Consider the following 115,343-nt stretch of genomic DNA (forward strand, 5'->3'; position numbering starts at 1 on the left):
TCTGGATGAAATTAACGGTGTCGGCCACCGTGTCGTTCATGGAGGCGAGCGCTTCAGTGAATCTGTATTGATTACAGACGAAGTGATCAAAGAAATCGAACAGGTATCGGACCTTGCACCACTGCATAACCCTGCCAACCTGACAGGGATCAATGCTTTCCGTGAAGTGCTGCCGAACGTTCCGCACGTGGCCGTTTTCGATACAGCCTTCCACCAGTCCATGCCTGAGCAGTCTTACTTGTACAGCCTGCCATATGAATACTATGAAGAGTACGGCATTCGTAAGTATGGTTTCCACGGTACGTCGCACAAATATGTGTCTGAGCGTGCAGCGGAAATGCTCGGCCGTCCGGTTGAGGAACTTCGTCTGCTTTCCTGCCACCTTGGTAATGGAGCGAGTATAGCAGCCATCGAAGGCGGAAAGTCCATCGATACATCCATGGGCTTCACACCGCTTGCCGGGGTAACAATGGGAACCCGTTCCGGGAACATTGACCCTGCCCTTATTCCATTCATTATGGAAAAGACGGGTAAGACAGCGTCAGAAGTTATGAATGTATTGAATAAAGAAAGTGGAATGCTGGCTCTTTCCGGTTTCTCCAGCGATCTGAGAGACATCGAAGTGCAGGCGAATGAAGGGGACGAACGTGCAGAGCTTGCTCTCGAAGTGTTCGCAGCCCGTATCCACAAATATATTGGTTCCTATGCCGCCCGCATGCACGGAATCGATGGCATCATCTTCACAGCAGGTGTTGGTGAAAACAGTATTACAATGCGTGAACGTGTCCTTAAAGGATTGGAGTTCATGGGCGTTTACTGGGATCCATCCTTGAACAAAGTCCGTGGAAAAGAAGCATTTGTGAACTACCCGCACTCTCCGGTCAAAGTTATGGTCATTCCTACCAACGAGGAAGTCATGATTGCCCGCGACACTGTGGAAAAAGGTTTATAAGAAAGGTCAAAGCAGTGAATCCGGTTCTCCGGGTTCATTGCTTTTTTTTCGTTGTTAAGGCTACAATAGAGGAAAAGGCTGCCTTATAAGGGGGAGAATGGATTGGCTGATGATCGAATCCACAGAGAACTTGAGATATGGCTTCAGCAGTTCCGGCAGTACCAGCCGAATGATTTTGAAAACATGTATGATCAATGGATGCATCAAAATTTTCAAAACCTCGACCCTGGAGTCAGGAATAAATTCTTTTCCAAGCTGGATGCGTGGTTCTTTCACACCCATGCGTTTCTCCAAGGGACGTCCTATCAATATGAGGCGCGCGCGCGTATTTTGACTGCAGGACGGATCTTTTCTTCCAACATCCATCACATTCAGGATATGGAAAAAGAGTTAACCACTGATCAATTGACCTATATTGCTGAGCAGCAGATGGCCCGTGGGCGCCTGTATTCTTTTGCTCAGGGTGGATTGACGGGGGCTGGAGGGTGGTTGTTTCTCGGTGTCGACTATCCGATGATGATGCTTATGAACATCCGGGCTATTCAGTTGATCGGACTTACCTTTGGGCATGAAATGAATCATCCTTACGAAATGATGATTTCCTTGAAGGTGTTTCACGCGGCGACACTCCCCAAGCGTTTGAAAGCGCAGGCCTGGGAGGATTTGATTCAGGAAGTCGAGAAAAAAGAACACAACTTCATTGTTGCCGGTGATGACCGTCTGACGGATGAAGGGTGGCTGGAGCAGCCGCTGAAGCACTGCTTCAAGTCCCTGTTCATTTTGATGTTCAGAAAAAAACTGGTGCAGGGTCTTCCTTTTATAAGCATAGCCATCGGCGCATATTCGAACTACCATTTAACCAAGCGTGTGACGGAATTCGCTATGAAATTTTACCAGTATCGTCATATCACGAATGAGGAAGGAGGCTGAATGTGTCCGTTGATGAACATAAGCAAGCAGTAAAAGGGCCTGTCCGCTGCGGGATCATTACCGTTAGTGATACAAGGACAGTGGATACGGATAAGAGCGGCAGACTGATGAAGGAAAAACTGCTTGAGCACAATCATGAAATCCTCCGCTCTTCGATTGTGCCCGATGAGAAAGCGTCTATTCTCCAAGAACTTCATGAGAATATGGCTCATCCTTCTATGGACGTCATTTTACTGAATGGCGGCACAGGAATCGCCGCCAGGGATGTCACTATTGAAGCAGTGGAAAGTGTTTTTGAAAAGGAAATGCCGGGCTTTGGAGAGATTTTCCGTATGCTCAGCTACACAGAAGACATTGGATCTGCCGCTATCCTATCGAGGGCAGCGGCAGGGGTGGCAGGTGGAAAAGCGGTCTTTTCCACGCCTGGTTCAACAGGAGCGGTGAAACTGGCTATGGATAAGTTGATTTTACCGGAGCTCCACCATGTTGTCCGTGAATTAAGAAAAGATCAATAAAAAAAGAGCCCTTAAAAGGGCTCTTTACTCATCTTGTTTATCGGCACCGGCGCGGACAACGAGAACGTCACATGGGGAATAGCGGGTAATGTGCTCGGAAACACTTCCAATAAAGAAGCGTTCCATAGCATTCAGACCGGTCGCACCGCAGATAATTAAATCAGCGTGATGTTTAGGCGCAATGTCTTTAGCGATTTTCACTTTCGGGGACCCATACTCAATATCAATCACGACGTTGGTGACGCCGGCTTGTTCCGCTTTCTTTTGATAGTCGTTCAACAGCTCCGTGGCGTACTGCTCTGCCCGTATTGCTAAGGAACGGTCATACGCTTCCACGGTAGCAAAAGCTCTTGTATCCACTACGTGAGCAAGAATCAGTTTTGCTCCGTTTCGATTGGCTATGTCAATCGCTTTTGAAAAAGCCTCCTCTGCTGTAACGGAACCATCCACGGCAACGACGATATCTTTATATTCATAAGTCATCCCAATTACCCCCTCCCATTTAATTACTTTTATTATATCATGCTATCCTCTATTGTAGACCGTTGTTCCATACATAATCGGGAGAATTGTGTGAACAATAAGACAGAGGTGATGTCAATGAAGAAGCCAATGAACCCTCTTGAAAAAGAAAGCATCGACCAACGCCGGATCATGAGTGCTTTGAATGAAAGCTACCAGTCCGGTGACCGTCGCCAAAAACGTCGATAAATAAGAAGTCCCCCGCCTGGAAAAAAGCGGGGGATTTTTCGTAACCTATGTTTTCTTATGCTTCTGCGTTTCTCTGAGTGAGCGGGTAAATCATTGCAATAACTACAAAGGTAAGAAACCCAGGGGACCAATCGTCCGGAAAGGCAAAGTACAACAGTGTCCCGACGGTCACAGCACCCATCGCTGAACGATTGACAGCCGGGGCAGAAGGAAGCAGGTTCAAATCCTCGTTGGTCAGACGGCCGCGTTTCACCACAAGGAAATCACTGACAAGAACCGCAGAAATCGGAATGATCAAGCCGCCCAGCAGAGAGATAAATGATTCCGCTTCATTCACGAGGTTCGGAAATCCACTCAGAATAACGCCTGCGCTGCCAAAAAGCACGGCACTCTGAACTCTGGACAGCTTAGGGAAAATGTTGAGAAGACTGAAACCGCCGGTATAGGCATTGCTGACGTTGATGCTGATCATGGAAATGACAGCTGTCAAAGTAATCACCGTGATGATCACGGGGGATGCCGTCTGGTTTGAAGAGGATACATATGGGTTGAGACTTCCATAAAGAGTAGCGGAAGCACATCCGATCACTGCTGTTAGAAGAAACCCGGCGGCGTTGCCAGTAAGCAGTCCCCAGAAACCTTGGGCCGGTGTCTGCGCATACCTCGTCATATCAGCTGATGCGCTCACTCCAGAAACATACTGGACGAAGGCCAGGCTTGAGAAGAACAGCATCATCGGGAGAGAGCCGCTCCAGCCATCCATGGCAAGCGTCAAGGATGCACCGGATTCATTGTTTGTAGTAAAGTATACATAGAGCATAGTTCCCTCTCCAACAAGCAGGAGCGGAAGGAAATAACTGGTCGCCTTCTTAACGGCGTTAAAACCGAGGATAGCTAATAGGACCATCAAAAGAGATAACGGCAGGGAAACAATCCAGAAGGGAAGCGCAGCTCCGGAAATTCTGGATACCAGTTCTTGAATGACGTACGTTCCTCCGATGGTCTGGACCGCGAACCAGTAAAGAGAAGTCAAACTCCTTACAGGAGATGATAGAAACTGTGCGCCTCGAACACCCAGCATTGTCCGGATCGCGTACTGGGCGGGGATGCCGAGCCGTGCCCCGGGTAAAGATAAATAGGATACAAAAAGAAACCCAAGCCAGGCACCTGCACAGGTGCAGAGAACAGCGCTCCAGAAGGAAAGCCCGCCTTCCATGACAGCAAGAGCGGGCACGAGGAAGTTTCCGGCATTGGCCGCAACGGCCATCTGGATAAAAGCGAAACGATACCAGGGCGTATTTTTCTGGTGGAGAGGCACGGCTTCAAGTCCGTACCTCTCCACAACAGACTTACTGCCTGCAGCAGCTCTCATGATTGTCACGTCCTTTCTGACGAGCTCATTGTACAGAACGGGGCAGAAGAAGTAAACAATACAACTGTTTGAAAGTAGAGATGGATCGATAAAAGGAGGGGTTTAGATGCGCCATGCCATCATAACAGCCGGCACGAAAGGCCTCGGCAGAAAAGTTACGGAACACATGCTTGCTCAGGGGTATTCCGTAACGGTAACCTATTTTAACGACGAGCAGAAGGCGCAGACACTCCTGAATGACTTTGCTTCCGCACGCGGGCGTATTCAGCTTGTAAAGGCGGATGTCACAGTGGAACAGGATTTGGAACGTGTGGTCGAGCAGGCGGTGGACCGCTACGGCCGTATCGACTTCTTAATTAATAATGCAGGGCCTTATATATTTGAACGGAAAAAGCTGATGGACTATTCTAAAGAAGAATGGAATCAAATGATCCGTGGGAATCTGGATGCCGTCTTTTACCTGCTTAAGCTGACCATTCCCTATATGCGCAGACAGCATTTCGGCCGGATCATCAATTATGGATTTCAAGGAGCTCATTCGGCGTCCGGTTGGATTTACCGATCAGCCTTCGCTGCAGCGAAAGTAGGCCTCGTTTCCCTGACCAAAACGATTGCCTATGAGGAAGCCGAGCACGGCATCACCTCAAATATGATCTGCCCTGGAAATATTGTGGGTGAATGGAAGGAGTCTTCCATCGATCAAAGCCGGAATACGACGGATGACGAGACACCGATAGGAAGACCCGGCACAGGGGAGGATATCGCACGGACCATCGATTTTCTATGTGATGAACGCTCGGATATGATTACAGGCACAATATACGAAGTCACCGGCGGTCTTGATGTCATCCACCGCCATCGTTAAGGGGGGAGGGTGAATATTTTTAGAAAAAGTGAAACCTCTGCCCGGGGCTTTCCGTACATAAGGTACACAGGGCAAAGCAGAAGGGAAGTGAAGGATTGGGTTTTTTCTCTCGATTGTTTCAAAAGAAAGACCAGCAGGTGCCCGAGGTGAAAGAACGGACGCCTCTGATGATTGAAGTAGGAGATATTGTGACCTACGACCTCGCCGATTACGAAGTAGTAGGGAAAATCACCTATCGGGACGGTTCTTATGAATGGTATGCCTATCAGCTGCTGGAAGGGAATCGAACCAAATGGCTCGCTGCTGAAATGGATGACGAGCTGGAGCTTGGAATGTATGAGAAGGTCAATCTGCCTGTGGGCAGGCCGTACCCCTCCTCTCTTGAATACGAAGGTGTGACCTACACGAAGGATGAAGAAGGGGAAGCCCAGGTGACAGGGGAAGGCCGCAGTGCGAATGTGAACGGCCGGACCGTCAACTATGCGGACTATATATCTGAAGATGAAGAAGCATACCTGAGTGTTGAAGCCTGGGGGACGGAAGTTGAAGTCAGTATCGGGTCAGACATTGAAGCGTATGAATTGAAAATTATAGCAGGTTCTAAATAACAAGGAGGAATTTACATGTTCAAATTTTTCAAACGTGTGAAGACGGTCGTAGGTTCTGAAATGAATGCGATGCTTGATAAAGCTGAAGATCCAGTGAAAATGCTCGACCAATTTATGAGGGACATGGAAAATGACATTCGTGAAGCAGAGAGCGCTGTTGCTAAGCAGATCGCCAATGAGAAAATGCTGAAGCGCAAGTACGATGATGCCCAGGCTCTTGCGGATAAGCGGATGCAGCAGGCTGAAAAAGCCATTGAAGCCGGTAATGAAGATCTTGCCCGCCGCGCCCTGGAAGATAAGAAAAATCATCAGGAACAGGCCGAGCAGTTGAAAGCGTCCTGGGAGCGCGCTCAGACAGACGCTTCCAATCTCCGTGAAAAGCTCGATGAAATGAAGAAAGAATACCAGGAAATGAAACTGAAGAAAGATTCCTTGAAAGCCCGTGCGGAATCAGCGAAAACCCGTACGAAGATGAACCGGACCATGTCCAGTATCGGCGGGGATGAATCCCGTCAAGGCTTTGAGCGTATGGAAGAAAAGGTCATGCAGTATGAAGCGGAGGCGGATACAAGTGATGATCTTTCATCAGAAGCCCGCTCCATTGATGATGAATTCGAGGAAATGGACAAAAAAGATGATGTGGATGATGAACTGCAGGCGCTGAAGCGTAAAATGAATAAAGAGTAACGGCGAGACCCCCGGCTTCCGGGGGTCTTTGTTTGTATGATTACCGCTGGCGCAGCTCTGGTTCCGGATAGTTCATAAACTTCCTTTTTTTAAGCGGATAGTCGTGGAAATCAAGGACTTCCACGGTAACGGCCATATAGGTCCGCCCGTGTTTCAGGAGTAGAAAGACAGGGAAATGAAAAGAAGTGTAGAAGGAAATGGAAAGGGTTGGATAAATGCATCCAGCCGTATACATTACTTTTTGTGAGAAGGAGTGGAAGGATGAAAGTTTCTTATCATGGACACGCCGTAGTCAAAGTGGAAGCCAATGGAAAAACGATTTTGTTTGACCCATTCATCTCAGATAACGGGAACACGGATTTGAATGCGGATCAGGTGGAACCGGATGTCATTCTGCTGACCCATGGACATAACGATCACGTAGGGGATACGTTCGAAATTGCCGAACGGACCAATGCACAGATTGTTGCCCCGTTTGAGCTGGCTACCTACCTTGGAAACAAAGGGTTAAACGCTCACCCGATGCATATCGGCGGGGGGCATGAATTTGATTTCGGACATGTGAAGTTCACCCAGGCTTTTCATGGTTCAGCTTATACCGAAGAGGATGGCACCATTGTCTATACAGGAATGCCGACGGGGATCCTTCTGACTATCGATGGCAAAACCATTTTCCATGCCGGTGATACCGGGTTGTTTTCTGATATGAAACTGATCGGGGAACGCAATGATATTGATCTGGCTTTTCTTCCGATCGGGGATAATTTCACGATGGGGCCGGAGGATGCTTTAACCGCAGCAGAATGGCTGCAGGCGAAACAGGTCGTTCCAGTTCACTATAACACCTTCGATCTCATCAATCAGGATGGAGAAGGATTTGCTTCACAGGTGAAGCCTGGAACAGGACGTGCGCTACAGCCGGGAGAGGTCATAGAATTGTAGAGCGTTGGAAAGGCGGCAGGCCATTGTGGCCCTGCCGCTTTTTTTATCCCATACCGATTCAGTCCTGGAAACCATGCGCCTGAATTCTGGAAGAAATTGCAGAACATCTGTATCAGTTGTATAATAACAATAAAGAGAGAAATGACTAGTACAGATAGAAAGTTTGGTGGGTGAATGGCTACAAAACATGAACAGATCCTGGAACACATCGAGTCCTTATCCGTAGGAAGTAAAATATCCGTACGCGGGATTGCAAAAGCGCTGAATGTCAGTGAAGGAACGGCCTATCGTGCCATTAAGGAAGCGGAAAACCAGCATCTTGTCAGTACGATGGAGCGTGTGGGGACCATCCGGATTGAAAAGAAGAAGAAAGAGAATATTGAGCGTCTGACGTTCGCTGAAATCGTCAACGTCGTTGATGGGCAGGTTCTGGGCGGTAGAGAAGGCCTTTATAAAACCCTTGGAAAGTTTGTCATCGGAGCTATGAAACTGGAAGCGATGATGCGTTATACAGAAGCGGGTTCCCTCCTCATTGTCGGGAACCGGACGAATGCCCATGAGCTGGCAGTGAAAGAGGGCGCGGCTGTGTTAGTAACGGGTGGATTTGATACGACAGATACCGTGAAAAAACTGGCCGACGAAAAGAAGCTCCCTGTCATCTCTACAAGTTATGATACATTTACTGTAGCGACAATGATTAATAGAGCCATTTACGATCAGCTTATTAAAAAGGAAATCGTACTGGTGGATGATATCTACACTTCTTTTGATGATTCCAGGTTTCTTTCCACAAGGGATACTGTCCAGCGCTGGCATGACCTGAATGAGGAAACGAAGCACAGCCGCTATCCGGTAGTGGATGAGCAGAACCGTGTGGTTGGAATTGTCACTTCTAAAGATGTCATCGGGCAGGAGAAAACGGTCAGGATCGATAAGGTGATGACCCGTAATCCGATGACGGCTCATACGACGACATCCCTGGCTAATGCGGCGCATGTAATGGTGTGGGAAGGAATCGAACTGATGCCGGTCGTTGATACCAGCCATAAATTCCAGGGGATTATCTCCCGGCAGGATGTGCTGAAGGCGCTGCAGCACATTCAACGGCAGCCTCAGGTTGGAGAAACCATCGATGACCTGGCTACAAACCGGATGGTGATGGTGGAGAGCGATCAGAGCCCGCAGCGCTGGAGTACGAGAGTGACACCGCAGATGACCAACCAGCTTGGGACGATGTCGTACGGCGTGTTTGTTTCCCTGATTACGGAGGCCTCCAGCCGGATGCTCCGGAAGTACAAAAAAGGGGATCTGGTCGTCGAAAATATTTCCGTCTATTTTATCAAGCCGGTTCAAATTGAAAGTGATATTGAAATTATTCCACAGATTTTAGAAGTCGGCCGCAAATTTGCCAAGGTGGACATTGAAGTTCACCACGGAAAATCGATTGTCGGAAAAGCTCTTCTTATGGCCCAGTTGATCGACCGATAAAAAAAGCCGCTGTCCGGGCAGCGGCTTTGTGAACCATTCAGGTCTGGGAACGGGCTTCCTGCTTTTTATATTCCTGCTGGTAATGGCGGCTCGCCTTAAAGCCGAGCCGTGCCTGAGCAGCTCCGAGTATAAGGAAGACCAGCCCGACAAACAAGGAAAGCCTTGTCTGATAAAATACATACTGGTTAATCGCAAAGAAAAACAAGAATCCGCCGAGAAAAATCTTCGATCTGCTGTTCAAGTATTCCTGTGTAAGTGGATCTCGGGCCCGGATGACCATCACTTTGTAGTAAATGTAAAGAACAAGGGAAACTAAGATGAGAATCGGAAAAATAATCAAGGTGAATCGACTCCTGATCGTTAAGAATTCCTTTTCATTGTAGCTTGTTTTGTTGGAAAAGGCTACCTGTGCCGGGAATTCTGCAAGCGGTTGTCAGGAAAAAATAATAGGAGGCTTTATTTCATGTCTACACAAGCCATCATTCAGTCCATTAAATCTCATTCGACTATCATTATCCACCGCCACGTCCGGCCGGATCCTGATGCCTATGGTTCCCAGGCCGGACTTGCCGAAATAATTCGTGCGAGCTTTCCGGAAAAGCAGGTGTATCTTGCGGGCGAAGGGGAGCCGTCGCTGGCATTTCTTGCCGAAATGGATGATATTGCTGATGACACTTTTAAGGAAGCTTTAGTCATCGTCTGTGACACAGCCAATCAGGCCCGTATTGATGACCAAAGATTTGGATCCGGAAAACAGCTCGTGAAAATTGATCATCACCCTGACGTCGATCAGTATGGAGACATTCAATGGGTGGATACGACATCCAGCTCCACCTCCGAAATGATTTATCATTTATACAAGGAAGGAATCGAGGCAGGACTGAAAATGAATGAACGTTCTGCAAGGCTTCTGTATGCAGGAATTGTAGGGGATACCGGGCGTTTTCTTTTTCCAAGCACAACGAACAGAACGCTCTCCTACGCTGCGGATTTAGTGCATTATGATTTTGATCGATCTTCCCTGTTTAACGAAATGTATAAGACTCCTGTCCACGTAGCCAGGTTAAAAGGCTATGTCCTTGAGAACTTCACGCTTCACCCGGCCGGCTATTCCACCATACGACTTGATAAGGATACTTTGGAGCGTTTTGGTGTAACAGCGACCGAAACGAGCCAGCTGGTCGGCCTTCTCGGAGATATTGAAGGCATTCTTGCGTGGGCGTTCTTCGTGGAAGAAGAAGATAATATCCGCGTCCGCCTGCGTTCCAAAGGTCCGGTGATTAACGGAGTTGCCGCTGCTCATAATGGTGGTGGACACCCGATGGCCTCAGGGGCTTCTGCTTCCAACTGGGCGGAAACCGAGGACATTGCCGGGGAATTGGAAGAGGTTTGTAAAGCATATCGAAACGAGCAGGCATAAGATAGCCTGCTCGTTTTTAACGTACCAGCTTTATTTCAAGTCTTAACGTAATGACCTCGGAAATGATCAGTTGGTTCACTTTCAGTTGGTAGGTGAAGTCATCCACCACATAGTTTTTGTTTTCAAGGGCGGTTAAGATCAGATCCGCCTGATCAGCTACCACCTTTACGGGCTTCCCTGGCAGGGAAGAAAGCTGATCCTTGACCATCGTCGTCAGCTGGTGCTGCGTAAGCAGGTCGACTTCCAGCTTTTTGGCATTGGTGTAGGAAACGTCCATTTCGCCAACCGTCAGTGGTGCGGATTCAGAATCCTGATTTTTATTGTTCAGCAGTCCCTCATACTTCACTTCCAGTTCGTGCAGCTCTGTAGTCAAGCCGATATGTTCTTCGGTATATTTCTGCTGGAGCTGCCCATGAGTATAAAGAAAAAAGAGCCAGCCGGCCAGGGTGCCGAGCAGAACACCGGCGAAAAAACGCCTCCATTCCCTGCTTTTATGGTAAGGAGGGAAATGCATCAGGTCACCTCTTCTCCGAGCAGCCACTCAAACAACAGAAGTGCTGCCTTCACCCCGCCCATAGCCGCAACGATTATGACGATCTGCTTGAACATATCGAAAGTGGAGCCGTCGAGAATGCCTTTTTCAAAGTTGCTGATGGCATCAAAGGTTCCCCCGATGGCTGCAACAACAGCCCAGATTCTTAAACTTTTGGCGATGCGGAACATGGCGGTCAGCGGAGCTTCCCCTGTTAAGTAACTGCCGATACTTCCAATAAGTGTTCCACCTACAATAACTCCAAAAGCGATAAAGAAGCATTGGATCATGGATACGATTAAACGGTCTTCCATCTTGTCCCTCTTTCCGCCTGGAAAATGTGTTTCTATTTAAACGAATATTCTTTTTCCTGTGGTTTTATGCAGAGGGCTTTATTCCCTATCCAATAGTAGCTATAATTTACACATGAAAGAAGGTGTGCGAAATGACTTTCACCCATTTAAATGTCCGCAGCGGCTATAGTCTTATGAAGAGTACGGTGAAGATTAACGATTTGGTCCATGAGGCGAAGGCCCTTGGGTTTGAATCCATCGCGTTGACGGATGAGAACACGTTGAGCGGGGCGCTGGCATTTTACGAGGAATGCCGGGCGCAGGGGATCAAGCCGGTGATCGGTTTAACGACGACCATCGAGGACCGTTCCCTTCTCCATCCCGTACGGCTTCTTGCGACCAGCCAGACCGGGTATAAAAACCTGATGAAAATAGCTACGTGGGCTAACACAAAAGATCATCCGATGAACCTGGAAACATTCGCCGACGTGAGTCAGGGGTTGATCGTCATTCATATGACCTCCGCCTCACCATGGGGAGAACCCTTATCCGACCGGATGTTCGAGCATATGGAGGACGGGCTGAACCGATGGATGCACGCAGTGAAGAAAGAGGACTTTTACTTAAGTATTCAAGATTTGGATCTTCATTCTGAACGGCAGCTGCACACCCCTCTGCGGGAATGGACGGTTGAAAAAGGGCTGCAGGTAACGGCTGTCGGGGACGTGCGTTACATAAGAAAAGAGGAAGCCGACGCCTATCAATGCTTAAGGGCGGTCGATGAAGGTACGCGTTATACACCGAACAGTGCTCACGGCCCCTTCTATTTAAAAAGTGCGGAAGAGATGGAATCATTTTTTGGGGAATGGTGGCCGGAAGTTCTTGAAGCAGCAGACCACATCGCGCGCCGGTGTCAATGGGACATGGATCTGAACCAGCAGCTTCTTCCTACATATCCGGCACCGGAAGGAAAAAGCGGCGCGGCCTATCTGCGGGAACTCTGTGAGCGTGCCCTGAAGAAAAAATATGACGGAAAGAGAGAGGCTGTCGAGCGGCTCAACCATGAGTTAAGTGTCATTGAATCCATGGGCTTCAGTGATTACTTTTTAATTGTGTGGGACTTTATCGATTTTGCCCGCGCAAAGGGGATCAATGCCGGACCTGGGAGGGGATCGGCGGCTGGATCGATTGTCGCTTATCTTCTCGACATCACGAAAGTGGATCCGCTCGAATATCAACTGCTCTTTGAACGGTTCTTAAATCCGGAACGGATTACGATGCCGGATATCGACATCGATTTTCCTGACCAGCGCAGGGAGGAGGTCATTTCCTACGTAGCTGAAAAGTATGGAAAACAGCATGCAGCTCAAATCAGCACGTTCGGTACATTCGCTGCCAAAAGTGTGCTGAGGGAATTGTTCAAGGTTCTCCATATTGAGGAGAGCGATGCGTCTTTCATCCTTCATCAGCTTCCGAAACAGGCGACTCAACCTCTCGTGGAAATCGTCCGTCAGTCGGAAGAATTGAAAGATTATATTAGAAACTCGGAAAAACTGAAGCAATTGTTCAAAATTGCAGCCAAGCTGGAGGGCCTTCCCCGCCATATTTCCACGCATGCTGCAGGTGTCGTGCTTTCTGAAAAGCCGCTTATGGAATATACACCTTTAATGAAAAGCCAGGGAGAGGTGTATGTAACACAGCTTACTATGGGGGATTTGGAGAAAATCGGTCTTTTGAAAATTGATTTTCTGGGACTGAGGAACTTGACCTTTATGGAAAATCTGGAACGGAAGATTCAAAGGGCGGGAAACCACTCCTTTACTCTGGATCAGATTCCATTGAATGATTCTGCAACTTTCTCCCTGCTTTCGGAAGGAAAAACCAATGGTGTCTTCCAACTGGAGTCGCAGGGCATGAAGCAGGTGCTCACAAAGCTGAAGCCCACTCATTTTGAAGATGTGGTGGCTGTTAACGCTCTTTACCGGCCGGGTCCGATGGAATATATCGATACTTATATTGAAAGAAAGAATAAAAAGGCAGCGATCGAACTTCCACACGAGGATCTGGAGAGAATTTTAAGCCCGACTTATGGCGTACTCGTCTATCAGGAGCAGATTATGCAGGTGGCGGGACTTGCTGCGGGCTATTCGCTCGGCCAGGCGGACATGCTTCGAAGAGCGGTCAGCAAAAAGCAGGGCGGCGTTTTGGAGAGTGAGAGGAAAGCGTTTGTATCAGGAGCATTGGAAAATGGATATTCCGAGCAGGTGGCCGAGCAGCTGTTTGACTGGATTGTCAAATTCTCCAATTATGGATTCAACCGGAGCCATGCCGTTGCCTACAGCTTGATTTCCTACCAGCTGGCCTTTATGAAAGCTCATCATCCGTCTGCATTCATGGCTGAGCTTATCAACGCGAATCTGGGGGACCGGGACAAACTGGCCACGTACATTCGGGAAGCGCGGGAGATGCACGTACGAGTAAAGGCTCCTTCCATAAATAAAAGCGGGGCGGCCGCTCGAGGGCAGCGCAGTGAAATCACTATGGGTTTTCTTTCCATCAAAGGCGTAGGGTATCAGGCGGCTAAAGCGATTGTAGAAGGGCGTGGGCAACAGCCTTTCCGCCATTTGAACGACTTCTGTCTGCGTGTGGATACGAAAATTGTATCGAGAAAAGTGATTGAAGGTCTGATTATTGCCGGAGCTTTTGATGAACTGCACTCCAACCGCGCCAGTGCTCTGGCCACCATTGATCAGGCTCTTGAGCAGGGAGAGTTGTTCAAGGAATTCCAGGATCAGCCCGGTTTCTTCGATCAGGAAATGGTCATGGATATGGTGGACGTGGAACCTTTTCCACTTTTGAAGAATCTGGCGATGGAAAAAGAAGTCCTCGGCACTTATTTATCCGATCATCCCCTGGAGAGTCAGCGGAAATCCCTCCGACGAAGAGGCATCCTTGCTCTTTCTCAGCTTTACAGGATGAAAATGAATAAAAAAGTCGATACGGCTGCGGTCGTTGACAGTATTCGGGAAATCCGTACAAAGCGCGGGGACCCGATGGCCTTTTTATCCATGAGTGATGAGAGCGCTGAAGTGGATGCTGTCATCTTTCCGGATACGTATCGGGACGTTAAAGTGTGGCTGAAAGAACAGATGCTTGTGACAACATCGGGAAAAGTAGAGGAAAGAAACGGAAGAAAGCAGCTTATTATTCAGTCCCTTCACCCTTTTGAAATGGATGAATCCTCCCATGAGTCGGCACAGGAAGAAAGACGGCTGTTCGTCAAAGTGACGGATGAAAACGAAAACGAAGCTCTTCAACAGTTGAAAGAAACGGCACAATATTTCCCGGGGAATACACCAGTTTTTCTTTTCCGGTCAGAAGATCGGAAGACCTACCGTCTTGATGAAAGCTATGGCCTGCAGCCGACAAGAGACTGTCTTGATCAGTTGAACGCATTTTTTGGTGAGAAAAATGTCGCATTAAGAAGTAATAAAAAGAAGGCGGAAAATTAAAAACCAAGTCCATATTTTTGAAAATCTTTACACGACCTTTTCATCTGTTATAATTAAGGAGTTACTGGTGGTCAGACCACCTGGGTCGGTTTAATCATTCATTCATTTAAAGGAGCGTGTTGTTGTGTCAAATCTGCGAGATGAAGCATTGCATATACACCGAGTGAACAAGGGGAAGCTGGAAACACATTCAAAAGTACCTGTACGGAATGCTAAGGATCTAAGTCTTGCCTACTCCCCTGGAGTGGCTGAGCCATGTAAGGAAATCTACGACCATAAAGAAACGGTCTACGATTATACCATGAAGGGAAACATGGTGGCCGTGGTCAGTGACGGCTCTGCCGTGCTTGGACTTGGAAATATCGGTCCTGAGGCTGCTCTTCCAGTCATGGAAGGGAAAGCCGCATTGTTCAAAAGCTTTGCCGGTGTTGATGCTTTTCCTATCTGCCTGAACACGAGAGAGATTGATCAGATTGTGCAGACGGTGAAGTTGATGGAGCCTACGTTTGGCGGCGTAAACCTTGAGGATATCGCTGCACCAAACTGCTTCATCATTGAAGAGCGTTTGAAGAAAGAAACGAACATCCCGATCTTCCATGATGATCAGCACGGAACGGCCATCGTGACGGTCGCAGGCTTGATGAACGCTTTGAAGCTGACAGGAAAATCTTGGTCGGATATTAAAGTGGTGGCCAATGGGGCAGGGGCCGCAGGAATTGCTATTATTAAATTACTTTATCATTTCGGTGTACGTGATATTATTATGTGTGATTCCAAAGGCGCTATCTTTGAAGGCCGCGACTACGGAATGAATGATGTCAAAGATGAAATTGCTAAAATTACGAATAAAGACCGTGTCGAGGGTGCCCTTGAGGAGGTCATGGAAGATGCTGACGTCTTCATCGGTGTATCTGTGGGTGGTTTGTTGTCCAAAGAAACGGTCTCCCGTATGAAGGATGACTCCATCATCTTTGCCATGGCCAACCCGGAACCGGAAATCATGCCGGATGATGCGAAGGAAGCAGGGGCCCGTGTCATCGGTACAGGACGGTCCGATTTTCCTAACCAGGTAAATAACGTTCTGGCTTTTCCAGGAATCTTCCGGGGGGCTCTTGATGTACGTGCGACTCGAATCAATGAGAAAATGAAAATCGCAGCTGCGGAGGCGATTGCTTCTCTTGTAAGTGAGGAAGAGTTGAATGAGGATTATGTTATTCCTGCTCCCTTTGATCCGCGTGTAGCTCCAGCTGTGGCAGCAAGCGTTGCTAAGGCCGCGATGGAATCAGGCGTAGCCCGTCATCATGTAGACCCTGAAGAGGTGGCAGAAAAGACGAGACAGCTCACTTTAATTGATGAAGAATAAGTGCCGGAAAAGGGGAAAGGAATCTTTCCCCTTACATATGGCCATAGGATAAAAGCGGGAAAGAGGTGTTCGGGTACGTTGACTAAACCACAAGGGAAGGTATATGAAGGGGTTTTGTATCAATTGAAAGCCTACATTGAGGAGAATCAATTGAGCCCTGGTGATAAGCTGCCTTCTGAACGCGAACTAAGCGAACAGCTCGGTGTAGGAAGGTCATCGATCCGCGAGGCGTTCCGCGCAATGGAACTGCTCGGTCTGATTGAAACCCGCCGCGGAGAAGGTACCTATATGAGATCCTACCGCCCGTATCATATGGTTGAACTGCTGTCGAACTTCCTGTTAACGGAAAAGAGGACAAAAGAGGAACTATTGACAGCTATGCAGATGATCGAGAAAGAAGTATTGACGATTCTGCAGCATAAGCTGACCAGCGAACAGCTCCACCGTCTAAAAGACATCATAGAAGGACATGTTGGTAAGGAAAGGCATCACCATGTGTTTGACTATCTTTTTTCTACATGTGGGCAGGAGCTGCTTTTCTCTATGTGGCAGTTTATAGCCGGATTTACCAATACCGTACATCATGTGCACTATGATAAAAGCTGGTATGATGCTGTGGCGGAAACCCTGCAGAAGGGCAATACAATGGATATCATACAGCTCTATCGTTGAAAATGATGTCGAAACCATAACGACAAATTCAGCAGTATTACGCAAAGTACTTTTTGTATATTGAATAGAAAGGAAGCTTTGTCCCAAAGGAGGAATCACCTTGCTTAGAGACTTTTTCAGCAAGAAAAAAAGGTATGCATCCATACCAAGCCAGGAAGCCAAACAGGATGTACCGGAAGGTTTAATGCAGAAATGCCCCAACTGTCAAAAAATCTTCTATCGTAAAGAATTAAATCGGAATATGAATGTCTGCCCATATTGTGATCATCATCACCGTCTCAATGCTTATGAACGGATTGAGCACTTGTTTGATGAGGGTACGTTTACCGAATGGGATAAGCATATGATTTCCAGCAACCCGCTCGGCTTTCCAGATTACGAGGAGAAATTAGAGAAAGACCGGTTGAAATCCGACCTCAATGAAGCTGTAGTAACGGGTAAAGCCCGGATGAACGGCCTTGAGGCGGCAGTAGCTGTCATGGATGCCCGGTTCAGAATGGGGAGTATGGGATCCGTGGTCGGTGAAAAAATAACGAACGCCATTGAAAAGGCCCGCGAAGAAGGGATTCCATTTATCATCTTTACGGCATCCGGGGGCGCACGTATGCAGGAAGGAGTCCTCAGTCTCATGCAGATGGGAAAAACTTCTGTAGCGCTGCAGCGCCTTCATGCAGAAGGGGGCTTGTTCATTTCTGTCATGACTCACCCGACTACAGGCGGTGTATCAGCCAGTTTTGCTTCCCTTGGTGATTATAACTTTGCAGAACCTGGAGCTTTGATTGGTTTTGCGGGACGAAGGATTATTGAACAGACCATCCGGGAAAAACTGCCGGATGATTTTCAGACGGCTGAATTTCTGTTGGAGCATGGCCAGCTGGACCGTGTTGTCCACCGCCATGAACTGAGAGAGACACTGACCACTGTTCTGGATCTTCACGCAGTAGGAGGAAGCCGGTTATGAAACACGTGTTAGAATTTGAAAAACCAGTCATCGAACTAAGAGAAAAAATTGTAGATTTGAAACAGCTCACAGACAGCAGTGAAATGGATTTAAGCGATGAAATCGCCAAGCTGGAAAAACGTCTGGAAAAGCTGGAAACGGACGTCTATGACCGGATGGCGCCATGGGACAGAGTCCAAATGGCCCGCCATCCGGAGCGGCCGACGACCCTTGATTATATTGAGCACTTATTTACAGATTTCCTGGAGCTTCATGGAGATCGTACATTTGGTGATGATGCGGCCATTGTTTCTGGAATTGCCAGGTTCAATGAACAGCCAGTCACAGTCATTGGTCATCAGCGGGGGAAAGATACGAAAGAAAACATCCGCCGTAACTTCGGGATGCCTCATCCGGAAGGGTATCGTAAAGCGCTTCGTTTAATGAAGCAGGCGGAGAAGTTCAAGCGCCCGATCATTACGTTCATCGATACGAAAGGCGCTTATCCAGGGAAAGCAGCAGAAGAACGCGGGCAGAGTGAAGCGATTGCCCGCAATTTGATGGAAATGGCCGGCTTGACCGTGCCCATCATCTGCATTGTCATTGGTGAAGGAGGAAGTGGGGGAGCTCTCGGACTCGGCATCGGAGATAAAATATTCATGCTGGAAAACTCCACGTATTCCGTTATTTCTCCAGAAGGAGCATCGTCCATTTTATGGAAGGATGCGGGTCTTGCTCAGGAGGCCGCTGAATCGATGAAGATTACTTCCTACGACTTGAAAAAATTAAACGTCATTGACGGTGTCATCCCAGAAGTGAGGGGTGGAGCCCACCGTGATGTCGAGAAGCAGGCGCAGGAAATCAAACAGGTACTGACCGATTCTCTGAATGAACTTCATACTTTGAATCATGATCAACTGTTGGAGAATCGTTTCAAAAAATATAAAAACATTGGCGATTACTCATATCTTGATTTATAATGGTAGGGTTGAAATATAAAGGTCCGTTATTGGAAGGTCGCACATTTCGTGCGGCTTTTCGCATCTTTACAGGATGGTAACGTTATCACGGGAAAAAGAATGGTCCGGCTGTGCAAAAAAGGGTAGACTGTAAAGGGAGTCCTAGAGATCAGGGGGACTGAGGTTTCAATTCATCTTTAGTTGGAAACAACATAAATAGATTACTTTTGAGGTGATGAGAATGAAAAAAATTGGAGTACTTACGAGTGGTGGAGACGCTCCAGGTATGAACGCGGCCATCCGTTCAGTTGTCAGGAAAGCTATCTATCATGACATTGAAGTATACGGCATTAAATACGGTTACCAGGGTTTGATCGACGGCGACATCGAAAAAATGGAACTGGGATCTGTAGGTGACATCATTCAGCGCGGAGGAACCAAGCTTTATTCTGCCCGTTGTGAAGAGTTCAAAACCGAAGAGGGTCAGTTGAAAGGCATTGAACAATTAAAAAAACATGGCATTGAAGGCTTGATAGCTGTCGGCGGTGATGGTACCTTTATGGGGGCTAAGAAACTTACGGAAAAAGGCTACCCATGCATCGGTGTACCAGGAACGATCGATAACGACATACCTGGAACTGATTTCACAATTGGGTTTGATACCGCATTGAATACCATTATTGATGCCATTGACAAAATTCGTGATACAGCTACGTCCCATGAGCGGACGTTCATCATAGAAGTCATGGGCCGAGACGCCGGGGACCTTGCCCTTTGGGCTGGACTTGCGGATGGTGCGGAAAGTATCATGATTCCGGAAGCGGAAGATGAGCTGGAAGATATTATCGACCGTCTTCGAAGAGGACATGAACGTGGCAAAAAACACAGCATTATCATCGTTGCCGAAGGCGTCTGCACAGGCGGCGAACTTGCCCGCCGTATTGATGAAGCTGCCGGCTTGGAATCCCGTGTCACTGTACTGGGACATACACAGCGCGGAGGATCCCCAAGCGCTGCGGATAGAGTTCTTGCAAGCCGCTTGGGCGCTTATGCGGTCGATCTGCTTATCGAAGGAAAAGCAGGCCGCATGGTCGGTATCCAAGCGAACAAACTGGTGGACCATGACATTGTGGAGATCTTGAACGCCAAGCATACGGTTGACCTTGATATGTATCGTCTTTCCAAAGAACTATCTATATAAACGTAAGAGGCACTAGAGGAGGAAATAATATGTTTAGAAAAACAAAAATCGTCAGCACAATTGGACCAGCGTCTGAATCTGTAGAAAAGTTGACACAGCTTATCGAATCAGGGATGAACGTCGCCCGTCTGAACTTTTCACACGGAGATTTCGATGAACATGGCGCACGTATTACAAACATCCGTGAAGCTTCAAAAGCCGTAGGGAAGACTGTAGCGATCCTTCTGGATACCAAAGGTCCGGAAATTCGTACCGGTTCTCTAAAAGGTGGAGAGTGCTACCTTGAAAAAGGATCCACAGCCTACGTATCCATGAAGGATATCGAAGGCGATGCAGGACGCTTCTCTGTGACTTATTCCGGTCTCATCAACGACGTGCACCCTGGATCCAAAATCCTTCTTGATGACGGTCTTGTGGAACTTCAGGTGGAAGAAGTAGACAAGGAAAATGAAGAAATCAAGACAACCGTTCTTAACAATGGACCATTGAAGAACAAAAAAGGGGTCAACGTTCCAAACGTGAGCGTCAACCTGCCTGGTATTACAGAAAAAGATGCCAAGGATATCGAGTTCGGAATTGAGCAGGGTGTTGATTTCATCGCTGCATCTTTCGTACGTCGTGCCTCTGATGTTCTTGAAATCAAAGAACTTCTTGAAAAGCATAACGCCAACCATATTCAAATCATTCCAAAAATCGAGAACCAGGAAGGTGTCGACAACATCGACGAAATTCTTGAAGTCAGTGATGGATTGATGGTTGCCCGTGGTGACCTTGGTGTTGAAATTCCAGCAGAAGATGTACCTCTTGTACAGAAGCAGTTGATCCGCAAATGCAACAAAGCCGGCAAGCCGGTTATTACAGCCACACAAATGCTTGATTCCATGCAGCGCAACCCACGTCCAACGCGTGCGGAAGCTTCTGACGTAGCCAATGCCATTTTTGATGGCACCGATGCGATCATGCTTTCCGGCGAAACAGCTGCTGGTGACTATCCGGTGGAAGCTGTCCAAACGATGCATAATATTGCATCCAAAACAGAAACAGGCTTGAACCACGTATCCCTGCTGCAGGACCGCTCCAAGCACAGTGACATGACAATTACGGATGCCATCAGCCAGTCTGTTACCCACACAGCGATCAACCTGGATGCAGCAGCCATCGTTACGCCGACTGAAAGCGGACATACAGCCCGCATGATTTCCAAGTATCGTCCAAAAGCTCCGATCGTAGCGATTACATCTGACGAAGAAGTAAATCGCAAGCTTTCTCTTGTATGGGGTGTCTATGCAGTGATGGGGCCTCGCGCGTACTCTACGGATGACATGCTTGATGTTGCCGTTGAACGCAGCCTTGCTTCAGGTCTTGCTGACCGCGGTGACCGTGTCATCATTACAGGAGGCGTACCTGTAGGTGAGAGCGGTACAACCAACCTGATGAAAGTTCACGTCATCGGTGATGTTTTAGTCAAAGGCCAGGGTGTCGGCCAGAAGAGCGCGTATGGTCGTGCCATCATCGCTAAAGATGCTCAGGATGCCATCAACCGTGTAGAAGACGGCGATATCATCGTCACTCACGGAACCGATCGTGACATGATGCCTGCCATCGAAAAGGCAGCTGGAATCGTTACACTTGAAGGCGGTCTGACTTCCCACGCAGCCGTTGTCGGACTTAGCCTTGGTATCCCGGTTATCGTCGGCGTACCAAATGCTCTTGAACTGATCAAGGATGGTTCCGATCTTACCATTGACAGTTCCCGTGGTGACATTTACGAAGGACATGCAAGCGTCCTGTAATAGGTAGAAGGAAAGGCAGGGATTGAGATCCCTGCCTTTTATTTTTTACCTTACAGCTTTATAAAGGTATAATGGAGGAAAGAAAAAGAAGGGAAGATGCTATGTTTCGCTGGTTATTCATCCTCATATTGATCATACCCGCATTGGAAATCGGTCTGCTGATCGGGGCCGGTAATGTCATCGGACCATGGTGGGTCATTCTTCTGATTATAACTACGGGGGCCCTTGGAGCCTGGCTTGCGAAAAAACAAGGACTGGAAACGATCCAGAATGTCCAGCTCTCCATGCAGCAGGGGCGTATGCCTCAGGATGCTTTATTGGATGGGGCTTGTATCCTTGTAGGAGGAGCTGTCCTGTTAACGCCTGGATTCATTACAGATGCGGCAGGATTCATCCTTCTCCTGCCCGTGACGCGAACGCCGTTAAAAGGATTTGTGAAACGGGCGATTCAAAAAGCTATGGATAAAGGAACCGTAACCATTTACAGAAAATAAAAAAACTCCATTTCCGGACTGGAAATGGAGTTTCATTTTGCTGTAACAAAATGAAAGAGTTCTTTCAAAGCTCCAGTCCTCTTTAATGTTTGAAAGACCATCAGCAAAAGCGGACTGAGCATGATGCCATAGACGCCGAGAAGTTGAAATCCCACAGCAAAGGTAAGAAGCAGGACAATAGGAGGGACGCCGAATTGATCAGCCATCAGCTTGGGCTCCAGCAGCTGCCTTGTCGTAACGACGACAGCGTATAGAACAGCAAGCCCGATCGTCATCGGGAAATCCCCCGAAAAAAACTGGAACAGCATCCATGGGATGAAAATCACCCCTGTCCCTACATAAGGAATGAAGTCGACCAGACAGGCCGCAGCCGTTACAGTGAGAGCGTGGGGAGCATCAAGCAGATAGAGACCGGTTCCTATAATAAGAGTGCTGATCGTTACAAGCATACATTGAGCCTTGATCAGTCCTTTGAATGTCTTTCCGATTTCAACACGCACCTGTAACGCACGTTCCTGGATAACAGCCGGAATGATACTCCGGAGAGGTCGGTGAATCGCTTCCCAATCCTTGCTGAAGAAAAAAGTACCGATGATAACGATACCTGTGTAAGCTAAAGAAGTCGGAACCATCCCTGCTATATGCCGGATACCTTCGAACAGACCACTTAACAAATCCATACTAACCCGACCTGCCTGGCTCTGCACAGCCTGCAGGTATTCATCAATGGAAGAGGTCACGATTCCGGAGTGCTCCAGAGAGGACTGTAGTCTTAAAATCAGCGGCTCTGCCCATTCTCTTCCTTGATTCATTATAAACACCGATAAAGCGGCTGCCTGGGCAGGGAGATCTGTGGAATAGTGCTGAAATCCTTTGATCAGCTCAGCTACCACAAGGGCGAAGGTGCTGAGTGCAAGCAGGGTGAAAATCCCGAGTACAAGTAGAATAGAGAGGAAACGGGGCAGATGAAGCCTGCGAGATACCAGAAGGATAAAAGGACGAAGGAGTGCCGCAAAAAGGTAGGCACTCAGAAAAGGATGTAAATAATTCCATAGGAACAGGAAAAGTATAGTGGCTGCCGTTAAGCCTGCGAGCAGCAGAACGGACCTTAAGATGATGGAAATAAGGTGGTTGGTCAACTCCTGCACCCTCTTTTTCAATGTAGATTGTAAAACTTCTGACCTGTTTGCACCCTGTTCACTAAGGGAATAAAAGGAAAAAGGTTCGATAAATTCCATCAAAATTAAACGGTTTCAATTCACATTCTCTTCAGAATACTTTATAATTGTGTGTGGGGTCATTTTCCTATAAAGGGATTCTGTTAAATGTAAAGCGTTTTCTTGTCAAACGGACAAGCATTCGTTTGGAACTTTTCGAAAGGGAGAGATTGTATGTCATCATCAACTAAAGGTCTTGAAGGGATTACAGCAACGGAATCATCCATCAGTTCCATCATAGACGATAAACTTACGTATGTTGGGTACGATATCGATGATTTAGCTAATAACTCAAGCTTTGAAGAAGTGATCTACCTTCTTTGGAATTTAAAGCTTCCTAATTCACAGGAATTGAAAGATTTCAAAGAAGATTTAATTTCCAATATGGATATTCCAAAAGAGGTCATTGATCATCTTAAATCCTATGATTTAAAGACAGTTCATCCAATGGCTGCCCTGCGTACAGCCGTTTCAATGCTCGGTCTGTACGATTCTGAATCCGACGTGATGGAAGAGGAAGCGAACAACCGCAAGGCGCTTCGTCTGCAGGCGAAAATTCCTACTGTGGTCACGGCTTTTGCCCGGATCCGTAAAGGGAAGGAGCCTGTCTCACCTAAAAAAGAACTGAGCTTTGCAGCGAATTTCCTTTACATGCTGAATGGAAAAGACCCGGAAGATCTTGAAGTTGAAGCCTTCAACAAAGCACTTGTCCTGCACGCAGACCATGAATTGAATGCATCTACATTCACAGCCCGTGTTTGTGTAGCCACTTTATCCGATGTATATTCCGGTGTAACAGCAGCAATCGGAGCACTGAAAGGGCCGCTTCATGGTGGTGCCAATGAGCGTGTCATGAAGATGCTTACGGAAATCGACAGTGTGGAAAATGCCGTACCGGCCATTGAGAAGAAACTTGAAAACAAAGAAAAAATCATGGGAATGGGCCACCGTGTCTACCGTTCCGGCGATCCACGCGCCAAGCATTTGAAAGAGATGTCCCGTGAGCTTACAAAGCTGACCGGCCACTCCAAATACTATGAAATGTCTATTAAAATTGAAGATTATATCAAGGAAAACAAGGGACTGCCGGCAAATGTGGACTTCTATTCCGCTTCTGTCTATCACAGTCTTGGAATCGATCACGACTTGTTCACGCCGATATTCGCCGTCAGCCGTGTGTCCGGATGGCTTGCTCATATCCTTGAACAATATTCCAACAACCGCCTGATCCGTCCTCGTGCGGAATATGCAGGGCCTAAAGGCCAGACGTATACTCCGATTGAAGACCGTTAATAACCGGCAGTGAAGTTGTACCGGCTTTTTATTCATCCTATTTTAACGTATGATAGAATAGGATGAATCATCCATGATTACAGAAAATTTAGGAGGGTTTATTTTGACACAAGCACAAAAAATCGCAGTAGAACAAAACGGAACATTAAACGTACCTGATCGTCCGGTGATCCCATATATTGAAGGTGATGGTATCGGCCCTGACATCTGGGCAGCAGCCAGCCGTGTTATTGAAGCAGCTGTAGATAAAGCCTATAATGGTCAGAAATCGGTTGAGTGGAAAGAAGTCCTTGCTGGGCAGAAAGCCTATGATCAGACAGGTGAATGGCTTCCGGAAGCTACACTGGACACGATCCGCGATTATAAGATTGCAATCAAAGGACCTCTAACGACTCCAATCGGTGGTGGAATCCGTTCCTTGAACGTAGCGCTGCGCCAGGAATTGGATCTATTCACATGTCTTCGTCCGGTCCGCTACTTCAAAGGCGTCCCTTCTCCGGTGAAACGTCCTGAAGATACGGATATGGCGATCTTCCGTGAGAATACTGAAGATATTTATGCAGGTATTGAGTGGCAGAAGGGCACTCCGGAAGTTAAAAAAGTCATCGATTTTCTGCAGAACGAAATGGGTGTACATAACATTCGTTTCCCTGAAACTTCCGGTATCGGTATCAAACCAGTATCTGAAGAGGGTACGAAACGTCTGGTCCGTGCCGCGATTGACTACGCGATCAACGAAGGACGTAAAAACGTAACGCTTGTCCATAAAGGAAACATTATGAAGTTTACAGAAGGTTCCTTCAAGTCATGGGGTTACGAAGTAGCAGAAGAAGAGTATGCAGGCAAAGTCTTTACATGGGCTGAATATGACCGCATCGTTGAAAAAGAAGGCAAGGATGCAGCCAACAAAGCTCAGGATGAGGCGGAAGCGGCAGGCAAAATCATCGTCAAAGATGCGATTGCTGATATTTTCCTTCAACAAATCCTGACACGTCCGAAAGAATTCGACGTTGTTGCTACGATGAACTTGAACGGAGACTATATTTCTGATGCTCTTGCTGCTCAAGTCGGCGGTATCGGAATCGCTCCTGGAGCAAATATTAACTTCGAAACCGGCCATGCTATTTTTGAAGCGACTCACGGTACAGCTCCTAAATATGCCGGGCTTGATAAAGTGAACCCATCTTCTGTCATCCTTTCCGGTGTCCTTATGCTTGAACACCTGGGATGGAGAGAAGCGGCTGATCTTATCGCTCAATCCATGGATAAAACCATCGGAAGCAAAGTCGTTACTTACGACTTCGCCCGTATGATGGATGGGGCAACAGAAGTGAAATGTTCAGAGTTTGGTGACGAACTGATTAAGAACATGGACTAATGGCAAGTGGAAGGAGAGGAACGATGAGTATTCAAAGAAGGAAGATCTCTGTCATCGGTGCCGGATTTACTGGTGCAACTACGGCATTAATGCTTGCTCAGAAGGAACTTGGGGATGTCGTCCTTGTAGATGTTCCGGATATGGAAGATCCGACGAAAGGGAAGGCACTGGATATGCTGGAAGCCAGCCCTGTCCAGGGATTTGATGCGAAAATCCAGGGAACTTCGGACTATGCGGATACGGAAGGTTCCGACCTTGTGATCATTACTGCCGGTATTGCCCGGAAACCGGGGATGAGCCGTGATGATCTTGTCAGTACCAACTCCAAGATTATGAAGAGCGTAACGAAAGAGATTGTGAAAAACTCCCCCGACTGTTTCATCGTCGTATTGACGAACCCTGTCGATGCGATGACTTATTCCGTCTTTCAGGAAGCCGGTCTTCCTAAGAACCGGGTCATAGGTCAGTCTGGTGTTTTGGATACAGCCAGGTTCCGTACGTTCGTCGCAGAGGAATTGAACATTTCCGTGAAAGATGTCACAGGCTTTGTGCTCGGCGGGCACGGGGACGATATGGTACCAATGCTTCGCTATTCCTTTGCGGGAGGTATTCCGCTTGAACGGTTGATTTCCAAAGAACGTCTCGAGGCTATTGTGGAACGCACGAGAAAAGGTGGAGGAGAAATTGTAGGTCTGCTTGGAAACGGCAGCGCCTATTACGCTCCTGCGGCTTCTCTTGTTCAAATGGCAGAGGCGATCTTGAAGGATCAGCGTCGTATTATCCCAGCCATCGCCTACCTGGAAGGCGAATACGGGTATGACGGCATTTACCTCGGTGTGCCTACCATCCTTGGCGGTAACGGTATCGAGGAAGTCATTGAGCTCGAATTGACAGAGGAAGAAAAACAACAGCTGGATCAATCAGCTGACTCTGTTAAAAATGTCCTCCATGTATTAAAATAAAGGAAAGAAGGGGTTCGGGGATATCTCGAGCCCCTTTTTCACACCAAATTAGCAAACGCTTTCAAAAAAAGGAGTGACTGCCATGATTGGGAAGAAAAGAAAACTCGGCAGAAAGATACAGGCTTTGAAAGTAGGAGATACTTTTACAACTACATCAAGAGTAGAAGACCGGGATCTGCTTATTTATCTTGGGCTGACCGATGATGCGAATCCGCTTTATATTCAACATGATTATGCATCCCAGACCCCCTTCAAACAGCCGATTGTACCCAGCGTTATGCTGTGTGGTATGGCATCATCCATCGTGTCCATGCATCTTCCGGGACCGGGGAGTCATATTATACATCAGCAGTTAAGCTATCCCCATCCTCTTTACCACTATGCAGAAGTCCGATTTCATGCAGAAATAACGGATATTAATCATGAGGAACACCATGTCGTTGTGGATATGCATGGATATGACGAGGAAGGAAAGGAAGTCATTCAGGGACAACTGACGGTCATTCCACCATATGAACCTGCCTCTATGAATGCCGTTTCCCTCGAAAACTTTTATTGAGTCATTCTCTCGTCTTATGGACAAGCTCTCTCAACCAGGCTTCCGGGATTGTATCCCGCAAGCCTGGTTTTTTTATGGCAGCAGAAACAGAGTCTTCACGTATGAAGACAGGGATTGGGACTATATTAAAATTAAGTAAAAATCATAAAGATCCGTATTCAAAATGTAAACTTCATTGTATGATGAGATTAACTTTGCAGTTGAGGTGATGGGATTGGAACAACAAAGAATACTAATTGTCGATGATGAAGAATCCATCGTAACATTGTTGAAATACAATATAGACCAGGCTGGATTTGAAACGGAAGTGGCTTATTCCGGCACGGATGCGCTTGAAAAAGCATCAAAATCTACGTTCGATCTCATCGTTCTGGACGTGATGCTTCCAGGTATGGATGGCATGGAAGTGTGTAAGCAGCTGCGTCAGATGCAGGTGTCCACGCCGATTTTGATGTTAACAGCCAAGGATGATGAATTTGATAAGGTGCTCGGCCTGGAGCTCGGGGCGGACGACTACCTAACGAAACCTTTCAGTCCAAGAGAAGTTGTTGCTCGTATTAAAGCAATCTTAAGAAGGATGGTCCGGGAACCGGCCGGTCCGGAAATGAAAATGATTCAAGTGGCCGATTTAGTGATTTACCCGGAGCAGTATGAGGCATCCATTAAAGACAAGCCTCTGACATTCACACCGAAAGAGTTTGAACTGCTTCTCTACTTAGGGCAGAATCTCGGGCGTGTCTTATCCAGAGACCAGCTGCTGAGCGCGGTCTGGAATTATGATTTTGCCGGAGATACCCGTATCGTCGATGTCCACGTCAGTCATTTGCGGGAGAAAATTGAACCCGACACGAAAAAGCCGGTGTATATCAAGACGATCCGCGGCCTTGGCTATAAAATGGAGGAGCCGAAATAAATGTCTTCCACCAATACAAAACCACTCATGACATACTCCGTACTCGTCGTAATCGTCATGCTTGGTCTTGGTGTCATTCTTGCCCAGCTGACGCGTGGGTATTTTATAAACATTTTTGAAGAGCGGGTGGAGCTTGAAAGCCGGTATTTCGTCACCTACCTGGAGAGATTCACGGATGAAGAGGATGTCAGTCAGGATGAACTTCTAGAGTTCAGTGACCAGCTGAATACCGGAATGGTTTTTATTTCAGATGACGGTGACAAACTGCTGGATACGGTGGAGGCTGTTCCCATTATCAGTGATCGTGAAAAACAGCATGTCCTGACCAGAGTGGAGGCCGACCAAATTGCAGATAATGAAGGGTATTTGATCGACAATATCTTTTATTATTCTGTCGATAACCAGGTCAACGATGTCGACGGGACGCTCATTCTCCTCTCGCCGGTCAATTCTTTGACCAACATTACCAAGAACATCTGGCTGTTGATCGGATGCACACTGTTAATCGGACTGGTGATTATTTTTGTTCTTGGCTATAATGTCTTTTCAAAATACATCCGTCCGATCCGTTCGGCAGCTGATGTAGCGAATGAACTGGCAGAAGGGAATTATAAAGCCCGCACGTATGAAGGGCACTTCGGTGAAGCTGGTCAGCTTAGTCAGTCGATTAATATCCTTGCACGCAACCTTCAGGAAATGACCAGTACGAAGGGGATGCAGGAGAATCAGCTGGAAGCGGTTATTAACAACATGGGTAACGGTCTGATGCTGATTGATGAAAAAGGGTATATCCTTTTGACCAACCGTGCCTTTATGGAGACTTTCGGCGGGGAGCAGAAGGATTACATCGGATTTCTTTACCATGATGCCATCCCATATACAACCATTCACGAGACGGTGAAAAAGATTTATATGTTTGAAGAAACCATCAGTGAAACATTCGTGCTCCCGGTCAATATCGATCGGAAACACCTTGAGGTAACAGGAGCCCCTATTTTCAGTGAAGGCCGGAAATGGAAAGGCGTTGTGCTGGTCTTCCATGACATTTCAGAGTTGAAGCATTTGGAGCAGATGAGAAAGGACTTTGTGGCTAACGTCTCCCATGAGCTGAAAACACCGATTACCTCCATCCGGGGATTTTCAGAAACGCTTCTGGACGGCGCAATGAAGGATGAGCAGATGCTGGAGCAGTTTCTTCAGATCATATTGAAGGAAAGTGGACGTCTTCAATCTCTTATTCAGGATCTCCTTGAGCTGTCCAAGCTGGAGAGGGAAGATTTTCTTCTCAATATTGAGAAAGTCGACGTCCAGCGTCTTCTACACGATCTTCTACCCATTGTCGAGCAGCATGCTGAACAAAAAGGTGTGCAACTGCAGGCATCTGTGGAAGGAGAAACCATTATCCGCGGAGATTCCAGTCGTTTAAAACAGGTGTTTATGAATTTACTGGCCAATGCGATTAATTATAGTCGTGATCATGGAGACGTTTCATTGACATTTAGAGAAAAAGAAGAGACGGTGATGATTTCTATATCTGACAATGGTGTAGGTATTCCGGAAGACGAGGTTCCGAGGATTTTCGAACGCTTCTATCGCGTCGATAAGGCAAGAAGCCGGAATTCTGGTGGTACCGGGCTCGGTCTGGCCATCGTCAAACATATTGTAGAAGCCCATCACGGAAACATTCACGTGGAGAGTGTAGTGGATCAAGGCACGACCTTCCATGTTGAGATTCCGAAGAAGTTTACGGAAAATTAATATTTCATTAAATTGGAATTAACAATGTTTCGATAAAATATCTTTGAAACCCTTTCATCCAAGGTGTTTTCTCTTATTGGCAGAAGCTTCCCTCGCTTCTGTCTTTTTTTGTATCAAAAAACAGGCTTTTGAAACCTTTTTGTTACAGTTTCGTAAAGAATAGTAATCTACATAAAAGGGGAAATCTACATGAGTCTGAAACAGATATATAAGTGGGCCGGCTTAATTGCCGGGGCGGCAGTCCTGCTTGTCGTATTCATGACCACATGGTACACCGTTGATGAGTCTGAGCAGGCGGTCGTGCTTACGTTCGGAGAAGCAGAGGATGGCATTACAGAGCCCGGTCTTCATTTTAAGATGCCGTGGCCTGTGCAGGAAGTAGAGAAAATGTCCAAGGAAACATTCAGCCTTGATTTTGGTTTTGATGAAGAAGGAGAAGAGGCTGATAAAGTGACAATGATTACAGGAGACGACATGATTGTGCAGGCAGATCTTGTCGTACAATGGAAAATCACAGATCCATCCGGTTATTTATTTGCATCGGAGAACCCTGAGCAGGTGCTGTTTAACGCCACCTCTTCAACACTGAGAGGGGTCATAGGCAGCAGTGAAATTGATGAAGCGTTAACATCAGGAAAAGCTGAAATCGAAAATGAAGTCAGAGAAGACCTTGTCCGCCTGATTGAAGGCTATGAGATTGGAATATCCATCATAGATGTCCGTCTGCAGGAGGTGGACCTGCCAAACGAAGACGTCCGTAGTGCCTTCACGAAGGTGACGGATGCGCGTGAACAAAAACAAAGTAAAGTGAATGAAGCCGAAAAGTATGCGAACCAGATGCGGGAGGAAGCCAAAGGTGAGAAAGATGCCATTATACAAAGAGCGGAAGGGGACAAGGTGGACAGGGTCCGGACAGCGGAAGGAGCAGTGTCCAAATTTGATGCACTGCTAAGTGAATATCAAGGCAATGAAAGTGTAACAAGGGAGCGTCTTGTCATGGAAACGCTCGAGGAAGTCCTGCCTGAAGCAGATGTGTATGTCATGAACGATGACGGAGATACGATGAAGTACCTTCCTCTTCAGCAGCAGAATCAGCCCGCCGCACCTGCACAGGAAGAGGACGGGGAAACAGAACAAGAAGAGGAGGAGCAATCATGACCGACGATCGGATTCAGGATATCAATGAAAAGCAGCAGAAGGATTTTCGGAAAATCATCAAAGGCGGCCTTGCTTTAGTGGCTGCTGCCGCATTGATATTGATCGCCCTCAGTTCTGTAGTGATTGTCAAAGAAGGGGAATATAAGGTAGTAAGGCAGTTTGGTGATGTTATCAAAATCCATGAAAGCCCCGGCTTGAAATTCAAGATCCCGCTGATCCAGGAGGTATCCACGCTTTCTCAAAAGAAAATGGTGTATGACGTGGATGAGAAGGAAATCACAACGCTTGATAAGAAAAGGATGATCATTGATAACTATGCCGTCTGGAGCATATCTGACCCTGAGAAAATGATTTCCAATGCGAGAACAATGATGAGTGCAGAAGCGCGGATGGGAGAATTTATCTTTTCGATCGTCCGGGCGGAACTCGGGAAAATGAATTTCTCTGAAATCATCAATGAGGAAGAAAGCTCACGGGGGACACTGAACGAAGAAATTGCCAAGCGGGTGAATGAATACCTGGATCGTGATAATTACGGCATAGTCGTGGATGATGTCCGTATTAAGCGTTCGGATCTTCCGCAGGCGAACGAGGAGGCCGTGTTCAATCAGATGATCACGGACAGGGAAAAAATTGCCCAGACGTATTTGTCGGAAGGGGAAGCAGAAAAAAGCCGTATCCGGGCTTCTGTGGATAGAGAAGTCAAAGAGATGCTGTCTACAGCCAGGGCCGATGCGGAAAAGATCCGGGCGGAAGGTGAGCAGGAGGCGGCACAGATCTATAACAATTCCTTCTCTGAGGATCCTGAATTTTATCAATTGTACCGAACGCTGGAATCATACAAGAAAACCATTGACGGTGAAACAACGATTATTCTGCCACAGGGATCACCATACGCCGACCTGCTTCTCGGCTACTACGAATAACGGCGGGGTACGCCTTTTCCTTCTCTCCATGAATCATGGTAGAATGAAGGAAAAGGCGTTTTCTTTAAGGGAACACTGGAATAATTACGCTGGAAAATGCAGACGCTCCTCTTTAAAGGAGAGAAAGGCATTTCCGGTTAAGGAGTGAGTTTATGGCTGAGAAAGTTGTATTGATTGATGGAAACAGTATCGCTTACCGGGCATTTTTTGCCCTGCCGCTGCTGAATAATGATAAAGGTGTGTACACAAACGCCGTCTATGGTTTTACGACAATGCTGCTTAAAATATTGGAAGAAGACCAGCCGGATCATCTGCTTGTCGCATTTGATGCCGGGAAAACGACTTTTCGTCATGAAACGTACCAGGAATACAAGGGTGGAAGGCAGAAAACACCATCTGAGCTGTCCGAACAGTTTCCTGTCCTAAAGGAACTGCTCGATGCGTTTGGAGTGAAATATTATCAGCTTCCGAACTATGAGGCAGATGACATTATCGGTACGCTGGCGACCCAGGCTGGAGAGAAAGGTCATGAGGTGAAGGTCATCTCCGGAGACAAGGATCTTCTGCAGCTGGTCAACGATCAGATCACGGTCAGCCTTACGAAAAAAGGGATTACGAACGTCGATACATATACCCCTTCTTTCCTTATGGAAAAAATGGAGGTGCGGGCAGATCAGATTATCGACTTGAAAGCTCTTATGGGAGATAACTCCGATAACATCCCGGGTGTTCCCGGTGTTGGAGAGAAAACGGCTGTTAAGCTGCTGAAGCAGTTTGATACGTTGGAAAACCTGTATGAGAACCTGGACGAGGTCAGTGGTAAAAAGCTGAAAGAAAAGCTGGAGACAAACCGCGGCAATGCTTTCATGAGTCAGCAGCTCGTAACCATCGAGAGAAATGCGCCGATTGATGTCAGCGTCGATACGATTGGCTATGAAGGATATCAAACCCAGCAGGTGAGCGGTTTCTTCAAAGAACTCGGCTTCCAGTCCCTGCTTCCGAGGATCCAGGAAGGCGGAGAAGGGGAGTCTGTGGCTGAGTCTCTGCCGGACATCGATGTGAAAGTTGTCGAAGAAGTAACACCCGATCTGTTTACAGGCGGGGAAGCGCTTGTCGTGGAGATGCTGTATGAAAACTATCATACCGCTCCAGTCGAAGGGATTGCCATCGTCAATGAGGATTCCAAAGTGGTCCTTTCTATGGAGAATGCCGTGAAGTCAGAAGCCTTTGTATCCTGGGCGGAGGATGCGTCCAAGGAAAAATGGGTCTTCGATGCAAAACAGACCGCTGTAGCTCTCATGAGACACGGCGTGGACATCAAAGGGATCAGCTTTGATCTGCTTCTTGCTTCCTACCTGCTGAACCCTTCTGAAAATAATCATGATATTCCTGCCATCGCCCATCGAATGGGGGAGACAGCGGTCCAATATGATGAAGAGGTTTACGGAAAAGGAGCAAAAATGAAACGTCCGGAAGACGATCAAGTCGTCTACGAGCATATTGCAAGGAAGGCTGCAATTCTGTATAAGCTGAAAGGGAATATGGAGGAACAGCTGAAAGCCAATGAACAGTATGAGCTTCTCGTTGAGCTGGAAATGCCTCTGGCTGTTATTCTCGGGCGGATGGAGCACCGGGGTGTCTCGGTGGATGTCAGCCGTCTGCAGGAAATGGGGGCAGAGCTTGAAGAGCGCTTGAATAAAGTAGAACAGGAAGTCTATGAGCTGGCGGGAGAAGAGTTCAACTTGAATTCTCCAAAACAGCTTGGACCGATTTTGTTCGAAAAACTCGGCCTTCCTGTCATTAAGAAAACGAAAACAGGCTATTCCACCTCCGCAGATGTATTGGAACAGCTGGAGGATCAACATGAAATCATTTCTAAAATTTTGTTGAACCGACAGTTGTCCAAGTTGAAATCCACCTATATTGAAGGACTGCTGAAGGTGGTTCATGAAGATACCGGTAAGATCCACACCCGTTTCAATCAGGCGCTTACCCAGACAGGACGTTTGAGTTCCACAGATCCGAACCTGCAGAACATTCCGATCCGGCTTGAGGAGGGACGGAAAATCCGCCAGGCGTTCATTCCGTCCAGGGAAGGCTGGGTCATGTTTGCCAGTGACTATTCCCAGATTGAACTGCGTGTACTGGCACACATTGCAGGGGATGAGAAGCTGATTGAAGCGTTCCGTGAAGATAAGGACATTCACACTCAGACCGCCTCGGAGGTTTTCGGTGTGCCGGCTTCGGACGTAACGGGTGAAATGCGCAGGCAGGCGAAAGCCGTCAACTTCGGCATCGTCTATGGAATCAGTGATTATGGCTTGTCACAAAGTCTCGGCATATCGAGAAAAGAAGCCCAGGCGTTCATCGATAAATACCTGGAAAGTTATCCGGGAGTCAAAACCTATATGGAAGAGTCTGTCCGTGAAGCGAAGGAAACGGGCTATGTGCGGACGTTCATGAACCGCAGGCGTTATCTTCCGGATATTACAAGCCGGAATTTCAATAAACGCAGCTTTGCTGAGCGGACGGCAATGAATACCCCGATCCAGGGCAGTGCGGCTGATGTCATTAAAAAAGCCATGATCGATCTGGAAGAAAAGCTCCAGGAAGAAAAGATGGAAGCAAGAGTTCTCCTGCAGGTGCACGATGAACTCATCATTGAAGCGCCGGAAGCCGAAATTAAAAAGCTGGAAACGCTCGTCGCAGATGTTATGGAAAACACCGTAGAGCTTGATGTACCATTGAAAGTGGATTCCTCTTATGGAAATACATGGTACGACGCGAAATAAGTAAGGAGAATGAGAGATGCCCGAATTACCAGAAGTGGAAACTGTAAGAAAAACGTTAAAGCATTTAACTGTAGGAAAAGAAATAAAGGATGTCTCCATTTTCTGGGGGAACATCATTAAACAGCCGAAGGATCCCAATGCCTTTGGTGACCTGCTTAGAGGACAATCCATCAAGGATATTGATCGCAAGGGGAAATTTCTCATTTTCCACCTTGATGACATTGCCCTCGTTTCCCATCTGCGGATGGAGGGGAAATTCGGCGTTTATGATGGAACGCTTGAAAAACCGAAGCATACTCATGTGATTTTCCATTTTACAGATGGAACAGAGCTCCGCTACAACGATGTCCGGAAGTTCGGCACGATGCATGCGTTTAAAAAGGGCGAAGAAGCCTTGAATAAACCATTGGTCCAGCTCGGCCCCGATCCTTTCGATGAGGCCTTCACCCTCGATTATTTTCATCAGAGGCTGCTGAAAACAAGCCGCAACATGAAGGCGGTCCTCCTGGATCAGTCCATTGTTGCCGGCCTTGGCAATATCTATGTAGATGAAGCGCTGTTCCGAGCCGGACTACATCCGGAACGGACGGCGAATACGCTGACGAGAGAAGAGGCCGAAAGCATCCGGGAAGCGAGCATCACGGTTATTCTAGAGGCAATCGAGCAGGGAGGCACAACGATCCGCTCCTACTTAAACAGCCAGGGTGAAATCGGAATGTTCCAACAGCAGCTCCGTGTGTATGGTAAACAGGATATGGAGTGCCTGAACTGTGGGACACCGATTGTTAAGACAAAAGTCGGCGGCAGGGGCACGCACGTCTGTCCAGTCTGCCAGCCGCTTCACGTATCTGAATAAACAGCCATATACTATCCCACTTCCATGTTAGAGGAGTGGGCGGTATGGGCATCGGGATGTTCATTTTTTTATTTGTTACAGCCGTAAGTGTCGACAGCTTCGGGATTGGCTGCGTGCTCGGGTTGAAAAAAGTAAAGCTCGCATTCTGGGGCATTGTGGTGATTGCCTCTGTTTCAGGTATAGTCTTTCTTCTTTCCTCCTATTTCGGTCAGCTGCTCGTTCAAGTTGTCAAACCGGAAATGGCGGAAAATGCTGGAGCTGTTGCCTTAATAGGTATCGGCATGTATTTTTTAAGACAGTTTTTTAAACAACATACCGAGGATCAGCAGGACCCCTGGCTGCACCCCGCAAAAGTTTTGAATGATCCAGTGACCGCTGATGTGGATAAGTCCGGAGGGATTCAAGGTAAAGAAGTGTGGCTGCTTGGAACCGCCCTTTCCCTTGATACCATAGGGGCAGGCATCAGTGGAGCGCTGATCGGTCTCCCCGTTCTGTTGACGGGTGGACTTATCGCTTCATCTACGTTTCTTATGCTCGGAACTGGAATGATGGCCGGGGCAAAACTGACGAACAGGGTGGAAAGTATCTCTATTCTCCCGGGGGTTCTATTGATTATCATCGGCTTGATCAAGCTATCGTAAAGGAAGGGTTTTATGACACTGGTCATTGGTTTAACCGGTAGTATCGCAAGTGGAAAAAGTACCGTATCCGGCATGTTCGATGAATGGGAGATTCCTGTCATCGATGCGGATCAAATATCGAGGGATGTCGTCCGCCCTGGTGAGCCCGCCTACGAGGACATCGTACGGGTTTTTGGGAAAGACGTCCTTTTTGATGATGGAACACTGGATCGCAAAAAGCTCGGGAAGGTGATTTTCAGCAGCGAAGGACGAAGGAAAGAACTGAACGATATCGTTCACCCTCGTGTCCGGGAAGAAATGATCCGGCGGCGGGAATCTTATAAAACAAAAGAGGCCAAAGCGGTCGTTCTGGATATTCCCCTTCTTTTTGAGAGCGGACTGACGGATTATGTAGAAAAGGTGCTTGTCGTTGCAGTCGATGAGGAAACACAGCTCCAACGGCTGATGGAACGGGATGGTTCATCGAGGGAAGATGCACAGGAGCGGATCGCCTCGCAGATTCCTGTCAGCCGCAAATCGGAAATGGCGGATGCGGTTATCGATAATAATGGAACGAAAGAGGAAAGCTTTCACCAATTAAGAGACATACTTCACCGGTGGGACCTCGTATAATAACACGTCTGAGAAAGACGTGTTATTTTTGTGTAAAATTATTGAACCCACTTCAAAAGCGCTTACAATATGTTATACTAATCCTAGAAATGATCCAAAAAGTATATCATATATAGGGGGCTGGAACATCATGGGGAAAACAAAGATCGCCATTAATGGCTTGGGAAGAATCGGACGTATGGTATTCAGACAGGCGGCAGTAGATGATACCGTGGAGCTTGTGGCTGTCAATGCCAGCTATCCTGCTGAAACGATCGCTCACATGGTGAAATATGACAGTGTTCATGGACGATTCGACGGAGAAGTACGTACGATTCCTGAAGGGTTAATGGTAAATGGGAAGAAAATCAAGCTCTGTTCTACAAGAAACCCGGCTGAGCTCCCTTGGAAAGAGCTTGGTGTGGACATCGTAATCGAAGCTACCGGAAAGTTCCGTACGAAGGATGAGGCTGCTCTCCATCTGGATGCAGGTGCAAAAAAAGTCATCATTACAGCTCCGGGTAAGGAAGTCGATGCGACCATTGTGATGGGGGTCAATGAGGATTCCTATTCCCCTGAAACGCATGATGTTATTTCCAATGCTTCGTGCACGACCAACTGTCTGGCGCCGGTGGTCAAAGTGCTGGAAGATGAATTCGGTATTGAAAACGGCTTGATGACGACGGTTCATTCTTTTACCAATGATCAGAAGAACCTGGATAACCCTCACAAGGATCTGCGGAGAGCCCGAGGGTGTACACAGTCGATCATACCGACCTCCACAGGAGCAGCCAAAGCCCTGGGAGATGTCATTCCAAGTATGAAGGGAAAGCTGAACGGAATGGCTTTACGTGTACCGACACCGAACGTCTCTTTAGTGGATCTAGTCGTCGATCTGAAGAAAGCGGTTACGAAGGAAGAGTTGAATGAAGCGTTCGCATCTGCCTCACAGAGGGACATGAAAGGTATTCTGGAGTACAGCGATGAACCACTGGTATCCATTGATTACACGACTTCTCCGTCTTCCGCCATCATTGATGGGCTGTCCACACAGGTGATGGAAGGCTCAAAAGTGAAAGTGCTTGCCTGGTATGATAATGAGTGGGGCTACTCCTGCCGCGTCGTTGATCTGGCGAAATATGTGGGAAAATTATTGAAACAGGAAAGGACGGCGAGAGTGTCTTAAAGGACGCCTCTGATTCCGGGTGAAGACTCTTCACGGCCCTTTTCAGGCTTCTTAAATATATCTTGCAAAAACGGGATAAACCCTTTATACTTTCTTTTGAACTTCTGAATTTCAAAAATCTTCATGTCTACTCAAAGGGTTAGGACCTCTCAGGACTAACTTTCCCCCGTGGTAGTACATGGCCGCAATTTCAGAGGGGAAGAAGTTAATGTACAAAGGGGGATCCGTTATGGATACAATGGGAAGACACGTAATTGCTGAACTATGGGATTGTAATGAATCAAAATTGAACGATATGTCGTATATAGAACAGGTTTTTGTTGATGCTGCACTCAAAGCCGGTGCAGAAGTGAGAGAGGTGGCTTTTCACAAGTTTGCCCCTCACGGTGTTAGTGGTGTTGTTATCATTTCAGAGTCACATCTGACGATACACAGCTTCCCGGAGCACGGATATGCAAGCATTGACGTGTATACGTGTGGAGACCGGATCGATCCCAATGTAGCTGCGCACTACATTGTGGAAGCTTTGGAAGCCGGCCGGAACGAAACGGTTGAAGTACCAAGAGGAATGGGTCCTGTAGAAGTCAAGGAAGCCCGTGCTCTGTAAATGCACAAAATGAGAAAGTCATGCAGGAGGTTCTGCATGGCTTTTTTTCTGCTTTCCTATTGGATAAAGCTGTCTGCTCTCTCCTTCTGTAAAACCGTTTCTAATTTTTTAAAGTCATGTTAAAATAAATTAAGATTATGTCGAATGGACTGAAGGAGTCAGATTAGTGAAAGCATTTATTTCCAGGTATCTCAACACTCATTCCGAAACCAGTGAACAGCATAAGGACACGGCCCTTATCACACACTATTACAAAGCCAAGCATGATGAGGTTTTCCGCGCCGTGGAAGAAATGTTCCCTTCACCTTCTGAAATCAAAGCCGTCTCCAGGGAGCGCGGAGAACTGACGATCACTTATAAAGGAAAACGGCGGGCCTTTGTTGTCGCAACAATCATTATGGTCCGTCCGTTCCGCACGGCCGTGGACTTTTCGGTCACCACTGATTCAGGAGGCCCTGTGGATTTCGGCTACAGCCGTAACCTGATCGTGCAGTTCTATGAACAGCTGGACCGGCAGTTTACAGCTGTGGATCCCGGATGATTGGATGATGAAACGAAGACGATGTGGAGTTGATCAAAGGTGAAGTGTCCAAACTGTCACTACAAAAGCACGAAGGTGCTTGATTCAAGACCAATAGAGGAAGGTCAGACAATCAGAAGACGGAGAGAGTGTGAACAGTGCGGCTTTCGTTTTACAACGTTTGAGCGGATTGAAGAGGTCCCTCTGATTGTCGTGAAAAAAGAGGGAACGCGGGAGGAATTCAGCAGGGAAAAGCTGATGCGGGGATTGATCAGAGCCTGTGAAAAGCGTCCGGTTGAAGTGGAAAAGCTTGAAGCCGTTACGCTCGATATTGAAAAGGAACTGAGGAACCGCGGCGTTTCAGAAGTGCTGAGTGAGGATATCGGCGAAATGGTCATGGGCCGTCTCTCCGAAGTTGATGAAGTGGCCTACGTCCGGTTTGCGTCCGTTTACCGCCAGTTTAAGGATATAAACGTATTTATTGACGAATTGAAGGAATTAATTAAAGATGATCATGACGAATGAGCCTGAGCCGGCTCATTTTCTTTTTCATAGATTTGGATGAACGAAGGAGGTGTAGACGATGAATCAATCCATTGGCAGACTGCTGCCTGTAGACGGTTTTAAAATCAGGAACGGCGGAGAAATGCCTCGAAATTTTCATCGTTCGTTATCCCATCTATACCAGCCGATTGTAGGACGTCTGGCTGTATCTCTCTACCATTTACTGCTTTCTGAAGCCGATCTTGCGGATCAGGATACGGTTCAGACCCACCATTCATTGATGGCTTACCTTTCCGCTCCTCTGGATAAAATTTATCAAGCCAGAGGGAGGCTGGAGGCTCTTGGGTTGCTGAGAACGTATCGTTCGAACGAAGAGAGCGACCAGACTGTCTATATTTATGCGGTTCACCCCCCTTTTACGCCGGAGGAATTTTTCCAGGATGACATGCTCGCGCTTCTCTTGACCCATGAATTGGGTCAGGACAAGTATGAACAGGTGAAAAGCCGGTTTGTTAAGCCTGAGCCTTCGGTGGAAGGATACGAAGAAATCACGGCTTCTTTTGACGAAGTGTTTCATCATAAAATGATGGAGTCTGTGCAGAGGGAAACCGAAGTGATTGCGGAGCAGAAGCGTTTTCAGGAATACCGCGGCCCCCGAACCTCGGAAAGCCGCGTCGATTTCACCTGGCTCCGCCAAGCGCTTCAAAAGAGAATGTATCCAAGTGAACGGATCTTGACGGGACGGAATAAGAAACTGATCATACAGCTGGCGACGTTGTATGATTTGTCCAACGTTGAATTGGAAAAAGCGGTGACATGGGCCATAGATGAAAATCACTGCTTAGTCGAGGAAGAGTTTAAGGCTGCATGTCACGACTTTATGAAAGAAGAAAAAAATGTACAGCCCGCCTCTGTCGATGATCGTGAGAAGTGGGCGTCCATGGAAAAAGAGACGACAGGATCCAAGGAAGACCAGTTTATTGAAATGCTCGAGCAGATATCCCCGAGGGAGCTGCTTGAGGATTTATCCAACGGCAACCGTGCATCGGAACAGGATTTGAAGCTGATCCGGGATGTCATGACCGAACAAGGCATCACAGCCGGGGTTATGAACGTGCTTGTCCATTATGTGATGTTGAAAACGGATATGAAATTGTCGAAATCCTACATGGAGAAAATCGCCAGCCACTGGGCGCGTAAAAACGTGACCACCGTGCGCCAGGCCATGAATCTGGCCAAGGCAGAGCATCAGAAATACCAGCAGTGGGGCCGTCAGAAAACACAGAAACGGACCTCCCAAAAAGACGAAGTCATTCCTGTCTGGTTTAATAAACAGGAAGAGAAGCAGCATGCCGCAGCGTCTGCTGAGCCTCAGGTCGATAAAGAAGATATCGCAGCCAGAATCGCGAGGCTGACCAATAGAGGAAACTAGAGTAAGGGGTGAATGGAATGGAGCCCATTCAGCAATCGTTGAAAAAATGGATGAAAGAGAACAAGCAGTTTCAGCAGCGCTACAATCATATGAAAGCGGAAGTCCTGGACTCTGCTGAAGTCCAGCGTCTGATGCAGGAAAATGAAGGCCTGGATGAAAAAGCGGTGGAGAAACACTTGATCAAGCTTTATGAATACAGGACCCAATCGAAAAACTGCGAAAAATGTCCGTCGAGGGAGGCGTGTATCAACATCCTGCCCGGATACGTTCCATCGCTGGAAGTGGAAGGGACCGACATCAAGCTGATTTATGATAAATGCAGACGCCAGCGTTCACAGGAGCAGCAGTCGTATCAGAAGTCATTGGTAAGCAGCCTTCATATGCCTAGAGAAATTCTGGAAGCATCGCTGGAACGAATGGATCTGGAAGACCCCGACCGCGGAGGGGCGGTAGCGAAAACCGTCCAGTACATTGAAACTCTCAGGGATGAGCTTCCTGCAAAAGGATTGTATTTCCATGGACCGTTCGGTGTGGGGAAAACGTATTTCCTCGGGGCGGTCGCCAATGCTCTCAGTGACAAGCAGATCCCATCGATGATTATTTATATGCCTGAATTTGTAAGGGAAATGAAATCATCCATCAAAGATGATTCCCTCAATGACAAAATCACCGCCTTTAAAGAAACGCCGGTGTTAATGCTGGACGATATCGGAGCAGAGTCCCAGTCGGCCTGGTTCAGGGATGAGATATTAGGCAGTATCCTGCACTATCGGATGATGGAGCGTCTGCCTGTCTTTTTCACCTCCAACTATACGCTGAATGAGCTTGAAAAAGTGTTGATGACAAGCAGCCGCGGCGATGTGGAACAGGTGAAAGCCAAGCGGATTACCGAACGGATCAAACAGCTGAGTGAAACGGTTTATGTCGGCGGTCAGAACAGGCGTTCATAAATCTTTGTGAACAAGAAGGTCAGTGACATGATTTACCTATCCCTTTCATAAATATAACAATGAAAAGACGAGCCGGTCTTGATGATATTTTCTATGCTTCCAGGAAGCATTGATGATAGACATAGGATGGAAAGTCGGGATGAGGGGGAATTCTGGTGTTTGACTTATCTTTTTCCAAGCGTCTGGAAGCCGAAACGTTTTATAATGCCATCGTTTCCGAGCAGAAGCTGTGGGTTTATGAGGAGAGCGGAAAACGTTTTTCTGTCAAATTGATGCATGCTTCCTCAAGGGAGTCTGCCTATGTGGATGTCGTGCGTGCGCTGCACCATGTTGTCAGGAAAAGGAAAATCCCTGCCTGGATGGAAGGAGTCCTCCGGTTCTCCTATCACTTCGAGGATGCCGATGAAATTCAGCGCATTCTTGAGATTGAGCAGGACTTTGACTCCCATCCTCCAGCAGGTCTGCGGCTTCCGCCCATTCACCACTACATCAAGTCTTTTATACAGGAGTACGTGCATGTAAGGGATACCGTCCTGTTTGATGACTTGAGTGCCGGCTGTCTGGCGCATGTCCACAGATGCCTTACGGATTATACAGGCAAGGTCATTGATGAGTATAAGCAGGAGGAATCGTATCAGCTGCTGGTCGATTCATGGCGTCACCGTGTTCATCATCAGGATACGGGAGTGCAGCTTCTTCATATTCTCGATGACCGTGGACTGACTTACTTCCACGATGAAGGCAATCCGCTGAGTGATTCGGAGACGCGTCTCTACCAAAAGCAGTACCCGGATGAAGCCGTGTCTGATCTTCCTCTTGAATGGCCGGTCACGCCGGCGCTCGTCCATGCCCCTGAGGAAATCATCATTTACTCCGATCAGGCGGAGAATTCCAACTTGGAACTGCTGATGAATATCTTTGAGGAAAAGGCTGTCTGGAAGCCCAAATCGCAATTTCCTTTTTAAAGCCCTTGATTTCCTTTTCGCAAATGGATATAATACGTACATATTAAATCAATGGCTTTGATAAGGATACGAACGGAAAGTGGCGTATGATCAGAGAGAGGAGTCATCGGCTGGAAGCTCCTTCTTAACGGCTTATCGTTTACCACCTTGGAGCCCTGTCTGTGAAATGATTCAGAGTAATGGACAGCGACTGATCCGCGTTAAGGATATTGAAGCCGCAGCCTTGCGAGGATGCGGGAACCTGGGTGGAACCACGAGAGACAACGCTCGTCCCTTAGCACTATGCTGAGGGATGGGCGTTTTTTTATATTTATTTAGAAAAGGAGTGTTACACATGGCGGATGCGATTCAAATCAAGTTCCCAGACGGAAACATCAAGGAGTTTGAGAGAGGGATCACAGGGGAAGACGTCGCTAAATCGATTTCTTCAGGCTTGAAAAAGCAGGCCCTGGCCATAAAGCTGGACGGCGAACCTTACGACCTGAGACGTCCGATTGAACAGGATGGGGAAATTGAGATTCTTACCTATAAAAATCCGGAAGGCTTGGAAGTGGTGCGCCACTCTACAGCCCACCTGATGGCACAGGCCGTTAAACGCCTTTATGGAAACGTCAAACTTGGCGTTGGTCCGGTCATTGAAAATGGATTTTATTATGATATCGATATGGAGGAATCCCTGACACCGGAAGATCTTCCGAAAATCGAAAAAGAAATGCAGAAGATTGTAGATGAAAACCACGAAATTGAACGCATAGAGCTTTCAAGGGAGGAAGCGATCGAAAAGTATAAGGAAATCGGCGATGAGCTGAAGCTTGAACTGATCGAAGCCATCCCTGAAGGCGAACAGGTGACGATTTATAAGCAGGGGGAATTCTTTGATCTCTGCCGCGGCGTCCACGTTCCACAGACAAGTAAAATCAAAGTCTTCAAGCTGTTGAGCATTTCCGGTGCCTACTGGAGAGGGGACAGCGACAATCAAATGCTTCAACGTATCTACGGAACGGCCTTTGAGAAAAAAGCCCATCTGGATGAATACCTTCAGATGCTTGAAGAAGCGAAGGAACGCGATCACCGTAAACTCGGTAAGGAACTGGAGATCTTTACGATCAACCAGAAGGTCGGTCAGGGACTTCCGATGTGGCTGCCAAAAGGTTCGACCATCCGTCGTACAATTGAGCGCTACATTGTAGATACAGAAGAGCGCCTGGGATACGATCACGTGTATACACCTGTTTTGGGAAGTGTTGACCTGTACAAAACAAGCGGACACTGGGATCACTATCAGGATGATATGTTCCCGACAATGGAAATGGACAACGAAGACCTTGTTCTTCGACCGATGAACTGCCCGCACCATATGATGGTCTATAAAAACCAGATGCACAGCTACCGGAACCTGCCTGTCCGTATTGCTGAACTGGGTACGATGCACCGCTATGAAATGTCCGGAGCTCTTGCCGGCCTGCAGCGTGTGCGTGCCATGACATTGAATGATGCGCATATTTTTGCCCGCCCGGATCAGCTGAAAGATGAATTCAAGCGTGTTGTCCGTCTCGTTCAGGAAGTGTACCGCGATTTCGGTATTAACGATTACTACTTCCGTCTGTCCTACCGTGACCCAGAGGATAAGGAAAAGTACATCGACAATGATGCCATGTGGGATAAAGCGCAGGGGATGCTGAAAGAAACGATGGAAGACATGAAACTGGAGTATGTGGAAGCCGAAGGAGAAGCTGCTTTCTACGGTCCGAAACTGGATGTTCAAGTGAAAACGGCGCTTGGTAAGGACGAAACGCTTTCGACTGTCCAGCTGGACTTCCACCTTCCAGAACGCTTTGATCTGACATACGTTGGGGAGGATGGAGCCGATCACCGTCCGGTCGTTATTCACCGTGGGGTCGTGTCGACAATGGAACGTTTTGTTGCCTTCCTTATTGAAGAATACAAAGGTGTCTTCCCGACATGGCTTGCCCCTGTCCAGGCGAAAATTATTCCAGTATCTGCAGACGTCCATCTGGACTATGCGAAAAAACTGGAAGATGAACTTCGTGAAGCTGGTGTGCGTGTCGAAGTGGATGAGCGGAATGAAAAAATCGGTTATAAGATCCGTGAAGCACAGATGCAGAAAATCCCGTTCCAGCTTGTCGTTGGAGATAAGGAAATCGAAGACCATGCTGTAAACGTCCGTCGCTACGGAGAACAGGATTCTGCTACAAAGTCCGTAGACACGTTCAAGTCTGAAATCAAAAATGAAATTGATCAGAAGCTTCTGAGAAAGTAAGCAGAAGAAGCGGAGACGATTTTGTAAACCCATACCAGGTTGGAGGAGTTTTCATCCTGGTATGGGTTTTTATCATTTTATCTCGTTTTGTTTTCACGCCGAGTACCTCCGGGCAGACGCCGGATCTTCTTCCTCCAGGTATTGGTTTGCAGGAAAAGGATTGATTTTTATCTGGATTTCGATTATCCTTGATTAGGTAGTCAGACAAACAACATTTGATTGTTGACATGCATCATCAGGCATGCTATTATTGTTTAGGTAACTGAATGAACGGATCTAGAGACAAGTAGGAGCACCCGCTTCTCACCTGATCGACGCTGATAAAGCAGTTGGCAGGTCACTAATTCCTTAAATGTTAGGATACGTGTGGGTGCAGAATGTGTACCGACACTTTTTTTATTTTCAGCAGGAATCTTGTCGATGACAGATCTCATATAAGTTTTCTAAAACTAGTTGGAGGTGGCTCGATATTAGCAAGGATAACATGAACGTTAATGAAAAAATCCGTGCCCGTGAAGTCCGTCTGATCGACGTAAATGGTGAGCAGCTTGGAGTTAAATCCCGTAACGAAGCGCTTGATATTGCAGCAAATGCAAATCTTGATCTTGTTATGGTGGCCCCAAATGCGAAGCCTCCGGTTTGCCGAGTGATGGACTACGGAAAATATCGTTTCGAGCAGCAGAAGAAAGACAAAGAAGCTCGTAAGAAACAAACCGTCATCAAAGTGAAGGAAGTGCGTCTCAGCCCAGGGATTGAAGACCACGACTTTAACACAAAACTTCGTAACGCACGCAAGTTCTTGTCTAAAGGTGACAAAGTGAAAGCATCTGTCCGTTTCCGCGGACGTGCCATCACACACAAAGAACTAGGGCAGAAAGTACTCGAACGCCTGGCTGAAGAGTGCAAAGATGTCGCCCAAGTTGAGACCAAGCCTAAAATGGAAGGTCGCAGCATGTTCTTAATGCTTGCTCCTCTGAGCGAGAAGTAAGACAAAGTATCAAGTTTAAAGGAGGAAATTCACATGCCAAAAATGAAGACCCACAAAGGTTCTCAAAAACGCTTCAAAAAAACTGGGACAGGTAAAGTGAAACGTTCCCACGCTTTCACAAGCCACTTGTTCGCGAACAAATCAACTAAGCAAAAGCGTAAGCTTCGTAAAGAGGCACTGGTTTCTGCAGGAGACTACCGCCGTATCAAGCATATGCTTCCGAAAGACTAATAAAGACTGATTTAATTAGGAGGGATTACCATGCCACGAGTAAAAGGTGGAACAGTGACACGTCAACGTCGTAACCGTGTCCTTAAACTAGCAAAAGGTTATTATGGTTCAAAACACGCACTATTTAAAACTGCTAAACAGCAGGTAATGAAATCAGGACAGTACGCTTACCGCGACCGTCGTCAGAAAAAGCGCGACTTCCGTCAGCTTTGGATCGCTCGTATCAACGCTGCAGCGCGTTTGAACGACATTTCCTACAGCCGTCTTATGCACGGTCTTAAACTTGCGGGTATCGAAGTGAACCGTAAGATGCTAGCTGACCTTGCTGTCAATGACGCCCAAGGTTTCGCAAGTCTTGCAGAGCAAGCAAAATCTGCTCTTAAGTAATTTTATGAGAAGAGCCATTTCCGTCCGGTTGGAAATGGCTCTTTTTTTATACCCTGTTTGAATACATAAGGGGAGCGTGAAGGTGATGATGTATGCAGGATTGTTTTATCTCGGAGTGAATATCTGGCTGTTTATCCTGATGGGAGTGGACAAGAAGAGGGCAAGAGAGCAGAAATGGAGAATACCCGAAAAGCAGTTATGGCTGGCGGCTTTGCTGGGAGGCGCATTCGGAGGAGTGCTCGGGATGAAGGTGTTTCGTCATAAGACGAAGCATAAGTCGTTTACCGTCGGTTTTCCATTACTCATAGCCGCGCATGGCGTATTGATCTGGTATTTGTACGTGCGGTTCTACACCTGAGTATCTTGTCATAAGATGTAGGCAGGGAGGGGATTGACGTGGGCGGGACAACGACAGCAGTGCTGGCATGGTTGGAACATCAGGAAGCCTGGGCGCCGCTCTTGTTTATCGGAATTCATCTGCTTCGGCCTTTTTTGTTTCTACCGGTCATGCTTGTCTGCATAACCGGAGGAGTATTGTTCGGACCGATTGCGGGAACCGCGTACTCGGTCATTGGGACGATGATATCCAGCCTGTTGTTTTACCGGACGATCCGGATGGTGCCTTGGGTGATGAAAAGGATGGCGGGAATCAAGGAGCGATGGATGAAAAAACAGGCATCTCTGTCCGTCAAGCAGGTAGCAGTGCTGCGTCTTGTTCCTTTTATTCACTTTCACCTGTTGTCTTATTGTCTTATTGAAAGCAGCGCAGATTTTAAGGATTATGCGAAATCATCTTTATTTGCTAATTTTCCACTCGCCTTTATTTACACATCTGTCGGTCAGTGGGTCACGCTTTTTTCGCTGCCGATGATGGTCGCTTTTTCAGGCGCGCTTGTTGGTGTGAGTTTCATGATCCGGAAGAAAAGTGAAGTGTTTTTATGGAACGATTTCTTCCAGACGAATCCATAAAAGAACAACCCTCTGCAGCAAAGGGCAGAGGGTTGTTTTAATGGAAATCGTCATGATTTTTCAGTGGATGGATAATCAGGCGGTTGATCGGGTACTTCCATTCGATAGAAGCATGTGGATAACGGAGAAGGATTTCTTTTTCCATAAAGTATATATCTTCCCGTTCCAGCCCCTGAAGCTTGTTCGGGTCGTGGGCACTTACATTGATGGTAACGACCTCAAAGGCATCTTCGGTTGTCCCTAAATATTTTTCCCCTTCAAACACATGACCTTTCAAAGTCATCAGGAAATTCTCTTTCGTATCTTCCTGGTTATCATGAAAGTAAAATTCTTTTTTATCCCGGGCGAGATCCAGCTTTCTCCTTGGATTGACGATGAATTTATAAGCGGTGTACATAATAAAGGCTATCGCCAGAAGCAGCAGTAGTCTGAACAAAAGGATGATCATGAGCATCGGACTCCTTCCTTGAAGGTACGTGCCTGCTATACGTATCAGCATGTCTTTTTGTTTCAGAAAATGATACATTATTATCGATGATTTTTTTAGGAGGGACAACCAATGTTTTGGGAATCGTTATATCAGATGCAGGAAAGACTGGATCATTATATTGAACAACAGCACAATTTGGAGAAAAGCGCTTATGTCGAATCCAAAATCCTGGCCTTATTTGTAGAGCTTGGCGAGCTGGCGAATGAAACACGCTGCTTTAAATTTTGGAGTACAAAAGGGCCGAGCGCTCCATCGGTCATTCAGGAAGAGTATGTAGATGGGGTTCATTTCCTGTTGTCCCTTGGTTTGGATCTTGGCTTCCGCTATACCAGCCAGGAAGAAGAGAGCCGCTCCATGACAGAGACGGAAGCATTTTTGGACGTATACAGCAGCGTAGAGACGTTCCGTCATGAACAGACGAAGGGAAACTACGAAGAACTGTTTCGCGCCTACGTTTCCTTAGGGCGGACCATCGGAATTACGGCAGAGGATTTGAAAGAAGCGTATATAAATAAAAATGAAGTGAATTTTAAAAGACAGGACCAGGGCTATTAATTATAAAATGGCAGAATTTTTGTGAAATCGCTTCAAAAGGTTTATAATAACATTGGACAGAAAAAGGAGGATTTGAATACATATGGCTAAAAAAGATGAAACACTGCAGATGTTGAAAGATCTGACGGATGCGAAAGGTGTACCGGGGAACGAAAGGGAAGCCCGTGACGTCATGAAGCAGTACATCACTCCCTATGCGGATGAAGTCTTCACAGATAATCTTGGAAGTCTGATTGCGAAGAAAGTAGGAAATAAAAAGGGCCCGAGCGTTATGGTCGCCGGTCACCTCGATGAGGTTGGATTCATGGTTACCCGCATTGATGATCATGGCTATATTTATTTCCAGACCGTCGGAGGATGGTGGAGTCAGGTTATGCTCGCCCAGCGTGTTACGATTATGACACGTAATGGCGACCTTACCGGTGTGATCGGTTCAAAACCACCGCACATCCTGCCTGCGGAGCAGCGCAAGAAGGCTGTGGAAATCAAGGATATGTTCATCGATATCGGCGCTTCCAGCCGTGAAGAGGCGATGGAATTCGGTGTGAAGCCGGGAGATTCTGTCGTTCCATATTTTGAATTTACACAGATGAAAAATGAAAAAATGCTGCTGGCTAAAGCATGGGATAACCGCATCGGCTGTGCCATTGCGATTGAAGTGCTGAAGCAGTTGAAGGGTGAAAAGCACCCGAATACGGTTTACGGTGTCGGAACGGTTCAGGAAGAGGTCGGTCTCCGCGGTGCCCGCACATCCGCCAACCTGATCAACCCTGATATTGCTTTCGGTGTCGATGTCGGTATTGCCGGGGATACTCCGGGTGTATCAGATAAAGACGCTTCCAGTAAAATGGGAGACGGCCCGCAGATCATCCTGTACGATGCCTCTATGATTTCCCATAAAGGACTTCGTGATTTTGTTACGGATACAGCGGATGCGAACGACATTCCTTATCAGTTTGATTCCCTCGCCGGCGGCGGCACGGACTCAGGTGCCATCCACTTAAGCCATGATGGGGTTCCAGCTCTTTCTATTACGATTGCTACGCGTTATATTCACTCTCATGCGGCTATGCTTCACCGTGATGATTTTGAAAATGCGGTACGATTAATTGTAGAAGTTATTAAAGGCCTGGATGCTGATACAGTCAAAGAAATTACCTTCCAGTAATACTAAAAAGCCAGCCGTAAAGGGCTGGCTTTTTTCGTGCTTATTTCTGTTGTTTTAAGCCTTGTTCTAATGTATCAAGAATTTCCTGGCGTTCCTGTTCATCGGATTCTTTCCACAGCATTTCAAAGAATACGCCAAGCCCGGGAAGCATTTTTTCCTCACCCTTCTGCAGGGCATCATCAATAGTGGCTTCAAGCTGTTCGGCATTATGATTGCTGACATTGGACAGAATCGCTGCGCGCAGATTTAAATTCATCGTCGCGTCCTCCTTTGTAATAGGATTCGAAAATTATTCATGATTAGTTTGACCAACCGTGGTGTGGCTATGTATGATGAATGAGAAATAAATAGGAAAAGAGGGACGATAATGCTCACTTCCTTACAAAATGCAAAAGTGAAGGATTGGAAGAAACTACATAAACGAAAGTATAGAAATCAAACAGGTACGTTTCTTGTAGAAGGGTTTCATCTGTTTGAAGAGGTGATGAAAAGCGGCTGGACCGTTAAAGAATTGATCATCCGCGAAGAAACGGACATCGAACTTCCGGATGATATTCCTTATACGATTGTCAGCCGGGATGTTTTTGCGTCCGTTGCTGAAACCGAAACGCCTCAAGGGATTGCTGCTGTTGTCGCTAAAGAAGATTATACCTTTACGCCGGGAAGCCTTACTTTGATGCTTGATGCTGTACAGGATCCGGGGAATATCGGGACACTGATCCGTACAGCAGATGCTGCCGGTTTCGACCAGGTCATTGTCGGTACGGGTTCTGTGGATATTTTTAATGATAAAGTGATCCGTGCTTCTCAAGGATCTCTGTTTCATTTACCGGTCTTTACAGGAGACCTCGGCGCTTACGTGCAGGTATTGAAGGATCAGGGTGTGGAAATCTGGGCCTCTGCGCTGGAGAACGCCGTCTCTTTTAAAGAGCTGGCGGTTCCTGAGAAAGCTGCTTTAGTGATTGGAAATGAAGGCAGCGGAATTTCAGAAGAACTCATTGAGGCAGCAGACCAGCAGGTGTATATTCCGATATATGGTCAGGCAGAATCATTGAATGCTGCTGTTGCCGGTGCTGTTCTTATGTATTATTTGAAAAGCTGAGGTTGCATCCAGCAGCAACTTTGACTATAATTAATGCAGTTCTAACAATTACATGGATCAATAGCTTTGATAGAGCAAAGTAAATGAATGGGAATCGTTTCAGGGAGGAAGCACCATAGACTGGGAGTGCTGCCATCGTGACATTCGTTGAAATTTCACTCTGGAGCTGGCCGTTTCGGCCCGGATGAACGTCCGTTATTTCATACAAGTGGGCACCACAGGTGTCAACAAGGGTGGTACCGCGAAACAAACCATACAAGTCTCGTCCCTTTTTACAGGGAGGGGGCTTTTTTTATTTTCATTAAAGGAGGAATTACTGATGAAGGAACGTTTAGAGCAGCTGAAACAGGAAGCGCTGCAGAAGGTGGAGAACGCTGATTCCATTCAAGGGTTGAAAGACATTCGTGTTGAGTACCTTGGGAAGAAAGGACCAATCACGGAAGTACTCCGCGGCATGGGGAAATTATCGAAGGAAGAGCGCCCGGTCATCGGACAGCTCGCTAATGAAGTGCGTGAGAGCATTGCAGATGCGATCGAAGCGAAACAGACAGGTCTTGAGGACGAGGCGCTTGAGAAACAGCTGGAAGAGGAAAGCATTGATGTCACCCTTCCTGCCCGTCCGGTTCACGTAGGCGGCCCGCACCTGCTGACGAGCATTGTAGAAGAAATTGAGGATTTATTCATCGGTATGGGCTTTGAAATCAAGGAAGGACCAGAGGTGGAAACCGATTATTACAACTTCGAGGCGCTGAATCTGCCGAAAGGCCACCCGGCCCGTGATATGCAGGATTCCTTCTACGTTACAGAAGAGTTGTTGATGCGTACCCATACTTCGCCTGTACAAGCAAGAACGATGGGGGCAAGAAACGGTGCTGAACCTGTTAAAATGATCTGTCCTGGTAAAGTGTACCGCCGTGATACCGATGATGCCACGCACTCCCACCAGTTCACCCAGATTGAAGGTCTGCTTGTAGATAAGCATGTCCGCATGAGTGATCTGAAAGGCGTACTGAATGCATTTGCGAAGCAGATGTTCGGAGCGGAACGTGAAATCCGCCTTCGTCCAAGTTTCTTCCCGTTCACAGAACCGTCGGTTGAAATGGATATTTCCTGTAAAGTGTGCGGAGGTAAAGGCTGCTCTGTCTGTAAGGGAACGGGCTGGATTGAAATTCTCGGCGGGGGCATGGTCCACCCGAACGTATTGGAAATGGCCGGCTATGATTCCAGTGAATACTCCGGCTTTGCTTTCGGAATGGGACCTGAACGGATCGCCATGCTGAAATACGGAGTAGACGATATCCGTCACTTCTATACCAACGATATCCGGTTCTTGGAACAGTATCATAAAGCTTAAGGGAGGAATGGAAAAATGCTTGTATCTTTAAACTGGTTGAACGAATACATTGATGTCAGCGCCTACTCTCCGGAGGAACTGGCTGAAATCATTACAAAAACGGGGATTGAAGTAGAAAGCGTGGAGCCTGTAGCAGAGGGCGTCACGGGGGTCGTCGTCGGACATGTGACATCCTGTATGCAGCATCCGAATGCGGATAAACTGAACCTCTGTCAGGTCGACGTTGGCGAAGAAACGCTTCAGATCGTATGTGGGGCGCCGAACGTGGCTGTGGGGCAGAAAGTCGCAGTCGCTGTACCGGGAGCCGTCCTTCCGGGAAACTTCAAAATTAAGAAAACGAAGCTTCGAGGGGAAGCGTCCAACGGGATGATCTGTTCGCTTCAAGAGCTTGGGGTGGATGAAAAGGATGTACCCAAGGAATATGCGGAAGGGATTTTCGTGTTCCCGGAGGATACAGAAATCGGTGCCGACGCTGTCTCTGAACTGAACCTTGATGATTTGATCATTGAGCTTGGTCTGACTCCGAACCGTTCGGATGCGATGAGTATGGCGGGAGTTGCTTATGAAGTAGCTGCTGCGATTGACGGCGCCTATACGCTGGCTGAAGAAAAAGTTGAAACCATTGATGAGAAAGCATCTGATCTGCTTACGGTTGAAGTAGACGACCCAGAGGCCAATCCTTATTACGGTGCTTTCGTCATCAAGGATGTTCAGATCGGCCCATCACCGTTATGGATGCGCAACCGTCTGACAGCGGCTGGAATCCGTCCGATCAATAATGTTGTGGATATTACCAACTATGTGTTAATGGAGTACGGCCAGCCCCTTCACGCATTTGACTATGACCGCTTCGGTTCTCAAACCATCCGCACACGTCGAGCGGAAGATGGCGAGAAAATCGTCACATTGGATGACCAGGAGCGCACATTGAACAGCCGTCACCTGGTCATAACGAATGGGGAACAACCGCATGCGATCGCCGGTGTGATGGGCGGAGCGGAATCAGAAGTCCAGGAAGATACGACTACGATCATCCTGGAAGCGGCGTATTTTGCCCCTTCTGTCGTTCGTGAAGCTTCCAAGGACCACGGGCTGCGCAGTGAATCAAGCTCACGTTTTGAAAAAGGGGTGGACCCTAACCGTGTAGAACGCGCCGGAAAGCGTGCCTGTGAGCTTCTTCAGAAGTATGCCGGCGGCCGTGTACTGGAAGGGAATGCTTCCTTCGACAAGCTGGACCGTTCCGAAAAGCAGGTGACCGTCCGTACGAGTGTGATCAATGACCGGCTCGGTACAGAGATTTCCAACGAGGAAATGGCTGATATTTTCCGTCGACTGCAGTTTGTATACAACCAGGACGGTGAGCAGTTCGATGTAACGATTCCGACCCGCCGCGGCGATATCACCATTTTTGAAGATATCCTTGAGGAAGTTGCGCGTATTTACGGCTATGATAATCTGCCATTCACCCTTCCGGAAGGAGAATCACAGGCAGGTGGACTCACTGTGAATCAACAGTTGAAACGCCGCGTGAAAGCATACTTCGAAGGTGCAGGTCTTCACGAAACCATTACGTATTCCCTGACACATAAAGATAAAGCCGTTATGCTCGTCAGTCCGGAAGTAGAGGAGGCAGCCGAGAGCCCTGTAGGTCTGGCAATGCCGATGAGTGAGGATCACGCCTACCTTCGGTTGAGCATCCTGCCTGAATTGCTCGAATCCTTATCTTATAACGTTGCCCGTCGTCAAGAGAACCTGGCCTATTATGAAGTAGGTACAGTATTCATTAGTGACGAGGAGGAAGTGACGAAGCAGCCATCCGAAATGCTGCGTGCCTCAGGAGCCCTTACCGGTGACTGGACGTCCCATCTGTGGCAGCAGGAGAAAAAAGCGGTTGACTTCTTTGTCGTCAAAGGCATTGTCGAAGGTCTTGGAGATCAGCTCGGCCTTTCCTTCACTTATGAAAAGGCGAAACTGCCATCCATGCACCCGGGCCGTACAGCTGTCATCCGTCACGGAGGCCGTGTCATAGGCTTTGCCGGTCAGGTGCATCCGAAGCTGCAGAAGGAATTCGGCTTGAAAGAAACATACGTGTTCGATCTTAATCTTGAAGCCTTGTTCCAGTCGTATGAAAAAGAAGAGACGTTCCGGGTCATTCCGAGACATCCTTCTGTTTCAAGGGATATTGCGCTGGTCGTGGATGAGGATGTATCAGCAGGTGCGATTGAAGCGACGATTTCTGAAGCAGGTGCGCCGCTTGTAAAAGATGTTCAAGTTTTCGACGTCTATCAGGGAGAGCATCTGGAAGCTGGCAAGAAGTCCCTTGCCTTCCGTCTGCTTTATCTTGATCCTGTTCGTACATTGAAAGACCAGGAAGTAGAAGAAGCCCATGAACAAATCTTAGCTGCTGTCAAAGACAAGCACGAAGCAGAACTTCGCGGGTAATGCAAAACCCCCGCCGGATGTCCCGGCGGGGGTTTTCTCTGTCACTTTACAAATTTTTTCGCTTTTTCGGTGTTGGCAAAGTGGACTTTCGCCAGTTCATCGAGCTTGTCTTCTCCATAGGCTTCAATGACGGCGGCAGCGGCCTTATCCACTTTCCCTGAAGCGCCCTTTGGAATCGGCAGCCCCGTATCGAATTCAAGCGTGTCCATCGCTTTGACGAAAGCTGACCGGGCAATGATCGATCCAGCTGCTACGGCAATGGAATAGCTTTCAGCTTTTGTCATGAAGTAGACGTTTTCCTGAAGCTGCTGTTTTTCAGACCGCAGATGCTTCTGATAGACATCCGGCTGGGAAAACTGGTCAACCAGGATCCCTTCCGGCTTTTCCGGAGCGATTTTTTCCAGCAGCCGGTTGATAGCCTGGTGGTGAAGGATCGTTTTCATTTTACCCTGGCTCCATCCTTTTTTCTGCAGCTGGTTGTATTTTTTATTAGGCAGACGCAGCAGGCTGTAAGGAATCTTCAAGGCAACCAGGTCCTTGGCCAGGTCGGTAATCTGTGCATCTGACAGATTTTTAGAGTCCTTAACACCGATGGCCTTCAACTGTGGAATCTGCTCCGCCGTTACATATGCGGCAGCGACAGTGATGGGGCCGAAATAGTCTCCGGTCCCGGCTTCATCCGATCCGATATGAGAGCTGGTAAATAAGCTTTCGGACGGATGATAGCGGTGGTGGGAGGAACTCTTCTTCTTCTGACCGGATGCAGAAGATCCAGTGCCCCATTTGTCGGCTTCTTCTTCAGGATTCTTCCCTTGGAAGAGGACTTTCCCTGAACGGTAGGCGGTAATGGTGCAGGCCGTTGTTTTTGCAGCAAATAATGCACTGGAAGGGACGTTCGGCTTGCTCTGGGATGCGTAATAGGTTTTCATTTTCTCTAAGGTTGAGGTGGGAAGTGTTAAGACAACTTGAGGCATAATTCGTTCCTTTCTTTCGTACCAAAATAATAACCACAGTATAGCAGAACGGCGTAAAAATGAGAACATTTGCGAAAAACATCCATATTGGTTTCCCTAAGGAGAATAGTCATGTTAATATTAAGTTTAGGATTGAGAGAAACTAGGGGGTATGAATGTGTCGCAGTCAGACCAAGAGAAAAAAAGAATCACCGTGGAGATCAATAAACGATCTTACACGATAGTTGGTCATGAAGAGCCTCATCATATCCGTATGGTATCGAGTCTGGTGGATCAAAAAATGCGTGAAATCCATGAAGCGAACCCTAGTCTGGATACTTCCATGCTCGCTGTATTGACCGCTGTGAATACAATGAATGAATACATTAAATTAAAAGACGAATGTGCGGAACTTATGAACTATATTGAAAAGCTAGAGAAAGAGGACGACAGAGAAAATGATTGATTTACTGCTATTGTTTCTTTTGTTTATCGGAATACTTACCGGGTTGAAGAGAGGGTTCATCCTTCAGCTCTTTCATTTAATCGGTTTTATTGTTGCCTTTGTGGTAGCTGTCATCTATTATGACGATCTCTCCCCGAAGCTTACCCTGTGGGTTCCCTACCCCGAACTGCCGGCAGACGCCACGTGGGCTGTATTTTTGGATAACCTCCCGCTTGAACAGGCTTTTTATAATGCAGTGGCCTTTGCCATCCTGTTTTTCGGAGCGAAGATTGTGCTTCATATTATAGCCTCCATGCTGGATTTTGTATCGGAGCTGCCGATTTTGAATTCATTGAATACCCTGCTGGGTGGCATACTAGGCTTCGTCGAGAACTATGTCATTCTATTTGTCGTGTTGTACATAGCCGCACTGGTACCTGTAGCCGGGGTGCAGAGTGCGTTGGACGGATCCCTGTTAGCCCAGCTGATCATTGAACATACGCCGGTGCTTTCCAATGAATTGGAAAATCTGTGGATTGAACACGTAGCGGGCTGAGCAGGTACGATTTAGGAATGAAGGTTGAGCCGCTGTGATAGTAATCATGGCGGTTTTTTCATGAGCATCTGCATCACTCATAAAAAAAGGAGACGATGAACAATGGCTGTCGATAAGAAACAGGTCATTAAATTGCTGGAACAAATCGCTGTTTATTTGGAATTGAAAGGCGAAAACCCATTTAAAATATCCGCCTACCGGAAAGCGGCCCAGGCGTTGGAGCGGGATGACCGCTCCCTGAGTGAGATCGATGATTTTACAAAGATGAATGGAATCGGGAAAGGAACGGCGGCGGTCATCGACGAATATATCGCCAACGAAGAATCTGATACGCTGAAGCAGCTGCAGGCAGAAGTTCCTGAAGGGCTCGTTCCTCTCTTGGACCTGCCGGGACTTGGCGGCAAAAAGCTGGCCAAGCTTTACCAAAAGCTTGAGGTGACGGACGCAGAAACGCTGAAAGAAGCACTGGAATCCGGCAGGGTGGAGGAACTGGAAGGTTTCGGTAAAAAGTCTGCCGAAAAAATGCTGAAAGCTCTTGAAGACGCCCATTCCCGCCCAGAGCGTCTGCCGATTGCAATCATGCTGCCGCTGGCAGAGAAGGTGGAAGCTTACTTGGAGCAGGCGGGGACGTTTAAGCGCTTTTCCCGCGCAGGCAGTCTGCGGAGAATGAGAGAAACAATCAAGGATCTTGATTTTATTATTGCGTCGGAGAACCCGGCAGCAACAAGAGATGAGCTTCTGGCTTATCCAGACGTGAAAGAAGTCGTCGCTTCCGGGGAAACAAAGGTTTCCATCGTTGTTCATGAAGGCTATGATATCGGCATTGACTTCCGTATCGTGGCGCCTCATGAATTTGCGACCACCCTTCATCATTTTACCGGATCCAAAGACCATAACGTGGCTATGAGACAGCTGGCGAAAGAGCAGGATGAAAAAATCAGCGAGTACGGAATTGAAGACATCCATACGGGTGAAGTGAAAACTTTTGAATCCGAGGAAGACTTCTTTAAGCATTTTGATCTCCACTTCATCCCTCCGGAGGTCCGTGAGAATTATGGAGAGGTGGAAAAATTTAAGGAAAAGATCCAATTTGTCGATCTTCCTGATATACGTTCCGATCTTCATATGCACTCGACGTGGAGTGACGGCGCCCAGTCCATTAAGGAAATGGCTGAAAGAGCGAAGGAAAAAGGGTATGACTACATCGTCATTACCGACCACTCCAAGTATTTGCGAGTGGCAAACGGTTTGAATGAAAAACGATTGCGCGAGCAGCGGAAAGAAATTGAAGAAATCAATGAAACGATGGAAGATTTTCATATATTTGCAGGCATAGAGATGGACATCCTCCCAGACGGAAGCCTCGACTTTGAGGATGACTTTCTTAAAGAGATGGACTTCGTAATCGCGTCGATTCACTCAAGCTTCCAACAATCCGAGGAGCAGATTATGGAACGATTGATGAATGCCCTGGAGAATCCGCATGTGCATATGATTGCCCACCCTACGGGACGTTTAATTGGACGTCGTGAAGGCTACGCGGTAAATCTAGAACAGTTGATTGAAGGAGCAGCACGCACAGGTACCATTCTTGAGCTGAACGCCAACCCCAACCGTCTCGATTTGAACTGGGAGTGGCTCATGAAGGCTCAGGAAGCCGGTGTGAATATCGCCATCAACACGGATGCTCACAGCTACGCCATGCTGGAGCACATGAGAATTGGTGTCGGCACCGCCCGTAAAGGCTGGTTAAGAAAAGAAACGGTTGTGAACACATGGACGAAAGAGCAGTTCATGGACCAATGTAAGATTCGTAAGTAGGAATAAAAGGAGTCGGTCAGGCATGAATCAAAGAATCCTTCATGTACTTGAATACAAAAAAATAATCGAACAGCTCAATGAGCAGGCAGCCTCTTCTTTAGGGAAAGAGAAGGCAGCAGCACTCAAGCCGTCATCAGATCTTGATGAAGTCATCCAGCTGCAGAAAGAAACAGATGAAGCCGGGCAGGTCCTCCGTTTAAAAGGGCATGTACCTCTTGGTGGGATCTTTGATATTAAGCCGAGCATTAAGCGCACAACCATTGGCGGAACACTGAGCCCGCTGGAGTGTCTGGATATAGCGAGCACCATTTACGGCGGCCGTCAGCTGAAACGTTTCATAGATGATATGGAAGAGCCGGAAATGCCGATTCTGAGAGAACTGGCAGCCAGTCTTGTTCCCTTAAAAGAACTGGAGCAGGAAATCAGGAACTGCATCGACGAGCATGGAACAGTGATGGATGGGGCTTCTGAAAAACTCCGCACCATCCGCTCCAGCATCCGGACGTATGAGAGCCGGGTGAGGGACAAAATGGATTCCTTTACAAAATCAAAATCCAAAATGCTCTCAGACTCCATTGTGACCATCCGTAACGAACGTTACGTCCTCCCGGTCAAACAAGAGTACCGAGGCTCGATTGGAGGGATTGTCCATGATCAGTCTTCTTCAGGAGCCACCTTGTTTATCGAACCTCAGTCCGTTGTAGATTTGAACAATAACCTGCAGGAAGCTCGCGTAAAGGAAAGAAATGAGATTGAAAAGATTCTCAAGGAACTATCTGAATCGATCGCTGAAGAACACGCGGTCTTGTCGTACAATGTGCGGATTCTTGGACAGATCGATTTCATGTTTGCCAGAGCCAAACTCGGACAGCAGATGAAAGCCTCCATGCCCGCTATGAATGATGAAGGTCGTATTAAAATGAAGCAGGCGAGACACCCTCTAATCGACGGGGATGAAGTAGTCCCGAACGATATTGAGATCGGAGAGGATTACACATCCATCGTCATTACCGGTCCGAACACCGGTGGTAAAACCGTCACCCTGAAGCTGATCGGCTTATGTACGCTTATGGCTCAGTCCGGCCTGCAGGTCCCCGCGCTTGATGGATGTGAGCTTGCGGTATTCAAAGAAGTCTATGCCGATATAGGGGATGAGCAGTCCATCGAACAGAGCTTATCTACGTTCTCTTCCCATATGACTAACATCGTGGATATTTTAGATAAGGTCGACCATCAATCCCTTGTCTTATTCGATGAATTGGGAGCAGGAACAGACCCGCAGGAGGGGGCCGCTCTTGCGATGTCAATCCTGGATGAGGTCGTTCAACGGGACGCCCGCGTCATTGCTACGACTCACTATCCAGAGCTGAAAGCCTACGGATATAACCGGGACGGTGTAATTAATGCCTCAGTGGAGTTTGACATCCAGACATTGAAACCGACGTACCGGCTGTTGATCGGTGTCCCGGGACGCAGTAACGCTTTTGAGATATCCAGACGTCTTGGTTTGAAGGAAGACGTGATTGAATCTGCGAAAAGCCATATCGGTGTCGATTCACAGAGTGTGGAAAATATGATTGCCTCTCTCGAAGAGTCTAAGCGTGAAGCCGAACGCGACTATGAAGAAGCCGAAGAGATGCTTGCCTCGGCAGAGAAGCTGAAGCGTGAACTGGAGGAAAAATGGAATCAGTTCGAAAATCAACGGGAAAAGCTGTATGAAAAAGCGGAGCAGAAAGCAGAAAAAGCCATCCAACAGGCCCGTGAAGAAGCGGAAACCATTGTCGGCGAAATCCGTAATATGAAAACCCAGTCGCAGATGAAAGAGCATGAGTGGATTGAAGCCCGGAAGATGTTTGACGAGGCGCAGCCTGAGCTGGCGAAGAAAAAAGCCAAGGAAGCTCCGACACCTAAAAAGAAAGAAACAAAAGAACTGAAGCCGGGTGACGAAGTGAAGCTGCTTACACTCAACCAGCAGGGTACCATCGTGCACCAGACGGGAAAAAATGAATATCAGGTCCAAGTTGGAGTTATGAAGGTAAAAGCGAAACGAAAAGAGCTTGAATTCGTAAAAGCTAAAGAGCCTTATAAAGAAAAGCCGATGGCGACGGTAAAAGGAAAAAGTTTTCATGTAAAAACAGAACTGGACCTGCGCGGGGAGCGTTACGAAGATGCCCTGAACCGGTTGGAGAAGTATGTGGATGATGCGCTGCTTGCCGGATATCCGCAAGTGTCCATTATCCACGGAAAAGGTACAGGAGCGTTGCGGACAGCGGTTCAGAACTATGCGAAAAACCACCGGAGCATAGCCTCCCACCGTGCAGGGGGGATGAATGAAGGTGGAAGTGGAGTCACCGTACTGGAACTCCGCTAATGTTCAAAGAAAAGGGGAGCGGGAGCGAGTATGACTGATTTTTGGGAACATCCATTAGTGGAAACAGCCGCCAGTTACAGTGTTGTCGTCCTGTGTCTGGTCGTATTCATGGCGATTTTTGAAATTGTGACTTCCTACAACAACTGGGAGGAAATAAAAAAAGGCAATCTCGCCGTAGCTATGGCTACGGGCGGGAAACTATTCGGAATCGCTAACATATTCCGCTTCTCCATTGAACATAATGATGCCCTCACCCAGACGATGGGATGGGGCCTTTACGGCTTCTGTCTTCTGCTTGGCGGGTATTTCATCTTTGAATTTTTAACGCCTTCGTTTAAGATTGACGAGGAAATTGCTGCGGACAACAGGGCTGTCGGTTTTATTTCCCTCATCATATCCGTCGGTCTTTCCTATGTGATCGGGGCGAATATTATTTAGGGAGCGAGTCGTTTGGAAACATTAGCGAAAGTCCTCATGGTCGTTGCCGCTCTATTTCTCATAGTCGGTATATTGTTTTTCATCATTTAGCTATGGCGTGTGTTGTATCCTCCTGAACGAGTGTGGATCACAGCTGATATCCCGGGACGTGAGAAGGATGCATCAACAGCTCCTGATGGGAGACGTCCGAAAACGTACAAAAAGAGAACGATTGAATTCATCGGAGACAGACTCCGGTGAATTTTTTTATTTTCTGTAGAATCCTGTCAAATATTCTCAAAATTTTAAATTGTATTTCAAATGTTGGGAAAGTGTCGTTATAATAGAAGAGAAGATAAAAAAGGGGGCATGTGAGTATGACAGACTTTCAGCGTCCATGGCACAAGTACTACCCGCCGGAAGTACCGGTGGAAATGGAGTACGACCAACGTCCACTGCAGGATTACCTGCGCGATACCGCTCAAGCTTACGGAGGAAAGAAAGCGCTTTATTTTATGGGGAAGGAGCTTTCCTATAAGGAAGTGTACGATCAATCCCTCGCTGTAGCCAGTTACCTGCAGCAGCTGGGTGTGGAAAAGGGGGACCGCGTTTCGATCATGCTGCCCAACTGTCCACAGTCGGTCGTTGCCTATTACGGTGTGCTTCTTGCTGGTGGGATCGTCGTTCAGACGAACCCGCTGTATATGGAGAGGGAACTGGAGTACCAGATGAAGGACTCTGGAGCCAAGGTCATCATTTGTCTCGACATACTGTATCCGAAGGCAGCGAATGTGAAGCCCGAAACGGACCTGGAACATATTATAGTGACGGGGATTAAGGATTACCTTCCATTTCCTAAGAATAAGATTTATCCTTTTATACAGAAGCGCCAGTATCAAGTCCTCGTTAAACCGGAGCAATCGACGGACACCCACCTCTGGACCCACCTTTTAAAGGAGAGCACTCGGGAAGTAAAGCCGGTTGATGTGGATCCTTTGGAGGATTTAGCGCTGCTGCAGTATACCGGCGGCACGACTGGATTTCCAAAAGGGGTGATGCTGACCCATTACAATTTGATCGTCAATACACAGATGGCGAAGAAATGGCTGTATAAATGCAGGGACGGAGAAGAGCGGGTGCTTGCCATCCTGCCATTCTTCCACGTGTACGGCATGACTTCGGTGATGAACTTGTCGGTCATGATGGGCAACAAAATGATCCTTATGCCGAAATTCGATGCGGAAGCCGTATTGAAGGTAATCGAGAAACAGCGTCCGACGCTTTTCCCTGGAGCACCGACCATTTATATTGCGCTGTTGAACCATCCAAATTTGAAGAAATATGATCTATCCTCGATTGAAGCCTGCATCAGTGGTTCTGCGCCTCTCCCGGTTGAAGTGCAGGAACAATTTGAGAAAATCACCGGAGGCCGTCTCGTAGAGGGGTATGGTTTGACTGAAACGTCACCGACCACGCATTCCAACCTTATCTGGGGACACCGGATCAGCGGAAGCATCGGGATTCCATGGCCGGATACAGACTCCAAAATTTTCAGGATGGATGCGGATGAGGAAGCGGACTATGGAGAAATCGGGGAAATTGTCGTCAAAGGACCTCAAGTCATGAAGGGATATTGGAACCGTCCGGAGGAAACAGCTCAGGTGTTGAGTGAAGACGGCTGGTTCCGGACCGGGGATATGGGCTATATGAACGAAGATGGTTATTTCTATATTGTTGACCGTAAAAAGGATATGATCATCGCAGGTGGGTACAACATTTACCCGCGTGAAGTGGAGGAAGTGCTGTATGAGCACTCCGAAGTGCAGGAAGCGGTTGTAGTCGGAGTACCGGATCCGTATCGCGGGGAAACCGTCAAAGCTTTCATCGTAAGAAAGCAGGACAGCGATATTACGGAAGACGAACTGAATGAATTCTGCAGGAAGCATATGGCGGCCTTTAAAGTACCGCGGTTATATGAATTCAGAGATGAGCTTCCGAAGACGGCTGTAGGTAAGATTCTGCGTCGTCAGCTCGTCGAGGAGGAGAAGGCGAAGTATGAAGAATCCGAAAGTATTCAATAAACATAAAAAAGAAAGTTGACAGAATATTTCCTTGAATGTAATATAATAAGTGAATGATGATTCATTCATTTTCAGTATACAGATCAAGGAGATATCCACATGAAAAAAAACAAACCAAAATTCAAACAGATTATAGATGCAGCGGTCGAGGTCATTGCTGAAAATGGGTACCACTCCTCACAGGTATCAAAGATTGCTAAAAAAGCAGGAGTGGCTGACGGCACGATTTATTTGTACTTCAAAAACAAGGAAGATATCCTCGTTTCACTGTTCCAGGAGAAAATGGGGCAGTTCATAGAAAAGATTGAGCAGGAAACCACCTCCAGGCAGTCAGCGGATGAAAAGCTCCATACGTTGATCCATACGCACTTTGAGCAGCTGGCTGCCGATCACCATCTGGCTATTGTCACCCAGTTGGAGCTGAGACAATCAAACAAGGACTTAAGACAGAAGATCAACAATGTCTTAAAGCGCTATTTGAATGTCATCGACCAAATCGTCGAGGAAGGTGTGGAGGAAGGGCTGTTCCGCAATGGCTTGGACCGCCGTCTCGTGCGTCAGATGATTTTCGGGATGATGGATGAGACGGTAACCAACTGGGTCATGAAGGATCAGCGTTATAACATAGTAGACCAGGCAAGTGAAGTCCATAGCTTGATTATCTATGGATTAGCCCGGAATCGTGAAGAAGAGGAGAGGTAATGTTGTCAACGTTAACGATGGAAATCCATAACCATGTCGCAGAGATTACCCTGCAGAGTCCTCCGGCCAATGCTTTGTCGAGTCATATTCTAAAGGATCTTTCCGCGGAACTGGATAAGGTGGAGCAGGACGCATCCGTCAAGGCCATCCTTCTGAAAGGCGAAGGAAGATTTTTCTCAGCCGGGGCAGATATTAAGGAATTCACGACACTGCAGGGCGCGGATGATTACAAATCCCTGTCCTCCAAGGGACAGAAGCTTTTTCAGCGGATTGAACACTTCCATGTTCCAGTAATCGCATCCATACACGGAGCTGCCCTTGGAGGCGGCCTGGAACTGGCGATGGCCTGTCACATCCGCTACGCAGCAGAAGATGCCAAACTCGGACTTCCGGAAATCAATCTTGGAATAATTCCCGGATTCGCAGGGACCCAGCGGCTTCCGAGATATGTCGGAGCAGCTAAAGCGTATGAAATGATTTTGACGGGTGTTCCGATCACCGGGCAGGAAGCGGCGGCCAGCGGGCTGGTTAACAAGAGCTTTTCTGCTGAGGAAGTGCATGGGGAAGCATCAAAGCTGGCTGCTGCTATTGCGGAGAAGAGTGGTCCGACGATTCATCATGTGATGAATCTCGTTCCCCTGACACACAATCCTCAGTTTGAGGAAGGGAACCGCGCTGAGGCGGAAGCCTTTGGCGATGTATTTGGGAAAGAGGATGCCAAAGAAGGCATTCAGGCGTTTATTGAGAAGAGGAAACCTGATTTCAAACATTAATGCTTTAGGAGGTCATAGACAATGAACATTTATGTACTGCTTAAAAGAACGTTTGATACAGAGGAAAAGATTGCGGTCAATGGTGGAGCGATTGCTGATGACGGAGCCGAATACATCATCAACCCTTATGATGAATATGCCGTGGAGGAAGCGATCAATCTCCGTGACGCCCACGGCGGTGAGGTTACGGTCGTAACGATTGGCGAGGAAGACGCTGAGAAACAGCTTCGTACAGCACTGGCGATGGGGGCGGACAAAGCCGTCTTAATTAATACAGAGGATGACCTTGAAGAAGGAGACCAGTTTACAACCGTCAAGATTTTAGAGGCCTTTTTCGAGGGTAAGGAAGCTGACATCATATTAGCTGGTAACGTCGCGATTGACGAGGCCAGCGGTCAGGTTGGCCCGCGCCTGGCAGAACGTCTTGATATAGCCTGTGTGACAACGATCACGAAGATCGAAGTCGATGGCACGACCGTCAATATCGAGCGGGATGTGGAAGGTGATGTAGAGAAAGTTGAAACTTCTCTGCCATTGCTCGTTACGTGCCAGCAGGGATTGAACGAGCCGCGCTATCCATCTCTTCCTGGAATCATGAAAGCGAAGAAAAAGCCGCTGGAAGAGCTTGAGATAGATGATCTGGACTTAGAGGAAGATGATGTAGAAGCGAAAACAACCACCATGGAGATTTTCCTTCCGCCTGCGAAAGAAGCGGGTAAGGTTCTTGAAGGGGAAGTCGACGATCAGGTGAAAGAATTGGTTTCCTTACTAAAAACTGAAGCGAAAGTTCTGTAAATAGACAAAGGGAAAGGAGAATGGGTTATGAGCAAAAAAGTATTGGTCATTGGTGAATCGAGAGAGGGATCTCTTCGTAACGTAACTTTTGAAGCAATTGCTGCAGCGAATCTCGTCAGTGATGGCGGCGAAGTAGTCGGTGTCCTCTGCGGAGATGGGGATTTGAAGGGAATGGCACAGGAAATGGTCTACTACGGCGCCGCACGTGTCATCACTGTTTCAAACCCGGAATTGAAAACGTATACATCTGATGGATATGCCCAGGCGGTCCAGCAGGTCATTGACGATGAGTCTCCGGAAGGGATCATCATGGGGCATACCGCCATCGGGAAGGACTTGACGCCGAAGCTTGCCAGCAGGCTGGAGTCCGGGCTGATTTCAGATGCAACGGAAGTTGTAGTCGAAGGCGGAGATATCGTCTTCACCCGTCCGATTTATTCTGGTAAAGCTTTTGAAAAGAAAAAGATTACAGACGGATTGATTTTTGCTACCATTCGTCCAAACAACATTCCGTCCCTGAATCGTGATGATTCCTTGACCGGTGCGGTGTCAGAGAAAGAGGTTCAAATCTCCAACATCCGCACAATCATTAAAGAAGTCCTGAAAAAATCCTCCGATGGTGTGGATTTATCCGAAGCCAAAGTCATTGTAGCCGGAGGACGCGGTGTGAAAAGTGCAGAAGGGTTCGAGCCGCTTGAAAAGCTGGCCGAAGCGCTCGGCGGAACCGTAGGGGCCTCCCGCGGTGCGTGCGATGCCGGTTACTGCGACTACTCCCTGCAGATCGGTCAGACAGGGAAGGTTGTTACACCAGACCTCTACATTGCCTGCGGGATTTCCGGTGCGATTCAGCACTTAGCGGGAATGTCCAATTCCAAAGTCATTGTAGCCGTCAATAAAGATCCGGAAGCGAATATTTTCAATGTAGCTGATTACGGCATCGTCGGTGACTTGTTCGATGTCATCCCGAAACTGACCGAAGAAATCAAGCAGATGAAAGTAAACGCATAGGAAAAAGCCGGAGCCGATCATTTGGCTTCGGCTTTATTCCATGTTTAAATAAGGTATAAACAAAATATTAGTCACTAACAATAGATAGTGATATACTCTTTACAGACTAAAAGGTCGAGGAGGAATTATAGTATGGCAATTGTAAAAGCTACTGATCAAACATTTACAGAAGAAACAGGCCAGGGACTTGTCCTTGCAGATTTCTGGGCACCTTGGTGCGGACCTTGTAAAATGATCGCTCCTGTATTGGAAGAAATCGATGCGGAAATGAGCGACCAAGTGAAAATCGTGAAACTCGATGTTGATGAAAACCAGGAAACAGCTGGTAAGTTCGGCGTTATGAGTATCCCGACACTGCTTCTTTTCAAAGACGGCCAGGTTGTTGACCAGGTTATCGGCTTCCAGCCTAAAGAAGCGCTAACTGAAATCATTACGAAACATGCCTGAGTAAAAAGGTGATCGTAGAAAGCCGCGCTGTATGCAGCGCGGCTTTTATCATGCATAAATGTACCGGTCGTGTGGTATTTTCATTATATATCCTTCTGACAGTATGGAGTGAAAACAATGAATTCAACGATTAAGGAGAAACTGGCCGTTTTACCAGACCAGCCCGGCTGTTATTTAATGAAAGATAAGCATGGGACAATTATTTATGTGGGGAAATCCAAAGTATTGAAGAACCGCGTGCGCTCCTACTTTACCGGAGCCCATGACGGGAAGACCCAGCGTCTTGTGCGGGAGATCGTCAATTTTGAATACATTGTCACCACCTCTGAAATAGAGGCTCTAATTCTTGAGATGAACCTGATCAAAAAGTATGACCCGAAATACAATGTTCTATTGAAAGATGATAAGACTTATCCTTATTTGAAGGTGACCGGTGAACGTCATCCCCGACTGATTGTAACGAGGAATGTGAAGAAAGATAAGGGGAAATACTTCGGTCCCTATCCGAACGTCATTGCGGCAAGGGAAACGAAGAAACTGCTTGACCGGCTGTACCCTCTAAGAAAATGCAACACGATGCCGGACCGCGTCTGTCTGTACTATCATATGCACCAGTGCCTTGGCCCCTGTGAGTACAAGGTTACAAAACAGACGAATGATGAAATCGTCCAGCAGATTACTTCCTTCCTGAACGGTGGACATAAGGAAATCAAAAAAGATTTGAAGCAGAAAATGCTCGATGCGTCTGAGGAACTCGATTTTGAGCGGGCCAAGGAACTCAGGGATCAGATCGAACACATTGAATCGGTCATGGAGCAGCAGAAGATGACCATGAACGATCAAGTGGACCGGGATATTTTTGGATACAGCTATGATAAAGGGTGGATGTGCGTGCAGGTCTTTTTCATCCGCCAGGGCAAGCTGATCGAACGCGACGTCTCGCTGTTCCCGTTCTTTGATGATCCGGAAGAAACCTTCCTCAGCTACATCGCCAGGTTTTACCTGCATCAAAACCACCCGTATCCAAAGCAGGTGCTCGTGCCTGTGGCGACGAACGTAGATGTTCTGGAAGGTGCCATCGATACGAAGGTTATGATTCCGATGCGCGGGCGCAAGAAGGAACTGGTGGAACTGGCAATGAAAAACGCCAAGATTTCCCTTGAAGAGAAGTTCGCCTTGATTGAGCGGGATGAAGAGCGGACGATTAAAGCGGTTGAATCGCTGGGAGAGAAGCTTCATATTGAAACCCCGCACCGGATTGAGGCGTTTGATAACTCCAATATCCAGGGAGCGGATCCGGTTTCAGCGATGGTCGTCTTTACGGACGGCCGTGCCGATAAAAAAGAGTACAGAAAATACAAAGTCCGGGATGTTAAAGGCCCGGATGACTATGAAACGATGCGCGAAGTGGTTCGAAGGCGCTACCAGCGTGTCTTAAAAGAAGACCTTCCGCTCCCGGATCTGATTGTCGTTGATGGAGGAAAAGGACAGATGTCAGCGGCCTTGGATGTATTGGAGAATGAGCTGGGGATAGATGTTCCGCTCTGCGGCCTAGCCAAGGACGATAAGCACAAGACGAGCGAACTCCTGTATGGAGATCCTCCTTCGCCGGTGGATCTGGATAGGAAATCGCAGGAATTTTACCTCGTCCAGCGGATTCAGGACGAAGTCCACCGATTCGCCATCTCCTTCCACAGGCAGCTGCGCGGAAAGGGAGCCATCCAGTCTGAGCTGGATGAAATTCCTGGTGTCGGTCAAAAGCGGAGACGCCTTCTGCTTCGTCATTTTAAGTCCGTGACAGAAATCAAGGAAGCGGATATTCAGTCAATTACGAAGCTCGGAATTCCGGAACCCGTAGCCAACACGATCCTCATTCATTTGAATGATAACCAGGACGACCCTGATGAACAAGAAGAACCAGCTGAGGAATAACAGCTGGTTCTTTTCTTATGCTTTCATCGCTTTGATTTCCACGACATTTTCTTTTTTATTGACTTCTTCAAAGCACTCATATGTATCATCCGTCATTTGTTTAATGGATTCGGAAAGAAATCCGCATTCCATACGAAAATCCACGTCCAGCAGTTTTTGGTGGAGGCGTTTTTCAATCATGTGCCCTTTCAGGTGAAAGGTGTATTCGTTTTTCTTTTCTTTTATTTTAACGAGCTCTCCCCAGCCCATGTACTGGAAGAATTCAAAGAGCTCATCGAAGGTTTCAAGACTGGTCTGTCGTGCCATGTTTTTCCCCATATAATAAAGGAGATAAGGGGCATCCTTTCCAAGAAAGTCAGGGAGGGCGAAGTAGCGCATTAAATCGAACCCTGCTCCGGTGCCCACAAGCGATGAAATGTTGCTTGTTGTTAGTTTCGTAGATTCTTTCAAAACGCTCATTCCTTTCTCCCTTTATTATCACTCGAAATCTTCAGTGGTGCAATATGATTTCTCTCATTTTATCAAAAGGAAATAAATGTGTATTTTTGAACATTTTATAATCCCGCTTTCTTGACGCTTATTCGGGATAGAAGTACAATAAACATGTCACAAATTGTACATTCGTCAGACGAGTTTAGGGAATGGGGCTTTTCCTATAATTTTTTTAAGCGGAATTAAAGCGCTTAACTGTCTGAAAAATGTCCATATTCAATCTGTTACTATCTTGAGGGGGGTAAATATGGCGGGAACGCGCGGATACGTCAATCGAAGACTACATTCATTACTGGGAGTTATTCCAATCGGGATCTTTTTGATTCAGCACTTGACTGTAAACTATTTTGCAACACGTGGTCCACAGGCATTCAATGATGCGGCACACTTCATGGAGAGTCTGCCTTATCGGTATGTGCTGGAAACATTTATCATTTTCCTACCACTGTTGTTTCACGCAATTTATGGTGTGTATATTGCCTTTACAGCCAAAAGCAACTTGTCTAATTTCGGATATTTCCGGAACTGGATGTTCATTTTCCAAAGAATCACAGGGATTGTTACGCTGATCTTTATCGCGTGGCACGTCTGGGAGACACGGATCGCCATCGGTTTTGGATGGGCGGATCTTAACTACCAGTTGATGGAAGGGATTTTAACGGAGCCGTTCTTCTTCTGGTTCTATGTAATCGGTGTAATCTCTACAACCTTCCACTTTTCCAACGGACTGTGGTCTTTCTTTGTCAGCTGGGGCATCACCGTGTCACCACGCTCTCAGAAGATCATGACCTACGTAAGCATCATCGTTTTCGTTGCCATTTCCTATGTTGGAGTGCGCACGTTGATTCAGTTTGCCTACGGAATTTAAAACTATGAACATAACAATGGCAGTTTTATAGATTTTCAGTACTTAAGGGAGTGAGCTTCAATCATGACAAATAAAAATATTGTTGTTGTCGGCGGCGGCCTGGCCGGCTTGATGGCAACAATTAAAGCAGCAGAACAAGGGGTTCACGTAGATCTTCTATCTATTGTGCCCGTTAAACGTTCTCACTCTGTATGTGCCCAGGGCGGAATTAACGGGGCCGTCAATACAAAAGGGGAAGGGGATTCCCCGTGGGAGCACTTTGATGATACGGTCTACGGCGGCGACTTCCTCGCCAACCAGCCACCGGTGAAAGCGATGTGTGATGCAGCGCCCGGCATCATTCACCTTCTGGACCGTATGGGGGTCATGTTCAACCGTACGCCGGAAGGGCTTCTCGATTTCCGACGTTTCGGCGGAACCCAGCACCACCGGACAGCCTATGCGGGAGCTACGACAGGGCAGCAGCTTCTTTACGCCCTTGATGAACAGGTCCGCCGCCACGAGGTGAACGGTCTTGTAACGAAATACGAAAACTGGGAGTTCCTTTCCGCGATTATCGGCGACGATGGCGTCGGCCGTGGAGTGATCGGACAGAACTTGAGCACCCATGAAATTAAAGCGTTCCCTTCCGATGCCGTCATTATGGCAACCGGAGGTCCCGGGATTATCTTTGGTAAGTCCACCAACTCGGTCATCAATACGGGCTCTGCTGCCGGATCCTTGTATCAGCAGGGTGTGAACTATGCCAACGGTGAGTTCATCCAGATCCACCCGACTGCTATTCCCGGTGATGATAAACTGCGCCTGATGAGTGAGTCGGCACGTGGAGAAGGTGGACGTGTCTGGACATACAAAGACGGGGAGCCATGGTATTTCCTTGAGGAAAAATATCCGGCATACGGAAACCTTGTGCCGCGTGATATCGCAACGAGGGAAATTTTCGACGTTTGTGTTAACCAGAAACTGGGAATCAACGGAGAAAACATGGTATACCTTGATCTCTCTCATAAAGATCCTAAGGAACTGGATGTTAAGCTTGGCGGCATCATTGAGATATATGAGAAGTTCGTCGGTGAAGATCCGAAGAAGGTTCCGATGAAAATTTTCCCTGCCGTACACTATTCGATGGGCGGCATGTGGGTCGACTATGATCAGATGACCAACATTCCTGGTATTTTTGCTGCCGGTGAATGTGATTATACGCAGCACGGAGGCAACCGTCTCGGAGCCAACTCACTTCTTTCCTCCATTTACGGCGGTATGGAAGCAGGTCCGAATGCTGTGAAATACCTGGATGGTCTTGAAACCCTTGCGGACGATATGAGTTCAGCTCTGTTTGATAAAGCCGTCAAAGAAGAGCAGGACAAATTCGAGAAAATTATGAGTATGGACGGCGACGAAAACGCCTACCAGATTCATAAAGAGCTTGGGGAATGGATGACGGATAACGTGACCGTTGTCCGTGATAATGACAAGCTGTTGGAGACGGATAAAAAGATTGTTGAGCTGATGGAACGTTATGAACGCATCAACATCAACGATACATCCCGCTGGAGTAACCAGGGAGCTATGTTTACCCGCCAGCTTTGGAATATGCTGCAGCTGGCCCGTGTCATCACACAGGGGGCCTATAACCGTAATGAAAGCCGCGGTGCCCATTATAAGCCTGAATTCCCGGATCGTAACGATGAAGAATGGCTGAAGACAACGGTAGCAAGCTACGACAAAGAAAATAACAAGCCGGTTTTCCGTTATGACGATGTCGATACATCCTTAATCGAGCCTCGTAAACGTGACTACTCGAAGAGTAAATAAAGGAGGTAACGATCATGAGCGAAAATAAAATGATTACGATGATCATCAAACGGCAGGACGATCCTGATCAGTCTCCGTATGAAGAGAAGTTTGAGATTCCGTATCGTGAAAATATGAATGTCATCTCTGCGCTTATGGAAATCCGCCGTAACCCTGTCAATGCAGATGGCCAGGCGACGACCCCTGTCTATTGGGACATGGGCTGCCTGGAAGAAGTATGTGGGGCCTGTTCTATGGTGATTAACGGAACACCACGACAATCCTGTACAGCGCTGGTGGATCAGCTGGAACAGCCGATCCGCCTGGAGCCGATGTCCACGTTCCCGATCAACCGTGACCTTGCTGTTGACCGGAGCCGGATGTTTGATTCCTTGAAAAAGGTCAAAGCCTGGATCCCGATCGATGGAACATACGATCTTGGTCCTGGACCACGTATGGCCGAAAGCAAGCGTCAGTGGGCCTATGAGCTTTCCAAATGTATGACATGTGGTGTCTGCCTGGAAGCCTGCCCGAACGTAAACAGCAAGTCCGACTTTATCGGACCTGCACCGTTGTCCCAGGTGCGCCTGTTCAACTCCCATCCGACAGGGGAAATGAACAAGAGCGAGCGCCTGCAGACGATTATGGATGGCGAAGGTCTGATGGGCTGCGGGAACGCACAAAACTGCGTACAGTCCTGTCCGAAAGGCATTCCTTTGACGACATCCATTGCTGCATTGAACCGTGATACCGCCGTTGAATCTTTCAAGAGCTTCTTTGGCAGTGATAAGCAGGTATAAGTCTTTACGAAGGACCCCGGAACTGACCGGGGTCCTTTTTCTTTTTCCATATGTGAAAGGGGTTGTAGGACTTGAGAAGGATAGTATAATAGATGTGACTGAAATTCGCTCGAGTAAGAAGGTGAGCCGTAGTATGAAAAACTTCAAATGGTCTCAATGGATTGTTTTGACCTTTTTTATTGTATCAGCGTGCTATTTAATTATCTTATCGGTAACCCAGCCCTATCTTGGGATTGATGCTGAACAGCAGGAAAGCGGCTGGGTCATTACCGATGTAGAGAGTGGGGGCTGGGCGGACAGGCAGGACGTCCCGCCGGGATCTGTTATTCTCTCTGTGGATGGGGGGAATCCGGGTCTCCATCATTCTCTTACGATGTTCAACGAACTGGAAAATGCCCAGTCCTTCAGGGTGGAATCTTCCGGAGAAGTGCTCCGTTACAGCGATATCGACCAGTTCAGCCGGGTGCACTGGGTGTTTTATATTCTGCTTCCTGCTCTGTTTTTTGTGGCGATTCTAGGAATCTCTTATCTGGTTCATAAACGGGTGCCTAAACGGTATTCGGCGGAACAGCTGATTTTGTATTTCCTGGCGATTGCTACGGCTTATTTGAGTAACAGTGGAGCTGTAAGAGATGACTTGTATAGTCTTGTTTTGAATACCAGTTTATTCCTGATTGCTCCTGTTATCCTTCTCCATTTCCTGCACAATTATTTTCAGGAATTGAAGGTCATCTGGTTCTCTAAGAACTTTCTCTATTTCTTATACGCTGCCATGGCAGGTGTTTCCCTGCTGGATACGTATTATTTAGTGACTCTTCAAAACCCGCCCTACTTTCAACTGGTGCCGCTCACGTGTCTGCTTGGGTTGTATATCATTACCTTTGTGATCGTGTACAGGGGCGTATTTATTTACCGGCATGCCGCTGTCGGACCTGTCTTTAAGTATATGGCGATCGGGATGACCGTCGCGTTTTTCCCTTATATTCTTCTTTACCTGATTCCTTTTCTCGTATCCGGTGTGACCATTGTGTCGTTGGAGTTCGGTGCCGTGTTTCTAATCGCTATTCCAGCCACCTTCATGTATTTGATTACACGGGAACAGCTGATTGATATCAATTTCATTATGAACCGCCTGCGCTATTACTTTATCCTTTCTGTTCTGCCGTCTTTTGTTTTGACAGCTGCCATCGGGTGGATCGTATCCGGCTTATCGATGGTGTCCTTCATCCAGCTGTATTTATTGATGCACACGGCGCTGATTGCTTTCTTATCATTAAAGGAAGTGCTTGACGTCCGTATGCAGCGGTTTCTCTTTTCAGCACGGTACAGTTACCAGGAAAGTATGCACCGACTGGCCAGCGACATGAAGGATCAGTCCAATGCGGTCGATTTGATGAAGGTCGTGAGGGATGAAATTAAAAACGTGATGAGTGTACGCGACATTTACATTTTCTCCAAACACAATAAGCGGAAGATGTACTGTGTCTACAACGAAATTCCTGAGGGAATTGTCGACCATTTTGACGACCACCTGTTCCATCAACCCTATGATATCGGATCCATCATTGAAACGGAAAAAGGATTCGGGGTCGTCGTCGGACTGTCGCTTGAGAAGATGACGATGCTCTGGTGCCGGGGAAAGAAAGACTTCACGACGTTAAATAGAGATGAAAAAACGTATTTACAAACCATCTCTCATAATGCCAACATTGCAATAGAGAATATGAATTTGATTGAGGACCTGGTCAAGGAGCTCCGGACATTGAGGAACGATCAGACGCAGAAGTATCCGGCATGGCTGTCCCGGCTCTTATTTACGATTGCGGAGAACCAGCGGAAGCAGCTGTCGATCGATATCCACGATACGGTGCTTCAGGAACAGCTGTACCTGTATCGTAAAATGGACGACCTGATCCGCAACCGGACCGATTTATCCACGAGTCTTCATGCAGAGTTGAAGATGTATAAGGAATCTCTTCTGGACAGTATTCACCTCACAAGGGAAACGTGTAACGAGCTGCGGCCGGCCTTCATCGAAGAACTCGGCCTCGTGCAGTCATTGAAGAATTTGATCCATCAGTATCAGCTTCGTTCCAATTTCACCGTCTACTTTTCTCATGAACGGTTTGAATCAGAGCTGGATCAAGAAAGGATTCTCGGAATTTTCCGGATTGTCCAGGAGCTTTTAACGAATGCGATGAAGCATTCCGGTGCGAAGATCGTCAAACTCTCTCTTTTCAATGAGAAGGACCAGGTGGTTCTCTACTATTCAGATAATGGAAAAGGAATGGATTATTCCATGAAGCGCGACTTGTTTTCCCATATCGGACTTTCTGGAATCGAGCAGAGGGTCAACGGTTTAAATGGAAGTCTGGAAATCACCACAGCACCAGGGGAAGGATTCAGGACGACCATCACTTTCCCCTATCCGTCACACAAGGAGGTCCAGCACGTATGATTCACGTATTAATTGTCGACGACCACCCCGCGGTTGGAGCAGGCACGAAAGCGATGCTCGAGCAGGAGGGGGATATGCAGGTGGATGTCATCCACGAAACCGACCATCTGGAAAGCTGCCTCGAAAAGAAAGCCTACGATGTGCTGCTTCTGGATTTGTATATGCCAGGCCTGAACGGCATTGAACTGGCCAAACGCCTCAGAAAAACGTTCCCGGATATTAAAATGCTGATCTATACCGGATTTGATTTGAGCACGCATTTCAATATGATTGTGGAAGCGGATATCAACGGCTTTGTCAGCAAGACTGCAGCAAGTGAACAGCTGGTTACAGCGATCAAAGCCGCTCTAAGAGACGAAGTGATTATTCCGCTCCACCTTTTCAAGCAGCTGCGCCGGACAGAAGCCTGCACGGCGGAAACGATTGAGTCGGCTGAAAACAAAGGAATCTCCTTGAATGAAAAAGAGCAGTCGATTTTAAAGGAAGTCGCTTCCGGTTTCACCAACAGGGAAATCGCCCAGACGCTCCATATGTCCCAGCGGAGCGTGGAATACACGCTCACGGGCATCTTCAACAAGCTGAACGTCCGTTCGAGGACGGAAGCCCTTTTCAAAGCCCAGGAACTCGGGCTTGTGTCTAAATCATGAAAGCGTAGCACACGGGGGCTAATCCCCTCATACGATACAAAGACTAAATAATTCCCCTCAAGAAAAGCTCAGGAACAACAAGGAGGGGTACGCTTGTGAAGGAGGACGGCTATCGGCCAACACAAATTCTTACCAAGCGGGAGCGAGAAGTCTTCGAGCTTCTAGTACAGGATAAGACGACAAGGGAGATCGCAAAAGAGCTCTTCATTTCGGAGAAAACTGTGCGGAACCACATTTCAAATGCCATGCAGAAGCTAGGAGTGAAAGGCCGTTCCCAGGCAGTGGTTGAACTGCTGCGTATGGGTGAACTGGAGCTTTAATTCCATGAAGCAGCAGAGGCATTGGCCTGTGGAATGGAGGGAGTCCTTTCAGGTAGGGTCTGTCACGTGGTGATGATCATACCTGAAAGGGTTTTTTTGTATCGCCGGATACATTCACCTTGAAATTTTAGTGAGAAACGACCACAATGATATTTATCAAGTCATTTCGTTAGGAGTGCTGAATGTGGCTGAAACCCAGCAGACATCCATGATCGCTGATGTAGAGAAGGAACTTCGTTACATATCCGGGATCATTAAACAAAGAGGACGAGTTATCCTGAATCATTACTCGATTACAGCTCCGCAGTTTGTTGCGCTGCAGTGGCTGATGGAAAAAGGGGACTTAACGATCGGGGAACTCTCCAATCATATACACCTGGCCTGCAGTACGACAACGGACCTTGTCGACCGTATGGAGAAAAACGAGCTGGTTGAGCGGGTCAGGGATCCGAAGGACCGCCGGGTCGTCAGGATCCATGTACTGAGCAAAGGACAGAAGATCATTCATGAAGTGATCGAAAAACGACAGAACTACCTGGAAAACGTGTTGAGAAATGTTCCGGAAGAAGATGTGGAAACGCTGAACCGTCTGCTCCACGTCCTTCACGGGAACATGATTGAAATCGATAAAGAAGAACATTAAGGCATAAAAGAGGGATGCAGAGTGAAACAGGCAATCGGAGTCATTGATTCTGGCGTCGGGGGACTGACGGTAGCGAGAGAGTTGATGAGGCAGTTACCAAAGGAAACCTTTATCTATCTTGGGGATACGAAGCGGTGCCCGTACGGTCCGCGTTCAGAGGAAGAAGTGCGGGCGTTCACATGGCAGATGGTCAATTATCTGCTTGGGAAAAATATTAAAATGCTTGTTGTCGCGTGTAACACAGCGACGGCTTATACGCTGGCTGAGCTGCAGGAAGAACTGGATATCCCGGTCATCGGAGTCATTGATCCGGGGGCACGTGCCGCCATCAAAGTCAGCCAGAACAAGCGGATCGGCGTTATTGGTACAGAAGGGACCATTGAAAGTAAAGCCTATCCGCAGGCGCTTGCTTCCATTGATCAGGACATCCGGGTGAACGATTTGGCCTGTCCGCCGTTTGTCCCGATGGTCGAAGAGGGGATCTTATCCGGACCGAAAGCGGAAGGAATCGTTTCCCGAACGCTGCAGCCATTGAAGGACATGAATCATATTGATACATTGATTCTCGGCTGCACCCATTATCCGCTCATCAAGGATCTAGTCCAGAACGAGATGGGGGATCACATCCAAGTGATCAGCTCCGGTGAGGAAACGGCCCGTGAAGCGAGCCTGATTCTTGCCTATCACAAAGCACTGGAAACCGATGACCATACACCAAGGCATGAATTTTACACGACCGGCGATATGGAGAAATTCCGTCTCGTCGCCAACAGCTGGTTTGAAGAGCCGATTCAGATCCTGAAATCGGTAGAACTGGAACACGTATCAAGCTCCGCCTGATTCAGGCGGAGTTTTTTCATATGCTTTTCTCCTCCAAATTACCCTGGTCTATTCCAAACGAGGGCTCGTATACATGGTAGTACAATCTATCTCAGGGGGGAAAAGAATGAGAAAATACAGCTATAAATCCTTTTTGACGGCTCTGGTGCTTCTTATGTGCACAGGGCTGCTTGCCGGATGCCTGTTTGAAGGAGAGCAGTCGCTGGAGAAAATGGATGCTCCGGATGAAGCTGTGACAACATCACCGGAAGCGGAAGAGGATGGTTCAGCACCGGAGGAGGATGGAGAGAAAGCAGAGGATTCGACAGAACAGGAATCCACAGCAACCGTCCCTCGTGAGCTTTATTTAATGGATGCCAATGGAATGATCGCCCCGCAGACGGTGGAACTGCCGGCTTCTCAGGAAGTCGCTTCCCAGGCGTTGGAATACCTTGTGAAGGATGGGCCGGTCACGAATCTGCTGCCGAACGGGTTTGAAGCCGTTCTGCCGGCAGGAACAGAAATTCTTGGGTTGAATACGGAGGAAAATGGAACGCTTGTCGTCGATGTGTCGGAGGACTTTAAAAATTACGAAGCCAAGGATGAAGAGAAAATCCTTCAGGCGATGACCTACACACTCACTCAGTTTGACAACGTGAAGCGGATTAAGCTGTGGATCAACGGACACGAGCAGGAAGTCATGCCTGTAGACGGCACCCCGATCTCCCAGGGAGTCTCCCGGGCGGACGGGATTAATAACAACGTCGGCGTGCAGCGGGATGTGCTGAACAGTAAGGCCGTTACCGTCTACTTCCCTGCCCAGAACGGGGAGCAGGTGTACCATGTTCCTGTCACCACACGTGTCGCTGAAGACAGTGATGAATATGCGGCAAGAGTGGAAGCCCTTTTTGAAGGGCCTGAGCTCGGCAGCTCATTGACCAACCCCTTCCATGAAGGGGCAGAAATGGTCAGCTCCCGGCTGGAGAACGGCGTCCTCGCCCTTTCCTTCAATGAAAAAATCCTGACAGGATCAGATCAGCCGGCCCTGTCTGATGCTGCCCTCGCCAGTCTTGTGTTGAGCATGACGGATCTTGATGATGTGGAATCGGTCGAAGTTCAGGTCGAAGGATCGGAGCAGGTCATCAATGAAGCGGGTGAGCCGCTCGCCGAACCTGTTTCAAGAACCGACATCAGCGGTGCTGAAGAAATGTAAAACCCGGCGCTTCAGAAGTGAATCACTTTTGAAGCGCTTTTTACGTTCATGAATAACTACCCGCACGTATGTAATTTGTGTTAAGATGGGCAAGGATAATGATGAAGAAAAAGGAGGTCATCATTGATGCGAAATGATCAACGCGAAGTCAATGAATTAAGAACCGTTACAATAGAAACCGATTATGTGAAACACCCAGAGGGATCTGTACTCATCAGCTTTGGAGATACAAAAGTGATCTGTAATGCCAGCATTGAGGACCGAGTGCCTCCTTTTTTACGTGGTCAGGGCAAAGGCTGGATTACAGCTGAATACGCCATGCTTCCAAGAGCCACCGAATCACGCAACATCCGTGAATCTTCCAAAGGGAAGGTATCCGGCCGGACGATGGAAATTCAGCGCCTGATCGGCCGCTCCCTTCGTGCGGTCGTCGATCTTGATAAAATCGGAGAACGTACCATCTGGGTCGACTGTGACGTCATCCAGGCCGATGGTGGAACGCGGACAGCTTCCATTACAGGTGCCTTTGTAGCTGTCGTGCTTGCCCTTGGAAAGCTTGTGAACAAAAAATCCATCAAAGAGCTGCCGATCACCGATTACTTGACGGCGATTTCCGTCGGGGTACTGCCGGACGGCAAGGAAGTACTCGACCTCTGCTACGAAGAAGACAGCCGTGCTGAAGTAGATATGAACGTTATCATGACCGGCAAAGGCGAATTCGTAGAGCTTCAAGGGACAGGAGAAGAAGCAACCTTCTCTATGCAGCAGCTTCAGAAAATGCTTTCTCTTGCCGATGAAGGTGTCCAGGAACTGATCAAGCTTCAGGAAGAAGCGATCGGAGAATGGGCGGACGTGATTCGTGCGAAAGCCGGGGCGGCCAAAGCATGAAGGAGCTCTTAATCGCCACAAAGAACGAAGGGAAGATCAAAGAGTTCCGCGAGATGTTTTCCAAATACGGCATCTCCGTCGTTTCTCTTCTCGATCATGATCCTTCCATCGATATTGAAGAAACCGGTACAACGTTTGAGGAGAATGCCGTCATTAAAGCAGAAGCGATGATGAACGCTTTGAACATTCCTGTTGTAGCCGATGACTCCGGTTTAGAGGTCGATGCCCTGAACGGAGAGCCTGGGGTTTATTCCGCCCGCTATGCAGGAATAGAAAAAGATGACGCAAAAAACACAGCTAAACTGCTGAACGAGCTGAACAGAGTGTCCGAAGAAGAACGGACCGCCCGTTTCGTCTGCGCCGTTGCCGTCGCACGACCGGGAGAAGCGACGTTTACGAAGCGCGGCACGTGTGAAGGCCGGATTGCCGGGGAGCCTCAGGGAGAGCAAGGATTCGGATATGATCCCGTGTTCATCCCGGAAGGCTCCAGCCGGACGATGGCTGAGCACACGTCCGACGAAAAGAACGCCATCAGCCACCGTCATCAAGCCATCGTGCAGATCGAAGACTGGCTGAAAACTCAATCCTGAAAGTGGGGATGAAGGATGCCGAAAGTACTCATCATCAGTGACACACACGGACTAACCGACGAAGTAATCGAAGTGAAAGAACGTCACAGTGACGTGGATGCTATGATCCACTGTGGCGACTCCGAGCTCTCCTACGGATCGAAGGAGCTGGAAGGCTTTCATTATGCCAAAGGAAACTGTGACTTCGAACCCGAAATGGAAAACGATCAGGTTTTCACTGTCGGCGACATCACATTCCTCGTTACGCACGGGCATTTGTTTCAAGTGAAATCCACCCTCATGCCGCTGTCCTACAGAGCAGAAGAGGCTGGAGCCCAGATCGCCTGCTTCGGACATTCTCACATTGCAGGAGCGGAAAAGGTGAAGGGCACCCTCTTCATCAATCCGGGAAGCGCAAGACTTCCACGGGACCGCAAAGAACCGACCTACGCCATTTTGGAGTGGGAGGATCTCGATCTCGTCCGCCTGCAGTATTACCATGTGAACGGGCAGAAAATCGACGATCTCTACATGGAAACAGCAGTAGCAGCAAAGAATTAAAATTCTTTGCTGCAATCTGTTGACATATGAGCGAATCCCTAATATAATAATTCTTGTCCGCTTCAAAAGGACGTTCGAAAATATCTTTTGAAACACACATACATAGCTTTACATGCGGGTGTAGTTTAGTGGTAAAACCTCAGCCTTCCAAGCTGATGATGAGGGTTCGATTCCCTTCACCCGCTCCATACATATTTATTTGTCCCAGTAGCTCAGCTGGATAGAGCAACAGCCTTCTAAGCTGTGGGTCGGGAGTTCGAATCTCTCCTGGGACGCTAAAAAAGACCAACCCTTTGTATTACAAAGGGTTGGTCTTTTTTTGTATTAAGGTATTATTAGATGTTTTAGTATAGAGAACTTCTTCTACAAGCTTTGCTATATTTATTGTATATCCTATCTATGTTGGTTTCATATTTGATATGTTCAAAAACAAACAATAACAAAATTATTCAAAACAAAACAAAAATATGTTAAGGTAAAACAAACAATTAAATGGAGGTTTTACTTTGGTTGAAAATTTGTGGGACACTCATAATGTGAATTTTGAAAGCGGTTTATCAAGTTTGGTTTATCGTTCTAACCTTTTAGGAAAAGATCGATCGATTGCAAATTGGGGAGGCGGCAATACCTCAACTAAGACTTTTGAAAAGAATTTCCGCGGCGAAGATGTAGAGGTCATGTGGGTCAAGGGTAGTGGTTCTGACTTAGCTACGATGGACTCTACTAATTTTACTGCATTAAAAATGGATGACATACGTCGGCTTTTAACGGAAGACCATATGACAGACGAGGAAATGGTCCGTTATTTAAGTCATTGTATGATTGATTCAAGTCACCCGCGTTCATCTATTGAAACTCTCCTGCATGCTTTCTTACCATTCAAACATGTAGATCACACTCATCCTGATGCCATCATCAGTATTGCTTGTGCAGATAATGGGAAGGATGTAGCCGAAAAAATCTACGGAGACAGGTTTGTTTGGGTGCCCTATATCCGCCCTGGGTTCGATCTTTCTAAGATGATTGCAGAGAGCGTGAAGAACAATCCGAAAGCGGAATTAGTCATTATGGAGAAGCACGGATTGGTAACTTGGGGGGGAACTTCTGAAGAAAGTTACAATCAAACCATTTCTGTCATACAAGAAGCTGAAAAATATATACAAGAACAGTCCGGGAATCAAGAAATTTTCGGGGGCGCCCAACACACATCCCTTACAGAAAAAGAACGTAGGAATACATTAGCTGAAGTACTTCCTGTGATTCGTGGACTCGTCAGTACTGAAAACAAAATGATTGTTACCAATAATGATTCTGAAGAGGTTTTGAAATTTGTTAACAGTAAAAATGCTCACGACCTTTCACAAGTTGGAGCTGCCTGTCCTGATCACTTAGTACACACGAAAAGGGCTCCATTATTTGTGAGTTGGAATCCTCAAAAAGAGGATACCCACGAATTGATTGAGAGCATCAAGAACGGTGTCGAGTTTTTTAGAGAAGAATATAAGTCCTATTTTGAAAAAAACCAATCAGGAAATGAGACGATGTTTGAACCTGTACCTAGAGTCATACTTATTCCTGGTATTGGAATGATCAATACTGGAAAAGACATTAAAGCTGCAAAAGTAAGTGAATCCTTATACCATCGGGCTATTTCAGTCATGAAAGGGGCGACGATTCTAGGAAACTTTGTATCCCTGAAAGAAGAAGAGGCTTTTGCTGTAGAATATTGGCCGCTAGAGTTATATAAACTGAGTTTGGCACCTGCAGAAGCCGATTTTTCACGTCATATCAGTTTTGTTACTGGTGGAGCAGGTGGTATAGGTAGTTCTACTTGTTATCGTCTAGCATATGAAGGATCGCATATCGTTGTGGCAGATATTAATTGGGAAGGTGCTCAAGAACTTGCTGATAATTTAAACAATCAGTTTGGTAGTGAACGGGCTATTGCTGTGAAAATGGATGTGACGAAGGAAGAAGAAGTGGAAGAGGCTATCAAGAAAGCCACACTTACTTATGGTGGCCTGGATATTCTCGTCAATAATGCTGGTCTTGCCAGCTCTAGTCCATTTGAAGAGACTACATTAGACAAATGGAATTTAAATGTCAATGTGCTTGTGACAGGATATTTCCTTGTAGCTAGAGAAGCGTTCAAGTTGATGAAGAATCAATCATTAGGTGGAAACATGGTCTTTGTCGGTTCAAAGAACTCCATCTATGCAGGGAAAAATGCAGCTGCTTATAGTACGGCAAAAGCTGCGGAAGTCCATCTAGCAAGGACCATTGCGGCGGATGGAGGCCAATATGGGATCAGGGTTAATTCTGTACTTCCGGATGCGGTCATACGAGGATCAAAAATTTGGGATTCTGAATGGAAAGAAGAAAGAGCTTCCTCTTATGGTATCCAGGCTGATGAGTTAGAAGAGCACTATCGTAAGAGAACAATTTTGAATGAGAATGTACTTCCGGAAGACATCGCTGAATCTATCGCCTTCCTAGCATCTTCGAAATCAGCTAAGACCACTGGATGTATGATTACAGTCGATGGTGGAGTACCGGCAGCGTTTTCTAGATAACCTTATTATATGGGATATAAAGGAGGAGTGTTTTGTATGACTGATCAATTCTATCAGATTTTTGAGCAACAGCAGGGAGATCGAGGTATTCAACTGGAAGTCGTCAAAGAAAAACTCAAAGCTCTCAATATAGAGACACCCTCATGGGGATATGGTGATTCCGGCACTAGGTTTAAAGTATTCCGACAAAAAGGAATACCTAGAGACCCTTTTGAAAAAATTGAGGATGCAGCTCAGGTTCATAAACATACAGGGATCAGTCCTGGTGTTGCCATCCACATTCCCTGGGATAAGGTAGATGATTATAACCAACTCCAAGCCCATGCGCATGAACACCAAGTTAAAATTGGGGCTGTAAACCCGAATTTATTCCAAGATGACGACTATAAATTCGGTAGTGTAACAAACTCTGATCCTTCGATTAGACGAAAAGCCACAGACCATTTACTTGAGTGTGTGGAAATAGCTAGACAAGTGGGGTCAAAAGATTTAAGTCTATGGTTCGCTGATGGTACTAATTACCCTGGACAAGCAGATCTGCGAAAGAGAAAGCAGTGGATGTACGAATGCTTAAAAGAGATGTATGAGGATTTGGATGAAGATATGAGGATGTTGATCGAGTACAAGTTCTTTGAGCCTGCTTTCTATCATACAGACTTGGCAGATTGGGGCATGTCATTTAATATGGCTCAAAAATTAGGTGGAAAAGCAGATGTCTTAGTGGATACTGGCCACCATGCTCAAGGTACGAATATAGAACATATAGTCGCTTACCTCTTGGATGAAGAAAGGTTAGGAGGTTTCCATTTTAATAGTCGAAAATATGCGGATGATGATTTGATTGCCGGGTCACAAAATCCTTATGAACTATTTTTAACATTTTTCCAGATTATCTCTGCTCAATTTGATGTAAACCCTTCAATCAGATCAAAAGCAGACAAAATTTCTTATATGCTGGATCAATGTCATAACATCGAACCTAAGATACCAGCTATGATAAGGTCCATTACAAATGTGCAAACTCTATATGCTAAATCCTTGTTGATCAACCTTGATGAAGTGGCTGAAGCGCAAGAAAAACAGGATGTATTAGCTGCAGAAAATGCGGTTCGAAAAGCGTTTGAGTTTGATGTATCGCCTCTATTACAAGCAGTAAGAGAAGAATTGGGAGTACCTGTGGATCCTATGAGTGCTTATCTTACAAGCGGTTATCAAGAAAAAATCCTCTCAAGAGGTAAAGGCGGGTCTAGTTGGTGAATGTTCTCGCTTTTGATTTAGGAGCTAGCAGTGGCAGGGCTGTAATAGGTCACCTAGAACAGGGTGAATTACAGATTAAAGAAATCCATAGGTTCTCTAATGATCCAGTGCAAGTGGGGCCGCACTTGCACTGGGATATCCTTCGCTTGTTTTTTGAAATTAAGCAAGGGATTTTAAAGGCTGTACAGCTAGGATATAATGATATTGAAAGCTTAGCTATTGATACGTGGGCGGTGGATTTTGGGTTATTGGATAAGAATGGAGAGTTATTAGCTAACCCTTATCACTATCGTAATGATCATACTAATGGATTAGTAGAAGAGGTAAATCACCTCCTTTCATCCGAGGAGATTTTCTCTAAAACAGGCATTCAATTTATGCCTATTAATACCATTTATCATTTATATGCAATGAAAAAAGCTGATAATGTAGCTCTACATCAAGCGGAAGATTTTATGATGATTCCTGATTTGTTACGGTATTTTTTAACTGGAGTAAAATCCAACGAGGTGACGAACGCGACTTCCACTCAACTGTTTAATACGGATTCAATGGACTGGGATGATTCCTTGATAAAAACATTAGGATTACCAGAACATATCTTTAAAGCACCTGTTAAGCCAGGAACGGTTGTAGGGAAAGTTACACAAAGGATTTGTAAAGAATTGAAACTTGAAGAAGCGATTCCGGTTGTGACCGTGGGAGAACATGATACAGCTTCTGCTGTTGTAGCTGTCCCTCATGTCGGTGAAGAAAGCTTTGCCTATTTAAGTTGTGGAACCTGGTCGTTATTAGGAACGGAAGTATCACAACCTATCAAAACCAAACAAGCGTTGGAATGGAATATGACAAATGAAGGTGGTGTTGACGATACATTCCGTTTGTTGAAAAATATCATGGGCTTATGGTTACAGCAGGAGTGCATGCGCGTATGGGAAAAGGAAGGTGAGAGTGTAACCTATCAACAACTAAATGAAGCTATAGAAAAATCCCCTCCTTTTAAAGCATTGATCGATCCTGATGATCAAAGGTTTATAAAACCAGAGAACATGCCTGAAGCGATCCAGCAATATTGTTTTGAAACAAATCAAGAAGTTCCTCAAACAAAAGGGGAGATCTTACGTTGTGTTTTAGAGAGTTTAGCATTAAAATATCGCTTTGTTTTAGAGAGATTAGAAAAACTTACAAATGAAAAGTTCACATGTTTATATATGGTTGGTGGTGGAATTCAAAATCGATTATTATCTCAATTTACAGCAAACGCTATTCAAAAGCCCATTTACGCCGGCCCAATAGAAGCGACATCGATTGGAAACCTGCTAACTCAATATAAAGGGCTCGGATATATAAAGAACTTACAGGAAAGCAGAAATATCGTGAAGAATTCCTTCCCTATCACCCCGTACTCTCCCGCAGATAATGAGGAATGGAATCATGCTTACAGAGTGTTTAAAGAGTTGATAGACACTTAGAAGGAGAGAAAGAAGAGATGATGGTTGCTGAGCGAAGGCAGCAGATAGTAGATATAGTGAATGAAAAAAACAGTGTTCGCGTAACAGAATTAAGCCAGATCTTTTCTGTTACGGAAGAAACAATTCGAAGAGATTTAGAAAAACTGGAAAGCGACGGCAGAATTGCTAGGAGTCATGGTGGGGCTGTTAAAGCACCACAGCATAAAGCCCTCAATGAAATTCCATATTTCGAGAGGGAAATCATTAACGTCAAAGAAAAGAAGGAAATAGCTGAGGAAGCTGTTAAACAGGTGGATCCTGGAGATAAAATCTTATTAGATGCTAGTAGCACGGCCTGGTATATGGCCAAAAGCCTTAGTGATATACCAATAACCGTGTTGACTAACTCGATAAAAGTCGCCATTGAATTAAGCAATAAAAAACAAATCACTGTCATTTCCACTGGTGGACAGTTGCTACAGAAATCTCTTTCGTATGTAGGGCCCCTCGCAGAGTCCTCACTGAATTCCTATCATGTTGAAAAAGCTTTTATTTCTTGCAAAGGTTTTGATTTAGAACACGGAATGAGTGAATCCAATGAATTGCAATCCATTATCAAAAATAAAATGATGGATATTGCTGACCTTGTTTATATAATGGTTGACCATAACAAATTTGGGCTTCGCGCATTTTCACAAATCAATAACAAAGAAAAGGTCGATTGTGTCATTACGGATCGAGAAACTAATGAGAGCATGACTGAAGCTCTTCGCAAAAATGGTATTAGAGTTATTAAAGTTGAAATGTAATCTGTACCACCCTGCAGCTGAATTCAGAATGAAGCTGCGGGGTGTTTTTTTGTTTCCCAAGCCATGCATTGATTAATTACCCTTAAATTAGTTACTATAGATATGTAGATATTTTAAAGTAACAATTCATTTTTTATTACTCACAATAAAACACAAGTAATTCAACATTAAAACAAAATTAATTGTGGTTTTAATGTTGAATTTTTGTTGTTTTGGTGTAGTGTAGAAAATAATAAAAATAAAGGCGTGAGGGTATTTATGGTGGGTAAAACTAATGGAAACAATGAAGCATTATTTCATTTAAATGATCGTCAAAGGAACATATCCGATTTAGTAGATAAAAATGGTTCGGTACGAGTAGCGGATTTAAGCAAACAGTTTAATGTGAGTGAAGAGACAATCCGACGTGATTTCGAAAGACTTGAAAAACAAGGATTATTAAGAAAAATTCATGGTGGTGCGATTCGAGTAGAAATGAGCACAGAAATTCCAGTACCAAAAAGACAATCCAAACATATGGAAGAAAAAGAAATGATCGCACGTACAGCGGCTACCTATGTGGAAGACGGGGACATTATTGCGATTGATGCTAGTACAACAAGTTTATTGATGACGAGGCATATCAAAGGAAAAAACCTAACAGTAATAACAAACTCCATTGGAGTAACCTTAGAATTAGCAAGTGAGCAGAGTATCCGTGTCATTTTAATTGGTGGCTACTTATCTGAAGGGTCCATGTCTTTAGTCGGGAACTTTGCTGAAAGAGTAGTCCAGGATTACCATGTAGATAAATTCTTCTTTTCTTGTTTAGGCGTAGATTTTAAAAGAGGAATAAGTGAAATTCATGAAGATCAAGCGTCGGTCAAAAAACAACTATTATCTATATCCGAAAAATTAATTTTACTTGTAGATCATAGCAAGTTCGGCCAGAAATCATTGATTCGCTTATGTGATTTAACAGCTGTTGATTATTTGATTACAGATAATAGGGTCTCTATCAACACGATTAAAGAGTTGAATGTTCAGGGAATCCGGGCGATTATCGGAGAGCAGTCATAGTATTGACTGCTTTTTTTTGGCTTTTCAAGGTAGGAAATTGTAAAACTCAATAAACAAACTCGATAATGTTATTTAAACCAAATCAGATTTGATAAAAACAACAATTTTATGTTGTAAACCACAAAATGTGATGCTATAATAAAAATCAACAATATTCTTATAATTCTAAAATTTACATTGGATAAGAAAATATCAATTATTAGTAGGGAGAGAGGGATATGACATCAATTGGACCATCTTTAATGTGTGCGAATATGGGAGAACTCCGAGACACGATTGTTCGTCTTGATCAAGCTGAAGCTGATTTTTTTCATTTTGACATAATGGATGGAAAGTTTGTCCCCAATTTTACTATGGGGCCAGACATGATTAGAGAGTTACGACATTACACAGACAAGATTTTCGATGCACATTTGATGATTGAAGAACCAGAAAGGTACATAAAAGTTTTTGCAGAGGCAGGCTGTGACATGATTTCTGTCCATGCTGAATCGACTATTCATCTACAAAGAACACTCAACCAAATTAAAGAACTCGGTGTAAAAGCAGGTGTTGCATTAAATCCGGCCAGCTCTCTTAATCATTTGGATTATGTATGGGACATTGTGGATTATGTGGTTTTAATGACAGTGAACCCTGGCTTTGCTGGTCAAAAGTTCATTCCACTAACTTTAGAAAAAATCAAGAAGTTGAAAAAATTGATTCAAGAGAATGGAAATTCCATAGAAATTCAAGTAGATGGAAACATCAGTTACGAAATCATCCCTCAAGTATTGAATAAAGGGGCTGATATGTTGGTGTGCGGAACATCATGTTTATTCAGAAAAGGTGAATCTTTGGAGTACTCTATGGCTAATTTACACAGTTTTTTGGAAGGGCTTTCAAAAGGGAACGTCGCAAATTCTTAATATGAAAAGAGATGATTGACTATGACCATTACAGTGGTTGGCAGCATAAACATTGACATCGTGGCATTGACAGATGATTATCCCTTGAGAGGAGAAACGATTTTTGGTAAGAAGATCAATTACTTCTCAGGAGGGAAAGGTGCCAATCAAGCGACTGCTGTAGCCAAATTAGGTGAAGAGGTCCAATTAATTGGTGCAGTAGGAAAGGATTATTACGGGGATCAATTAATCCAAACATTAAGAGATTCTAAAGTAGACACCACGCATATTAAACAATCAGAAGATCTAGCGACAGGTACAGCGATCATAACCATTGATAGAACAGCTGAGAACACCATGCTGGTACTGAGGAGTGCCAATGATGACTTGCTTACGGAAGATGTTGAAAACGCCTTCAATAATTCGAGACAGAGTGATGTTTTGCTCGTTCAAATGGAGGTACCTCAAGATACAGTTATCAGAGCTATGCAATTAGCCAAGGAAAAAGGAATGTACGTGATCTTGGATCCAGCTCCAGCGGAAGGGATTACTGTCAAAGCGTTAGAGTATGCCGATATCATCACCCCGAATAAACAAGAAACGAAACATATGCTTGGCATCGATGTGATTGATATTGATTCAGCTATTAAAGCTGCCAAGGCTTTTGAAAGTATGGGAGTAAAGAACTCAATTATTAAAATGGCGGATAAAGGGTCGATTGTGTATCGAAGCGGTGAATGGACTCATATCAATTCTATTCAAGTACAAGCTCTTGATACAGTTGGAGCAGGAGATGCATTTGCAGGAGCGTTAGCTTGCCGTCTATCGAATGGAGATGATTTAGTTACAGCTGCTGAATTTGCAACGATCGTAGGGGCTCTCAAGGTAACTAAATTAGGGGCGCAAGCTGGAATTCCAACTCTAGAGGAAGTTCAAGTCTTCTGTAAGGAAAGAGGATTGACACATCAACTATCTGAAGGAACCACTCTTTAAGGAGGTTACCCATAGTGAGTGACTATATTTTACAAATGAAGAACATAAGTAAGACGTTTCCCGGGGTTAAAGCTCTTGATAATGTTCAACTGGAAGTGAAAAAAGGAGAAGTACATGCCCTGATTGGAGAAAACGGAGCAGGTAAATCTACATTAATCAAAATACTGGCAGGGATTCATCAGCCTGATCCTGGTGCAGAGTTTTATTTTGAAGGTAAAGACGCTGAGATCAAAAAACCTATTGATGCAACTTTGAAAGGTGTTTCTATCATTTACCAAGATTTAAGCTTATTTCCGAATCTCTCCGTTGCAGAGAACATCTACATCGGACGAGATAGTGGTAAGAAGGCCTGGAAAAAAGTGAATTGGAAGAATATCAAGCGTATATCTGAAAAAGCATTGAAAGAATTAGAGGTCGATGTTGATATTAATACAAAAGTAGAGCAACTAAGCATTGCCCAGCAACAATTGATTGAAATAGCGAGAGCTATGGCATTCGAGTCCAAGCTTATCGTCATGGATGAACCCACTTCTTCTCTTTCGTCAAGTGAAGTTGAAAAACTTTACCGCGTTGTAGATAAGTTAAGTGCACAAGGAATATCAATTATTTTCATAAGTCATAAATTGAAAGAGTTGTTCAGGTTATCGGATCGATTCACGGTGCTGAGGGACGGTAAATATGTCGGGTCGTATGATGTGGATACTATAGATGAAGCTAAGCTTGTTAATTTGATGGTTGGCCGCGAAGTGACCTATGAAAAAAACCAATCTCAAGTAAAGACTGGTGAAGTCATTTTTGAGGTCAGAGATTTTTCTAAAAGTGGAAACTTTAAGGATATTTCCTTTCAGCTTAGAGAGGGTGAGGTTCTTGGCATTACTGGTTTAGTCGGTGCAGGACGGACAGAGTTGGCACAATCGATTTTCGGGATCAACAAAAAGGATCAGGGCAGCCTTGAAATACATGGCGAACCAGTGGATATCCGTTCTTCTGAGGATGCGGTCAAAAAGGGAGTCGCCTATGTACCGGAAGCCAGGCAGACACAAGGATTAGTACTTGATCAATCAATCATCAACAATATATCTCTACCAGTGATTGATAAACTCAATAACAAATTCAAGTTCATTGATAGAAAGATAGAAGTAGAAATGGCGCAACAATATATAAAGTCCCTTGATGTTCGTCCATCTTTGCCAGAATTGCCAGCCTCTAAACTCTCAGGCGGGAACCAGCAAAAAGTCGTCATCGGCAAGTGGTTATCGGCTCAACCGAAAATTCTGATCATTGATGAACCGACGAACGGCATTGATATTGGAGCAAAAACAGAAATTCATAAACTTCTCAGAAGACTTGCTAATGAAGGAATCGGAGTCATTATGATTTCCTCAGAGTTACCTGAAGTATTAGCAGTAAGTGACAGAATTTTAGTCATGCGGAATGGAAAGATTTCAGGAGAGATGGATGTAAATCAAGCAACACAAGAGAAAATCATGAACTACGCTCTTGGAGGGAATGGGAAACAGCACGAATCTGTTGTGATTGAAAAAGAAAAGGTTAGTCAGGAGGTATAGAGTGTGAAATCTTTATTTAAACAAAAGGAATTCAGTATTCTGGCGATCGTATTACTTATCAGTTCCATATTAACCTTTGTAAGCCCTGTTTTCCTAACGGTCGGAAATTTGTTGGACCTCATAGAAGGCAACGTCGTTATAGGGATATTAGCAATAGGAATGACTTTAATTATCATCACCAGCGATATTGATGTATCGGTTGCAGCTGTAACAACAGCAGTGGCCGTAAGTATTAGTTATCTGTTCGGTTTTTTACCTGATAGTTGGATTTCTGTTCTCCTGTTATTTTTATTTGCTCCAGTGATTGGATTAGTGATGGGTCTCTTCAATGGATTACTTGTTTCAAAAATTGAGATTCCAGCGATTGTTGTAACGCTTGGAACCTTAAATATCATAGCGGGCCTTGTACTATATATCACTAATGGTAACTACGTCAATAGTACCAGCTTCCCTCAATCTTTCTTATCTTTCTCGAATATTGAAATTTTAGGCATACCGATCTTGATTTATCTCCTTGCAATTGTCGCTGTTGGTACTTGGTTCATTCTTAAACATACTCTGATTGGCCGTTCTGTTCTAGCTATCGGTGGTAATACCCAATCTTCTGTTCGTGTAGGCATTAACTATCAAAGAGTGAAGCTTTTCGTTTTTGCTTATATGGGTTTTTTAGCAGGTATTGCAGCTATTGCTCAAACAGCTTATACAAAAGCTGTAGACCCTAACGGCATGATAGGTCTTGAACTAACTGTAATTGCAGCAGTTGTTCTTGGTGGGGCCAATATTCATGGAGGACGTGGAAGTATCCATGGAACATTATTAGGTGTATTGTTACTGGCTATTATGCAAAATGGAATGATTTTAGCACGTATTGATACGTATTGGCAGAATGTAGTTACAGGCGCCATCATCGTCATCGCTGTTTCTTACGACCAAATTAGTTATAAACGTTCTCAGGATAAATTAGCTAACATTGAAGTAGAGGCTTAGGAGGGAGGGGAATAATATGAAGCTTTCTAAAGAAAGTATATTAGGACTGATTGCTCTCGGTACATTTTTATTCATGGCTTTATTGGCACCAGGATTCTTATCTTCGAACAATATTAATAGTATGATGTTCCAAATACCAGAGTTTGGCTTGCTGGCTATTGCTATGATGGTAGTCATTGTTACAGGTGGAATTGACCTTTCCATCACTTATATAGCAGCCTTAGCTGGTGTAGGGGCTGCGTTGATGCTGACGAACGGTTTTGGAATTTTCCCTGCGATCATTATGGCCATTTTATTTGCGCTAGCTTGTGGAGCATTTAATGGATTCATTGTATCCAAAATCGGTGTATCCCCTATTCTAGTTACCTTAGGAACGATGGTTTTGTTTGAAGGAGTGATATTGGCCATTACCAAAGGGAGTTCCATTTCTGGTTTTCCAGATGCGTATAGTTTAATTGGGAATGGTTACTACTTAGGCTTAGTTCCTTTCTCTATCGTAATCTTTGCAATCTTTGCTATCATAACTGGTCTCTTACTTAGCAAAACAAGCTGGGGGAGAAGAGTCTACATGTATGGGAGTAATGAAGTTGCAACTCTTTATTCTGGAGTGAAAAACAGTAAAGTACTTATGAAGGTCTATCTGTATGCGGCACTATTAGCAGCCATTTCTGCCATCATCATGACCTCACGTTATAACTCTGTGAAGGTGGATTTAGGGTCTTCATACCTTTTGCAGAGTGTCGCAGCTGCTGTGTTAGGGGGAACAAATATTCATGGGGGTTATGGAAAAGTAATAGGAACAATTTACGCTGTATTTGTTTTCCAATTTATTAGAAATGGTTTGAATTTATTAGGATTTCACTCTTCATTAGTAGACGTAGTAATTGGCAGTATTCTAATCCTCGTTCTGACCATGAATTTCTTTTCTGATAAATTCAAGAAAAAACAAGAACAAAAGAATGCTAGTCAAGCAGCCTGATGCAGGTGATACCCTAGTGGGGTTTTCTAGGTATTATAAATGATTACTATATAGGAGGAGTAAAACATTGAAAAAATTAGTCTTCAGTTTGTTGATGTTGATGTTTTTGGTTGGGATTTTGGCCGGTTGTGTTTCGGAAAATACGAGTGGGAGTTCTGAAGAAGGTTCTAATGACAGTGGTGGTGAAGAGAGTTCAGACGATGGTGAAATGAATATTGCAGTAGTACCTAAGCTTGTCGGTATTCCTTATTTTAACGCTTCTGAAACAGGTGCTGTACAAGCTGGTGAAGAGCTAGGAGTGAATGTAGAGTACACAGGTCCAACCCAGGCTGATGCCTCAGCTCAAGTTAAAGTTATTGAAGACTTGGTTTCAAAGAATTCAGACGTTATCGCAGTTGCTCCAAATGACCCTGCTTCTGTAGAGCCTGTGTTGAAGAAAGCTAAAGACCAGGGCATCAAGGTTATGGACTGGGATACACCAGCTGATAAAGAATTAGTCGACCTTTCAGTGAAGCAAGTAGATGATGAAGAATTTGGGAGACATATGGCTGGAAAACTTGTAGAAGCAATGGGAACAGAGGAAGGGAAGATTGCTATCCTTACCGGAGGGCTGTCTGCAGCAAACTTAAATCTTTGGATCGACGCAGCTAAGAAAGAGTTCGATGAAAATTATCCTGATATTGAAATTGTTTCTGAAAAAATTCCCACGGATGAAAAACAGCAAGTGGCATACCAAAAAACACTTGACCTACTTAAATCCTATCCTGATTTGAAAGGTGTTCTAGCTGTATCTACTCCTGCACCTCTTGGAGCAGCTCAAGCTGTACAAGAAAAAGGACTACAAGATGAAGTGTCTGTGGTAGGATCGGCTTTGCCTAATGACTCAGAACCTTTTCTGGAAGATGGTTCTTTAGATACTGCTGTTCTTTGGAATCCTAAAAAGCTCGGTTATTTGACAGCTGCTCTTGGAAAAATGCTCGCAGGAGGGGAAATGCCTGAAGATGGTCAGGAAATTGAAAATGTCGGTGAAATCTCAGTTAAAGATGATGGTAAAACAGTCATCATGGGACCACCTGCAGATTTTACAAAGGAAAACGCAGGAGATTTTGACTTCTAAGGTTTGTTGATATTAAGAAAGGGCCGACCAAACCTGTATATATTTCCTTTGGTCGTGCCTTTTTTTGATGAAGGATCATTTATTTTTCATTAGTTGGAGTGGATAGTATGAACCAGAACTATCAAATCAAGAGTGAAGAGATAAAGAAGAAATTCTTGGCCTTGAAAAAAAAGAGCCCTGAATTATTTGAAAAAAGATTGAATCTTTCTTGGAGTAACTGGGGGTTCGGGTTTGAATCCCTGGAAGATTCTGTTGTCCGTTTGAAGAATGCAGGAATTAACTATGTTGAACTGCACGGAAACCATTATGGTGAGGATCTTGGTTATGAAATTGACCGAACATTAACGGTTCTGAATAAGCATGATATGAAAGTTTCAGGTGTTTGTGGAATGTTTTCATCTGAGAATGATTTATCTAGTAATAACCCAAGAAACAGGCAGAATGCCATTGGTTATATAAAAAGGGAAGTACAATTCACTAATATTGTTGGAGGACATTATTTACTGGTGGTTCCAGGGGCTGTTGGTCGTCCTGAAGCGTACGATGAGATGGAATTTGAAAGAAGTGTTGCAACGCTTGAAAATTTGGGGGATCTTTTCTTGCAAAATCAAATCAAAGCTGCTATCGAGCCGGTCCGAGCTGCGGAAGTAAGCTTTGTTCATACGGTTAAAGATGCACAATATTATATTGAAGCTGTTGGACATGAGGGGATCCAACATATCAATGGAGATATCTATCATATGCAAACCGAAGAGACTCACATAGGAGAAGCAATTATACAAGCAGGCCCCCAATTAACTAACCTGCATTTAGCGGATAGTAATAGAGGTGCACTCGGTGATGGAATGATAGATTTAGATACTATCATTATGTCGTTATACTTAATAGGTTTCAACCAAGAAGGAAAGTTCGTAACTCCTGAACCTTTAGGCCCTGGAGCTGACCCTTATCCTGCAATGAATATGAAACCGAATCATGAAAAGTTAGAATACCTGGTCACTCAGACAGCCTCTTATTTCAGAGGAAGGGAAGCGCATGTTCTAGGGTTATGATGAAAAATTCACAGAAACAGGAAGGTGTTTGTCTTGCTCGATCAATTAAAACAAGAGGTATTAGAAGCAAACCTTTCTTTAGAAAAATATAAGTTAGTCACTTTTACATGGGGAAACGCGAGTGGGATTGACAGAGACTCTGGACTTATCGTCATTAAACCGAGCGGTATCCCATATCCCGAATTATCTTCAGAAGACTTGGCAGTTATTGATTTAGATGGAAATCTGGTAGAGGGAAAGTGGAAACCTTCTTCAGATGCGCCGACTCATCAGGTCCTTTACGATACATTTCCCAATATAGGAGGGGTTGTTCATACTCACTCTTTATGGGGAACGTGCTGGGCACAGTCAGGTAAATCCATTCCTGTTTTAGGTACTACTCATGCTGACTATTTTTATGGAAAGATTCCTTGTACAAGACCTATGGAAAGTGCAGAAATACTGGGCGACTACGAAAAAGAAACGGGTAAGGTGATTACGGAAACTTTCCGGGATTTGGATCCAGACGCAATACCAGGCGTCCTAGTTAATAACCATGCGCCTTTTACATGGGGCAAAGATCCCATGGAAGCCTTTCACAATTCAGTAGTTCTTGAAGAAGTTGCAAAAATGGCGTTGTACACCTATCAATTGGATCATCAAATCAATTCTATAGATGAGAATCTATTAGACAAACATTATTTAAGAAAACATGGATCAAAAGCCTACTATGGCCAATCGTAGTTAAGGGAGGAAGAACATTGAAAAATGGAAAATACACCATTGGTATAGACTTTGGAACAGAGTCAGGAAGGGCTGTAATCGTTTCATTATCAACAGGGGAAGAAATTGCAGAAGATGTTACTTCCTATCCACACGGAGTGATAGATGATACATTACCACAATCTAATATTAAATTAGATTTTGAGTGGGCCCTTCAACATCCAGGAGATTATATGGAAGTTTTAAAATCCTCTGTACCCGCCGTGATTAAAAAAGCGAATGTGGATCCAACTTCTATTATCGGAATAGGTATAGATTTTACCTCCTGTACGATATTACCGATTGATGAAGTTGGTGAGCCGTTGTCTTTTAAAGAAAAATTCACTCATGACCCACATAGTTGGGTGAAGCTTTGGAAACATCATGCAGCTCAAGATGAGGCTAATAAAATCAACGAAATCGCTGCAAGCCGTGGTGAAAAGTTTTTATCTAGATATGGAGGAAAGATATCCTCCGAGTGGATGATTGCGAAAATTTGGGAAATACTTAATGAAGCTCCTGATGTTTATGAAGCCACCGATCAATTCATGGAAGCTACGGACTGGGTAGTATCCAAGTTGACGAATAATCTAATAAAGAATAGTTGTACTGCTGGCTATAAAGCAATCTGGCATAAACAAGAAGGTTATCCAAGCAAAGAATTTTTCAAAGCATTGGATCCACGGATGGAGAATTTGACGGAAACTAAATTACGTGGAGAAGTGGTTCCACTTGGTACAAAGGCAGGAGAACTGACCGAAGAAATGGCCTCCCTCATGGGTCTGTCCCCGGGGATTTCAGTAGCTGTTGGAAATGTTGATGCTCACGCATCTGTTCCCGGAATGGGAGTAGTGACACCTGGTAAAATGGTGATGGCGATGGGGACGTCGACTTGCCATATGATACTTGGAACGGAAGAAGTAGAGATTGAAGGAATGTGCGGCGTTGTCGAAGATGGTATCATCCCAGGTTACTATGGATATGAAGCTGGACAATCAGCGGTTGGTGATATATTCGGCTGGTATGTGAATGAAGCCGTTCCTTCTTATATAAAGGAAAAGGCAGAGCAAGATAAGATGAATACTCATCAGTGGTTAGAAACTCAAGCCAGCAAATACCAACCAGGTGAAACCGGATTGATTGCATTGGATTGGTGGAACGGTAATCGCTCCGTATTAGTGGATGCGGAATTGAGTGGTCTATTAGTAGGGGCTACTTTACAAACCAAGCCAGAGGAAGTTTATCGTACTTTAATTGAAGCTACTGCTTTTGGTACTCGAAAAATAATTGATTCATTTCATGAAAATGGTGTACAGGTAGATGAGCTATATGTGTGTGGTGGCTTGCCGCAAAAAAACAAACTTCTTCTTCAAATCTACGCAGATGTAACGAATCGAACGATTACCATTGCAGACTCTATTCAAACCCCTGCCTTGGGTGCAGCTATGTTTGGTGCTGTAGCGGCTGGGTCGGACGAAGGCGGTTACGATAATATCGTGGAAGCGGCTCAGTATATGGCCAGGTTAAAAGAGGACAAAATAAAACCGATTCCTCATCATGTAGAGATATACGATGAACTTTATCGAGAATATAGTAAATTGCATGATTATTTTGGCAGAGGAGAAAATGATGTCATGAAACGTTTGAAAGAGATTCGCTCAAACACAAACCTTAATCATAAGGTGGGAAGTTCAGCTGAATTCTTATCTCTGTAAGGTTAGTGAAGGTTTTTTAATATATACCAAAAAGCAGTTATACTCTAACTTTGGTTACCAGTTATTTGTAACATCCTTAATACTAATTAAGCTTAATGGGGCAGTATCATATTATTGCCCTATTTTAGATTCAACGATAGATCGATGTGTTTTATATAGTTTTGAAAATGACTGTAATTTAAGGGCAATATAAACTTGTAGTTGTACTTTACTTAATTAAGAGTAAAATAAAGGTCCTATATATACTTTAATAGTAATGGTGGATGCGCACCATAAAGAATTGAATTTTCAGACTAATTAACCTATACTTACAAATATAAACCCTGTATTTTTTTTGACCACTACATACCAACCGGTCAGTATCTAAAGGAGGCTCTTATGAAAACAAACGAAAAACAAACCGATTCCTCTACAGAACAAAAGGCTATCAAGCTTACTGCTCATGAAAGAATTCACCTGCTTGCTGATTACGGAACCTTTCTTGAACTCGGAAAATCTGCCCATTCATCTGTCCCGGGAATGGAAGAACGGACGCCTGCCGATGGGCTGATCGGCGGTTTGATCCGTGTCGATGGCCGGGAAGCGGTCGTTCAGGCGATGGATGTGAGTGTGTTATCTGGAACGGAAGGGGAGGTTCATCTCCGTAAAAGTGAGTATTTTCATCAGTACGCGAAAAAGAGGAAGCTGCCGCTTTTTAATTTATGTGAAGGCGGAGGGCTGCGGATGCCGGACGGGATGGGTTCAGACGGAATCAGTGACAAGCTTTTTCCGAACTGTCTGCTGGATCACTCCAGAGAAACACCGATCCTTACCGCCATTCTTGGGGACAGCTTCGGCGGTCCGACGTGGATGGCCGTGACATCGGATTTTGTCACACAGGTGCGCGGAACGGGAATGGCCGTAGCCGGGCCGAGGATGTTGGAGATGGCGAGTGGAGAAGAGATTACAGCCGAAGAACTTGGGGGGGCTGACATGCATGCGGCATATACAGGACAGATTGATCACGTCGCTGACACAGAGGAAGAAGCGATAACGGCTATGAAGCGGTTTTTCAGCTATCTGCCTTCTTCATATGAAGACACGCCTCCTTTTAAAGTATCTGTGCCTTCGCCCTCATCTTCAGGGGAAAACGCAACGGCTGTTGTTCCTTCGAACATGAGACGTCCGTATGACATGAATAAACTCATTCGTGAGATTGTCGATCCGGAATCCTTTATGGCTTACCGACCTTTTTACGGAAAAGCAATCCTGACAGGTCTTGCGCGTATGGACGGGCGAGTAACAGGAGTGGTGGCGAGTCAGCCGCTTCATATGGCGGGAGCTCCAGGGCCGGAGGAGTGTGATAAGGCGGTGGATTTCATCTGCCTCTGTGATTCCTATCATATTCCATTGATTTTTCTTCACGATACTCCCGGGTTCAGGATCAGCAGTCAGGCAGAAAAGCGGAAAATGCCTTCAAAGATTATGAATTGGAATACGGCGCTTGCTAAATCCACTGTTCCCAAGTACTCCATCGTCATTCGCAAAAGCATTGGAGCGGCTTATGGAAACATGGGTGGTCCAGGCATGGGGGCGGACCTGGTGGCTGCCTGGCCGGAGGCTGAAATTAACTTTACCGGCCCCGACGTCGGTGTGAATGTTGTTTATGGAAGGCAGATCAAGCAGGCGGACAATCCTTCTGAAGCCCGTGCGGCTTATTTGGAACAGTGGAGCTTCGACAGCTCACCAGCGAAAGCCGCGGGTAAGTTCTTGATTCAGGAAATCATCGAGCCGGAACAGACCCGGGATTTTCTGCTTCGGTTTTTACGAACGGCGTCGGATAAAAGTGAAAGACGGCTGGCAGACTGGCCGATGTCCACATAAGGAGGATTCGAATGAAAAGCGAAATGAAACGGCATCAAATAGAGAACATGTACCCTCTTGGAAAACACCCGCTTCTCGTATACGTCCAGCACCACGCAGAGGAGCGCCCGCATGAGGCGGCTTACTTTTATTATGGATCCACACTGACGTGGGCGGAGCTTTTGAATGATATTGAAAAGATGGCTGGATTTTTGTCACAGAAGGGCTTTGAAAAAGGGGATCGGGTCGGGCTTTATATGCAGAACAGCCCGCAGTATATCATTGCCCACTATGCCATCCAGTCAATTGGTGGGATTGTCTGTCCGTTGAACCCGATGTACAAAGCGAGCGAGTTAACCTATTTAATGAAGGAAGTCGGCATGAAAGGACTATTTACCGGCGGGGAACTGTTAAGTGAGGTGAGAAAAACAGACAGCGATCTTCATGCGGTTCTTGTCGTTTCTTACGAAGATTATATCCCTGAGCATACCGAATGGGAAGTGCCGGGTGACTTGAGGGTTCCGGATTTGAAACTAGAGAATAAGGAAACCCACTGGAGCGATGCTGTAAACGAATCGGAACCACAAAAAGCGTCTGAAAATGTCGATTTGAATGATACGGCACTGCTTGCTTTCACATCAGGAACGACCGGAAGACCGAAAGCGGCGATGCTCACATATGAGAATGCGCTTTACAAAACGGCAGCGGCTGTGGAAGCGAATGGGGTGGAAGAGGAAGAGACGTGGCTTGCGGTGATGCCGCTCTGTCATATCGCGGGAATGGTGATGGGCGTGAACATCCCAGCATTTACCGGTTCCCCCTGTGTGTTGTTTGCAAGGTTTGATCCCCGGCAGGTGGTCAAAGCACTGACTGCTTACGATGTGTCGGTGTGGTACAGCATCGCCCCGATGAATGAGGCTGTGTTATCCGTGGCGGACGGGGAAAAAGCGGATGCTCTGAGGCTCAATTTGTGTACGAGCTTCGGTATGCCTGTGACAGAAGATCTGGCAGAACGCTGGCGCTCTTTTGCGCCGGACAGTTCGTTGTATGAAGCGGCTTACGGTCTGAGCGAGACGCATACCGTGGACACCTATATGCCCGGTGAGGGTGTGAAATTCGGATCTGTCGGCCTTCCTGTTCCTGGGTCATTACTGGCTGTCCGCGATCCATTAACAAAAGAACAGCTGCCCCTCGGTGAGTCAGGGGAAATCGCTGTGAAAAGTCCCGGTGTTTTCAAAGGCTACTGGGGGAGGCCTGATGCGACAGCGGAAGTGCTGGTGGACGGATGGATGCATACGGGTGATATCGGTTATTTCGACGAAGACGGCTATTTATATTTCCAGGGGCGTCTGAAGGAAATGATCAAATCGTCAGGATTCAGCATTTTCCCTGAAGATGTCGAAGCATTACTGAAGGAACATCCTGCCATCTCCCAGGCGGCTGTCATCGGTGTGCCGGATGAATCAAAGGGGGAGGTCGTCAAAGCGTTCATTGTTCTAAAAGAGGAAGCAGCACTGGAGAAAGAAGCATTGATCCAATGGGCAAAAGCCCATATGGCCCGTTATAAAGTTCCGGCGTTTGTCGAATTCCGCACATCCCTCCCTCAGACCGGCGCGGGTAAAATCCTAAGGCGCGTGCTGAAAGAAGAATCCCGAGACTGAAAAAGAAGTACACAGGGGTGAGGAAAAGCGCTCGTTCCGAGTGAGGCCGTGCCCGCAACAGACATCTACGGATGAGCGGCACGTAACCATCCATACGAAAGAGACATCCATAGAAAAGAGGCGCAGTGAAAAGCGCCTCTTTTTAGTGAATTTCTTTTTTCTTAAAACGGCCGCCCCGCACTTCGGCGATATCTCCGATCGCCATGAAGGCTTGTTCATCGTGCTCTTGGACGAGCGCTTTCAGCTTCGCTTCCTCCAACCGGTTGATGACGCAGAAGATCACTTTTTTCTCGTCATTGGAGAAGGCTCCTTCTCCTTTCAAAAAGGTGACGCCGCGGCCGAGGCGCTGGATGATGGCTTCACTGATGCTCTCGTATTCATCGCTGATGATATGTACAGCCTTTGATTCATCCAGTCCTTTAATCGTAATGTCGATCATTTTATAAGCAACAAAATAGGCGAGCAGGGAATACATTGCCCGGTCCCATCCGAAGACGAAGCCCGCGCTTCCAAGGATGAACAGGTTGATGAACATAATGATTTCCCCGACAGAAAAGGGGATTTTGCTGCTGATCAGAATTGCAGAGATTTCTGTCCCGTCAAGACATCCTCCGTAGCGGATGACCATTCCTACACCGATCCCGAGGATAAATCCCCCGAATAATGTCGCAAGCAGAATATCATCGGTAAAGGCGGGGACCGGATGAAGTACAGTTGTGGCCGTTGAAAGGATGGCAATGCCGTACACCGTTGACCAGGCAAATGTTTTTCCAATCAAGTTATATCCAAGAAAGAAAAATGGGATATTCAATAGGAAGATGAACAGCCCGAGTTTCCATTCCGTCAAATGCGACAGGATAATGGAGATTCCGACGATTCCACCATCAATGACCTGATTAGGAACGAGGAAAATTTCCAGTCCTACCGCCATAATGATGGCACCGAGCGTGATGAAAACCGCGCGTTTTGTAAACTCCTTGGACGTAATTTTCAGATGCTGGACTTGTTGACCGCTGATGGCAGGTCCCTCCATTTATATCAATTTTTATAAAAATCGTTTACGAACATCCGGCGATGGTATAGGACAAGTAACGTCTTTTTTTCCGAACCATTTGTAACGATTGGATGCAAACCACCGGTAAAAAGCGTTGCGCAGCGGTCTTGGGATCAGAATCAAAAAGTACGCAAGCTTCCAGAATCCTTTCAACTGCCGGCTGATCGTTAAAGCGGCGGTGAATTCCAGACGGGCTTTTCCGTTCTGGATTAACACAAGACTGTCGGTGTCGTCAGGAATGTTATACTGCAAAAGCAGTTCTCGTCCCTTGTCACTTTGAAGCGATGCAAATTGAAACCGGCTGCGTGGATCTCTTTGAATGATAAACTGGACACTTTTGTCGCAGAAATGGCAGTCCCCGTCGAATAATATGATGGCACTCATACGTATCACCTCATGTATGATTATACCATTTTATGCAGGGATCCTCTAAGGAATTTCAAGAAAACGTCTGCTTTGGAAAAGCGTCACAGCGTCTCTTTTTCTCATACGCTATGAAGGGAAGGAGTGGTGGATGTGCTGCTTTTCACATATCTGTTCATCGGCGTGTTTTTCTGCTTTTTTAAAAAAGAACCGGTGCTGAAGGACAAACAGGAGCAGGCGGTATATATGTTTTATCTGCTTGGATGGATTGTTCTATGGCCGGTGTTTCTTATACGAAGACTCATGCGAGGGATTTAAAGGCAGAAACGCAAAAGATTGCCGGTCATAGTCGGAGGGTGGGTGCAGACAATAAGAGAGGCTTTAAGCCAACCGATTTGAGGAGTGATCAGGATGGAAAAGAAAAATGTGCAGTGGCTGCCGGTTATCGCTTCGGTCGGTATCGGTGCGGCCACATACAGCATGATGACTGGTCAGGCCGGACAATTGCAGAATGTCATCCCGAGTTTAGCGAAGATGTCCGGGAAACAAGGAACAGCCTCTAATCAGTAAATGAAAAAGGCATGCAGATGACTGCATGCCTTTTTCCACGTCCATTTATATAAGATGTGTGGAATTCTCGGTTGGTAGTTGGATGGATCGTTTATCAATTTCTTGCGTGACTAAGTGAACAAATTCGTCGTCCAGCTGAAGCTTTACAGACTCCAGATAGGTTTCCAGCAAGGTTTGATCATCAAGCAGTGACAAAACGATACAACTCCTTAGCGTATGATTCGTTATTATTTTATTGACATTTACTTATTCTAGCAAAAAAATCTGTTTCATCATGAGTAGAAAGACCTGTTTTGCACAATTGATTGAGGATTAAGAAATTATTCTTCTATACGATTGATGCGGACGTGTACATTCCTGTTTGTTCGTGTCTAAACAACAGGAATAGCGGAAAGTGGGGAGGGGACACTGGATTTCAATTGTATTTCTTTTGTATTTGCTTTAGTATAGCGTAATAAGCTGAGGAACGATGGTTTGAACGGAGCAGCGATAGGATAGAATAAGGAAATAAGGACGTTTTTTAGGGAAGGGTGTCTTATGGAGAATAAAAGAGGAAACCTTGTGATGTTTCCTGGATGGAAATCGAGACTGGAGCAGTCGGGACTGGAGGCTTTGAAGGAAAAGCGCTACAAGGAAGCGGCTGAAGCCTTCGAACCACTTGTTGAGTATAATCAGGCCGGCCATGATGTCATTACAGGGCTCCTGATGAGCTGGATTGAGCTCGGTCATTTTGATCAGGCTGAGGAATTGTGTCAGGAGCAGATGAAGGAAACGATCGACCAGTATTACCATTACTTACATATCTATATTACGATCCTTTTCCAAAGCAGCCGTTACAGCGATATTATTGACCTGCTCGATGAAGTTTTTGAATCCGAGGACATCCCCCATCAGAGCCGTACACAGCTGTGGCAGATGTATGAAGTGAGCAGAAAGCTTTTGGAAGACAGCCGCAGGGAGCAGGGGAAGGAATTGTCTCTCGCCTTCAAGGAAGCCTTGGAATCAGATCACATACATAAGCAGTGGCAGACCCTCGATCAACTAAAGAAACAGGACCCCCATGATTATCTGGAGGAGTTTATCGTCTACCTTCAGGAACCAGTCGTACACCCCATGGTAAAATCCTCGATTTTGGAATGGTTTAGAGATGGACGTGTGGATAGAGAAGTGGCCCTGACTAAATTCGGGGTCGAGATGACTATTGTCCCCGGCCATTTATCGATGCTTCAGCATGATTACATTATGAAGCAGATCCAGATGAGGCTCGGCCAGGTGGAACAGAAAAACCCGACCATGTACGAGATGGTGAATAACCTGCTGTTTCACTACTGTTATGTTCGTTACCCGCTGTTCCCTGATGAAGAGGAAGTGCCGCTGCTCGTCGAGGCGCTGAAACAGCTCGGACATGAATACCTGCAGCTTCCATATAAACCGGATCCCCATTTAGAAGAAGTGGACCGGTATAAATCAGAAATTGAACTGTGTGAGCAGCATTATGTTTTCGTGACCGGTTCCTAGAAAAACCAATGAGGGTCACGCCTTGAAAGCAGCGGGGATTATGTTATAATGTAATGGTTGCAAAAGAGATTCGTATGTAATCAGAGTCATAGAATCAGTAAACCATCGTCTCCGGACGAAAATGTGAATAGATGTTGGAGGGAATTTTTTATGTCAGCAAAATGGGAAAAGCAAGAAGGCAATGTAGGTACATTAACAGTTGAAGTACCTGCAGGCGAGTTCGACAAAGCGCTTGATTCTGCCTTTAAAAAAGTAGTTAAACAGGTACAGGTACCTGGATTCCGTAAAGGGAAGGTACCTCGTAAATTATTCGAACAGCGTTTCGGAGTAGAATCTCTGTATCAGGATGCTCTTGATATCATCCTTCCGGAAGCTTACTCTAACGCAGTGGACGAAGCGGGCATCGAGCCGGTTGACCGTCCCGAAGTTGACGTGAAGCAGATCGAAAAAGGCCAGGACTTGATTTTCACTGCTGAAGTAACGGTGAAGCCTGAAGTGAAACTTGGCGAATACAAAGGTCTTACTTTTGAAGAAGAAAGTACAGAAGTTACAGACGAAGATGTAGACAGCGAACTGAAGCAGATGCAGGAGCGTCAGGCTGAGCTTGTTGTTAAAGAAGAAGGTTCCATTGAGAACGGCGATACAGTCGTTATGGACTTCGAAGGTTTCGTTGATGGGGAAGCCTTCGAAGGCGGCCAGGCGGATAACTACTCTCTTGAAGTAGGTTCCGGTTCTTTCATCCCTGGTTTCGAAGAGCAGCTTGTTGGTAAGCAGGCCGGCGAAGAAACAGAAGTGGAAGTCACATTCCCTGAAGAATATCACGCAGAAGAGCTTGCTGGTAAAGCAGCTACTTTCAATGTGAAAGTTCACGAAATCAAAGGCAAAGAGCTTCCAGAACTTGATGATGAATTCGCGAAAGATGTCGACGAAGAAGTCGAATCCCTGGAAGAACTTAAAACGAAAACACGCACGCGTCTGGAAGACCAGAAGAAAACCGATGCAGACAACCAGAAGCGTGAAACTCTTGTAAACAAAGCTTCTGACAATGCAGAGGTTGAAATTCCGGATGCCATGGTCGACACAGAGCTTGACCGTATGGTTCAGGAATTCGAACAGCGTCTTCAGATGCAGGGCATGACGAAAGACATGTACTTCCAGTTCACTGGTCAGGACGAAGACGCCCTTCGCGAGCAGATGAAAGAAGATGCTTCGAAGCGTGTGAAAACGAACTTGACTCTTGAAGCTATTTCCGAGGCGGAAAATGTCGGCGTAACCGACGAAGATGTCAATGCTGAACTAGAAAACATGGCTGGCATGTACCAGACAGATGTTGCTCAGCTGACGCAGATGCTTGGCGGTAACACGGACATGATCAAAGAAGATCTGAAAGTCCGCAAAGCCATCGACGTTCTTGTCGAAAACAGCAAAGCTGAATAATACTGGTGGAAGACAAGGTGCCCGGGTACCTTGTCTTCTCATATATTTTCTTCGGAAACACCGTTTAGGCGGGGTGGTTTGTGGGGAAAATAATGATACTTCCAAGCGTTTTTACATATACTATTTAAGATGCTCAAAGGTTTGACTTATGCGTTTTATATCTACATAATGAGGGTGTCGCAGGAATTGACGGCACACCTCTAAAAGGTATTGCTTTTGTGTTTGGAGTTTATTTGGTATGATGGGCAAAAGAAGCGAAACGTTGGCGTCGTATCAGTAACTTCAGTCGCAACGATTGCGTCATTTTATTAAGGGGTGAAACGTATGTTTAAATTTAACGATGAAAAAGGACAATTGAAATGTTCTTTCTGCGGAAAGAGTCAGGAACAAGTCCGAAAACTCGTTGCAGGACCTGGCGTATATATATGTGATGAATGCATTGAATTGTGCACAGAAATCGTGGAAGAGGAGCTTGGCAACGAAGAAGAGGTGGAGTTCAAGGAAGTTCCGAAACCTCAGGAAATCCGTGACATTCTGAATGATTATGTCATCGGACAGGATCAGGCGAAAAAGAACCTCTCCGTCGCTGTTTACAACCACTACAAGCGTATTAACGCCGGAGTGAAAAATGATGAGGTGGAGCTTGCGAAGAGTAACATTCTGATGCTTGGACCTACCGGAAGCGGTAAAACACTGCTTGCCCAGACCCTTGCACGTATCTTGAATGTTCCGTTCGCTATTGCAGATGCCACGTCTCTTACAGAAGCCGGTTATGTCGGTGAAGATGTGGAGAACATTCTTCTTAAACTGATCCAGGCTGCTGATTATGATGTAGAGAAAGCAGAAAAAGGAATCATCTATATTGATGAAATCGATAAAGTAGCACGTAAATCCGAAAACCCTTCCATTACACGTGATGTGTCCGGTGAAGGTGTTCAGCAGGCGCTTCTTAAGATCCTTGAAGGAACGCAGGCGAGTGTTCCTCCACAAGGTGGACGGAAGCATCCTCATCAAGAATTCATCCAGATTGACACGACGAATGTCCTGTTTATCGTGGGTGGGGCCTTCGATGGGATCGACCAGATTATCAAACGCCGCCTGGGCAGAAAAGTGATCGGATTCGGCTCCGAGCAGGTGACGGACGAAGCAGAGAAAAAGGACCTTCTGACGAAAGTGCTGCCTGAAGACCTTCTAAGCTACGGTCTTATTCCGGAATTCATCGGACGTCTGCCGGTTATCGGCAGTCTTGAGCAGTTGGATGAGGAAGCGTTGGTTGAAATTCTTACAAAACCGAAAAACGCTCTTGTCAAACAGTATCAGAAGCTGCTTCAAATCGACCATGTTGAGCTGGAAATGGAAGAGGAAGCGCTTCGTGAAATTTCCCGTCTTGCCATTGAACGGAAGACAGGGGCACGCGGCCTCCGCTCCATTATCGAAGGCATCATGCTTGATGTGATGTATGAACTTCCTTCCCGCGATGATATTGAGAAGTGTATTATCACGAAAGATACAGTCAAAGCGGAAAACGGCCGTCCAAAGCTTGTGCTTACAGATGGAACCGTAGAGGATGACAACAAACAGTCACCGAAAGAAAGTGCGTAACGCCTGAGGGGGTTCCCCTTGAAAAAGCCGTGCTACGAATAACTGTAGCACGGCTTTTTTATAGGGGCTTTGCAGGCTCGACCCAAGCATGAAACCGTGGTTTCTGCTTATAATAGGGATACCATAAGGAAAGCTCCCCTGCCTGACTCGAGGCCGGGGCTATGCGTGTTGGCACCATCTGGTATCGTTTCGTTTACTTTCCACTTACATTTCTATATGATTAAACTACGTATCCGCATTTATCGGAGGTGCAAATAGATGACAGACAAACAAAGAAACAATATACCTCTACTTCCTCTCAGAGGACTGCTTGTCTACCCGTCCATGGTGTTACACCTGGATGTCGGCCGGGAGAAATCTGTCCAGGCCCTGGAGCAGTCCATGATGGATGATAATGAAATTTTTCTTGTTTCTCAAAAAGAAGTGAACATTGATGAACCAGCGTATGAAGACCTTTATTCCGTAGGGACTGTAGCCCGCGTCAAGCAGATGGTGAAGCTTCCGAACGGAACCAACCGTGTGCTCGTCGAGGGGCTGCACCGGGCAGGTATGGATGAATTCAGTGAGGATGGCGACTTTTACCGGGCCTCTATTAAAATCATTGAAGATGAACATGAAGATAAAAACGAAGAAGAAGCATTGATGCGCATGCTGCTCGAACAATTCGAGAAGTTTGTGAAAGTTTCGAAAAAAGTCACACAGGAAACGTACAACACTGTAGCGGACACGGATGATCCAAGCCACCTGGCTGATATCGTCTCCTCCCACCTGCCGATTAAATTGAAGGACAAGCAGGATGTGTTGGAAACCCGTAATGTGAAAGAGCGCTTGAATAAGCTGATTGAACTGATCGGCAATGAACGAGAAGTGCTGCAGATCGAACAGAAGATCGGTCGTCAGGTGAAAAAATCGATGGAGAAAACGCAGAAGGAATACTATCTCCGCGAACAGATGAAAGCGATCCAGAATGAACTCGGTGATAAAGACGGGAAAACTGGAGAAGTCGCTCAGCTGAAAGAGAAAATCGACAAGGCTTCCATGCCGGAACGGGTGGAACAGGTTGCTCTTAAAGAGCTTGGCCGTTATGAGAAGGTGCCTCAGAGTTCTGCAGAAAGCTCTGTCATCCGCAACTACATCGAATGGCTCGTTTCTCTGCCTTGGTCTGAGGAAACGGAAGACAACCTGGATGTAAACCGTGCGGAAGGTATTTTGGATGAAGATCACTACGGACTTGAGAAAGTGAAGGAACGGGTACTGGAGTATCTGGCTGTCCAGAAGCTCACCCAGACGATTAAAGGGCCGATTTTATGCCTTGCCGGACCTCCAGGGGTTGGGAAAACATCTCTGGCCAAGTCTATCGCACGTTCCATCAATCGTAAATTCGTCCGAGTATCTCTTGGTGGTGTGAGGGACGAAGCTGAAATCCGTGGTCACCGCCGGACCTATATCGGAGCGATGCCGGGTCGGATCATTCAGGGAATGAAGCGGGCGGAAACCGTCAACCCTGTTTTCCTTCTGGATGAAATCGACAAAATGGCAAGCGATTTTCGGGGGGATCCTTCTTCTGCGATGCTTGAAGTGCTCGATCCAGAGCAGAACGGGACATTCAGTGATCATTTCATTGAAGAAAACTATGACTTATCGAAAGTTATGTTCATAGCTACGGCGAACAACGTAGCCAACATCCCCGGACCGTTGCGCGACCGGATGGAAATGATTACGATCGCCGGTTATACAGAAGTGGAGAAACAGCAGATTGCCAAAGAGCATCTGCTTCCCAAACAGATTAAGGAAAACGGACTGAAGAAAAGCCAGCTGCAGGTGAGAGAAGAAGCCCTTCTCAAACTGATCCGCCGCTATACCCGTGAAGCGGGTGTCCGGGGATTGGAAAGAGAACTGGCCGGATTGTGCCGGAAAGCGGCTAAAATTATCGTAGCCGGTGACAAGCAGCGCGTCGTCGTCACCGAAAAAATGCTTGAGGAACTTCTCGGCCGTCCAAAATTCCGTTATGGACGGGCAGAGCTTGAAGATCAAATTGGTGCAGCCACCGGTCTTGCCTATACGACAGCGGGCGGGGATACACTTTCTATTGAAGTGTCCATCTATCCAGGAAAAGGCAACTTGACGTTGACGGGTAAACTGGGAGATGTCATGAAAGAATCCGCTCAGGCTGCATTCAGCTATATCCGTTCACGCGCGGCTGAGCTTGATATTGATCCGGAATTTGTGGAGAAGAATGACATCCACATTCACGTGCCTGAAGGAGCGACACCGAAAGACGGGCCTTCAGCGGGTATCACGATGGCCACCGCTCTTGTTTCCGCTCTTACCGGACGTCCTGTCCGCAAGGAAGTCGGGATGACTGGTGAAATCACACTCCGCGGCCGTGTGCTTCCGATCGGCGGCTTGAAGGAGAAATCCTTGAGTGCGCACCGGGCGGGCTTGACGAAAATCATTATTCCTGATGAAAATAAGAAAGACCTGGAAGATATTCCAGACAGTATTAAAGAAGGCTTGACCTTCGTCCCTGTGAAACACTTGGATGAAGTATTGGATCAGGCATTGGCGGAGGGTGCACATGAAGGTTAATACCGCAGATATCGTCATTAGTGCGGCGAGCAGGAAACAGTATCCCAACCAACCGATTCCGGAGATCGCCCTTGCCGGGCGGTCCAACGTCGGTAAGTCATCGTTTATTAACAAGATGATTCAACGAAAGAACCTGGCCCGGACATCTTCCAAGCCGGGAAAAACGCAGACGCTTAATTTTTATATCATTAATGATAAATTCCATTTCGTTGATGTGCCCGGCTATGGGTATGCGAAAGTTTCCAAAAAGGAACGGGCCAAATGGGGAGAAATGATGGAGGAATATTTTGCCGAGCGTGAACAGCTGAAAGCGACAGCGCTTATCATTGACGTCCGTCATAAGCCTTCCGAGGATGACCAGGCGATGTATGACTATTTGAAGCATTTTGACGTGCCGGTGATGGTCATTGCAACAAAGCTGGATAAAATTAAAAAAGGGCAGCGCCATAAGCAGCTGAAAATGATTCAGGAGGTGCTGGAAATGGAAGAAGAGGATACCCTTATTCCATTTTCATCCGAAACAGGTGAAGGAAAAGATAAAGCCTGGAAAGCGATGCTCTCTCATCTGCAGGTATAAAATCAGACCGTTCTCCCTATGGGAGAGCGGTTTTTTTATGTATTTTTCTATTAAAGAGGAGGAATATAGAGTATTTATAAGGCATATGTAGTATTTATGCATTATATCCGCTGTACCCTTCTATATACCCATTTTTAGAATCTCACTAATTTTGGGAAATATTTGATAAATCGATATACTTTTAATATTACAGAACGATGACAAACAGAGAAGGGATGATACAGGGCTGATGAAGAAAATGAATGGAATGCTGCTGTTATTCATGACTCTGGTGCTTTTCCTTGCTGCTTGTGGAAGCAGTGAAGAAGGAGCTTCCGGAGATGAAGGAGACAGTGGTTCAGAGGATACATCAGAAAATAATACGGATTACGAGCTGGTGGAGGAAGGGACATTTACCTTTGCGGCTTCCGGAGAGTTCCGTCCTTTCAGTATGACAGGGGCCGATGGAGAGATGGAGGGCTTCGATATTGATGTAGCCAACGCCATTGCAGAGGAACTGGGACTTGAACCAAGTCCTCAGAAACAGAAGTTCGCAAGTATTGTAGAAGGGGTGAAAACCGGTCGTTTTGACGCAGCGGTCGCCAGCCATACGATTACAGACGAGCGTAAGCAGGAGGTGGACTTCTCGACACCTTATTATTACTCAGGTGCACAGATTTTCACCCGTGCAGACAGTGACATTGAAACCCTTGAGGATCTGGAAGGCAAAGAAATAGCTCTTTCTAAGGGATCCACATACAGTCAGTATGCAGAAGAAGTGACGGAGAATATAAAGACCTACGACAGTGATGTTGTGGCCCTGCAATCCTTGTCCAAGGGCCGTCACGATGCTGTCATTACCGATTTTCTGACCGGAAAGGAAGCTTCCGGTGAAGGACTGGATATCGAGGCGAAGGAAATGATTGAACGCAGCGAGCAGGCCGTCGCTGTATCGAAGGAAAACACAGAATTACTAGATGAGATCAATACAGCGCTGGAAACACTTCGAGAAAATGGAACCCTTTCTGAAATCAGTGAGGAATATTTTGGAGATGACATCACAACGGCTCCTGAATAAACCGTGATGTTAGACAGAAACGAAGGTGAAGAGTGCGCAGTCGCGTACTCTTTTTCATATGACAGAGGAGTTGGTGCAGATGTATTTGAATGTTGTTCATTTCTGGGATTCATTGATCAGCAGCCGGGGGATGTTCTTTGAAGCGGCTCAACTGACGCTCGCCTTAACGGCTGTATCCATCTTTATTGCGATTTTCATCGGACTTATGTTTGCTTTTATGAAGATTTCCGATATCAAAGTGTTGGAATGGATAGCGAATATCTACATTTATGTAGTCAGAGGAACACCGTTGATCGTCCAGATTTTTGTTTTCTACTACGGGCTGACCGAAATCTGGATGATCAGTGGGTTCTGGTCGGTAGCGCTCGGTCTTGCCTTCCATAATGGAGCCTATATTGCTGAGATATTCAGAGGTTCGATTCAGTCGATTGGAAAAGGGCAGACGGAAGCAGGGCGCTCCCTCGGAATGAGTCAGGCGCTTACGATGCGCCGGATCATTCTGCCTCAGGCGTTCAGGCGTGCATTGCCACCGCTGGGGAATCAGTTTATTATTGGGTTGAAAGATTCATCCCTGGCTGCATTTATCGGGGTATCGGAGATTTTCGCTGTCGCCACCACTCAGGGGGCGAATACCTTTGATTACATGACCTGGCTGCTCGTCAGTGCGGTATGGTATTTGATTCTGGTCTTCCTGCTGACCCTTGTTGTCGGGGCTGTTGAGAAGAAACTGGCGGCCAGCGATTAATGGAGGAGGAAATCGATTGTCTGATTATATGATTGAAGCGAATCAATTAAATAAATATTTTGGGGACCTGCACGTCTTGAAGGATATTGACTTTCAAGTAAAGGAAAGTGAAGTCGTCGTATTGATCGGGGCCAGTGGTTCTGGGAAAAGTACGATGCTTCGCTGCCTCAATTTCCTGGAAATGAAAAATGGCGGAGAGCTTTACATTCAGGGGAAAGAAATCAATCCGAAGAAGGATAACCTGAACGAAGTGCGCCAGCGGGTCGGAATGGTATTCCAGCACTTCAATCTGTTTCCGCATAAAACGGTGCTCGGGAATGTAATGGAAGCTCCGCTGCAGGTGAAAAAGCTCTCCAAGGCGCAGGCGGGAGAGGAAGGGAAGCAGCTGCTTGAAAAAGTCGGGCTCGGCGATAAGGCGGATGTATTCCCGTCCCGCTTGTCCGGCGGGCAGAAGCAGCGTGTAGCCATCGCCCGCGCCCTGGCCATGAAGCCTGAAATCATGCTGTTTGATGAGCCCACCTCAGCGCTTGATCCGGAGCTTGTCGGAGAAGTGCTTCAAACGATGAAGACCCTTGCTCAGGAAGGGATGACGATGGTCGTCGTTACGCACGAAATGGGCTTTGCCCGTGAAGTGGCCGACAGAGTCGTGTATATGCACGATGGAAAGATCGTCGAGAGCGGGACCCCACAGGAGATTTTTGAAAATCCGAAAGAAGAGCGGACACAAGCCTTCTTAAGTTCCATCCTGTAAAATAAAAACAAGGCTGTCGATGACATTCATCGACAGCCTTGTTTTTCTGCTTCCCTTATGGTTTCTTTTTAAGAAGATACAGACCGAAGGCAATCAAGGCCAGAGGCCAGAACCTTTCGAGTAAAAGGAAGAATTGGTTGATCCACTGCATCCAGGCAGGCATTGTAGGTGAAAAAAGGACGAAAGCTCCTGTTCCGAGCAGGACAAGGGCTGGAATGAGTCCTTTTTTTGTTTTTCTATACTGAAGCAGAAAGGCTGCGCCGACAATACAGAGATAAACGCCCCAGTGATCGCGCCAGAAAGCCAGTTGATCAACAGCTAGAAAATGAATCCCGAAACCAGTAACGATCGTTCCTGTAAACAGACTGGAAGTATCTTTACTCACATAGCTGTGAAATAAAAAGGCTGCGCCGACCAGAACGAGCAGGAACGGCCACGAGTAAAACGGCTGCAAGTGGGGAATATTGAGATGACGAAGAAAAAAATACGCACCCAGTCCAATGAAGAGAAACCCAAGCAGGGTATGGTTTTTATTCAATGTGCTCACATCCAGTCATTATGTAATGATAATGTTTGTTCCTTGATATTCTCC

General features: G+C 46.3%; 111 protein-coding genes, 2 tRNA genes and 1 other annotated feature (1 of these 114 only partly in view). Of the genes, 99 read left to right on the forward strand and 14 right to left on the reverse strand.

The genetic code is table 11. The features are described from left to right. The 3 genes from H615_RS0110680 to H615_RS0110690 form a co-directional block, all read left to right on the forward strand. Positions 1-952 carry the 3' portion of an acetate kinase gene (locus tag H615_RS0110680; RefSeq protein ID WP_027955137.1) on the forward strand. The gene continues 239 nt to the left of window position 1, outside the view, so the window shows 952 of its 1,191 coding nt (coding positions 240-1,191); its start codon lies off the left edge, out of view; the stop codon is at positions 950-952. 102 nt (positions 953-1,054) lie between these two features. Continuing rightward, entirely contained in the window at positions 1,055-1,882 is an 828-nt protein-coding gene (locus H615_RS0110685; protein ID WP_027955138.1) for an EcsC family protein, read from the forward strand. Positions 1,883-1,884: 2 nt separating this feature from the next. Continuing rightward, positions 1,885-2,397, forward strand: coding sequence for a MogA/MoaB family molybdenum cofactor biosynthesis protein (locus H615_RS0110690; RefSeq protein ID WP_027955139.1), 513 nt, complete (start codon positions 1,885-1,887; stop codon positions 2,395-2,397). Between the two features lie 24 nt (positions 2,398-2,421). On the opposite strand, the gene H615_RS0110695 is transcribed toward H615_RS0110690, so the two are convergent. Beyond that, entirely contained in the window at positions 2,422-2,880 is a 459-nt protein-coding gene (locus tag H615_RS0110695; RefSeq protein ID WP_027955140.1) for a universal stress protein, read from the reverse strand. A gap of 283 nt (positions 2,881-3,163) precedes the next feature. Further along, positions 3,164-4,480, reverse strand: a complete 1,317-nt coding sequence (locus H615_RS0110705; RefSeq protein ID WP_027955141.1) for a purine-cytosine permease family protein — start codon at positions 4,478-4,480, stop codon at positions 3,164-3,166. Positions 4,481-4,586: 106 nt separating this feature from the next. Between H615_RS0110705 and H615_RS0110710 the strand changes: the two genes are divergently transcribed. The 5 genes from H615_RS0110710 to H615_RS0110735 all read left to right on the forward strand — a co-directional run bounded on the left by H615_RS0110710 (position 4,587) and on the right by H615_RS0110735 (position 9,070). Continuing rightward, a complete protein-coding gene (locus tag H615_RS0110710) occupies positions 4,587-5,345 on the forward strand; it encodes an SDR family oxidoreductase (RefSeq protein WP_027955142.1) in 759 nt (252 codons plus the stop codon). A gap of 95 nt (positions 5,346-5,440) precedes the next feature. Further along, complete coding sequence (locus H615_RS0110715) at positions 5,441-5,953, forward strand: DUF4178 domain-containing protein (protein ID WP_027955143.1); 513 nt, start codon at positions 5,441-5,443, stop codon at positions 5,951-5,953. Between the two features lie 15 nt (positions 5,954-5,968). After that, positions 5,969-6,640, forward strand: coding sequence for a PspA/IM30 family protein (locus tag H615_RS0110720; protein ID WP_027955144.1), 672 nt, complete (start codon positions 5,969-5,971; stop codon positions 6,638-6,640). A gap of 261 nt (positions 6,641-6,901) precedes the next feature. Further along, complete coding sequence (locus H615_RS0110730; RefSeq protein WP_027955146.1) at positions 6,902-7,582, forward strand: metal-dependent hydrolase; 681 nt, start codon at positions 6,902-6,904, stop codon at positions 7,580-7,582. 174 nt (positions 7,583-7,756) lie between these two features. Further along, a complete protein-coding gene (locus H615_RS0110735) occupies positions 7,757-9,070 on the forward strand; it encodes a DRTGG domain-containing protein (RefSeq protein WP_027955147.1) in 1,314 nt (437 codons plus the stop codon). A 37-nt stretch (positions 9,071-9,107) separates the two neighbouring features. Here H615_RS0110735 and H615_RS0110740 read toward each other — a convergent pair whose 3' ends face one another. After that, positions 9,108-9,410: a YtpI family protein gene (locus tag H615_RS0110740; RefSeq protein WP_027955148.1), complete on the reverse strand. Its 303-nt coding sequence runs from the start codon at positions 9,408-9,410 to the stop codon at positions 9,108-9,110. A gap of 123 nt (positions 9,411-9,533) precedes the next feature. Here H615_RS0110740 and H615_RS0110745 point away from each other — a divergent pair, with 123 nt between their 5' ends. After that, complete coding sequence (locus H615_RS0110745) at positions 9,534-10,490, forward strand: DHH family phosphoesterase (protein WP_027955149.1); 957 nt, start codon at positions 9,534-9,536, stop codon at positions 10,488-10,490. A 16-nt stretch (positions 10,491-10,506) separates the two neighbouring features. On the opposite strand, the gene ytrI is transcribed toward H615_RS0110745, so the two are convergent. Together ytrI and ytrH are read right to left on the reverse strand one after the other, a co-directional pair. Beyond that, positions 10,507-11,004, reverse strand: a complete 498-nt coding sequence (gene ytrI, locus H615_RS0110750; protein ID WP_027955150.1) for a sporulation membrane protein YtrI — start codon at positions 11,002-11,004, stop codon at positions 10,507-10,509. Next, on the reverse strand, positions 11,004-11,336 hold the full coding sequence (gene ytrH / locus H615_RS0110755) for a sporulation membrane protein YtrH (protein WP_027955151.1): 333 nt from the start codon (positions 11,334-11,336) through the stop codon (positions 11,004-11,006). The genes ytrI and ytrH overlap by 1 nt, the downstream gene beginning before the upstream one ends. A gap of 131 nt (positions 11,337-11,467) precedes the next feature. On the opposite strand from ytrH, the gene dnaE reads away from it, so the two are divergent. The 8 genes from dnaE (at position 11,468) to H615_RS0110795 (ending at position 22,249) form a co-directional block, all read left to right on the forward strand. Next, complete coding sequence (gene dnaE, locus H615_RS0110760; RefSeq protein ID WP_027955152.1) at positions 11,468-14,827, forward strand: DNA polymerase III subunit alpha; 3,360 nt, start codon at positions 11,468-11,470, stop codon at positions 14,825-14,827. Between the two features lie 124 nt (positions 14,828-14,951). Continuing rightward, positions 14,952-16,190 carry an NADP-dependent malic enzyme gene (gene ystJ / locus H615_RS0110765; RefSeq protein WP_027955153.1) on the forward strand — a complete coding sequence of 413 codons (1,239 nt, stop codon included), beginning with the start codon at positions 14,952-14,954 and terminating at the stop codon, positions 16,188-16,190. Positions 16,191-16,268: 78 nt separating this feature from the next. After that, the gene (locus tag H615_RS0110770) at positions 16,269-16,862 is read left to right on the forward strand and encodes a FadR/GntR family transcriptional regulator (RefSeq protein WP_027955154.1); all 594 of its coding nucleotides are present in this window, start codon (positions 16,269-16,271) and stop codon (positions 16,860-16,862) included. Between the two features lie 100 nt (positions 16,863-16,962). After that, positions 16,963-17,823, forward strand: a complete 861-nt coding sequence (gene accD, locus H615_RS0110775) for an acetyl-CoA carboxylase, carboxyltransferase subunit beta (RefSeq protein ID WP_027955155.1) — start codon at positions 16,963-16,965, stop codon at positions 17,821-17,823. Beyond that, positions 17,820-18,782, forward strand: a complete 963-nt coding sequence (locus H615_RS0110780; protein WP_027955156.1) for an acetyl-CoA carboxylase carboxyltransferase subunit alpha — start codon at positions 17,820-17,822, stop codon at positions 18,780-18,782. Before accD ends, H615_RS0110780 begins: the two co-directional genes overlap by 4 nt. Before the next feature lie 220 nt (positions 18,783-19,002). Beyond that, positions 19,003-19,962, forward strand: coding sequence for a 6-phosphofructokinase (pfkA, locus tag H615_RS0110785; protein ID WP_027955157.1), 960 nt, complete (start codon positions 19,003-19,005; stop codon positions 19,960-19,962). Between the two features lie 29 nt (positions 19,963-19,991). Further along, the gene (gene pyk, locus H615_RS0110790) at positions 19,992-21,755 is read left to right on the forward strand and encodes a pyruvate kinase (RefSeq protein ID WP_027955158.1); all 1,764 of its coding nucleotides are present in this window, start codon (positions 19,992-19,994) and stop codon (positions 21,753-21,755) included. A gap of 101 nt (positions 21,756-21,856) precedes the next feature. Next, positions 21,857-22,249 carry an FxsA family protein gene (locus tag H615_RS0110795; RefSeq protein WP_027955159.1) on the forward strand — a complete coding sequence of 131 codons (393 nt, stop codon included), beginning with the start codon at positions 21,857-21,859 and terminating at the stop codon, positions 22,247-22,249. 32 nt (positions 22,250-22,281) lie between these two features. On the opposite strand, the gene ytvI is transcribed toward H615_RS0110795, so the two are convergent. Then, entirely contained in the window at positions 22,282-23,388 is a 1,107-nt protein-coding gene (gene ytvI / locus H615_RS0110800; protein WP_169516197.1) for a sporulation integral membrane protein YtvI, read from the reverse strand. Positions 23,389-23,640: 252 nt separating this feature from the next. Between ytvI and citZ the strand changes: the two genes are divergently transcribed. The 25 genes from citZ to H615_RS0110940 all read left to right on the forward strand — a co-directional run bounded on the left by citZ (position 23,641) and on the right by H615_RS0110940 (position 48,313). Further along, the gene (gene citZ / locus H615_RS0110805) at positions 23,641-24,759 is read left to right on the forward strand and encodes a citrate synthase (RefSeq protein ID WP_027955161.1); all 1,119 of its coding nucleotides are present in this window, start codon (positions 23,641-23,643) and stop codon (positions 24,757-24,759) included. 103 nt (positions 24,760-24,862) lie between these two features. Further along, positions 24,863-26,137, forward strand: coding sequence for an NADP-dependent isocitrate dehydrogenase (gene icd, locus H615_RS0110810; protein ID WP_027955162.1), 1,275 nt, complete (start codon positions 24,863-24,865; stop codon positions 26,135-26,137). A gap of 23 nt (positions 26,138-26,160) precedes the next feature. Further along, positions 26,161-27,099, forward strand: coding sequence for a malate dehydrogenase (mdh, locus tag H615_RS0110815; protein ID WP_027955163.1), 939 nt, complete (start codon positions 26,161-26,163; stop codon positions 27,097-27,099). A gap of 82 nt (positions 27,100-27,181) precedes the next feature. Continuing rightward, positions 27,182-27,658 (forward strand): MaoC family dehydratase, encoded by a 477-nt coding sequence (locus H615_RS0110820; RefSeq protein WP_027955164.1) that lies wholly within the window; start codon positions 27,182-27,184, stop codon positions 27,656-27,658. 214 nt (positions 27,659-27,872) lie between these two features. After that, positions 27,873-28,571: a response regulator transcription factor gene (locus H615_RS0110825; protein ID WP_422875648.1), complete on the forward strand. Its 699-nt coding sequence runs from the start codon at positions 27,873-27,875 to the stop codon at positions 28,569-28,571. Continuing rightward, the gene (pnpS, locus tag H615_RS0110830) at positions 28,572-30,329 is read left to right on the forward strand and encodes a two-component system histidine kinase PnpS (protein WP_027955166.1); all 1,758 of its coding nucleotides are present in this window, start codon (positions 28,572-28,574) and stop codon (positions 30,327-30,329) included. Positions 30,330-30,518: 189 nt separating this feature from the next. After that, positions 30,519-31,487 (forward strand): FtsH protease activity modulator HflK, encoded by a 969-nt coding sequence (hflK, locus tag H615_RS0110840; protein WP_027955167.1) that lies wholly within the window; start codon positions 30,519-30,521, stop codon positions 31,485-31,487. Continuing rightward, positions 31,484-32,413, forward strand: coding sequence for a protease modulator HflC (gene hflC / locus H615_RS0110845; protein WP_027955168.1), 930 nt, complete (start codon positions 31,484-31,486; stop codon positions 32,411-32,413). Before hflK ends, hflC begins: the two co-directional genes overlap by 4 nt. A gap of 152 nt (positions 32,414-32,565) precedes the next feature. Beyond that, positions 32,566-35,205 carry a DNA polymerase I gene (gene polA, locus H615_RS0110850; RefSeq protein WP_027955169.1) on the forward strand — a complete coding sequence of 880 codons (2,640 nt, stop codon included), beginning with the start codon at positions 32,566-32,568 and terminating at the stop codon, positions 35,203-35,205. A gap of 16 nt (positions 35,206-35,221) precedes the next feature. Further along, a complete protein-coding gene (mutM, locus tag H615_RS0110855) occupies positions 35,222-36,061 on the forward strand; it encodes a DNA-formamidopyrimidine glycosylase (protein WP_027955170.1) in 840 nt (279 codons plus the stop codon). Between the two features lie 44 nt (positions 36,062-36,105). Next, positions 36,106-36,702, forward strand: a complete 597-nt coding sequence (locus H615_RS0110860) for a manganese efflux pump (RefSeq protein WP_027955171.1) — start codon at positions 36,106-36,108, stop codon at positions 36,700-36,702. Positions 36,703-36,714: 12 nt separating this feature from the next. Continuing rightward, positions 36,715-37,314, forward strand: coding sequence for a dephospho-CoA kinase (coaE, locus tag H615_RS0110865; RefSeq protein ID WP_027955172.1), 600 nt, complete (start codon positions 36,715-36,717; stop codon positions 37,312-37,314). 130 nt (positions 37,315-37,444) lie between these two features. Continuing rightward, positions 37,445-38,479: a glyceraldehyde-3-phosphate dehydrogenase gene (locus tag H615_RS0110870; protein WP_027955173.1), complete on the forward strand. Its 1,035-nt coding sequence runs from the start codon at positions 37,445-37,447 to the stop codon at positions 38,477-38,479. A 229-nt stretch (positions 38,480-38,708) separates the two neighbouring features. Further along, positions 38,709-39,086, forward strand: coding sequence for an adenosylmethionine decarboxylase (gene speD, locus H615_RS0110880; RefSeq protein WP_027955174.1), 378 nt, complete (start codon positions 38,709-38,711; stop codon positions 39,084-39,086). Between the two features lie 166 nt (positions 39,087-39,252). Beyond that, positions 39,253-39,627, forward strand: coding sequence for a hypothetical protein (locus tag H615_RS0110885; protein ID WP_027955175.1), 375 nt, complete (start codon positions 39,253-39,255; stop codon positions 39,625-39,627). Positions 39,628-39,666: 39 nt separating this feature from the next. Continuing rightward, entirely contained in the window at positions 39,667-40,131 is a 465-nt protein-coding gene (nrdR, locus tag H615_RS0110890; RefSeq protein ID WP_027955176.1) for a transcriptional regulator NrdR, read from the forward strand. Between the two features lie 58 nt (positions 40,132-40,189). Continuing rightward, positions 40,190-41,542, forward strand: coding sequence for a replication initiation and membrane attachment family protein (locus tag H615_RS0110895; RefSeq protein WP_027955177.1), 1,353 nt, complete (start codon positions 40,190-40,192; stop codon positions 41,540-41,542). A gap of 17 nt (positions 41,543-41,559) precedes the next feature. Next, on the forward strand, positions 41,560-42,492 hold the full coding sequence (gene dnaI, locus H615_RS0110900; protein WP_027955178.1) for a primosomal protein DnaI: 933 nt from the start codon (positions 41,560-41,562) through the stop codon (positions 42,490-42,492). 155 nt (positions 42,493-42,647) lie between these two features. Continuing rightward, positions 42,648-43,457 (forward strand): sporulation protein YtxC, encoded by an 810-nt coding sequence (gene ytxC, locus H615_RS0110905; RefSeq protein WP_027955179.1) that lies wholly within the window; start codon positions 42,648-42,650, stop codon positions 43,455-43,457. Positions 43,458-43,791: 334 nt separating this feature from the next. Beyond that, a complete protein-coding gene (gene thrS, locus H615_RS0110910) occupies positions 43,792-45,738 on the forward strand; it encodes a threonine--tRNA ligase (protein WP_027955180.1) in 1,947 nt (648 codons plus the stop codon). A gap of 278 nt (positions 45,739-46,016) precedes the next feature. Continuing rightward, positions 46,017-46,141, forward strand: a sequence feature (ribosomal protein L20 leader region). 81 nt (positions 46,142-46,222) lie between these two features. After that, positions 46,223-46,726 (forward strand): translation initiation factor IF-3, encoded by a 504-nt coding sequence (gene infC, locus H615_RS0110920; RefSeq protein ID WP_027955181.1) that lies wholly within the window; start codon positions 46,223-46,225, stop codon positions 46,724-46,726. A 33-nt stretch (positions 46,727-46,759) separates the two neighbouring features. Continuing rightward, positions 46,760-46,957 carry a 50S ribosomal protein L35 gene (rpmI, locus tag H615_RS0110925; protein WP_027955182.1) on the forward strand — a complete coding sequence of 66 codons (198 nt, stop codon included), beginning with the start codon at positions 46,760-46,762 and terminating at the stop codon, positions 46,955-46,957. A 30-nt stretch (positions 46,958-46,987) separates the two neighbouring features. Continuing rightward, positions 46,988-47,344, forward strand: coding sequence for a 50S ribosomal protein L20 (gene rplT, locus H615_RS0110930; protein WP_027955183.1), 357 nt, complete (start codon positions 46,988-46,990; stop codon positions 47,342-47,344). An 85-nt stretch (positions 47,345-47,429) separates the two neighbouring features. Continuing rightward, positions 47,430-47,702 carry a DUF1294 domain-containing protein gene (locus tag H615_RS0110935; protein WP_035532084.1) on the forward strand — a complete coding sequence of 91 codons (273 nt, stop codon included), beginning with the start codon at positions 47,430-47,432 and terminating at the stop codon, positions 47,700-47,702. Between the two features lie 38 nt (positions 47,703-47,740). Further along, on the forward strand, positions 47,741-48,313 hold the full coding sequence (locus H615_RS0110940) for a TVP38/TMEM64 family protein (RefSeq protein WP_051254684.1): 573 nt from the start codon (positions 47,741-47,743) through the stop codon (positions 48,311-48,313). Between the two features lie 37 nt (positions 48,314-48,350). Here the strand turns inward: H615_RS0110940 and H615_RS0110945 are convergent, their stop codons facing one another. Next, positions 48,351-48,761, reverse strand: coding sequence for a hypothetical protein (locus tag H615_RS0110945; RefSeq protein ID WP_027955186.1), 411 nt, complete (start codon positions 48,759-48,761; stop codon positions 48,351-48,353). A gap of 111 nt (positions 48,762-48,872) precedes the next feature. Here H615_RS0110945 and H615_RS0110950 point away from each other — a divergent pair, with 111 nt between their 5' ends. Both H615_RS0110950 and H615_RS0110955 read left to right on the forward strand, forming a co-directional pair. Beyond that, positions 48,873-49,358 (forward strand): dUTP diphosphatase, encoded by a 486-nt coding sequence (locus H615_RS0110950; RefSeq protein WP_027955187.1) that lies wholly within the window; start codon positions 48,873-48,875, stop codon positions 49,356-49,358. Between the two features lie 82 nt (positions 49,359-49,440). After that, a complete protein-coding gene (locus H615_RS0110955) occupies positions 49,441-50,526 on the forward strand; it encodes a M42 family metallopeptidase (protein WP_027955188.1) in 1,086 nt (361 codons plus the stop codon). 40 nt (positions 50,527-50,566) lie between these two features. Here H615_RS0110955 and sspI read toward each other — a convergent pair whose 3' ends face one another. After that, positions 50,567-50,782, reverse strand: a complete 216-nt coding sequence (gene sspI, locus H615_RS0110960) for a small acid-soluble spore protein SspI (RefSeq protein ID WP_027955189.1) — start codon at positions 50,780-50,782, stop codon at positions 50,567-50,569. A gap of 111 nt (positions 50,783-50,893) precedes the next feature. Here sspI and H615_RS0110965 point away from each other — a divergent pair, with 111 nt between their 5' ends. From H615_RS0110965 to pheT, 3 genes are all read left to right on the forward strand, one after another. Continuing rightward, positions 50,894-51,628, forward strand: a complete 735-nt coding sequence (locus H615_RS0110965; protein ID WP_027955190.1) for a TrmH family RNA methyltransferase — start codon at positions 50,894-50,896, stop codon at positions 51,626-51,628. Positions 51,629-51,947: 319 nt separating this feature from the next. After that, a complete protein-coding gene (gene pheS / locus H615_RS0110970) occupies positions 51,948-52,982 on the forward strand; it encodes a phenylalanine--tRNA ligase subunit alpha (RefSeq protein ID WP_027955191.1) in 1,035 nt (344 codons plus the stop codon). Positions 52,983-52,997: 15 nt separating this feature from the next. Continuing rightward, entirely contained in the window at positions 52,998-55,424 is a 2,427-nt protein-coding gene (gene pheT, locus H615_RS0110975) for a phenylalanine--tRNA ligase subunit beta (RefSeq protein WP_027955192.1), read from the forward strand. Between the two features lie 41 nt (positions 55,425-55,465). On the opposite strand, the gene rnhC is transcribed toward pheT, so the two are convergent. Beyond that, positions 55,466-56,398, reverse strand: a complete 933-nt coding sequence (rnhC, locus tag H615_RS0110980) for a ribonuclease HIII (RefSeq protein WP_027955193.1) — start codon at positions 56,396-56,398, stop codon at positions 55,466-55,468. A gap of 151 nt (positions 56,399-56,549) precedes the next feature. On the opposite strand from rnhC, the gene zapA reads away from it, so the two are divergent. From zapA to uvrC, 12 genes are all read left to right on the forward strand, one after another. After that, complete coding sequence (gene zapA, locus H615_RS0110985) at positions 56,550-56,843, forward strand: cell division protein ZapA (protein WP_035531990.1); 294 nt, start codon at positions 56,550-56,552, stop codon at positions 56,841-56,843. Continuing rightward, positions 56,836-57,378 carry a CvpA family protein gene (locus H615_RS0110990; RefSeq protein WP_027955195.1) on the forward strand — a complete coding sequence of 181 codons (543 nt, stop codon included), beginning with the start codon at positions 56,836-56,838 and terminating at the stop codon, positions 57,376-57,378. Before zapA ends, H615_RS0110990 begins: the two co-directional genes overlap by 8 nt. 102 nt (positions 57,379-57,480) lie before the next feature. After that, positions 57,481-59,199 (forward strand): DNA polymerase/3'-5' exonuclease PolX, encoded by a 1,719-nt coding sequence (gene polX / locus H615_RS0110995; RefSeq protein ID WP_027955196.1) that lies wholly within the window; start codon positions 57,481-57,483, stop codon positions 59,197-59,199. 22 nt (positions 59,200-59,221) lie between these two features. Then, the gene (locus H615_RS0111000; RefSeq protein ID WP_027955197.1) at positions 59,222-61,570 is read left to right on the forward strand and encodes an endonuclease MutS2; all 2,349 of its coding nucleotides are present in this window, start codon (positions 59,222-59,224) and stop codon (positions 61,568-61,570) included. 30 nt (positions 61,571-61,600) lie between these two features. After that, positions 61,601-62,008, forward strand: coding sequence for a DUF350 domain-containing protein (locus tag H615_RS0111005; protein ID WP_027955198.1), 408 nt, complete (start codon positions 61,601-61,603; stop codon positions 62,006-62,008). Between the two features lie 356 nt (positions 62,009-62,364). Then, entirely contained in the window at positions 62,365-64,068 is a 1,704-nt protein-coding gene (locus H615_RS0111010; RefSeq protein ID WP_027955199.1) for a long-chain-fatty-acid--CoA ligase, read from the forward strand. A gap of 99 nt (positions 64,069-64,167) precedes the next feature. Beyond that, positions 64,168-64,770, forward strand: a complete 603-nt coding sequence (locus H615_RS0111015; RefSeq protein WP_027955200.1) for a fatty acid metabolism transcriptional regulator FadR — start codon at positions 64,168-64,170, stop codon at positions 64,768-64,770. After that, positions 64,770-65,543, forward strand: a complete 774-nt coding sequence (locus H615_RS0111020) for an enoyl-CoA hydratase (RefSeq protein WP_027955201.1) — start codon at positions 64,770-64,772, stop codon at positions 65,541-65,543. The genes H615_RS0111015 and H615_RS0111020 overlap by 1 nt, the downstream gene beginning before the upstream one ends. Positions 65,544-65,564: 21 nt before the next feature. Next, the gene (locus H615_RS0111025; protein WP_027955202.1) at positions 65,565-66,338 is read left to right on the forward strand and encodes an electron transfer flavoprotein subunit beta/FixA family protein; all 774 of its coding nucleotides are present in this window, start codon (positions 65,565-65,567) and stop codon (positions 66,336-66,338) included. A 27-nt stretch (positions 66,339-66,365) separates the two neighbouring features. Beyond that, positions 66,366-67,346 (forward strand): electron transfer flavoprotein subunit alpha/FixB family protein, encoded by a 981-nt coding sequence (locus H615_RS0111030; protein WP_027955203.1) that lies wholly within the window; start codon positions 66,366-66,368, stop codon positions 67,344-67,346. Positions 67,347-67,436: 90 nt separating this feature from the next. Beyond that, positions 67,437-67,793, forward strand: coding sequence for a thioredoxin (trxA, locus tag H615_RS0111035; protein WP_280513303.1), 357 nt, complete (start codon positions 67,437-67,439; stop codon positions 67,791-67,793). Positions 67,794-67,910: 117 nt separating this feature from the next. Continuing rightward, the gene (gene uvrC / locus H615_RS0111040; protein ID WP_027955205.1) at positions 67,911-69,725 is read left to right on the forward strand and encodes an excinuclease ABC subunit UvrC; all 1,815 of its coding nucleotides are present in this window, start codon (positions 67,911-67,913) and stop codon (positions 69,723-69,725) included. A 15-nt stretch (positions 69,726-69,740) separates the two neighbouring features. Here uvrC and H615_RS0111045 read toward each other — a convergent pair whose 3' ends face one another. Then, complete coding sequence (locus tag H615_RS0111045; protein WP_027955206.1) at positions 69,741-70,184, reverse strand: YslB family protein; 444 nt, start codon at positions 70,182-70,184, stop codon at positions 69,741-69,743. 280 nt (positions 70,185-70,464) lie between these two features. Here H615_RS0111045 and H615_RS0111050 point away from each other — a divergent pair, with 280 nt between their 5' ends. From H615_RS0111050 to H615_RS0111195, 30 genes are all read left to right on the forward strand, one after another. Continuing rightward, positions 70,465-71,085 (forward strand): succinate dehydrogenase cytochrome b558 subunit, encoded by a 621-nt coding sequence (locus tag H615_RS0111050; RefSeq protein ID WP_027955207.1) that lies wholly within the window; start codon positions 70,465-70,467, stop codon positions 71,083-71,085. A 63-nt stretch (positions 71,086-71,148) separates the two neighbouring features. Further along, positions 71,149-72,900 (forward strand): succinate dehydrogenase flavoprotein subunit, encoded by a 1,752-nt coding sequence (sdhA, locus tag H615_RS0111055; RefSeq protein ID WP_027955208.1) that lies wholly within the window; start codon positions 71,149-71,151, stop codon positions 72,898-72,900. Between the two features lie 14 nt (positions 72,901-72,914). Next, positions 72,915-73,679 (forward strand): succinate dehydrogenase iron-sulfur subunit, encoded by a 765-nt coding sequence (sdhB, locus tag H615_RS0111060; RefSeq protein ID WP_027955209.1) that lies wholly within the window; start codon positions 72,915-72,917, stop codon positions 73,677-73,679. Positions 73,680-73,812: 133 nt separating this feature from the next. Beyond that, on the forward strand, positions 73,813-76,137 hold the full coding sequence (locus H615_RS0111065; protein ID WP_027955210.1) for a sensor histidine kinase: 2,325 nt from the start codon (positions 73,813-73,815) through the stop codon (positions 76,135-76,137). Then, on the forward strand, positions 76,134-76,784 hold the full coding sequence (locus tag H615_RS0111070) for a response regulator transcription factor (RefSeq protein ID WP_027955211.1): 651 nt from the start codon (positions 76,134-76,136) through the stop codon (positions 76,782-76,784). The genes H615_RS0111065 and H615_RS0111070 overlap by 4 nt, the downstream gene beginning before the upstream one ends. Positions 76,785-76,879: 95 nt before the next feature. Then, positions 76,880-77,104 (forward strand): helix-turn-helix domain-containing protein, encoded by a 225-nt coding sequence (locus tag H615_RS0111075; RefSeq protein WP_008635211.1) that lies wholly within the window; start codon positions 76,880-76,882, stop codon positions 77,102-77,104. 208 nt (positions 77,105-77,312) lie between these two features. Further along, positions 77,313-77,747, forward strand: coding sequence for a MarR family winged helix-turn-helix transcriptional regulator (locus tag H615_RS0111080; protein ID WP_051254695.1), 435 nt, complete (start codon positions 77,313-77,315; stop codon positions 77,745-77,747). A gap of 21 nt (positions 77,748-77,768) precedes the next feature. Next, positions 77,769-78,587 carry a glutamate racemase gene (racE, locus tag H615_RS0111085; RefSeq protein ID WP_027955213.1) on the forward strand — a complete coding sequence of 273 codons (819 nt, stop codon included), beginning with the start codon at positions 77,769-77,771 and terminating at the stop codon, positions 78,585-78,587. Between the two features lie 106 nt (positions 78,588-78,693). Beyond that, entirely contained in the window at positions 78,694-79,779 is a 1,086-nt protein-coding gene (locus H615_RS0111090; protein WP_027955214.1) for a GerMN domain-containing protein, read from the forward strand. A 126-nt stretch (positions 79,780-79,905) separates the two neighbouring features. After that, entirely contained in the window at positions 79,906-80,667 is a 762-nt protein-coding gene (rph, locus tag H615_RS0111095) for a ribonuclease PH (protein ID WP_027955215.1), read from the forward strand. Further along, complete coding sequence (locus H615_RS0111100) at positions 80,664-81,257, forward strand: XTP/dITP diphosphatase (RefSeq protein ID WP_027955216.1); 594 nt, start codon at positions 80,664-80,666, stop codon at positions 81,255-81,257. The genes rph and H615_RS0111100 overlap by 4 nt, the downstream gene beginning before the upstream one ends. A gap of 15 nt (positions 81,258-81,272) precedes the next feature. Next, entirely contained in the window at positions 81,273-81,797 is a 525-nt protein-coding gene (locus H615_RS0111105) for a metallophosphoesterase (protein ID WP_027955217.1), read from the forward strand. A gap of 114 nt (positions 81,798-81,911) precedes the next feature. After that, positions 81,912-81,985 (forward strand) — tRNA-Gly (locus H615_RS0111110). 13 nt (positions 81,986-81,998) lie between these two features. Then, a tRNA-Arg gene (locus H615_RS0111115) sits at positions 81,999-82,072 on the forward strand. Positions 82,073-82,303: 231 nt separating this feature from the next. Next, entirely contained in the window at positions 82,304-84,370 is a 2,067-nt protein-coding gene (locus tag H615_RS0111120; RefSeq protein WP_027955218.1) for a bifunctional rhamnulose-1-phosphate aldolase/short-chain dehydrogenase, read from the forward strand. A gap of 36 nt (positions 84,371-84,406) precedes the next feature. Beyond that, positions 84,407-85,627 carry an L-rhamnose isomerase gene (rhaI, locus tag H615_RS0111125; protein ID WP_027955219.1) on the forward strand — a complete coding sequence of 407 codons (1,221 nt, stop codon included), beginning with the start codon at positions 84,407-84,409 and terminating at the stop codon, positions 85,625-85,627. After that, on the forward strand, positions 85,624-87,099 hold the full coding sequence (rhaB, locus tag H615_RS0111130; protein WP_027955220.1) for a rhamnulokinase: 1,476 nt from the start codon (positions 85,624-85,626) through the stop codon (positions 87,097-87,099). Before rhaI ends, rhaB begins: the two co-directional genes overlap by 4 nt. 17 nt (positions 87,100-87,116) lie before the next feature. Further along, entirely contained in the window at positions 87,117-87,887 is a 771-nt protein-coding gene (locus tag H615_RS0111135; RefSeq protein ID WP_027955221.1) for a DeoR/GlpR family DNA-binding transcription regulator, read from the forward strand. 261 nt (positions 87,888-88,148) lie between these two features. Continuing rightward, positions 88,149-88,946 (forward strand): DeoR/GlpR family DNA-binding transcription regulator, encoded by a 798-nt coding sequence (locus tag H615_RS0111140; RefSeq protein WP_244877748.1) that lies wholly within the window; start codon positions 88,149-88,151, stop codon positions 88,944-88,946. A 218-nt stretch (positions 88,947-89,164) separates the two neighbouring features. Beyond that, complete coding sequence (gene rpe, locus H615_RS0111145) at positions 89,165-89,854, forward strand: ribulose-phosphate 3-epimerase (RefSeq protein WP_027955223.1); 690 nt, start codon at positions 89,165-89,167, stop codon at positions 89,852-89,854. A gap of 21 nt (positions 89,855-89,875) precedes the next feature. Continuing rightward, positions 89,876-90,826 carry a ribokinase gene (gene rbsK / locus H615_RS0111150; RefSeq protein WP_027955224.1) on the forward strand — a complete coding sequence of 317 codons (951 nt, stop codon included), beginning with the start codon at positions 89,876-89,878 and terminating at the stop codon, positions 90,824-90,826. Between the two features lie 14 nt (positions 90,827-90,840). Then, positions 90,841-92,394 carry a sugar ABC transporter ATP-binding protein gene (locus H615_RS21265; protein ID WP_051254686.1) on the forward strand — a complete coding sequence of 518 codons (1,554 nt, stop codon included), beginning with the start codon at positions 90,841-90,843 and terminating at the stop codon, positions 92,392-92,394. Positions 92,395-92,397: 3 nt separating this feature from the next. Then, positions 92,398-93,381, forward strand: a complete 984-nt coding sequence (locus H615_RS0111160) for an ABC transporter permease (RefSeq protein WP_027955225.1) — start codon at positions 92,398-92,400, stop codon at positions 93,379-93,381. Between the two features lie 16 nt (positions 93,382-93,397). Further along, positions 93,398-94,360 (forward strand): ABC transporter permease, encoded by a 963-nt coding sequence (locus H615_RS0111165; RefSeq protein ID WP_027955226.1) that lies wholly within the window; start codon positions 93,398-93,400, stop codon positions 94,358-94,360. Positions 94,361-94,427: 67 nt separating this feature from the next. Then, positions 94,428-95,477, forward strand: coding sequence for an autoinducer 2 ABC transporter substrate-binding protein (locus H615_RS0111170; RefSeq protein ID WP_027955227.1), 1,050 nt, complete (start codon positions 94,428-94,430; stop codon positions 95,475-95,477). 107 nt (positions 95,478-95,584) lie between these two features. Further along, positions 95,585-96,529 carry a sugar phosphate isomerase/epimerase family protein gene (locus tag H615_RS0111175; protein ID WP_027955228.1) on the forward strand — a complete coding sequence of 315 codons (945 nt, stop codon included), beginning with the start codon at positions 95,585-95,587 and terminating at the stop codon, positions 96,527-96,529. A gap of 33 nt (positions 96,530-96,562) precedes the next feature. Continuing rightward, positions 96,563-97,252, forward strand: a complete 690-nt coding sequence (locus H615_RS0111180) for an L-ribulose-5-phosphate 4-epimerase (protein WP_027955229.1) — start codon at positions 96,563-96,565, stop codon at positions 97,250-97,252. 17 nt (positions 97,253-97,269) lie between these two features. Further along, positions 97,270-98,985, forward strand: a complete 1,716-nt coding sequence (locus H615_RS21270) for a ribulokinase (protein WP_035531999.1) — start codon at positions 97,270-97,272, stop codon at positions 98,983-98,985. A gap of 378 nt (positions 98,986-99,363) precedes the next feature. After that, entirely contained in the window at positions 99,364-100,848 is a 1,485-nt protein-coding gene (locus tag H615_RS0111190) for an acyl-CoA carboxylase subunit beta (protein ID WP_027955230.1), read from the forward strand. An 11-nt stretch (positions 100,849-100,859) separates the two neighbouring features. After that, positions 100,860-102,488 carry a class I adenylate-forming enzyme family protein gene (locus tag H615_RS0111195; RefSeq protein ID WP_051254687.1) on the forward strand — a complete coding sequence of 543 codons (1,629 nt, stop codon included), beginning with the start codon at positions 100,860-100,862 and terminating at the stop codon, positions 102,486-102,488. 142 nt (positions 102,489-102,630) lie between these two features. On the opposite strand, the gene H615_RS0111200 is transcribed toward H615_RS0111195, so the two are convergent. Both H615_RS0111200 and H615_RS0111205 read right to left on the reverse strand, forming a co-directional pair. Continuing rightward, the gene (locus H615_RS0111200) at positions 102,631-103,521 is read right to left on the reverse strand and encodes a YitT family protein (protein ID WP_027955232.1); all 891 of its coding nucleotides are present in this window, start codon (positions 103,519-103,521) and stop codon (positions 102,631-102,633) included. Between the two features lie 12 nt (positions 103,522-103,533). Continuing rightward, a complete protein-coding gene (locus H615_RS0111205; protein ID WP_027955233.1) occupies positions 103,534-103,926 on the reverse strand; it encodes a thiol-disulfide oxidoreductase DCC family protein in 393 nt (130 codons plus the stop codon). A 132-nt stretch (positions 103,927-104,058) separates the two neighbouring features. Here H615_RS0111205 and H615_RS22335 point away from each other — a divergent pair, with 132 nt between their 5' ends. Both H615_RS22335 and H615_RS22560 read left to right on the forward strand, forming a co-directional pair. Beyond that, complete coding sequence (locus tag H615_RS22335; RefSeq protein WP_156896479.1) at positions 104,059-104,223, forward strand: hypothetical protein; 165 nt, start codon at positions 104,059-104,061, stop codon at positions 104,221-104,223. A 93-nt stretch (positions 104,224-104,316) separates the two neighbouring features. Further along, complete coding sequence (locus H615_RS22560; RefSeq protein WP_169516198.1) at positions 104,317-104,475, forward strand: hypothetical protein; 159 nt, start codon at positions 104,317-104,319, stop codon at positions 104,473-104,475. 45 nt (positions 104,476-104,520) lie between these two features. Here H615_RS22560 and sda read toward each other — a convergent pair whose 3' ends face one another. Further along, positions 104,521-104,670 (reverse strand): sporulation histidine kinase inhibitor Sda, encoded by a 150-nt coding sequence (sda, locus tag H615_RS22810; RefSeq protein ID WP_277988129.1) that lies wholly within the window; start codon positions 104,668-104,670, stop codon positions 104,521-104,523. Positions 104,671-105,012: 342 nt separating this feature from the next. Here sda and H615_RS0111225 point away from each other — a divergent pair, with 342 nt between their 5' ends. From H615_RS0111225 to H615_RS0111260, 8 genes are all read left to right on the forward strand, one after another. After that, positions 105,013-105,993, forward strand: coding sequence for a tetratricopeptide repeat protein (locus H615_RS0111225; protein WP_027955234.1), 981 nt, complete (start codon positions 105,013-105,015; stop codon positions 105,991-105,993). Between the two features lie 150 nt (positions 105,994-106,143). After that, on the forward strand, positions 106,144-107,430 hold the full coding sequence (tig, locus tag H615_RS0111230; RefSeq protein ID WP_027955235.1) for a trigger factor: 1,287 nt from the start codon (positions 106,144-106,146) through the stop codon (positions 107,428-107,430). Positions 107,431-107,754: 324 nt separating this feature from the next. After that, a complete protein-coding gene (gene clpX / locus H615_RS0111235) occupies positions 107,755-109,032 on the forward strand; it encodes an ATP-dependent protease ATP-binding subunit ClpX (RefSeq protein ID WP_027955236.1) in 1,278 nt (425 codons plus the stop codon). 258 nt (positions 109,033-109,290) lie between these two features. Then, entirely contained in the window at positions 109,291-111,621 is a 2,331-nt protein-coding gene (gene lon, locus H615_RS0111240; protein WP_027955237.1) for an endopeptidase La, read from the forward strand. Continuing rightward, a complete protein-coding gene (yihA, locus tag H615_RS0111245; RefSeq protein WP_027955238.1) occupies positions 111,611-112,198 on the forward strand; it encodes a ribosome biogenesis GTP-binding protein YihA/YsxC in 588 nt (195 codons plus the stop codon). Before lon ends, yihA begins: the two co-directional genes overlap by 11 nt. A 229-nt stretch (positions 112,199-112,427) precedes the next feature. Next, the gene (locus H615_RS0111250; protein WP_027955239.1) at positions 112,428-113,255 is read left to right on the forward strand and encodes a transporter substrate-binding domain-containing protein; all 828 of its coding nucleotides are present in this window, start codon (positions 112,428-112,430) and stop codon (positions 113,253-113,255) included. A gap of 79 nt (positions 113,256-113,334) precedes the next feature. Next, on the forward strand, positions 113,335-114,000 hold the full coding sequence (locus tag H615_RS0111255) for an amino acid ABC transporter permease (RefSeq protein ID WP_051254688.1): 666 nt from the start codon (positions 113,335-113,337) through the stop codon (positions 113,998-114,000). Between the two features lie 28 nt (positions 114,001-114,028). Further along, positions 114,029-114,751, forward strand: coding sequence for an amino acid ABC transporter ATP-binding protein (locus H615_RS0111260; RefSeq protein WP_027955241.1), 723 nt, complete (start codon positions 114,029-114,031; stop codon positions 114,749-114,751). A 55-nt stretch (positions 114,752-114,806) separates the two neighbouring features. Here the strand turns inward: H615_RS0111260 and H615_RS0111265 are convergent, their stop codons facing one another. Next, positions 114,807-115,289, reverse strand: a complete 483-nt coding sequence (locus H615_RS0111265) for a LiaI-LiaF-like domain-containing protein (RefSeq protein ID WP_027955242.1) — start codon at positions 115,287-115,289, stop codon at positions 114,807-114,809. Between the last annotated feature and the right edge of the window lie 54 nt (positions 115,290-115,343).

This window comes from Halobacillus kuroshimensis DSM 18393 (genome assembly GCF_000425705.1).
GTDB lineage: Bacteria > Bacillota > Bacilli > Bacillales > Halobacillaceae > Halobacillus > Halobacillus kuroshimensis.

Excerpts from the sequence above, each read along its gene's own strand:
- lon (WP_027955237.1), top strand. The coding sequence starts at position 109,291 with ATGACAGACAAACAAAGAAACAATATACCTCTACTTCCTCTCAGAGGA.
- H615_RS0110870 (WP_027955173.1), top strand. The coding sequence starts at position 37,445 with ATGGGGAAAACAAAGATCGCCATTAATGGCTTGGGAAGAATCGGACGT.
- H615_RS0111045 (WP_027955206.1), bottom strand. The coding sequence starts at position 70,184 with ATGAGCGTTTTGAAAGAATCTACGAAACTAACAACAAGCAACATTTCA.
- pheT (WP_027955192.1), top strand. The coding sequence starts at position 52,998 with ATGCTTGTATCTTTAAACTGGTTGAACGAATACATTGATGTCAGCGCC.
- hflC (WP_027955168.1), top strand. The coding sequence starts at position 31,484 with ATGACCGACGATCGGATTCAGGATATCAATGAAAAGCAGCAGAAGGAT.
- H615_RS0111175 (WP_027955228.1), top strand. The coding sequence starts at position 95,585 with ATGAACCAGAACTATCAAATCAAGAGTGAAGAGATAAAGAAGAAATTC.
- H615_RS0110735 (WP_027955147.1), top strand. The coding sequence starts at position 7,757 with ATGGCTACAAAACATGAACAGATCCTGGAACACATCGAGTCCTTATCC.
- H615_RS0110950 (WP_027955187.1), top strand. The coding sequence starts at position 48,873 with ATGTTTTGGGAATCGTTATATCAGATGCAGGAAAGACTGGATCATTAT.
- H615_RS0111020 (WP_027955201.1), top strand. The coding sequence starts at position 64,770 with ATGTTGTCAACGTTAACGATGGAAATCCATAACCATGTCGCAGAGATT.
- H615_RS0111225 (WP_027955234.1), top strand. The coding sequence starts at position 105,013 with ATGGAGAATAAAAGAGGAAACCTTGTGATGTTTCCTGGATGGAAATCG.
- H615_RS0110965 (WP_027955190.1), top strand. The coding sequence starts at position 50,894 with ATGCTCACTTCCTTACAAAATGCAAAAGTGAAGGATTGGAAGAAACTA.
- H615_RS0111005 (WP_027955198.1), top strand. The coding sequence starts at position 61,601 with ATGACTGATTTTTGGGAACATCCATTAGTGGAAACAGCCGCCAGTTAC.
- H615_RS0110955 (WP_027955188.1), top strand. The coding sequence starts at position 49,441 with ATGGCTAAAAAAGATGAAACACTGCAGATGTTGAAAGATCTGACGGAT.
- pyk (WP_027955158.1), top strand. The coding sequence starts at position 19,992 with ATGTTTAGAAAAACAAAAATCGTCAGCACAATTGGACCAGCGTCTGAA.
- H615_RS0110695 (WP_027955140.1), bottom strand. The coding sequence starts at position 2,880 with ATGACTTATGAATATAAAGATATCGTCGTTGCCGTGGATGGTTCCGTT.
- H615_RS0111050 (WP_027955207.1), top strand. The coding sequence starts at position 70,465 with ATGGCGGGAACGCGCGGATACGTCAATCGAAGACTACATTCATTACTG.
- H615_RS0111205 (WP_027955233.1), bottom strand. The coding sequence starts at position 103,926 with ATGAGTGCCATCATATTATTCGACGGGGACTGCCATTTCTGCGACAAA.
- H615_RS0110730 (WP_027955146.1), top strand. The coding sequence starts at position 6,902 with ATGAAAGTTTCTTATCATGGACACGCCGTAGTCAAAGTGGAAGCCAAT.
- coaE (WP_027955172.1), top strand. The coding sequence starts at position 36,715 with ATGACACTGGTCATTGGTTTAACCGGTAGTATCGCAAGTGGAAAAAGT.
- rph (WP_027955215.1), top strand. The coding sequence starts at position 79,906 with ATGCGAAATGATCAACGCGAAGTCAATGAATTAAGAACCGTTACAATA.
- H615_RS0111070 (WP_027955211.1), top strand. The coding sequence starts at position 76,134 with ATGATTCACGTATTAATTGTCGACGACCACCCCGCGGTTGGAGCAGGC.
- rplT (WP_027955183.1), top strand. The coding sequence starts at position 46,988 with ATGCCACGAGTAAAAGGTGGAACAGTGACACGTCAACGTCGTAACCGT.
- polA (WP_027955169.1), top strand. The coding sequence starts at position 32,566 with ATGGCTGAGAAAGTTGTATTGATTGATGGAAACAGTATCGCTTACCGG.
- H615_RS0111000 (WP_027955197.1), top strand. The coding sequence starts at position 59,222 with ATGAATCAAAGAATCCTTCATGTACTTGAATACAAAAAAATAATCGAA.
- H615_RS0111250 (WP_027955239.1), top strand. The coding sequence starts at position 112,428 with ATGAAGAAAATGAATGGAATGCTGCTGTTATTCATGACTCTGGTGCTT.
- rbsK (WP_027955224.1), top strand. The coding sequence starts at position 89,876 with ATGACCATTACAGTGGTTGGCAGCATAAACATTGACATCGTGGCATTG.
- H615_RS0111105 (WP_027955217.1), top strand. The coding sequence starts at position 81,273 with ATGCCGAAAGTACTCATCATCAGTGACACACACGGACTAACCGACGAA.
- H615_RS0110745 (WP_027955149.1), top strand. The coding sequence starts at position 9,534 with ATGTCTACACAAGCCATCATTCAGTCCATTAAATCTCATTCGACTATC.
- H615_RS0111030 (WP_027955203.1), top strand. The coding sequence starts at position 66,366 with ATGAGCAAAAAAGTATTGGTCATTGGTGAATCGAGAGAGGGATCTCTT.
- yihA (WP_027955238.1), top strand. The coding sequence starts at position 111,611 with ATGAAGGTTAATACCGCAGATATCGTCATTAGTGCGGCGAGCAGGAAA.
- sspI (WP_027955189.1), bottom strand. The coding sequence starts at position 50,782 with ATGAATTTAAATCTGCGCGCAGCGATTCTGTCCAATGTCAGCAATCAT.
- mdh (WP_027955163.1), top strand. The coding sequence starts at position 26,161 with ATGAGTATTCAAAGAAGGAAGATCTCTGTCATCGGTGCCGGATTTACT.
- speD (WP_027955174.1), top strand. The coding sequence starts at position 38,709 with ATGGATACAATGGGAAGACACGTAATTGCTGAACTATGGGATTGTAAT.
- H615_RS0110705 (WP_027955141.1), bottom strand. The coding sequence starts at position 4,480 with ATGAGAGCTGCTGCAGGCAGTAAGTCTGTTGTGGAGAGGTACGGACTT.
- tig (WP_027955235.1), top strand. The coding sequence starts at position 106,144 with ATGTCAGCAAAATGGGAAAAGCAAGAAGGCAATGTAGGTACATTAACA.
- H615_RS0111255 (WP_051254688.1), top strand. The coding sequence starts at position 113,335 with ATGTATTTGAATGTTGTTCATTTCTGGGATTCATTGATCAGCAGCCGG.
- H615_RS0110795 (WP_027955159.1), top strand. The coding sequence starts at position 21,857 with ATGTTTCGCTGGTTATTCATCCTCATATTGATCATACCCGCATTGGAA.
- pheS (WP_027955191.1), top strand. The coding sequence starts at position 51,948 with ATGAAGGAACGTTTAGAGCAGCTGAAACAGGAAGCGCTGCAGAAGGTG.
- H615_RS0111165 (WP_027955226.1), top strand. The coding sequence starts at position 93,398 with ATGAAGCTTTCTAAAGAAAGTATATTAGGACTGATTGCTCTCGGTACA.
- H615_RS0110895 (WP_027955177.1), top strand. The coding sequence starts at position 40,190 with ATGAATCAATCCATTGGCAGACTGCTGCCTGTAGACGGTTTTAAAATC.
- dnaI (WP_027955178.1), top strand. The coding sequence starts at position 41,560 with ATGGAGCCCATTCAGCAATCGTTGAAAAAATGGATGAAAGAGAACAAG.
- H615_RS0111015 (WP_027955200.1), top strand. The coding sequence starts at position 64,168 with ATGAAAAAAAACAAACCAAAATTCAAACAGATTATAGATGCAGCGGTC.
- rpe (WP_027955223.1), top strand. The coding sequence starts at position 89,165 with ATGACATCAATTGGACCATCTTTAATGTGTGCGAATATGGGAGAACTC.
- H615_RS0111135 (WP_027955221.1), top strand. The coding sequence starts at position 87,117 with ATGATGGTTGCTGAGCGAAGGCAGCAGATAGTAGATATAGTGAATGAA.
- ytrH (WP_027955151.1), bottom strand. The coding sequence starts at position 11,336 with ATGGAAGACCGTTTAATCGTATCCATGATCCAATGCTTCTTTATCGCT.
- dnaE (WP_027955152.1), top strand. The coding sequence starts at position 11,468 with ATGACTTTCACCCATTTAAATGTCCGCAGCGGCTATAGTCTTATGAAG.
- H615_RS0111010 (WP_027955199.1), top strand. The coding sequence starts at position 62,365 with ATGACAGACTTTCAGCGTCCATGGCACAAGTACTACCCGCCGGAAGTA.
- H615_RS0110935 (WP_035532084.1), top strand. The coding sequence starts at position 47,430 with ATGATGTATGCAGGATTGTTTTATCTCGGAGTGAATATCTGGCTGTTT.
- H615_RS0111190 (WP_027955230.1), top strand. The coding sequence starts at position 99,364 with ATGAAAACAAACGAAAAACAAACCGATTCCTCTACAGAACAAAAGGCT.
- H615_RS0110990 (WP_027955195.1), top strand. The coding sequence starts at position 56,836 with ATGATTGATTTACTGCTATTGTTTCTTTTGTTTATCGGAATACTTACC.
- H615_RS0111090 (WP_027955214.1), top strand. The coding sequence starts at position 78,694 with ATGAGAAAATACAGCTATAAATCCTTTTTGACGGCTCTGGTGCTTCTT.
- H615_RS0111260 (WP_027955241.1), top strand. The coding sequence starts at position 114,029 with ATGATTGAAGCGAATCAATTAAATAAATATTTTGGGGACCTGCACGTC.
- pfkA (WP_027955157.1), top strand. The coding sequence starts at position 19,003 with ATGAAAAAAATTGGAGTACTTACGAGTGGTGGAGACGCTCCAGGTATG.
- citZ (WP_027955161.1), top strand. The coding sequence starts at position 23,641 with ATGTCATCATCAACTAAAGGTCTTGAAGGGATTACAGCAACGGAATCA.
- H615_RS0110860 (WP_027955171.1), top strand. The coding sequence starts at position 36,106 with ATGGGCATCGGGATGTTCATTTTTTTATTTGTTACAGCCGTAAGTGTC.
- infC (WP_027955181.1), top strand. The coding sequence starts at position 46,223 with ATGAACGTTAATGAAAAAATCCGTGCCCGTGAAGTCCGTCTGATCGAC.
- H615_RS0111200 (WP_027955232.1), bottom strand. The coding sequence starts at position 103,521 with ATGGAGGGACCTGCCATCAGCGGTCAACAAGTCCAGCATCTGAAAATT.
- thrS (WP_027955180.1), top strand. The coding sequence starts at position 43,792 with ATGGCGGATGCGATTCAAATCAAGTTCCCAGACGGAAACATCAAGGAG.
- sdhA (WP_027955208.1), top strand. The coding sequence starts at position 71,149 with ATGACAAATAAAAATATTGTTGTTGTCGGCGGCGGCCTGGCCGGCTTG.
- H615_RS22560 (WP_169516198.1), top strand. The coding sequence starts at position 104,317 with ATGGAAAAGAAAAATGTGCAGTGGCTGCCGGTTATCGCTTCGGTCGGT.
- rpmI (WP_027955182.1), top strand. The coding sequence starts at position 46,760 with ATGCCAAAAATGAAGACCCACAAAGGTTCTCAAAAACGCTTCAAAAAA.
- H615_RS0110710 (WP_027955142.1), top strand. The coding sequence starts at position 4,587 with ATGCGCCATGCCATCATAACAGCCGGCACGAAAGGCCTCGGCAGAAAA.
- mutM (WP_027955170.1), top strand. The coding sequence starts at position 35,222 with ATGCCCGAATTACCAGAAGTGGAAACTGTAAGAAAAACGTTAAAGCAT.
- H615_RS0111100 (WP_027955216.1), top strand. The coding sequence starts at position 80,664 with ATGAAGGAGCTCTTAATCGCCACAAAGAACGAAGGGAAGATCAAAGAG.
- sdhB (WP_027955209.1), top strand. The coding sequence starts at position 72,915 with ATGAGCGAAAATAAAATGATTACGATGATCATCAAACGGCAGGACGAT.
- H615_RS0110720 (WP_027955144.1), top strand. The coding sequence starts at position 5,969 with ATGTTCAAATTTTTCAAACGTGTGAAGACGGTCGTAGGTTCTGAAATG.
- clpX (WP_027955236.1), top strand. The coding sequence starts at position 107,755 with ATGTTTAAATTTAACGATGAAAAAGGACAATTGAAATGTTCTTTCTGC.
- H615_RS0110780 (WP_027955156.1), top strand. The coding sequence starts at position 17,820 with ATGAAACACGTGTTAGAATTTGAAAAACCAGTCATCGAACTAAGAGAA.
- ytrI (WP_027955150.1), bottom strand. The coding sequence starts at position 11,004 with ATGCATTTCCCTCCTTACCATAAAAGCAGGGAATGGAGGCGTTTTTTC.
- uvrC (WP_027955205.1), top strand. The coding sequence starts at position 67,911 with ATGAATTCAACGATTAAGGAGAAACTGGCCGTTTTACCAGACCAGCCC.
- pnpS (WP_027955166.1), top strand. The coding sequence starts at position 28,572 with ATGTCTTCCACCAATACAAAACCACTCATGACATACTCCGTACTCGTC.
- H615_RS0111025 (WP_027955202.1), top strand. The coding sequence starts at position 65,565 with ATGAACATTTATGTACTGCTTAAAAGAACGTTTGATACAGAGGAAAAG.
- polX (WP_027955196.1), top strand. The coding sequence starts at position 57,481 with ATGGCTGTCGATAAGAAACAGGTCATTAAATTGCTGGAACAAATCGCT.
- H615_RS0111065 (WP_027955210.1), top strand. The coding sequence starts at position 73,813 with ATGAAAAACTTCAAATGGTCTCAATGGATTGTTTTGACCTTTTTTATT.
- H615_RS0111080 (WP_051254695.1), top strand. The coding sequence starts at position 77,313 with ATGATCGCTGATGTAGAGAAGGAACTTCGTTACATATCCGGGATCATT.
- rhaI (WP_027955219.1), top strand. The coding sequence starts at position 84,407 with ATGACTGATCAATTCTATCAGATTTTTGAGCAACAGCAGGGAGATCGA.
- rnhC (WP_027955193.1), bottom strand. The coding sequence starts at position 56,398 with ATGCCTCAAGTTGTCTTAACACTTCCCACCTCAACCTTAGAGAAAATG.
- H615_RS0110945 (WP_027955186.1), bottom strand. The coding sequence starts at position 48,761 with ATGATCATCCTTTTGTTCAGACTACTGCTGCTTCTGGCGATAGCCTTT.
- hflK (WP_027955167.1), top strand. The coding sequence starts at position 30,519 with ATGAGTCTGAAACAGATATATAAGTGGGCCGGCTTAATTGCCGGGGCG.
- H615_RS0111195 (WP_051254687.1), top strand. The coding sequence starts at position 100,860 with ATGAAAAGCGAAATGAAACGGCATCAAATAGAGAACATGTACCCTCTT.
- zapA (WP_035531990.1), top strand. The coding sequence starts at position 56,550 with ATGAATGTGTCGCAGTCAGACCAAGAGAAAAAAAGAATCACCGTGGAG.
- H615_RS0110820 (WP_027955164.1), top strand. The coding sequence starts at position 27,182 with ATGATTGGGAAGAAAAGAAAACTCGGCAGAAAGATACAGGCTTTGAAA.